The organism is Rhizobium sp. IBUN, assembly GCF_000510625.1.
GTDB lineage: Bacteria > Pseudomonadota > Alphaproteobacteria > Rhizobiales > Rhizobiaceae > Rhizobium > Rhizobium altiplani.
This window is the reverse complement of sequence record NZ_AZNV01000011.1, coordinates 1-110,983: the sequence shown is the minus strand read 5'-3', so window position 1 is coordinate 110,983 and position 110,983 is coordinate 1. Positions and strand designations below refer to the sequence as shown.

Annotated in this window: 113 protein-coding genes, 1 tRNA gene and 1 pseudogene; 49 read left to right on the top strand and 66 right to left on the bottom strand. The window is 60.0% G+C overall.

Annotation, left to right across the window (positions count from 1 at the left end; translation table 11 throughout):
• Positions 1-164: 164 nt before the first annotated feature.
• Entirely contained in the window at positions 165-431 is a 267-nt protein-coding gene (locus RHIBUN_RS0112870; RefSeq protein ID WP_018857454.1) for a sel1 repeat family protein, read from the top strand.
• Between the two features lie 133 nt (positions 432-564).
• Here the strand turns inward: RHIBUN_RS0112870 and RHIBUN_RS0112865 are convergent, their stop codons facing one another.
• Both RHIBUN_RS0112865 and RHIBUN_RS0112860 read right to left on the bottom strand, forming a co-directional pair.
• Entirely contained in the window at positions 565-1,677 is a 1,113-nt protein-coding gene (locus RHIBUN_RS0112865; protein ID WP_025659881.1) for a pyridoxal phosphate-dependent aminotransferase, read from the bottom strand.
• A gap of 94 nt (positions 1,678-1,771) precedes the next feature.
• Positions 1,772-2,167, bottom strand: coding sequence for a hypothetical protein (locus tag RHIBUN_RS0112860; protein ID WP_018116335.1), 396 nt, complete (start codon positions 2,165-2,167; stop codon positions 1,772-1,774).
• Between the two features lie 276 nt (positions 2,168-2,443).
• On the opposite strand from RHIBUN_RS0112860, the gene RHIBUN_RS0112855 reads away from it, so the two are divergent.
• A complete protein-coding gene (locus tag RHIBUN_RS0112855; protein WP_025659880.1) occupies positions 2,444-2,890 on the top strand; it encodes a host attachment family protein in 447 nt (148 codons plus the stop codon).
• An 81-nt stretch (positions 2,891-2,971) separates the two neighbouring features.
• Here RHIBUN_RS0112855 and RHIBUN_RS0112850 read toward each other — a convergent pair whose 3' ends face one another.
• Entirely contained in the window at positions 2,972-3,298 is a 327-nt protein-coding gene (locus tag RHIBUN_RS0112850; protein ID WP_025659879.1) for a hypothetical protein, read from the bottom strand.
• A 145-nt stretch (positions 3,299-3,443) separates the two neighbouring features.
• Here RHIBUN_RS0112850 and RHIBUN_RS33400 point away from each other — a divergent pair, with 145 nt between their 5' ends.
• Entirely contained in the window at positions 3,444-3,632 is a 189-nt protein-coding gene (locus tag RHIBUN_RS33400; RefSeq protein ID WP_018857450.1) for a hypothetical protein, read from the top strand.
• A 4-nt stretch (positions 3,633-3,636) separates the two neighbouring features.
• Positions 3,637-4,077: a glyoxalase superfamily protein gene (locus RHIBUN_RS0112840; protein WP_025659877.1), complete on the top strand. Its 441-nt coding sequence runs from the start codon at positions 3,637-3,639 to the stop codon at positions 4,075-4,077.
• Positions 4,078-4,176: 99 nt separating this feature from the next.
• Here the strand turns inward: RHIBUN_RS0112840 and iolB are convergent, their stop codons facing one another.
• The 5 genes from iolB to RHIBUN_RS0112815 form a co-directional block, all read right to left on the bottom strand.
• Entirely contained in the window at positions 4,177-4,974 is a 798-nt protein-coding gene (gene iolB / locus RHIBUN_RS0112835; RefSeq protein ID WP_025659876.1) for a 5-deoxy-glucuronate isomerase, read from the bottom strand.
• Between the two features lie 45 nt (positions 4,975-5,019).
• A complete protein-coding gene (gene iolE, locus RHIBUN_RS0112830; RefSeq protein WP_025659875.1) occupies positions 5,020-5,937 on the bottom strand; it encodes a myo-inosose-2 dehydratase in 918 nt (305 codons plus the stop codon).
• A gap of 65 nt (positions 5,938-6,002) precedes the next feature.
• Complete coding sequence (gene iolD, locus RHIBUN_RS0112825) at positions 6,003-7,853, bottom strand: 3D-(3,5/4)-trihydroxycyclohexane-1,2-dione acylhydrolase (decyclizing) (protein WP_025659874.1); 1,851 nt, start codon at positions 7,851-7,853, stop codon at positions 6,003-6,005.
• Between the two features lie 23 nt (positions 7,854-7,876).
• Complete coding sequence (iolC, locus tag RHIBUN_RS0112820) at positions 7,877-9,811, bottom strand: 5-dehydro-2-deoxygluconokinase (RefSeq protein ID WP_025659873.1); 1,935 nt, start codon at positions 9,809-9,811, stop codon at positions 7,877-7,879.
• 103 nt (positions 9,812-9,914) lie between these two features.
• Complete coding sequence (locus RHIBUN_RS0112815; protein ID WP_018857444.1) at positions 9,915-10,778, bottom strand: MurR/RpiR family transcriptional regulator; 864 nt, start codon at positions 10,776-10,778, stop codon at positions 9,915-9,917.
• 205 nt (positions 10,779-10,983) lie between these two features.
• Between RHIBUN_RS0112815 and RHIBUN_RS0112810 the strand changes: the two genes are divergently transcribed.
• From RHIBUN_RS0112810 to RHIBUN_RS0112795, 4 genes are all read left to right on the top strand, one after another.
• Positions 10,984-12,099, top strand: coding sequence for a Gfo/Idh/MocA family oxidoreductase (locus RHIBUN_RS0112810; RefSeq protein WP_025659872.1), 1,116 nt, complete (start codon positions 10,984-10,986; stop codon positions 12,097-12,099).
• An 84-nt stretch (positions 12,100-12,183) separates the two neighbouring features.
• Positions 12,184-13,401, top strand: a complete 1,218-nt coding sequence (locus RHIBUN_RS0112805) for an FAD-dependent oxidoreductase (protein WP_025659871.1) — start codon at positions 12,184-12,186, stop codon at positions 13,399-13,401.
• 80 nt (positions 13,402-13,481) lie between these two features.
• Positions 13,482-13,572 (top strand) — tRNA-Ser (locus RHIBUN_RS0112800).
• Positions 13,573-14,139: 567 nt separating this feature from the next.
• Complete coding sequence (locus RHIBUN_RS0112795) at positions 14,140-15,195, top strand: porin (protein ID WP_025659870.1); 1,056 nt, start codon at positions 14,140-14,142, stop codon at positions 15,193-15,195.
• A gap of 93 nt (positions 15,196-15,288) precedes the next feature.
• On the opposite strand, the gene RHIBUN_RS0112790 is transcribed toward RHIBUN_RS0112795, so the two are convergent.
• Both RHIBUN_RS0112790 and RHIBUN_RS0112785 read right to left on the bottom strand, forming a co-directional pair.
• The gene (locus RHIBUN_RS0112790; protein WP_025659869.1) at positions 15,289-16,176 is read right to left on the bottom strand and encodes an alpha/beta hydrolase; all 888 of its coding nucleotides are present in this window, start codon (positions 16,174-16,176) and stop codon (positions 15,289-15,291) included.
• 63 nt (positions 16,177-16,239) lie between these two features.
• Positions 16,240-18,312: a lytic transglycosylase domain-containing protein gene (locus RHIBUN_RS0112785; protein WP_025659868.1), complete on the bottom strand. Its 2,073-nt coding sequence runs from the start codon at positions 18,310-18,312 to the stop codon at positions 16,240-16,242.
• 213 nt (positions 18,313-18,525) lie between these two features.
• Between RHIBUN_RS0112785 and dapA the strand changes: the two genes are divergently transcribed.
• Both dapA and smpB read left to right on the top strand, forming a co-directional pair.
• The gene (dapA, locus tag RHIBUN_RS0112780; RefSeq protein WP_025659867.1) at positions 18,526-19,410 is read left to right on the top strand and encodes a 4-hydroxy-tetrahydrodipicolinate synthase; all 885 of its coding nucleotides are present in this window, start codon (positions 18,526-18,528) and stop codon (positions 19,408-19,410) included.
• A gap of 103 nt (positions 19,411-19,513) precedes the next feature.
• Complete coding sequence (gene smpB / locus RHIBUN_RS0112775) at positions 19,514-19,993, top strand: SsrA-binding protein SmpB (RefSeq protein ID WP_025659866.1); 480 nt, start codon at positions 19,514-19,516, stop codon at positions 19,991-19,993.
• Positions 19,994-20,025: 32 nt separating this feature from the next.
• Here the strand turns inward: smpB and RHIBUN_RS0112770 are convergent, their stop codons facing one another.
• Positions 20,026-20,607 carry an NYN domain-containing protein gene (locus RHIBUN_RS0112770; protein ID WP_018857436.1) on the bottom strand — a complete coding sequence of 194 codons (582 nt, stop codon included), beginning with the start codon at positions 20,605-20,607 and terminating at the stop codon, positions 20,026-20,028.
• A 285-nt stretch (positions 20,608-20,892) separates the two neighbouring features.
• On the opposite strand from RHIBUN_RS0112770, the gene rpoZ reads away from it, so the two are divergent.
• From rpoZ to RHIBUN_RS0112710, 12 genes are all read left to right on the top strand, one after another.
• Positions 20,893-21,297, top strand: coding sequence for a DNA-directed RNA polymerase subunit omega (gene rpoZ / locus RHIBUN_RS0112765; protein ID WP_018857435.1), 405 nt, complete (start codon positions 20,893-20,895; stop codon positions 21,295-21,297).
• Between the two features lie 100 nt (positions 21,298-21,397).
• Positions 21,398-23,638 (top strand): bifunctional (p)ppGpp synthetase/guanosine-3',5'-bis(diphosphate) 3'-pyrophosphohydrolase, encoded by a 2,241-nt coding sequence (locus tag RHIBUN_RS0112760; protein WP_018857434.1) that lies wholly within the window; start codon positions 21,398-21,400, stop codon positions 23,636-23,638.
• Between the two features lie 182 nt (positions 23,639-23,820).
• Positions 23,821-23,970: a DUF3563 domain-containing protein gene (locus RHIBUN_RS35330; RefSeq protein WP_082728477.1), complete on the top strand. Its 150-nt coding sequence runs from the start codon at positions 23,821-23,823 to the stop codon at positions 23,968-23,970.
• A gap of 141 nt (positions 23,971-24,111) precedes the next feature.
• Positions 24,112-24,696 (top strand): DUF2062 domain-containing protein, encoded by a 585-nt coding sequence (locus RHIBUN_RS0112750; protein ID WP_025659865.1) that lies wholly within the window; start codon positions 24,112-24,114, stop codon positions 24,694-24,696.
• Positions 24,693-25,097, top strand: coding sequence for a holo-ACP synthase (acpS, locus tag RHIBUN_RS0112745; protein WP_025659864.1), 405 nt, complete (start codon positions 24,693-24,695; stop codon positions 25,095-25,097). Before RHIBUN_RS0112750 ends, acpS begins: the two co-directional genes overlap by 4 nt.
• Positions 25,098-25,211: 114 nt before the next feature.
• Entirely contained in the window at positions 25,212-25,955 is a 744-nt protein-coding gene (lepB, locus tag RHIBUN_RS0112740; RefSeq protein ID WP_025659863.1) for a signal peptidase I, read from the top strand.
• Positions 25,952-26,671: a ribonuclease III gene (gene rnc, locus RHIBUN_RS0112735; RefSeq protein ID WP_025659862.1), complete on the top strand. Its 720-nt coding sequence runs from the start codon at positions 25,952-25,954 to the stop codon at positions 26,669-26,671. Before lepB ends, rnc begins: the two co-directional genes overlap by 4 nt.
• Positions 26,672-26,679: 8 nt before the next feature.
• Complete coding sequence (gene era, locus RHIBUN_RS0112730) at positions 26,680-27,618, top strand: GTPase Era (protein ID WP_018857428.1); 939 nt, start codon at positions 26,680-26,682, stop codon at positions 27,616-27,618.
• Positions 27,619-27,751: 133 nt separating this feature from the next.
• A complete protein-coding gene (locus RHIBUN_RS0112725) occupies positions 27,752-28,504 on the top strand; it encodes a Crp/Fnr family transcriptional regulator (protein WP_018857427.1) in 753 nt (250 codons plus the stop codon).
• A 231-nt stretch (positions 28,505-28,735) separates the two neighbouring features.
• Positions 28,736-29,098, top strand: coding sequence for a response regulator (locus tag RHIBUN_RS0112720; RefSeq protein ID WP_018857426.1), 363 nt, complete (start codon positions 28,736-28,738; stop codon positions 29,096-29,098).
• Between the two features lie 67 nt (positions 29,099-29,165).
• Positions 29,166-29,924 (top strand): DNA repair protein RecO, encoded by a 759-nt coding sequence (gene recO / locus RHIBUN_RS0112715; RefSeq protein ID WP_018857425.1) that lies wholly within the window; start codon positions 29,166-29,168, stop codon positions 29,922-29,924.
• A 106-nt stretch (positions 29,925-30,030) separates the two neighbouring features.
• A complete protein-coding gene (locus RHIBUN_RS0112710) occupies positions 30,031-31,032 on the top strand; it encodes an aldo/keto reductase (RefSeq protein WP_025659861.1) in 1,002 nt (333 codons plus the stop codon).
• Here the strand turns inward: RHIBUN_RS0112710 and RHIBUN_RS0112705 are convergent.
• The 3 genes from RHIBUN_RS0112705 to RHIBUN_RS0112695 form a co-directional block, all read right to left on the bottom strand.
• Positions 31,029-31,883 (bottom strand): MOSC domain-containing protein, encoded by an 855-nt coding sequence (locus tag RHIBUN_RS0112705; RefSeq protein WP_025659860.1) that lies wholly within the window; start codon positions 31,881-31,883, stop codon positions 31,029-31,031. The two genes, RHIBUN_RS0112710 and RHIBUN_RS0112705, sit on opposite strands and share 4 nt — an antisense overlap.
• A gap of 9 nt (positions 31,884-31,892) precedes the next feature.
• Complete coding sequence (locus tag RHIBUN_RS0112700) at positions 31,893-32,537, bottom strand: HD domain-containing protein (RefSeq protein ID WP_025659859.1); 645 nt, start codon at positions 32,535-32,537, stop codon at positions 31,893-31,895.
• 69 nt (positions 32,538-32,606) lie between these two features.
• Positions 32,607-34,478: an EAL domain-containing protein gene (locus tag RHIBUN_RS0112695; RefSeq protein WP_025659858.1), complete on the bottom strand. Its 1,872-nt coding sequence runs from the start codon at positions 34,476-34,478 to the stop codon at positions 32,607-32,609.
• Between the two features lie 454 nt (positions 34,479-34,932).
• On the opposite strand from RHIBUN_RS0112695, the gene RHIBUN_RS0112690 reads away from it, so the two are divergent.
• A complete protein-coding gene (locus tag RHIBUN_RS0112690) occupies positions 34,933-35,250 on the top strand; it encodes a hypothetical protein (RefSeq protein ID WP_025659857.1) in 318 nt (105 codons plus the stop codon).
• A gap of 118 nt (positions 35,251-35,368) precedes the next feature.
• Positions 35,369-35,884 carry a superoxide dismutase family protein gene (locus tag RHIBUN_RS0112685; protein WP_025659856.1) on the top strand — a complete coding sequence of 172 codons (516 nt, stop codon included), beginning with the start codon at positions 35,369-35,371 and terminating at the stop codon, positions 35,882-35,884.
• Between the two features lie 12 nt (positions 35,885-35,896).
• On the opposite strand, the gene RHIBUN_RS0112680 is transcribed toward RHIBUN_RS0112685, so the two are convergent.
• The 8 genes from RHIBUN_RS0112680 to RHIBUN_RS0112645 form a co-directional block, all read right to left on the bottom strand.
• Positions 35,897-36,472: a hypothetical protein gene (locus RHIBUN_RS0112680; RefSeq protein WP_025659855.1), complete on the bottom strand. Its 576-nt coding sequence runs from the start codon at positions 36,470-36,472 to the stop codon at positions 35,897-35,899.
• A gap of 34 nt (positions 36,473-36,506) precedes the next feature.
• A complete protein-coding gene (locus RHIBUN_RS0112675) occupies positions 36,507-37,043 on the bottom strand; it encodes a tyrosine phosphatase family protein (protein ID WP_018857417.1) in 537 nt (178 codons plus the stop codon).
• A complete protein-coding gene (locus RHIBUN_RS0112670; RefSeq protein WP_025659854.1) occupies positions 37,040-37,645 on the bottom strand; it encodes an HD family hydrolase in 606 nt (201 codons plus the stop codon). Before RHIBUN_RS0112670 ends, RHIBUN_RS0112675 begins: the two co-directional genes overlap by 4 nt.
• The gene (locus tag RHIBUN_RS0112665) at positions 37,642-38,475 is read right to left on the bottom strand and encodes a folate-binding protein YgfZ (RefSeq protein WP_025659853.1); all 834 of its coding nucleotides are present in this window, start codon (positions 38,473-38,475) and stop codon (positions 37,642-37,644) included. The genes RHIBUN_RS0112670 and RHIBUN_RS0112665 overlap by 4 nt, the downstream gene beginning before the upstream one ends.
• A 61-nt stretch (positions 38,476-38,536) precedes the next feature.
• Entirely contained in the window at positions 38,537-39,283 is a 747-nt protein-coding gene (locus RHIBUN_RS0112660) for a hypothetical protein (RefSeq protein WP_018857414.1), read from the bottom strand.
• Between the two features lie 17 nt (positions 39,284-39,300).
• Positions 39,301-39,558 (bottom strand): hypothetical protein, encoded by a 258-nt coding sequence (locus tag RHIBUN_RS0112655; protein ID WP_018857413.1) that lies wholly within the window; start codon positions 39,556-39,558, stop codon positions 39,301-39,303.
• A gap of 100 nt (positions 39,559-39,658) precedes the next feature.
• A complete protein-coding gene (locus RHIBUN_RS0112650) occupies positions 39,659-40,090 on the bottom strand; it encodes a TIGR02301 family protein (protein WP_025659852.1) in 432 nt (143 codons plus the stop codon).
• Between the two features lie 60 nt (positions 40,091-40,150).
• Positions 40,151-40,570 carry an NUDIX domain-containing protein gene (locus tag RHIBUN_RS0112645; protein ID WP_025659851.1) on the bottom strand — a complete coding sequence of 140 codons (420 nt, stop codon included), beginning with the start codon at positions 40,568-40,570 and terminating at the stop codon, positions 40,151-40,153.
• Positions 40,571-40,658: 88 nt separating this feature from the next.
• Here RHIBUN_RS0112645 and RHIBUN_RS0112640 point away from each other — a divergent pair, with 88 nt between their 5' ends.
• The 3 genes and pseudogenes from RHIBUN_RS0112640 (at position 40,659) to RHIBUN_RS0112630 (ending at position 42,451) form a co-directional block, all read left to right on the top strand.
• Positions 40,659-40,979 carry a YnfA family protein gene (locus tag RHIBUN_RS0112640; RefSeq protein ID WP_025659850.1) on the top strand — a complete coding sequence of 107 codons (321 nt, stop codon included), beginning with the start codon at positions 40,659-40,661 and terminating at the stop codon, positions 40,977-40,979.
• Positions 40,980-41,025: 46 nt separating this feature from the next.
• Positions 41,026-41,789, top strand: a pseudogene (locus RHIBUN_RS33395) (SOS response-associated peptidase).
• Positions 41,790-41,827: 38 nt separating this feature from the next.
• Positions 41,828-42,451, top strand: coding sequence for a LysE/ArgO family amino acid transporter (locus RHIBUN_RS0112630; protein WP_025659849.1), 624 nt, complete (start codon positions 41,828-41,830; stop codon positions 42,449-42,451).
• Here RHIBUN_RS0112630 and RHIBUN_RS0112625 read toward each other — a convergent pair.
• The 6 genes from RHIBUN_RS0112625 to RHIBUN_RS0112600 all read right to left on the bottom strand — a co-directional run bounded on the left by RHIBUN_RS0112625 (position 42,448) and on the right by RHIBUN_RS0112600 (position 50,517).
• Entirely contained in the window at positions 42,448-44,220 is a 1,773-nt protein-coding gene (locus RHIBUN_RS0112625; RefSeq protein ID WP_025659848.1) for an adenylate/guanylate cyclase domain-containing protein, read from the bottom strand. The genes RHIBUN_RS0112630 and RHIBUN_RS0112625 overlap by 4 nt on opposite strands.
• A gap of 157 nt (positions 44,221-44,377) precedes the next feature.
• The gene (locus tag RHIBUN_RS36810) at positions 44,378-44,518 is read right to left on the bottom strand and encodes a hypothetical protein (protein WP_007531226.1); all 141 of its coding nucleotides are present in this window, start codon (positions 44,516-44,518) and stop codon (positions 44,378-44,380) included.
• A 162-nt stretch (positions 44,519-44,680) separates the two neighbouring features.
• Complete coding sequence (pssA, locus tag RHIBUN_RS0112615; protein ID WP_018857405.1) at positions 44,681-45,529, bottom strand: CDP-diacylglycerol--serine O-phosphatidyltransferase; 849 nt, start codon at positions 45,527-45,529, stop codon at positions 44,681-44,683.
• A 13-nt stretch (positions 45,530-45,542) separates the two neighbouring features.
• Complete coding sequence (locus RHIBUN_RS0112610; RefSeq protein ID WP_025659847.1) at positions 45,543-46,241, bottom strand: phosphatidylserine decarboxylase; 699 nt, start codon at positions 46,239-46,241, stop codon at positions 45,543-45,545.
• Positions 46,242-46,483: 242 nt separating this feature from the next.
• A complete protein-coding gene (locus RHIBUN_RS0112605; RefSeq protein ID WP_025659846.1) occupies positions 46,484-48,361 on the bottom strand; it encodes an ABC transporter ATP-binding protein/permease in 1,878 nt (625 codons plus the stop codon).
• A 203-nt stretch (positions 48,362-48,564) separates the two neighbouring features.
• Positions 48,565-50,517 (bottom strand): LysM peptidoglycan-binding domain-containing protein, encoded by a 1,953-nt coding sequence (locus tag RHIBUN_RS0112600; protein ID WP_025659845.1) that lies wholly within the window; start codon positions 50,515-50,517, stop codon positions 48,565-48,567.
• Between the two features lie 155 nt (positions 50,518-50,672).
• Here RHIBUN_RS0112600 and RHIBUN_RS0112595 point away from each other — a divergent pair, with 155 nt between their 5' ends.
• Positions 50,673-51,299, top strand: coding sequence for a TIGR00730 family Rossman fold protein (locus RHIBUN_RS0112595; RefSeq protein WP_025659844.1), 627 nt, complete (start codon positions 50,673-50,675; stop codon positions 51,297-51,299).
• Positions 51,300-51,308: 9 nt separating this feature from the next.
• Here RHIBUN_RS0112595 and rarD read toward each other — a convergent pair whose 3' ends face one another.
• Positions 51,309-52,223, bottom strand: coding sequence for an EamA family transporter RarD (gene rarD / locus RHIBUN_RS0112590; protein ID WP_025659843.1), 915 nt, complete (start codon positions 52,221-52,223; stop codon positions 51,309-51,311).
• Positions 52,224-52,327: 104 nt separating this feature from the next.
• Here rarD and RHIBUN_RS0112585 point away from each other — a divergent pair, with 104 nt between their 5' ends.
• Positions 52,328-53,194: an rRNA adenine N-6-methyltransferase family protein gene (locus tag RHIBUN_RS0112585; RefSeq protein WP_025659842.1), complete on the top strand. Its 867-nt coding sequence runs from the start codon at positions 52,328-52,330 to the stop codon at positions 53,192-53,194.
• A 3-nt stretch (positions 53,195-53,197) separates the two neighbouring features.
• Here RHIBUN_RS0112585 and cimA read toward each other — a convergent pair whose 3' ends face one another.
• From cimA to cysS, 6 genes are read right to left on the bottom strand one after another with little or no spacing between them, the layout of a single operon-like run.
• Positions 53,198-54,814 carry a citramalate synthase gene (cimA, locus tag RHIBUN_RS0112580; protein WP_025659841.1) on the bottom strand — a complete coding sequence of 539 codons (1,617 nt, stop codon included), beginning with the start codon at positions 54,812-54,814 and terminating at the stop codon, positions 53,198-53,200.
• Between the two features lie 29 nt (positions 54,815-54,843).
• Positions 54,844-55,803: a prolyl aminopeptidase gene (gene pip, locus RHIBUN_RS0112575; RefSeq protein ID WP_025659840.1), complete on the bottom strand. Its 960-nt coding sequence runs from the start codon at positions 55,801-55,803 to the stop codon at positions 54,844-54,846.
• Positions 55,796-56,275, bottom strand: a complete 480-nt coding sequence (locus tag RHIBUN_RS0112570) for a GFA family protein (RefSeq protein ID WP_025659839.1) — start codon at positions 56,273-56,275, stop codon at positions 55,796-55,798. The genes pip and RHIBUN_RS0112570 overlap by 8 nt, the downstream gene beginning before the upstream one ends.
• On the bottom strand, positions 56,272-56,760 hold the full coding sequence (locus tag RHIBUN_RS0112565) for a GFA family protein (RefSeq protein ID WP_018857395.1): 489 nt from the start codon (positions 56,758-56,760) through the stop codon (positions 56,272-56,274). The genes RHIBUN_RS0112570 and RHIBUN_RS0112565 overlap by 4 nt, the downstream gene beginning before the upstream one ends.
• Complete coding sequence (locus tag RHIBUN_RS0112560) at positions 56,757-57,233, bottom strand: GFA family protein (RefSeq protein ID WP_018857394.1); 477 nt, start codon at positions 57,231-57,233, stop codon at positions 56,757-56,759. Before RHIBUN_RS0112560 ends, RHIBUN_RS0112565 begins: the two co-directional genes overlap by 4 nt.
• Positions 57,230-58,621, bottom strand: coding sequence for a cysteine--tRNA ligase (gene cysS / locus RHIBUN_RS0112555; RefSeq protein WP_025659838.1), 1,392 nt, complete (start codon positions 58,619-58,621; stop codon positions 57,230-57,232). Before cysS ends, RHIBUN_RS0112560 begins: the two co-directional genes overlap by 4 nt.
• 359 nt (positions 58,622-58,980) lie before the next feature.
• Here cysS and RHIBUN_RS0112550 point away from each other — a divergent pair, with 359 nt between their 5' ends.
• Positions 58,981-59,727 carry a GH25 family lysozyme gene (locus RHIBUN_RS0112550; protein WP_025659837.1) on the top strand — a complete coding sequence of 249 codons (747 nt, stop codon included), beginning with the start codon at positions 58,981-58,983 and terminating at the stop codon, positions 59,725-59,727.
• 7 nt (positions 59,728-59,734) lie between these two features.
• On the opposite strand, the gene RHIBUN_RS0112545 is transcribed toward RHIBUN_RS0112550, so the two are convergent.
• The 4 genes from RHIBUN_RS0112545 to radA all read right to left on the bottom strand — a co-directional run bounded on the left by RHIBUN_RS0112545 (position 59,735) and on the right by radA (position 64,345).
• Positions 59,735-60,478 (bottom strand): SDR family NAD(P)-dependent oxidoreductase, encoded by a 744-nt coding sequence (locus tag RHIBUN_RS0112545; RefSeq protein WP_025659836.1) that lies wholly within the window; start codon positions 60,476-60,478, stop codon positions 59,735-59,737.
• 78 nt (positions 60,479-60,556) lie between these two features.
• Positions 60,557-62,047, bottom strand: a complete 1,491-nt coding sequence (gene purF / locus RHIBUN_RS0112540) for an amidophosphoribosyltransferase (protein WP_018857390.1) — start codon at positions 62,045-62,047, stop codon at positions 60,557-60,559.
• Between the two features lie 171 nt (positions 62,048-62,218).
• Entirely contained in the window at positions 62,219-62,848 is a 630-nt protein-coding gene (locus RHIBUN_RS0112535; RefSeq protein ID WP_025659835.1) for a CvpA family protein, read from the bottom strand.
• A 93-nt stretch (positions 62,849-62,941) separates the two neighbouring features.
• Complete coding sequence (gene radA / locus RHIBUN_RS0112530) at positions 62,942-64,345, bottom strand: DNA repair protein RadA (RefSeq protein WP_018857388.1); 1,404 nt, start codon at positions 64,343-64,345, stop codon at positions 62,942-62,944.
• Positions 64,346-64,495: 150 nt separating this feature from the next.
• Between radA and RHIBUN_RS0112525 the strand changes: the two genes are divergently transcribed.
• Entirely contained in the window at positions 64,496-65,131 is a 636-nt protein-coding gene (locus tag RHIBUN_RS0112525) for a LysE family translocator (RefSeq protein WP_025659834.1), read from the top strand.
• Between the two features lie 4 nt (positions 65,132-65,135).
• Here the strand turns inward: RHIBUN_RS0112525 and alr are convergent, their stop codons facing one another.
• Positions 65,136-66,302 carry an alanine racemase gene (alr, locus tag RHIBUN_RS0112520; RefSeq protein ID WP_025659833.1) on the bottom strand — a complete coding sequence of 389 codons (1,167 nt, stop codon included), beginning with the start codon at positions 66,300-66,302 and terminating at the stop codon, positions 65,136-65,138.
• Between the two features lie 179 nt (positions 66,303-66,481).
• Here alr and RHIBUN_RS0112515 point away from each other — a divergent pair, with 179 nt between their 5' ends.
• The 3 genes from RHIBUN_RS0112515 to RHIBUN_RS0112505 all read left to right on the top strand — a co-directional run bounded on the left by RHIBUN_RS0112515 (position 66,482) and on the right by RHIBUN_RS0112505 (position 68,379).
• Entirely contained in the window at positions 66,482-67,303 is an 822-nt protein-coding gene (locus tag RHIBUN_RS0112515; protein WP_025659832.1) for an AraC family transcriptional regulator, read from the top strand.
• 72 nt (positions 67,304-67,375) lie between these two features.
• Complete coding sequence (locus tag RHIBUN_RS0112510; RefSeq protein ID WP_018857384.1) at positions 67,376-68,080, top strand: AzlC family ABC transporter permease; 705 nt, start codon at positions 67,376-67,378, stop codon at positions 68,078-68,080.
• Positions 68,077-68,379: an AzlD domain-containing protein gene (locus RHIBUN_RS0112505; RefSeq protein ID WP_025659831.1), complete on the top strand. Its 303-nt coding sequence runs from the start codon at positions 68,077-68,079 to the stop codon at positions 68,377-68,379. The genes RHIBUN_RS0112510 and RHIBUN_RS0112505 overlap by 4 nt, the downstream gene beginning before the upstream one ends.
• 31 nt (positions 68,380-68,410) lie before the next feature.
• Here RHIBUN_RS0112505 and RHIBUN_RS0112500 read toward each other — a convergent pair whose 3' ends face one another.
• Positions 68,411-69,907, bottom strand: a complete 1,497-nt coding sequence (locus RHIBUN_RS0112500; protein ID WP_018857382.1) for a replicative DNA helicase — start codon at positions 69,905-69,907, stop codon at positions 68,411-68,413.
• A 339-nt stretch (positions 69,908-70,246) separates the two neighbouring features.
• Between RHIBUN_RS0112500 and RHIBUN_RS0112495 the strand changes: the two genes are divergently transcribed.
• The 3 genes from RHIBUN_RS0112495 to RHIBUN_RS0112485 are packed head-to-tail and all read left to right on the top strand — an operon-like array spanning position 70,247 to position 73,463.
• Positions 70,247-70,690: a MarR family winged helix-turn-helix transcriptional regulator gene (locus tag RHIBUN_RS0112495; RefSeq protein WP_018116191.1), complete on the top strand. Its 444-nt coding sequence runs from the start codon at positions 70,247-70,249 to the stop codon at positions 70,688-70,690.
• Between the two features lie 10 nt (positions 70,691-70,700).
• Complete coding sequence (locus RHIBUN_RS0112490) at positions 70,701-72,383, top strand: MFS transporter (RefSeq protein ID WP_025659830.1); 1,683 nt, start codon at positions 70,701-70,703, stop codon at positions 72,381-72,383.
• A gap of 15 nt (positions 72,384-72,398) precedes the next feature.
• Positions 72,399-73,463, top strand: a complete 1,065-nt coding sequence (locus RHIBUN_RS0112485; protein WP_018857380.1) for an HlyD family secretion protein — start codon at positions 72,399-72,401, stop codon at positions 73,461-73,463.
• Between the two features lie 57 nt (positions 73,464-73,520).
• Here RHIBUN_RS0112485 and rplI read toward each other — a convergent pair whose 3' ends face one another.
• The 6 genes from rplI to RHIBUN_RS0112455 all read right to left on the bottom strand — a co-directional run bounded on the left by rplI (position 73,521) and on the right by RHIBUN_RS0112455 (position 79,251).
• Positions 73,521-74,096, bottom strand: a complete 576-nt coding sequence (gene rplI / locus RHIBUN_RS0112480) for a 50S ribosomal protein L9 (RefSeq protein WP_025659829.1) — start codon at positions 74,094-74,096, stop codon at positions 73,521-73,523.
• Positions 74,097-74,117: 21 nt separating this feature from the next.
• Entirely contained in the window at positions 74,118-75,101 is a 984-nt protein-coding gene (locus RHIBUN_RS0112475) for a DUF2232 domain-containing protein (RefSeq protein ID WP_025659828.1), read from the bottom strand.
• Positions 75,102-75,255: 154 nt separating this feature from the next.
• The gene (gene rpsR / locus RHIBUN_RS0112470; protein ID WP_004680498.1) at positions 75,256-75,504 is read right to left on the bottom strand and encodes a 30S ribosomal protein S18; all 249 of its coding nucleotides are present in this window, start codon (positions 75,502-75,504) and stop codon (positions 75,256-75,258) included.
• A gap of 12 nt (positions 75,505-75,516) precedes the next feature.
• Complete coding sequence (rpsF, locus tag RHIBUN_RS0112465; RefSeq protein WP_018857377.1) at positions 75,517-75,975, bottom strand: 30S ribosomal protein S6; 459 nt, start codon at positions 75,973-75,975, stop codon at positions 75,517-75,519.
• A gap of 253 nt (positions 75,976-76,228) precedes the next feature.
• A complete protein-coding gene (locus RHIBUN_RS0112460; protein WP_025659827.1) occupies positions 76,229-78,004 on the bottom strand; it encodes an adenylate/guanylate cyclase domain-containing protein in 1,776 nt (591 codons plus the stop codon).
• A 203-nt stretch (positions 78,005-78,207) separates the two neighbouring features.
• Positions 78,208-79,251: an aldo/keto reductase gene (locus RHIBUN_RS0112455; RefSeq protein WP_025659826.1), complete on the bottom strand. Its 1,044-nt coding sequence runs from the start codon at positions 79,249-79,251 to the stop codon at positions 78,208-78,210.
• Between the two features lie 207 nt (positions 79,252-79,458).
• On the opposite strand from RHIBUN_RS0112455, the gene fabD reads away from it, so the two are divergent.
• The 7 genes from fabD (at position 79,459) to gmk (ending at position 85,979) form a co-directional block, all read left to right on the top strand.
• Positions 79,459-80,403, top strand: coding sequence for an ACP S-malonyltransferase (fabD, locus tag RHIBUN_RS0112450; protein WP_025659825.1), 945 nt, complete (start codon positions 79,459-79,461; stop codon positions 80,401-80,403).
• A gap of 30 nt (positions 80,404-80,433) precedes the next feature.
• On the top strand, positions 80,434-81,171 hold the full coding sequence (fabG, locus tag RHIBUN_RS0112445; RefSeq protein WP_018116182.1) for a 3-oxoacyl-[acyl-carrier-protein] reductase: 738 nt from the start codon (positions 80,434-80,436) through the stop codon (positions 81,169-81,171).
• Between the two features lie 289 nt (positions 81,172-81,460).
• Positions 81,461-81,697, top strand: a complete 237-nt coding sequence (locus RHIBUN_RS0112440; RefSeq protein WP_003547058.1) for an acyl carrier protein — start codon at positions 81,461-81,463, stop codon at positions 81,695-81,697.
• A 94-nt stretch (positions 81,698-81,791) separates the two neighbouring features.
• On the top strand, positions 81,792-83,054 hold the full coding sequence (gene fabF, locus RHIBUN_RS0112435) for a beta-ketoacyl-ACP synthase II (RefSeq protein ID WP_025659824.1): 1,263 nt from the start codon (positions 81,792-81,794) through the stop codon (positions 83,052-83,054).
• Between the two features lie 117 nt (positions 83,055-83,171).
• Positions 83,172-84,407 (top strand): endolytic transglycosylase MltG, encoded by a 1,236-nt coding sequence (mltG, locus tag RHIBUN_RS0112430; RefSeq protein WP_025659823.1) that lies wholly within the window; start codon positions 83,172-83,174, stop codon positions 84,405-84,407.
• A gap of 15 nt (positions 84,408-84,422) precedes the next feature.
• Complete coding sequence (locus RHIBUN_RS0112425) at positions 84,423-85,310, top strand: YicC/YloC family endoribonuclease (protein WP_025659822.1); 888 nt, start codon at positions 84,423-84,425, stop codon at positions 85,308-85,310.
• A 3-nt stretch (positions 85,311-85,313) separates the two neighbouring features.
• The gene (gene gmk / locus RHIBUN_RS0112420; RefSeq protein WP_018116250.1) at positions 85,314-85,979 is read left to right on the top strand and encodes a guanylate kinase; all 666 of its coding nucleotides are present in this window, start codon (positions 85,314-85,316) and stop codon (positions 85,977-85,979) included.
• A 111-nt stretch (positions 85,980-86,090) separates the two neighbouring features.
• Here gmk and rsmA read toward each other — a convergent pair whose 3' ends face one another.
• The 7 genes from rsmA to RHIBUN_RS0112385 all read right to left on the bottom strand — a co-directional run bounded on the left by rsmA (position 86,091) and on the right by RHIBUN_RS0112385 (position 94,576).
• Positions 86,091-86,918 (bottom strand): 16S rRNA (adenine(1518)-N(6)/adenine(1519)-N(6))-dimethyltransferase RsmA, encoded by an 828-nt coding sequence (rsmA, locus tag RHIBUN_RS0112415; protein WP_018116249.1) that lies wholly within the window; start codon positions 86,916-86,918, stop codon positions 86,091-86,093.
• On the bottom strand, positions 86,918-87,943 hold the full coding sequence (pdxA, locus tag RHIBUN_RS0112410) for a 4-hydroxythreonine-4-phosphate dehydrogenase PdxA (RefSeq protein ID WP_025659821.1): 1,026 nt from the start codon (positions 87,941-87,943) through the stop codon (positions 86,918-86,920). Before pdxA ends, rsmA begins: the two co-directional genes overlap by 1 nt.
• Before the next feature lie 5 nt (positions 87,944-87,948).
• Positions 87,949-88,899: a peptidylprolyl isomerase gene (locus tag RHIBUN_RS0112405; RefSeq protein ID WP_025659820.1), complete on the bottom strand. Its 951-nt coding sequence runs from the start codon at positions 88,897-88,899 to the stop codon at positions 87,949-87,951.
• 187 nt (positions 88,900-89,086) lie between these two features.
• On the bottom strand, positions 89,087-91,444 hold the full coding sequence (locus RHIBUN_RS0112400) for an LPS-assembly protein LptD (protein ID WP_025659819.1): 2,358 nt from the start codon (positions 91,442-91,444) through the stop codon (positions 89,087-89,089).
• Complete coding sequence (gene lptG, locus RHIBUN_RS0112395; protein ID WP_025659818.1) at positions 91,444-92,532, bottom strand: LPS export ABC transporter permease LptG; 1,089 nt, start codon at positions 92,530-92,532, stop codon at positions 91,444-91,446. The genes RHIBUN_RS0112400 and lptG overlap by 1 nt, the downstream gene beginning before the upstream one ends.
• On the bottom strand, positions 92,529-93,707 hold the full coding sequence (gene lptF / locus RHIBUN_RS0112390; RefSeq protein WP_025659817.1) for an LPS export ABC transporter permease LptF: 1,179 nt from the start codon (positions 93,705-93,707) through the stop codon (positions 92,529-92,531). Before lptF ends, lptG begins: the two co-directional genes overlap by 4 nt.
• Before the next feature lie 101 nt (positions 93,708-93,808).
• Entirely contained in the window at positions 93,809-94,576 is a 768-nt protein-coding gene (locus RHIBUN_RS0112385; RefSeq protein WP_025659816.1) for a phosphatase PAP2 family protein, read from the bottom strand.
• A gap of 190 nt (positions 94,577-94,766) precedes the next feature.
• On the opposite strand from RHIBUN_RS0112385, the gene RHIBUN_RS0112380 reads away from it, so the two are divergent.
• Both RHIBUN_RS0112380 and RHIBUN_RS0112375 read left to right on the top strand, forming a co-directional pair.
• Positions 94,767-96,260, top strand: a complete 1,494-nt coding sequence (locus RHIBUN_RS0112380) for a leucyl aminopeptidase (RefSeq protein WP_025659815.1) — start codon at positions 94,767-94,769, stop codon at positions 96,258-96,260.
• Positions 96,257-96,706 (top strand): DNA polymerase III subunit chi, encoded by a 450-nt coding sequence (locus tag RHIBUN_RS0112375; RefSeq protein ID WP_018116853.1) that lies wholly within the window; start codon positions 96,257-96,259, stop codon positions 96,704-96,706. The genes RHIBUN_RS0112380 and RHIBUN_RS0112375 overlap by 4 nt, the downstream gene beginning before the upstream one ends.
• 35 nt (positions 96,707-96,741) lie before the next feature.
• On the opposite strand, the gene RHIBUN_RS0112370 is transcribed toward RHIBUN_RS0112375, so the two are convergent.
• The 4 genes from RHIBUN_RS0112370 to RHIBUN_RS0112355 all read right to left on the bottom strand — a co-directional run bounded on the left by RHIBUN_RS0112370 (position 96,742) and on the right by RHIBUN_RS0112355 (position 101,706).
• Positions 96,742-97,668 carry a Gfo/Idh/MocA family oxidoreductase gene (locus RHIBUN_RS0112370; protein WP_025659814.1) on the bottom strand — a complete coding sequence of 309 codons (927 nt, stop codon included), beginning with the start codon at positions 97,666-97,668 and terminating at the stop codon, positions 96,742-96,744.
• Between the two features lie 95 nt (positions 97,669-97,763).
• A complete protein-coding gene (locus tag RHIBUN_RS0112365; RefSeq protein ID WP_025659813.1) occupies positions 97,764-98,594 on the bottom strand; it encodes a polysaccharide deacetylase family protein in 831 nt (276 codons plus the stop codon).
• A gap of 128 nt (positions 98,595-98,722) precedes the next feature.
• Entirely contained in the window at positions 98,723-100,606 is a 1,884-nt protein-coding gene (abc-f, locus tag RHIBUN_RS0112360; protein WP_025659812.1) for a ribosomal protection-like ABC-F family protein, read from the bottom strand.
• A 47-nt stretch (positions 100,607-100,653) separates the two neighbouring features.
• The gene (locus RHIBUN_RS0112355) at positions 100,654-101,706 is read right to left on the bottom strand and encodes a GGDEF domain-containing protein (protein ID WP_198021146.1); all 1,053 of its coding nucleotides are present in this window, start codon (positions 101,704-101,706) and stop codon (positions 100,654-100,656) included.
• A gap of 347 nt (positions 101,707-102,053) precedes the next feature.
• Between RHIBUN_RS0112355 and ndk the strand changes: the two genes are divergently transcribed.
• Entirely contained in the window at positions 102,054-102,476 is a 423-nt protein-coding gene (ndk, locus tag RHIBUN_RS0112350) for a nucleoside-diphosphate kinase (RefSeq protein ID WP_025659810.1), read from the top strand.
• 68 nt (positions 102,477-102,544) lie between these two features.
• Here ndk and RHIBUN_RS0112345 read toward each other — a convergent pair whose 3' ends face one another.
• On the bottom strand, positions 102,545-103,048 hold the full coding sequence (locus tag RHIBUN_RS0112345) for a hypothetical protein (RefSeq protein WP_018859163.1): 504 nt from the start codon (positions 103,046-103,048) through the stop codon (positions 102,545-102,547).
• Complete coding sequence (locus RHIBUN_RS0112340; protein WP_025659809.1) at positions 103,045-103,596, bottom strand: CGNR zinc finger domain-containing protein; 552 nt, start codon at positions 103,594-103,596, stop codon at positions 103,045-103,047. The genes RHIBUN_RS0112345 and RHIBUN_RS0112340 overlap by 4 nt, the downstream gene beginning before the upstream one ends.
• A gap of 63 nt (positions 103,597-103,659) precedes the next feature.
• Between RHIBUN_RS0112340 and RHIBUN_RS0112335 the strand changes: the two genes are divergently transcribed.
• The gene (locus RHIBUN_RS0112335) at positions 103,660-104,556 is read left to right on the top strand and encodes a branched-chain amino acid ABC transporter permease (protein WP_025659808.1); all 897 of its coding nucleotides are present in this window, start codon (positions 103,660-103,662) and stop codon (positions 104,554-104,556) included.
• Here RHIBUN_RS0112335 and RHIBUN_RS0112330 read toward each other — a convergent pair whose 3' ends face one another.
• From RHIBUN_RS0112330 to RHIBUN_RS0112310, 5 genes are all read right to left on the bottom strand, one after another.
• The gene (locus RHIBUN_RS0112330; RefSeq protein ID WP_025659807.1) at positions 104,557-105,024 is read right to left on the bottom strand and encodes a molybdenum cofactor biosynthesis protein MoaE; all 468 of its coding nucleotides are present in this window, start codon (positions 105,022-105,024) and stop codon (positions 104,557-104,559) included.
• 1 nt (position 105,025) lies between these two features.
• Positions 105,026-105,280, bottom strand: coding sequence for a molybdopterin converting factor subunit 1 (moaD, locus tag RHIBUN_RS0112325; RefSeq protein WP_018116862.1), 255 nt, complete (start codon positions 105,278-105,280; stop codon positions 105,026-105,028).
• A complete protein-coding gene (gene pgsA / locus RHIBUN_RS0112320; RefSeq protein WP_018116863.1) occupies positions 105,277-105,867 on the bottom strand; it encodes a CDP-diacylglycerol--glycerol-3-phosphate 3-phosphatidyltransferase in 591 nt (196 codons plus the stop codon). The genes moaD and pgsA overlap by 4 nt, the downstream gene beginning before the upstream one ends.
• A 110-nt stretch (positions 105,868-105,977) precedes the next feature.
• On the bottom strand, positions 105,978-108,017 hold the full coding sequence (gene uvrC, locus RHIBUN_RS0112315; protein WP_025659806.1) for an excinuclease ABC subunit UvrC: 2,040 nt from the start codon (positions 108,015-108,017) through the stop codon (positions 105,978-105,980).
• Positions 108,014-108,781 carry an SDR family oxidoreductase gene (locus tag RHIBUN_RS0112310; protein ID WP_025659805.1) on the bottom strand — a complete coding sequence of 256 codons (768 nt, stop codon included), beginning with the start codon at positions 108,779-108,781 and terminating at the stop codon, positions 108,014-108,016. The genes uvrC and RHIBUN_RS0112310 overlap by 4 nt, the downstream gene beginning before the upstream one ends.
• Positions 108,782-109,143: 362 nt before the next feature.
• Here RHIBUN_RS0112310 and RHIBUN_RS0112305 point away from each other — a divergent pair, with 362 nt between their 5' ends.
• Complete coding sequence (locus RHIBUN_RS0112305) at positions 109,144-109,776, top strand: outer membrane protein (protein ID WP_018116866.1); 633 nt, start codon at positions 109,144-109,146, stop codon at positions 109,774-109,776.
• Between the two features lie 72 nt (positions 109,777-109,848).
• On the opposite strand, the gene RHIBUN_RS0112300 is transcribed toward RHIBUN_RS0112305, so the two are convergent.
• On the bottom strand, positions 109,849-110,682 hold the full coding sequence (locus tag RHIBUN_RS0112300; protein ID WP_018116867.1) for an oxidoreductase: 834 nt from the start codon (positions 110,680-110,682) through the stop codon (positions 109,849-109,851).
• Positions 110,683-110,983 lie beyond the last annotated feature (301 nt).

The following is a 110,983-nucleotide window of genomic DNA, read 5'->3' as shown; positions in this document are numbered from 1 at the left end:
AATCATGCGTTTTAGGCGTTTTTTGAAAGCGCATCGGCATAGTGGATCCATCAAACGAGCGGGGCAAACCCGCCGAACCGAAGGGTACTTAAAACCGCGATAGACGGCAGGTCTCCGGAGGTAAAACAGGGCAAGTCGATAACAGGCAAAACAGGGATAAACCGATGGCACGCTTTGAAATGCACAATGCTGAAATGGCCACCATGGGTGGCGAGAACAACGCCGACATCTTCTGCGAAATGGGTCTGATGTATGCGACCGGCCGCGGCTGCGCTGTCGATCTGGTCGCCGCTCACAAGTGGCTGAACATCGCAGCGATCAAAGGCAACGACCGCGCCGCCGAGCTTCGGGCTGACGTTGCCGCAGGCATGGACAAGATGCAGATCGTGGAAGCGCTGCGCGCTGCCCGCGAATGGATGACGATCCACTGAGAACCGTTTGCCCGCAAAGGCGCGGGCAAGATCGATAACAACCTCAAAAGGGGGCTGGCGCGGTGCTTGGACGCGCCAATGCCAGGACATCAACCGCGACCGGCAGGAACAAGGCTGGCGCGGTTCCTTGCGTTTAACCCAATGTCTTAAGTACCTGCGGCAGGGCTTCCTCGAGAAGCGCCATGTCAGCTTCCGGTCCAACGCTGACGCGGATGCAGCGGTTGAGCGGGGCAACGCCGGGCATGCGAATGAAGACGCCGTGCTGCATCAGGCCATCGACAATGGCACGGGCATAGGTGCCGTCACGTCCGGCGTCGATCGCAACGAAATTTGTGGCGGAGGCGAGCGGAACGAGGTTGTTGGCCGTGGCGATGGCGGCGATCCGGTCGCGCGCGTCGTGGATGCTGGCCACGACCTCGGCGAGATAGGCTTGGTCCTTGAGTGCCGCCAGTGCAGCGATCGTGGCCAGTCGATTCATGCCGAAATGATTGCGGATCTTGTCGAATGCGCGCGCCGTACCTGATGTCGAGATGACATAGCCGACCCTGGCGCCCGCCAGGCCATAGGCTTTCGAGAAGGTGCGCGTGCGCACAACATTCGGCAAGTCGATCAGCGCGCTGATGGGGGGCAGCGATCCCGCCGGGCCGGTTTCGCTGTAGGCCTCGTCGAGAATGAGCAACGTGGTTTCCGGTAGCGCACGGGCAAAGGCGACGACACTGTCGGCATCCCACCAGCTTCCCATCGGATTGTCCGGATTGGCGAAATAGACCAGCGGCGCGTTCTCGCGTTTGACGGCTGCGAGGAGGCCGTCGAGATCTTCGCGATCGCTGGCATAGGGCACGGTCACGAGCCGCCCGCCGAAGCCGGCAACGTGGAAATTGAACGTTGGATAGCCGCCGAGCGATGTCACGACGGGTGCGCCCGGCTCAATGACGAGCCGTACGATCTGGCCGAGCAGTTCGTCGATGCCGCCCCCTATCGCGATGGAGTCGATTCCGACGCCCAGATGGTTGGCAAGTGCTTCCCTGAGCTCGTAGTTTTCAGGATCGTTGTACTTCCATATCTCGCCAGCCTGGACGCGCATGGCTGCGAGTACGGATGGGGCAGGGCCAAAGCCATTCTCGTTGGCGCCGATACGCGCCTTGACCTGAAAGCCGCGCTGACGCTCGATTGCTTCTGGGCCGACGAACGGAACGGTGGAGGGAAGGGCGTTAGCAAGCGGCGTGAAGCGCGAGAAGGCGGACATGCTGGGGCAATTTCCTGGATGCTGTGAAAATTCGGACCGAGAATAGGCCCCGCTGCCGCCAAGGCAAGAAACATTATTCCCCGGTATTCACGATTTACATCCGCACAATTCCGCGGGCTTCGATCGCTTCCATGTTGCCAATCATGAAGTCGGCGCGCAAAACGCGGCGCAGCACGTCGGGCTCGATCGTATTGATGAAGCGGACGCCGATACGTTCGTTGTTGCGATAGGTTTCCGCACAACCGATCCGATAGGCAAGGCCGAGAATGTTAAGGTAGTAGTGCTTTGGCAGGCCCGCGGTGGATGACACGACAAACGTAGCGCCACCCTGCGAGATATCGACGATCTCCGCACTCCGGACGGAGATGCCGGTAAGACAGGGCCGAACCGCAACGATCCGGGCGGGGCGCCTTACGTTGAATTTTTCCCAGCGCGTCTCGTAAACCGCGGATTTCACGGTTGCAAGGTGTGTGGCACGAAGCATCGACATTCCGCGTTTCCCTGAACCAAGGTAATCCCGGTCCTCTTCAATTGAAGCCTCACACGAATGCCTTGCACAATTGTGAACGAGGAAAATACAATTTTAGCGATGCGGCCATTTCCGCCCGTTCGGCCAGCTGGGCGAACATCTTCTCGCGTCGAGTAGCGAATGGATTCGCCGGACCGTAGTTGTCGCGAAATGTCATCGAACTCTTTGTCGATTTGCACGTTTGCCTAATTGTCGACGGCGCACAGCGCTTCAAAATTGCAGAGCGAGGAAATCACAATGGTTGATGTCAGAGTTCCGTCGAAGTCGTGGGTCGTCGTTTGCGATGGTGCCAAGGCATTGATCCTGCGGAACGCAGGCGATGCGGAATTGATGAATCTCAAGGTTGAAGAAACCCTCAGTCAGCCCAACGAACCGGACCGCGAAATAGGCGCAGGCAAACCGGGTCGAACGCATGCGGCCGATGGGCAGAGTGCCAGTGCCGTTGAGCAGACGGACTGGCACGAGCAGGCCGAGGCAAAGTTCCTGAAGCTGGTTGCCGCAAAGCTGGAGGTGCTGGTGCGTGAAAAAAACGCGCGTCGCATCATTTTGGTTGCGCCGCCAAAGGCGCTCGGTACGCTGCGAGCCAACCTATCGGCCGATGTTCAGGCTGCAGTTTCGGCTGAGGTGCCGAAGGATTACATTAATCTGCCGGTCGACCAAATAGAGCGGCACCTAGCTTCTTGACGCAACCTCCTACGGCCGCGGCGCACCGCCACCAGGGAAGCGGCGGTTTCGCAGACAAGATGCAAGAGCAATACATCGAGGCTAAGATTCGAAATTCAGCCTTAAGACGTGATGCAGGAATTCCGGGTTGATCAGCATGTTGAAGCTGATCGTCACGAGGTCGCCCTCGCGCTTGACCACCGTCGAGCCGATCTCGTCGTGGATGCCGAGGATTTCGAGGAAGAAGTGGTTCGGGACCTCGAGGCTCGGATTGACCTCCAGCACCGCGCCGGCAAGCGTGATCGTGCGGATCAGGCAGCGGACCTGCGTTCCCGTGCTGAGGTGATGCCCAACGAAGATGATCTTTCCGGGGCGGTTGAGCGAAAACTCCCGGTAAGCCTGCTCGGGCTGCTCTGTGTCGAGGTGCATCTGAAAGGCCATGGTAGCGTCCGCTTGTTGTACGCTTCGAGATTAGCGCAAGATTGCTGACAACTTCTGAATGACGCCCTACAATCCGAAGCTTATGCCTGTCTGGAGATCAAAATGGCTCGTTATTAGACAGGGATGGGCCTCCTTGGCATCGCTTGACAGTTCGCCGCCGTTCAAGCATATCGAACTTGGCTCGAGGCGCCTGCCGCTCGCGGACGACAAGTCCATGGTGAAGTACTCGATAGGATCAGTCGCAGCCAATTGGTGCATGCTGACTGCAGGCAATGCGAGCACCCTTGTACAGGTCGAAATGGCATGCCTTCCGAAAGGCTGAATCCGTGACCACCGCATATCCGACAATCGAAGAATTGAAATCGCAAGCCAAGCGCCTCCGCCAGGCCATGGAAGCGCGCGGCACCGCGATCTCTCATAGTGCCGCGCTGGAACTCATTGCCCAGCAGCATGGCGTGCGTGATTGGAACACGCTCTCCGCACTCGCCACCCGGCCGAACGAGGAACCGATCGCCGCCATCTCCGTAGGCTCCCTGGTGCGCGGCCGCTATTTGAACCAGCCGTTCACCGGCAAGGTCCTGGCGCTTGCCGCTCAACCGGGCGGCGGGCTCCACAAGATCACCATCCACTTCGACGAACCGGTGGATGTCGTGACCTTCGAGAGCTTCTCCGCCTTCCGGCAGCGCATCAACGCGCAGGTCGACAGCAATGGCGTATCTCCGCGCAAGACCTCGAACGGCGTCCCACATCTCGTGCTCGAGATTTAAGTGGCCACTTAGTGTGCGCAGCGTTGGCGGCACTTGATGGAGGATTGGACCATCAACACGCTGCCGCGCTGTCAGGCTATTTGCCGATCGTGATTTCGCCTACGCCTTCAGCAGCCATTCGTGCTCTGGCTGGTTGTGGAACTTCCATACCCGCTTCGGGCCGGCCATGACGTTGAGATAGTAGAGATCATAGCCGTGGACGGTGGCGCACGGGTGGTAACCCTTCGGCACCAGCGTCACGTCGCCATTCTCCACCGCCATCGCCTCATCGAGCGACCGATCATCGGTATAGACGCGTTGGAAGGCGAAGCCCTGCGGCGGGTTCATGCGGTGGTAATAAGTCTCCTCCAGCAGGCTCTCGTTCGGCAGATTGTCCTGATCATGCTTGTGAGAAGGGTAGGAGGATGTATTGCCGTTCGGCGTGATGACCTCGACAACCAGCAGCGAATGAGCGGAGTTGTCGTCCTCGGGCATGATGTTGGTCACGAGGCGAACATTCGAGCCCTTACCGCGCTGGAATTGCGGGTGCACGCCGGGCGGGATGAGCTTCGCCTTGTAATCGCCGCCGCCAGGCGCCGAGCAGACGGCAAGTTCGAGATCGGTTTCCGCCGTCACCGACCAGCTTGTGCCAGCCGGAGCATAGAGCGAGTGCGGCGCACCCTCGAATGGGCTCATGCGCCCGCCGACCGAACCGAAATCCTCTCCAGCGGCGGTCGCCTTGCCTTTGCCGGCCACCCAGACGAGGCAGACTTCACGGTCGCTTGCGGCGCCGGAGACGGTCTCACCCGGCTTCAGCCGATGCATGTCGAAGCCGACATAAGTCCAGCCGGCGGTGTCGGGCGTGACGTGGGTGACGCGACCGCTGTCACCCTTGGGCTTTACGAGAAGGTTCGGCATGAACGTATGTCCTTCATTCCACATCAATGCGCTTCAACGGGCGTGTTATCCCTTCGGGAAGCCTTCGGTTTCCACCGTGTAGCCAGCGGCCGTCATCACCCGCATCAGTTCGGCGTGACCGATCTCCGCCATCTTCTGCGGCGGCGCCTTGCGCGGATCCTGTTCTGCCTCGACGACGAACCATCCCTCATACCCGTAACCGGCGAACCGCTTGACAATGGCGCCGAAATCAAGCGAGCCATCGCCGGGTACCGTGAAGGCGCCTAGCGCTACCGCATCGAGGAATGACTGCTTGCTGCGGTCGAGCCCGTCGACAACGGCTTTGCGGATGTCCTTGACGTGGACGTGGTTAATGCGGGCTTGGTGGTTATCGATGGCGCGCAAGACGTCGCCGCCGGCGAAAGCCAGATGCCCGGCGTCGAGCAGAAGGGGAATGCCTTCGCCCGAATTGCGCATGAAGGCATCGAGCTCCGGCTCGGTCTCGACGACGGCCGCCATGTGGTGGTGATAGGAAAGCGGCATGCCCTGCTCGGCGCACCATTCGCCAAACTGCGTGACCTTGCGGGCATAAGCCTTCATCTCGTCGTCGGAGAGGCGCGGCTTGGTGGCAAGCGGCTTGGAGCGGTCCCCCTGAATTGAACGGCCAACCTCGCCATAGACGATGCAAGGCGCGTTGACGGCTTTGAACAGCTCGATCATTGGCGCAATGCGCTCCTTGTTGGCGGAAAGGTCCTCGTCGACAAGCGTGCCGGAGAACCAGCCGCCGCAGAGCGTCACGTCGGCGGCGCGCAGGATCGGCAGCATCTCGGCCGGATTGTTCGGAAAGCGGCGGCCCTGTTCCATGCCGGTGAAGCCGGCGCTGCGCGACTGGCGCAGGCATTCTTCCAGGGATACGTCGTCGCTGAGCTCAGGAAGATCGTCGTTCCACCAGGCGATCGGCGACATGCCAAGTTTGGCCTTCATCAATAGTCTCCTCAAAGGCATTGCTGGAAGAGCGGGACCGCTCTTCCGAAAATTAAAACAGCCGGTTAGGCGATACGCTGGCCGGCGCGCGCCTTGACGTAAGCCGCATGCGCCTTGTTGACCTGTTCACGCGGGCTGACTTCAGGGACAGCCACATCCCACCAATAGCCCCCAGCTTCCGTCGTGATCAGCGGATCGGTGTCGATGACGAAAACCGATGTACGGTCATTCTTTTTCGCGTCGGCGATGGCCTTTTCAAGCTCGGCGATCGACTCAACCTTGACCGCAATCGCGCCCATGCTCTCGGCGTGCGCCCGGAAGTCGATCTCGGGCATGACTTCGTAGTGTGCGTCCTTCAGCAGGTTGTTGAAGTTCGCGCCGCCGGTCGCCATCTGCAGCCGGTTGATGCAGCCGTAGCCGCGGTTGTCGAGCAGGACGATGTTGAGCTTCAGGCCGAGCATGACCGACGTCGCGAGCTCGGAATTCAGCATCATGTAGGAGCCGTCGCCGACGAGGACGAAGACTTCCTTTTCGGGATGCGCCATCTTGGCGCCGAGCCCGCCGGCAATCTCGTAGCCCATGCAGGAAAAGCCGTATTCCATGTGATAGCTGCCAGGTGCTGTCGCCGGCCATAGCTTGTGCATCTCACCCGGCAGACCGCCGGCGGCGCAAAGGCCGATTGCCCTTTCGAGGTCGATCGTGCGCGTAACGGCGCCGATCACCTGGGCGTCGGAGGGCAGGGCGGCATTGGTGCTCGCCATCGCCTTGGCGGCCGCCTCCACCCAGACCTTCTTTTCCCGTTCGGCCTTCTCCGCCAGCGCGGTCGGTGCTTTCCAGCCTGCGAGCCCACTTGAGATTGCCTTCAGCCCTTCACGGGCGTCAGCCACCAATGTCTGGCCGTCGTGCTTTGCGGCATCGTAGGCGGCAATGTTCAGGCCGAGAATTTTCAGCTTCTCGTTCTGAAACAGTGCCCAGGAGCCGGTCGTGAAATCCTGGCAGCGAGTGCCGACAGCGATGATCAGATCTGTTTCCGTTGCAATCGCATTGGCCGCCGATGTCCCTGTGACACCGACCGAGCCAAGCGCCAGCGGGTGCCTCTCGTCGATCGCCGACTTTCCGGCCTGCGTGACCACGACGGGGATCCGGTGTTCCTCCGCAAATGCCGTCAGTTCCTTGGTTGCTTGGGAGTAAAGCACGCCACCGCCCGCGATGATGACCGGCTTTTCGGATTTCTTGATGTGCGCGATGGCGTTTGCCAGTTCATCGGCATCCGGGCGCGGACGGCGCATGGTCCAGACGCGCTCCTGGAAGAAGCTTTCGGGATAATCGAAAGCTTCCGCCTGCACGTCCTGGCACAATGACAGCGTGACGGGGCCGCAATCATAGGGATCGGTCAGCACCTGCATGGCGCGCTTGAGCGCCGAGATGATCTGCTCGGGGCGCGTGATGCGATCGAAATAGCGGGAGACCGGACGAAAAGCGTCGTTGGCTGAAACGGTGCCGTCGCCAAAATCCTCGATCTGCTGCAGCACCGGATCCGGTGCACGGTTGGCAAAGACGTCGCCCGGCAGGAAGAGAACCGGAATGCGGTTAACGTGGGCGACACCGGCGGCCGTCACCATGTTGAGTGCACCGGGGCCGATCGAGGTCGTGCAGGCCATGAAGCGTTGGCGGAAATTCGCCTTGGCATAGGCAATCGCCGCATGGGCCATGCCCTGTTCGTTATGGGCGCGATAGGTCGGCAATTCGCCACGCACTTGGTATAGGGCCTCGCCGATGCCGGCGACGTTGCCGTGCCCGAAGATCGCCCAGACGCCGCCGAAGATCGGCACCTTCTTCCCGTCGACCTCAGTCATCTGCTTCTTGAGAAAATGCGCAACGGCCTGCGCCATCGTCAATCGTACAGTCTTGCCCATGGGGCACCTCCCAAATGCTCTAATTAATGTAGGCCGCGGGTTTTCAACCAGGCCTCGGTCAATTGGCGGAAGCGTCCGGCCATGTCTGCGATCGCTTCTTCATCATTCAACTTGCCGGAAAGCCAGCCGCGGGCTGCCTCGGCAAAAATCGTGCGGCCGACGGCGAATCCCTTCACGGAAGGAGCTGCAAGCGTCGCCTCGAAGCCTTTCACCAGCTCGTTGGCCGGCGCTTCAAGGCCGAGCAACACGATGCCGCGGCACCAGGGGTCGTTCTTGGCGATCACGGCATCGATTTTCTTCCAGGCGGCCGTCGAAGCTTGAGGCTCGAGCTTCCACCAATCCGGTTTGATGCCGAGCGCATAGAGCTCTTCCAGCACCATCGAGATCGTATCATCGGTCAGCGGTCCGTTCTTGCTTGCGATGATTTCGACGAGCAATTCGCGGCCAACCTTGCGGGCGGCTTCAAAGAGCGTCCGCAGCTTTTCCTGCTGCTCGGTCTTCAGGGCTGCCGGATCGTCCGGATGGTAGAAGCACAGGCACTTGATGCAATGATCGAGAGGCCATTCCACAAGCTGCGAGCCGATGTCCTGGCTGAACTCGAAGCGAAGCGGTTTGGAACCCGGCAATTCCACCGGGCGACCGATCCATGCGAAGTTCTTGGTTGCCGCATCGAAGAAGGCGTCGCGTCCGAAGCGCTCGTCGATCAGCATGCCGTAACCGTTGCGGCCATCCGCGACACGGGCGGCGGCTTCTACCGCAAGGCGCTTGAAGGCGACGATCTTCTTGTAATCTACGCCGAGTTCGTCGCAGACGCTGGTGAGCTGCGACCGGTGGTCGATGGCAAGCGCCATGAGAAGCGGAATGTCGCCCTTGCGCGTCGAGGCCCAGTGAATGTGATTGATCGCTTCGTCCTTGCGCAGCGCGCGATGCTTGCTGCCGTGCTTCAGAAAGAAGTCGAGCTCCGCCCAGGTCGGATACTCAGGCGAGCAGAGCAGGCGGGAGACGGCGAAGGCGCCGCAGGCGTTGGCCCAGGTGGCGCAGGTCTTCAGCGGCTCGTTCTTCAGCCAGCCGCGCAGCAGGCCTGACATGAAGGCGTCGCCGGCGCCGAGCACGTTGAACACCTCGATGGGGAAGCCTTCGCCGACGATGCCGTCTTCCAGATTGTCGCTGATCGGACCGTCATAGACGATGCAACCCATCGCACCGCGCTTGAGAACGATCGTTGCCGGCGACAGGCGGCGAATTTCCTTGAGTGCGCCAAGGACGTCGTCGGCGCCTGACGCAATCAGGATTTCCTCTTCCGTTCCGACAATCAGGTCGCAGTCTGGAAGCGTTTCCTTCATCTTGGAGGAGACACGGTCCGACTTCACATAGCGCTCAAAGCCCTCGGCATGGCCTGCGAGGCCCCAGAGGTTCGGCCGATAGTCGATGTCGAAGATTACCTTTCGGCCATTGGCCTTGGCGATGCGGATGGCCTTGCGCTGTGCGGCTTCCGTGTTCGGCCGGGAAAAATGCGTGCCCGACACCAGCACGGCGCACGACGACTTGATGAAGCTTTCGTCGATATCACCTTCATCGAGCGCCATGTCGGCGCAGTCCGCGCGATAGAAGATCATCGGCGATACGCCTTCGGCTTCGACGGCGAGGAGCACCAGCGCCGTCAGGCGCTCCTTGTCGGTCTTGATGCCTTTCGTCTCGACCCCTTCGCGCGCAGATTGCTCAATGATGAACCGGCCCATCTGCTCGTCGCCGACGCGGGTAATCAGGCCCGACTTGAGCCCGAGACGGGCTGTCCCGATGGCAATGTTCGCAGGGCAACCGCCGACAGATTTGGCAAAAGAGCCGATATCCTCAAGGCGCGAGCCGATCTGTTGCCCATAGAGGTCGACCGAGGAACGCCCGATCGTGATCACGTCAAGCGACGGTTCTGGCTGCGAGCCCGGGTTCGGTTGTGCCATGATGTCCTCCCGCTAGATTTTGGCTACGGCATGACGCCTGCTGATTGCGAACAATGAAACATCGGTTCCGTATTGTTGTCAATTCGGAATGTTTGTTCCATTTTCATTTAGTCGATTTTGCGTGGGCTCGCTTGCGCCGCCGCTCGGCGATCGCCACCGGAATTGCCATTGTCAGGGCCATCGAAGCGGAAAGCGAGCGGAAGCCGGCAAAGTCTGCCTCCGCCACCTCGAACCAGCAGGTGGCGCGGGCGGCGAGGGGCGAAAAGGCCGAATCGGTGATGGCAACGACAGGTACGCCACGATCCGCCAACGCTTCCGCCTGGCTGAGGCTGTCGGCGGCATAGGGAGAGAAGCTCGCCGCGATTGCTGCATCCTTCCCCGTCGCGAACTGCACCATTTCCGGGTCGACGCCATTTGGCGATGCGACGATCTGGTGCCGAATGTTCAGCTTCGAGAAGGCGTAGGTCATATGCGCCGTCAGCGGATAAGAGCGTCGCTTGGCGATCAGGTAAATCGTCTCGGCAGCCGCGAGGATATCGACTGCCTTGGTAAAGGTATCCGTCTGGACGGTAGCCGCCAGCCTGTTGACCGATTGGCTCGCAGCCGAAATGAAACCCGAAAGCAGGTTGGCGTCCTCGTCCTCGCCGCTTGCCTGCTCCAGCGTCACCAGTCGCTCTTCATATGTCAGCGTTCGGTCACGCAGGCGTTCGCGAAAGATGCTCTGCAGGTCCGAAAAGCCCTCGTAGCCAAGATGATGGGCCAGACGCACCAGGGTCGACGGTTGCACGTCGGATGCCGCAGCGATGCTTGCCGTCGTGCCGAAGGCGATTTCGTCCGGGTTGCCGAGTGCGAAAGCTGCGACCTGCGCAAGCCGCTTCGGCATGTTTGCTTTCCGTTCGATGATGATGCTGCGTAGGCTCTCGAAGTCGCGAGGAACCCTGGCGGGCGTTTTGCTGTCACTGTCCATCCACGCTGTCCATTGAACGAAATAAACATTCCATATTTATGAGCATAGATGATTTTCATTCGGGAGCCCAATTGTTTTTATTCTATTGAAATCCAAGTGTTTTGAACAGTTTTTTGGAGCCGGGCGGCAAAAGTGCGCGAGAAAGGCCGCTTGTCAAAATGATCTAAATATTCCAAAAATCCGCCCGACATCTGGAGGAGATACAATGAAAGCACTGGGAATCGGCCTGATCGGCACTGGCTATATGGGCAAGTGCCACGCACTCGCATGGAATGCGGTCAAGACCGTATTCGGCGACGTCGAACGCCCGCGCCTGGTCCATCTGGCCGAAGCCAATGCCGAGCTTGCCGAGAAGCGCGCCTCCGAGTTCGGCTTCGAAAAGGCAACCGCCGATTGGCGCAGGCTGATCGCCGATCCCGAAGTTGATGTCGTTTCCGTCACCACGCCGAACCAGTTCCACGCCGAGATGGCGATTGCCGCGCTCGAAGCGGGGAAGCACGTCTGGTGCGAAAAGCCGATGGCACCGGCTTATGCCGATGCCGAACGCATGCTGGAGACGGCAAGGGCCTCGGGCAAGATCGCCGTTCTCGGCTACAATTATATCCAGAACCCCATCATCCGGCATATCAAGGCACTGATCGAGGAGGGGGCGATCGGTGCGGTCAATCACATCCGCGTCGAGATGGACGAGGACTTCATGGCCGATCCCGATGTCTTCTTCTATTGGAAGAGCGAGCTTTCCGCCGGCTACGGCGCGCTTGATGATTTCGCCGTGCACCCGCTGTCGCTGCTCTGGTATCTGTTCGGTCACGTCGAGGCTGTCATCACCGACATGGTAAAGCCCTACGCCAGCCGGCCGTTGAAGGAAGGCGGTAGCCGCGATGTCGAGAATCACGATGCGGCCAATGTCCTGATGCGACTTGGCGGTGGGATCTCTGCGGTGCTGATGGCAAACCGCACCGCTTGGGGGCGGAAAGGGCGAATCGCGCTGCAGATCTTCGGCTCGAATGGCGCCATCACTTACGATCAAGAGCGCATGAACGAATTCGAACTCTATCAGGCCGAAGGGCGCGGCTCGGAGCAGGGCTTCCGCAAGATACTCGCCGGCCCGACACATCTGCCCTACGATCGCTTCATCCCGGCGCCTGGCCACGGGCTCGGCTTCAACGACCTGAAAATCATCGAATGCCGCGAACTGATCCGCGCAATTTCCGGTGAGCCGTCGTCGATCGTGACATTCGAAGACGGTCTTAGGATAGAGAAGTCCGTTCACGCCATGGCACAGTCATTCCACGAGCGCCGCTGGATCGAGATCGATTGAGGTCTGTCCGCTTCCGGTTGACGGCGCTGGAGGCAGGGGATACCCATTTTCTGGAACGAGCGGCTGCATGCTGGGAGTGAAAACGTGACGGACAGACTGGTGATCATCGGCGCGGGGCAGGCGGGCTTTGCATTGGCCGCGAAACTGCGTGCGCTCAAGGATATGCGCCCAATCACCATCATCGGTGCGGAAGACGCGCTGCCCTACCAGCGGCCGCCACTCACGAAGAAGTACCTGCTTGGCGAGATGAGTTTCGATCGACTACTGTTCCGGCCGGAACACTGGTACCCCGACAACAATGTCGAGATCAGGCTTTCCACCTGGGCGGAGCAGATCGTTCGCGACAAGAAACAGGTCCTGCTGCAGGACGGTTCCTCGCTCGAGTACGGCACCCTGGCGCTGACCACTGGCTCGACGCCGCGCGCGCTGCCGGCGTCAATCGGCGGAGATCTTGAAGGTGTCTATGTGGCGCGCGACAAACGCGACGCCGACCTGCTTGCCGATGAAATGCGGCCCGGTCGCCGAGTCCTCATTATTGGTGGTGGCTATATCGGACTTGAGGCAGCTGCTGTCGCCCGTCACCGCGGTCTCGAGGTTACCGTGATCGAGATGGCTGACCGAATCCTGCAGCGCGTCGCTGCCAGGGAGACGGCCGACATCATGCGGGTGATTCATGAGACACATGACGTTGTCATCCGGGAGAAGACCGGGCTCAAGCATCTTGTCGGCCATGAAGGCAGGGTTGTCGCTGCCGAACTCTCCGACGGATCCACGATCGAGGTCGATTTCGTCATTGTCGGCATCGGCGTCGTCCCGAACGATCAACTCGCCAAGGAGGCGGGTCTCGAGGTCGCCAACGGAATCATCGTGGATGAATTCGCCCGCACGTCCGATCCGTCGATTTTTGCCGCGGGTGACTGTGCGGCCCTGCCGTGGCAAGGCGGACGCATCCGTCTCGAATCGGTGCAGAACGCCGTCGACCAGGCAGAAGCCGTCGCCGCCATCATCGCCGGCGGCAACGAAGCATACGATCCCAAGCCTTGGTTCTGGTCGGATCAGTATGACGTGAAGCTGCAGATCGCCGGCTTCAACATGGGCTATGACGATACAGTCCTGCGTCCAGGCTCGCGCGACGGCGCCCACTCGATCTGGTATTTCAAGAATGGGGCGTTCATCGCCGTGGATGCCATCAATGACGCCAGGGCCTACGTCAGCGGCAAGAAGATGTTGGAATCCGGGATCAATCCTGACAGGGCGATCATTGCGGACGCATCTACCGATCTCAAGCAACTGCTGAGCTGAGGCCGGCGGCCTCGGCATCAGGTGAAAAAGCCGAAAAAGCGCTTGCGTCACCTGTCGAATGACTCTATCAGGCTCCCACCGGAGAGGTGGCCGAGTGGTCGAAGGCGCTCCCCTGCTAAGGGAGTATACGTCAAAAGCGTATCGAGGGTTCGAATCCCTTCCTCTCCGCCACCATGATCATCGCACAAACTGTTTCGACGAATGACCGCTCTTCGAGTGCGTCGTCTTTCGGTGCGCTGTCCACGACCTCCGCGTTTGGCGTCCCGAATCTCGCGTCAGCAGAATCGAACCGAGAATCATCTTTCGTCAACAAAGGCGATTCTGCTGCGATAGCACTGAGGCCGAGGGCAGGCGCCAACACGCTGTCTCCCTCATCTCCTGTAAAAGACGCGAATCCAGCAGGAAACTGGTTCCAATGTGGCACAATCCACAGCCGCACACCCCAACTCAGCGGCGGCAAACTCCCGCAAAATCAGGGGTTTCTTAATAAAGTATAAAGAAACGAGAGGGGCGGATGCCGCATTTGTGACCTTTCAGCAACAGCGTATGCGGAAGGCTGTCGCAAACACCCCAAACGGGCAAGTTGGTGATTGCGTGACAGTCCCGGTCTTGTATTTTCAACCTCGGAAGCAAGGGCGGTTGATCGTCCGACTTCTTGAAACATGGGGATGGGGCAGGGAACGCTGCTCTAACGGCGAAAAACCCAGACCCGATCGAAACTTTGAATTGGAGGTCAATATGAACATCAAGAGCCTTCTTCTCGGCTCCGCTGCTGCTCTCGCAGTAGTTTCCGGTGCTCAGGCTGCTGACGCTATCGTTGCTGCTGAGCCGGAACCGGTTGAATACGTCCGCGTCTGCGACGCTTACGGCACCGGCTACTTCTACATCCCGGGCACGGAAACCTGCCTGAAGATCGAAGGTTACATCCGTTTCCAGGTGGATGTTGCCAAGGATAAGTCTGATCATGGCTTCCCTGGCCCTGGTGGCTTTCCGGAAGGCACGTCTGACTGGGATGCCTTCACCCGCGGTCAGGTTCAGTTCACGGCCAAGAGCGACACCGAGTACGGCCCGCTCACCGGCGTGATCGTCCTGCAGCACAATGCTGATGCTGCCAACTCTGCTTTCCAGAACTCGATCCTCGACTCGGCTTACATCGACATCGCTGGCATCCGCGCCGGTCTGTTCTACAGCTGGTGGGATGACGGCCTCTCGGGCGAAACCGACGTTCTCGCAAGCCACGAAACGCTGCACAACTCCCTCCGTTACCAGTACGAGTCTGGCGACTTCTACGCCGGTATCTCGGTTGACGAGCTGGAAGACGGCGCCTACAAGACTGACGAGAACCCGAACAACGTTGGCGTTGCTCTCGGCCTCGGCGGCAAGGCTGGCGCCTTCACCTACCAGGTTATCGGTGGCTATGACACCGACAACGAAGAAGGTGCGATCCGTGCGATGGGTACGGTTGCCGTTGGTCCGGGCACGCTCGGCCTCGCAGCTGTCTGGGCTTCTGGCACGAACTCCTACTACGACGAATCCGAATGGACGATCGCAGCTGAGTACGCCATCCAGGCCACCGACAAGCTGAAGATCACCCCCGGCGCTCAGTACTTCTTCAACTACATGGAAGACGAAGCCTCCAACGACTTCTCAAACGACGACGCTTGGAAGGTTGGTCTGACGGTTGACTACCAGATCGTAGAAAACTTCTACGCCAAGGCTTCGGTCCAGTACCTCGATGGCGACAACATCGACGACCAGACGACTGGCTACTTCCGCCTGCAGCGTGCATTCTAATCTGATCTGACCTCGGTCAATCAGGAGAGCCCGGCTTTCGAGCCGGGCTTTTTGTTGTGGGGTCACTGCTAGGGCGAGTGGCTTGGAGAGCGCTTACGCCTCCGCAATGAACCGCCTGATACCCGGGATCACTGGCTGCACATGCAGCAGCGGTGCGTGTCCCTGGCCGGGTGCCTCCAGAATCACGATTGTCGGGCACCGCGCGCGCATCTCCACAAGCGTCTTGTCGGAGATCAGATCGGAGTTCTCGCCCTTGATGACCATGAGGGGCATCGTCGCGAGCCTGTCGTAATAGTGCCAGAGATCAGGCAGCGGCTGATTGAAGTCGATCATCTGTAATTGAGCGGCAATGGCCGGATCGAAGTCCGCGATCGGCTTCCCGTCGAATTCCCGATAGATCGTACCAGCCATCTCCTGCCAGTCGCGCTCCTCAAGGGCGGTGAAGGAGGGGCCATGGCAGGCCTCGAGAAATGCGACTGCTTCCGGCCAGTTGCGCGGCGGTGCAGCAGAATTGAGATAGTCGCGGATACGCTTGAGACCGCTGGGTTCAATCTTCGGTCCGATGTCGTTGAGAATGACCGCGGCGATCAGATCCGGTCTCATCTCAGCCAGTAGATGAAGGATCAGCCCGCCCCGCGAGGTGCCGATAAAGATGGCGCGCTCAACGGCAAGGTGCTGGCAGGCCGAAACGACATCCCGTGTCTCGACGCCGAGATTGTAGTTCGCCTTGTTGGCATCCCAATCGGACAGGCCTCTCCCGCGATAGTCGAGCGTGATAACGCGTCGAGGCGTCGCTTCGTCGGCCGACAAGAGCAGCGCCAGCTGATGAAAGTCACGCGAGTTCCGCGTCAATCCCGGCAAACAGATGATCGGCAGCCGGTCGGCGATATCTGGGCCACCGTAGTCTCGCGCATGGAGCCTGAGCCCGTCGTCGCTCTGATAGGTTGTCGCGCGAAAACCATCGTCTCTTGCTTCATCCACGCTCCGTCGTCCCCTGTTGCATGGGAACAGATTAGCGAGACCGGCAATAGACGCAAATGGCGATCAGGAGGAGCGGCCGCCCGCCAGGTCGCGAACGATGTCGCTCGGCTGACCCAGCCGTGCCTTGTAGACTTCGTAGTTTTCCATCACCCGCTGAACATAGTTGCGCGTCTCGGGGAAGGGGATGCGCTCAATCCAGTCGACGATGGCCTCGATCGATTGGCCGCGCGGGTCGCCATAGCGGCCGATCCATTCGGGCACCCGCTTGGGACCGGCATTATAGGCAATGAAGGTCATGATGTAGGAGCCGCCAAAGGCGTCGATCTGTTCGCCGAGATAATGCGCCCCAAGGGTCGCGTTATAGCCGGCGTCGGCGGTCAGTCGCTCCTTCGAATAGGCGATGTTGTGACGCTTGGCGACGGCCTTTGCCGTGCCCGGCAATATCTGCAGCAATCCGCGAGCATCGGCTGCCGAAACGGCCGCGGGATTGAAGGCGCTCTCTTGCCGGGCAATCGCGTAGGCGAGGGCCTTCCCGGAGCCGGAGATGTTGGCGTTCGTCGGAATGACGCCGAGTGGGAAGGCCAGCGCCGCGACATCCACGCCGTGGGAGTAAGCAATCTTCCCGATCTGCAGCGACAAATGGTGGTCGCCGGACCGTTCGGCCTGCGCGCTCAGAACCGCAAGTTCTCCAGGGCTTTGCAGTTGCTCGGCGAGCGCGAGGTAGAGGCTATTGGCCCGCCAGCCATGCCCGGCCGCGTCGAGACGAGCGATGGCCTGCACGGCCTCACGCGCCAGATAGCGCTGGCGATCCGCAGCAGTCGGAGACGGGTACGCCACGTTCAGTGTCTTGCGGCCGAGCTTGTCGCTGGCGAGCTGCCCATAGAAGGTGGTCGGATAGCTTGCGGCCTTGGCGTAAAATTCCGAGGCCTTGCCAGGCCCACCCGCCTCGGCAGATCGACCCATCCAGTACCAGGCGCGCGATACGGATATCGGCCCATTGGAGAAATCGAGAATCTTCCGGAAATGGGCCTGTGCCGCCGCAGGATCCTGCAGCCCGCGCAGCGCGTACCAGCCTGCGTGGAATTCGGCCTCGACGATGTCGGTCGGCGTCGTCGCAGCATAATTGGCAACGATTCCGTAGGCCGCCTTGAATTCCCCTTGATCGACGAGGCCGCGGCTCACGATCCGCTGCTCGTTCCACCACTCGCCGGCATTGACCAGTTCATCCCGATTGCGTGGGGCCTGCCGCAACAATTTGGCGGCTTCCGTATACTTGTCCTGTTTTCGCAGATGTTCGATGCGCGCAAAGAGGTAACCGGCATCGCCTTTCCACTGGCCATCGACCGCGGCAAGAAGCGCCCCGGCGTTGGGTGCCTTGCTCATCACAGCGGCCCATGCCTTGTAGAGGGATTGGGCCTGACCCATGTCGCCAAAGCGCTTGGCCTGCTCAGTGCGATTGCGGTACATCAGGTAGTCCATTCGCGCCTTGTGATCGGCCGAGGTCAGCAAGCCGGAGAACTCAGCCAAAATCTTGTCTTCGGTCGGTTTGTCCAGCATCTCGCCGCGCCAGACCTTGCGAATGGTCTTCGCCGCCTGGCTCTGTTTACCCATCGCGACAAGCGCACGCGAAAGGATCATCGCGCCCGGCGTGGTCTCTGGCGCGGAATGGCCGAAGGCCGCCAAGACAGCGGTCGGGTTAGGGTTTTCATCGTAAAGTGCCCGCTCCGAATAAGCCCGCAGCTTTGCGAGCCCGGGCCATCCCTGCAACTCCTGCGCCGCAGCCGCGATCTCTGTCGAGGGAATGCCCTTCTGCCCCGAGACCGCAATCGCCCAGGTCAGGATATGCCGGTCAAGCGTCCCACGTCCCATGCCGTCGCGAATGGATAGCGCTTGCAGGGGATTGTTGTCCGAAAGCGCGTCCAGGCCGGATTTCAAATCACTGTTAACGGGTGCAATTGCCTGGCCGCGCGGAATTGAGCCGGTAACGATCGATTCCGGTATTGTCGTCTGGGGGACGAAACCAATGGGCTTCACGTCCGGAACGGGCGCGCCCTCATTCGGAAGCGACGACGCGGCGCTGCTCCACGCGGCGGCGGTAAAGCCGAGGGCGGACACGATCAGGACTGCTCTCTTCATGGGACACTCACAACGAAAACACGCCCGACCATTTGGCGGGAGCCATCTTAACGAAAGCTTACTAACGTCAGTAAAATTCGTTCACATTTGCTATCGGAATTTGCCCTAAACCGATCCATGCGCGCTTGTCGCGGCGATTTCACCGCACTATGGTGCCCCACCAATATTCAAGGAATGCGGCCGAAGCGTGGATTTGGCCATGAGGAGTTCTGCATGTTCCAGGGATCCATTCCCGCTCTCGTCACTCCCTTCACCGATGCCGGCCAAGTGGATGAAGCTTCGTTCGCGAACCACGTCGACTGGCAGATCAAGGAAGGCAGCAGCGGTCTCGTTCCGGTTGGGACGACCGGCGAATCTCCGACGCTGTCGCATGCCGAGCATAAGCGGGTCGTGGAACTCTGCATTGAATCCGCAGCCAAGCGCGTGCCTATCATGGCCGGCGCCGGCTCGAACAACACGCGTGAAGCAATCGAACTTGCTCAGCACGCCGAGAGGGCCGGGGCAGATGCGGTCCTCGTGGTCACGCCCTATTACAACAAGCCCACCCAGAAGGGGCTGGTCGCGCATTTCTCCGCGATCGCCGAGGCAGTGAAGCTGCCGATCTACATCTACAACATCCCGGGTCGCTCCGTTATCGACATGACGCCGGAGACGATGGGCGCGCTTGCCAAGGCGCACTCGAATATCGTCGGCGTCAAGGATGCGACGGGCAAGATCGAGCGCGTGTCCGAGCAGCGTCTTACCTGCGGCAAGGAATTCAAGCAGTTGTCGGGTGAAGATGCCACGGCACTCGGGTTTAATGCCCACGGTGGCGTCGGGTGCATCTCGGTGACCGCTAACGTGGCGCCGCGCCTTTGCGCCGAGTTCCAGGCTGCGACGCTTGCAGGTGACTATGCGAAGGCGCTGGAATATCAGGACCGCTTGATGCCGCTACACAAGGCCATCTTCATAGAGCCCGGCCTCTGCGGAGCGAAGTATGGCTTGTCGAAGCTTGGGCGAATGAGCCGCAACGTGCGTTCGCCGCTGATTTCGACACTGGAACCTGCGACGGAAGCTGCGATTGACGCAGCCATGCGCCATGCCGGCCTGCTGAACTGAGGCAAGCCATTCGGCCCGCCTTCACAGGCGATCGATGTTCCCCTACATAGGGGAGAAGAGAGAAGGGCGCGGTCGTCGCGCCCCTAAGCATTTGGAATGTGTCATGGCCCCCAAAGGCAGCGAGCGCGTGGTCAAGAAGATCGTGGCGGAAAACCGCAAGGCGCGCTTCAACTACGAGATCATCGATACCTACGAAGCTGGACTCGTGCTCAAGGGCACCGAGGTCAAGTCGTTGCGCGAGGGCAAGGCCAATATCGCAGAATCCTATGCCTCGGATGAGGATGGTGAGATCTGGCTGATCAATTCCTATCTGCCGGAATATCTGCAGGCGAACCGTTTCAATCATGAGCCGCGCCGCCGCCGCAAGCTCCTGCTTTCCGGCCGCGAGATCAACCGTCTGCGAGCGGGGATCAATCGCGAAGGCATGACCCTGATACCGCTGAAGATCTATTTCAACGATCGCGGCCGCGCCAAAATGGAACTGGCGCTCGCCAAGGGCAAGAAGCTGCACGACAAGCGCGAATCCGAGAAGGAACGCGATTGGAACCGGCAGAAGAGCCGTCTTCTCAAGGATAACGGCTAGTCAAAGGCATAGCCGGCGGTGAATTGCTGGCTTCAAGCTTCCAGATCGGTTGGCGTTGCCGTTTCGGTTGGCCGCGGTGGTCGCTCTGAAGGATCACGCCCGATTTCGCTCTTCAGCGATAGAAGGTCGATGAAGTGATCTGCCTGGCGACGCAGATCGTCGGCAATCATTGGAGGTTGTGTTGCCATCGTTGAGATGACCGAGACCTTTCGGCCCCGCCGCTGCAGCGCCTCGACGAGCGTCGTGAAATCTCCGTCGCCGGAGAAGATGACGAGATGATCGACGGTTTCCGACTGCTCCATGGCATCGATCGCAAGCTCGATATCCATGTTGCCCTTGATCTTGCGGCGACCCATCGAATCCGTGAATTCCTTTGCCGGCTTCGTCACGACCTTGTAGCCGTTGTAGTCCAGCCAGTCGATCAGCGGGCGAATGGAGGAGTATTCCTGGTCCTCGATGAGGGCCGTATAGTAGTAGGCGCGCAGGAGATAGCCGCGTTTCTGGAACGCCTTCAACAGCTTGCGGTAGTCGATATCGAAACCCAAACTTTTGGACGCAGCGTAGAGATTGGCGCCATCGATAAAAAGAGCAATTTTTTCGCGTGGATCAAACATCCCGTACCAATCCAATGTGAGCAATCGTCGTGCTTCCGTCAAAAACCCAACAAAACAATGAGTTATGAGGCCGCCTGGAACAAATCGTACTTTATGAACTTTTCATATAAGAAAGATTTAGGGCACGATTCGTGATATTCCAAGCAACTTCTGGTCGAAATCCGCTTTCGTTCCAAAATTCGTCTCATTCGCCCGCAGAGGCGTCGTGCAATGAAAACTTGAATTTGCCCGGTTTTAATTGTATCGGGCGTGTTAATCCCGAGATCACGACGTAAAGGACAGGCAATGGCCCGTGTCACCGTAGAAGACTGCATTGATAAAGTTGAGAACCGCTTCGAGCTGGTTCTGCTTGCCAGCCACCGTGCCCGGCTGATTTCCCAGGGTGCCTCGATCACGATCGATCGCGACAACGACAAGAACCCGGTCGTGGCGTTGCGCGAGATCGCGGACGAGATGCTGTCGCCGGACGATCTCAAGGAAGACCTGATCCACTCGCTGCAGAAGCATGTCGAAATCGACGAGCCCGAGCCCGATCCGGCGAGCCTCATCGCAGCCGGCGGCGTCGCTGCGGCCGACAGCGAAGAGCAGGAAGACCTGCCGGAAACGATCACCTTCGACCAGATGTCGGAAGAGGAGCTTTTGGCTGGCATCGAAGGCCTGGTGCCACCGGAAAAGAGCGACGATTACTAATCGTCAACCTTGCACGATTATAGCTTCGGCATATTATCGCATATCATGTGCGCCAATCCGTGATTGGCGCGCTTTTCGTTTGTAATGGAGTGGTTTCGGGATGATGCGGCAGTACGAGCTCGTGGAGCGGGTTCAGAAATATAAGCCCGACGCCAACGAAGCCCTGCTGAACAAAGCCTATGTCTATGCAATGCAAAAGCATGGGCAACAGAAGCGTGCCAGCGGCGATCCCTACATCTCGCATCCGCTGGAAGTCGCCGCCATTCTGACGGACATGCATCTCGATGAGTCGACGATCGCAGTCGCGCTGCTTCACGACACCATTGAGGATACGACAGCCACCCGCGCCGAAATCGATGAGCTCTTTGGCGAGGATATTGGTCGGCTGGTCGAAGGGCTGACGAAGATCAAGAAGCTCGACCTCGTCACCAAGAAGGCGAAACAGGCAGAAAACCTGCGCAAGCTGCTGCTTGCCATCTCCGACGACGTACGCGTGCTGCTCGTCAAGCTGGCAGATCGCCTGCACAACATGCGCACCCTCGACCACATGTCGCCGGAAAAGCGCGCGCGCATTTCCGAGGAGACGATGGACATCTATGCGCCGCTGGCCGGGCGCATGGGTATGCAGGACATGCGCGAGGAGCTGGAAGACCTTTCCTTCCGCCACATCAATCCCGAAGCCTATGAGACCGTCACCAGGCGGCTCGAGGAGCTTTCCAAGCGCAACGAGGGTCTGGTCAAGAAGATCGAGACCGAATTGGGCGATCTGCTGGTTACGAACGGGCTGACGGGCGCCATCGTCAAGGGACGACAGAAAAAGCCTTACTCCGTGTTCCGCAAGATGCAGTCGAAGTCGCTGTCCTTCGAGCAGCTGTCCGACGTCTACGGCTTTCGTATCATCGTTGAAGATATTTCCGCATGCTACCGCGCGCTCGGCATCGTCCACACCCGCTGGCGCGTCGTCCCCGGGCGCTTCAAGGACTATATCTCGACGCCGAAGCAGAACGACTACCGTTCGCTGCACACGACGATCGTCGGCCCATCCAGGCAGCGTATCGAGCTGCAGATCCGTACCAAGCGCATGCACGAGATCGCGGAATTCGGTATTGCCGCCCATACGCTCTACAAGGACGGGGCTTCGACTTCCGACAACGATATCCTCTCGCGCGAGTCCAACGCGTACTCATGGCTACGGCACACGATCGAGGCGCTGGCGGAAGGCGACAGTCCTGAAGAATTCCTGGAGCACACGAAGCTTGAGTTGTTCCAGGACCAGGTCTTCTGCTTCACGCCGAAGGGCAAGCTGATCGCGCTGCCGCGGGGTGCGACGCCGATCGACTTTGCCTATGCCGTTCACACCAATATCGGCGACACGACCGTCGGCGCCAAGATCAACGGGCGCATCATGCCTCTCGTGACACGACTGGCGAATGGCGACGAGGTCGAGATCATTCGCTCCGGCGTGCAGGTGCCGCCTGCTGCCTGGGAAGAGATCGTGGTAACGGGCAAGGCGCGTGCGGCGATCCGCCGGGCCACCCGACTTGCAATCCGCAAACAATATGCCGGTCTCGGCCATCGCATCCTGGAGCGCACCTTCGAGCGAGCAGGCAAGATCTTCTCCCGTGAAGCGATGAAGCCCGCGCTCCATCGCCTTGGCCAGAAGGATGTGGAAGACGCCATCGCTGCGGTCGGTCGCGGTGAAATGTCGTCGCTCGACGTATTGCGCGCCGTCTATCCGGATCATCTCGAAGAACGCGTGACGGCCAAGCCGAGCGGTGACGACGGTTGGTTCAACGTTCGCAGCGCCTCCGGCATGATCTTCAAGATCCCCGGCAAGCCGAAGTCCGGCATCGATGGTGCAGATCTCAGTGCTCTGGAAATGGACACGGTGCCGATCCGCGGCATTTCGAGCAATGTTGATGTGCAGTTTGCGCCGACGGGCGCCGTACCCGGTGACCGCATCGTCGGGATCATGAATACGACGGAAAAAGGCAACGGCATTACGATCTATCCGATCCAGTCACCGACGCTGCAACGTTTCGACGATCAGCCGGACCGCTGGATTGATGTTCGCTGGGATCTCGACGAGGCCAACAAGTCGCGTTTCATGGCGCGCATCATGGTCAATGCGTTGAATGAGCCCGGTACGTTGGCAAAGCTTGCCCAGACCGTTGCCGGCGTCGACGTCAATATTCGGGTGTTCAATACGGTGCGCGTCGCAACCGACTTCACCGAAATGACGCTCGACGTCGAAGTGTGGGACCTTCGGCAGTTGAACCAGTTGCTTGCCCAGCTGAAGGACCTCGAGTGCGTCGCGACGGTTCGCCGGCTTTACGAGTAAGTCGGCAACCGCCACGCTTGGCATTTGCACATTTTGTGATCGTTTCATGACGGAAAACGCACTGATATAAGGCTAGGTATGCGTCAATCGCATGGCTGTGCCCTTGTTAGAGCGTTGGTAATTGCTGCTGCGAGCGCCTATCTTCCAGTCATCAGGAAACGAACAGAAGATGAGGCAAAGAAATGTTTAAACCCATCAAGAAGATCGCCCGCGCATTGCGCGCTCCGACCACTGAAGAACGCGAAATGGACTATCTGAACGGCTCGTTTGACCGTATCGATCTTGAATATCGTCAGCGTCAGGTTGACCGCGGTATGTTTCGCACCCGTTAATATCGGTTCTATACTTGAGGAATGAAAGGGGCGTATTGCATATCGCGCCCCTGGTGAGTGCTCAGTCTGCAGTGATCAAATAATGACTGAGATAGTTTGACGCTCTTGTAACGCTGGTGCGAGTTGCACTACATACGCGCCATGCTGTTCAGACGTCGAAAACCTGCCGGATTTCGTGAAAAGATGCGCGAGTTGTTGTGGCCTCGCAAGGGATTCTTGCGGCCGCTCCGCTATCTCACGATGCGTGTTCTCCGCTTGACGGCGTCGCCGCACGCCGTCGCCATGGGCGTAGCTGCAGGGATCTTCGTGTCCTGGACGCCCTTTATCGGCGTTCATTTTATCATGGCCTTCGTACTCAGCTATCTATTCGCGGGCAATATGGTCGCCGCTGCTCTTGGCTGTGCGGCCTTCGGCAATCCGCTGACCTATCCGTTCATCTGGGGCGCGACCTGGGAGATCGGTCATCTGCTACTTGCGCGTCAGGACACGATGCAAGGGCATTCGATCGACCTTGGGGCGCTGTTTCATGAGCTGCATTTCAGCGAACTCTGGCAACCGGTGCTCGAACCGATGCTTGTCGGCTCCATCCCGCCGGCGCTCTTGACCTCCGTCATCGTTTATTTCGGAACCTTTTATGCCGTGAAGGGCTTTCAGACGCGCCGCCGCGAACGCCTTATGACGCGTGCCCGCGTGCGGCTGTCCAATCCAGTGCAGGAAACCGTATGATCATCGGTATCGGCAGCGATCTCATTGATATCAGGCGCGTCGAGAAATCCCTCGAGCGCTTCGGCGAGCGCTTCACCAATCGCTGCTTCACCGAGATTGAGCGGGCAAAGTCCGATCGGCGCGCCAATCGCGCCGCCTCCTATGCCAAGCGGTTCGCCGCCAAGGAAGCCTGCTCCAAGGCTCTCGGGACGGGCATGGCGCAAGGTGTGTTCTGGAAGGATCTCGGCGTTGTGAACCTTCCGAGCGGCAAGCCGACGATGCGGCTGACAGGCGGCGCGGCCGATGTGCTGAAGTCGCTGCTGCCGGCTGGCCACAAGGCTGCCATTCATTTGACGATAACGGATGATTATCCCATGGCGCAGGCGTTCGTCATCATTGAGGCCCTGCCGGAAGATGTTTGAGCAGCGACGTAGAGTCGCTTTTAATGTTGGCGCCATTGCCGCAATCGGTCGAAGCCGCTAGAGAGAAGCAAACAAGAGTTGCGCCCTGGCGGTGCATTGAAGGAACAAGACTGCGTGTCCGAAAAAGTCGAAACCAAGCCGAACGCCCTATGGGAAAACATCAAGGTCATCGCCCAGGCGCTGATTTTGGCGATGGTTATCCGAACGGTGCTTTTTCAGCCGTTCACCATTCCGTCCGGCTCCATGATGCCGACACTGCTTGTCGGTGACTACATCTTCGTCAACAAGTTTGCCTACGGCTATTCGAGGTTCTCGCTGCCGTTCTCGCCGAACCTCTTCAGCGGTCGCATTTTCGCGAGCGAGCCGAAGCGCGGCGACATCGTTGTCTTCCGGTTCCCGCCGAACCCCGACGTTGATTACATCAAGCGGCTGGTTGGTCTTCCCGGGGATCGCATTCAGGTCAAGGAAGGCGTCCTCTACGTGAACGGCACGGCGGTTCCGAGGGTGCCGAATGGCACGTTCAATTCCGACTACGCGCAGGATCCGGGCCAGGATGTGCCGGTATATCGCGAGACGCTGGATAACGGCGTCAGCTTTGACACGCTGGATCAGTCCCCGGTTTCGCGTGGCGACAACACCCGCGAGTTTATCGTTCCGGAAGGCCATTACTTCATGATGGGCGATAATCGCGATAATTCGCTCGACAGCCGCTTCGACGTTGGCTTTGTGCCTGCGGAAAATCTGGTCGGTCGCGCCAGCGTCATCTTCTTCTCGCTCGGCAACGACACCTCGTTCCGCGAGATCTGGAAGTGGCCGACGAACATGCGGTGGGATCGTCTGTTCAAGGGCGTTGAATGAGCAAGTCACAGACGCTTTCGGCGGCGGATCGAACACGGCTTGAAGCCCTGATCGGTCACGAGTTCGCCGAAAAGGAGCGGCTGGATCGGGCACTGACGCATGCAAGTGCCCGCACGCAGAAGGGCGGCAACTACGAGAGGCTGGAGTTCCTCGGTGACCGAGTCCTCGGCCTCTGCGTTGCCGAACTGCTCTTCCGGACGTTCGGTACGGCGACCGAGGGCGAACTTTCGGTGCGCCTCAATCAGCTCGTCAGTGCCGACACCTGTGCTGAGGTCGCTGATGAACTCGGCCTGCATCTCTTCATCCGCACTGGCGCCGACGTCAAGAAGCTGACCGGCAAGCGCATGATGAACGTGCGAGCCGACGTCGTCGAAAGCCTTATTGCGGCGATCTACCTCGATGGCGGCCTGGAGGTCGCCCGGCGTTTCATCCTGAAGTTCTGGGAAAAGCGGGCAGCGCGCGCCGACGGCGCGCGGCGCGACGCGAAGACCGAATTGCAGGAGTGGTCGCACGCCAAATTCGGCATCACGCCGATCTACCGGGTTGAAGAACGCACCGGACCGGATCATGATCCGCGTTTCACGGTGACGGTAGAGGTCACAGGTGTTAAGCCCGAAACGGGCATCGAACGCTCAAAGCGGGCCGCGGAACAGGTCGCAGCCACGCGAATGCTGGAACGCGAAGGCATTTGGCAGAGGTCCTCTGCCGGAAACTGACGGGACAAATGACGGAAGAACACGATATGGCGGACGACGCCCCTGAAACTGCGGGTGCCACACGGTCAGGCTTTGTCGCGCTGATTGGAGCGACCAACGCCGGCAAGTCCACGCTGGTCAATCGCCTCGTCGGCGCCAAGGTTTCGATTGTCAGCCATAAGGTGCAGACGACGCGTGCCATCGTGCGCGGCATCGCGATCCACAACAATGCGCAGGTCGTGTTCATGGATACGCCCGGCATTTTCAAGCCGCGTCGGCGGCTCGACCGCGCGATGGTGACATCAGCCTGGGGCGGCGCAAAGGATGCTGACCTGATCATGCTGCTGATCGACAGCGAACGTGGTCTGCGCGGCGATGCGGAAGCCATTCTTGAGGGCCTCAAGGAGGTACATCAGCCAAAGATTCTCGTCTTGAACAAGATCGATCGGGTCAAACGCGAAGATCTGCTGGCGCTTGCGGCGGCGGCCAACCAGAAGATCGACTTCACGCATACCTTCATGATCTCGGCCGAGAACGGCTCCGGCTGTGACGACGTCATGGATTATCTGGCAAAGACGCTGCCAGAAGGCCCCTGGTACTATCCCGAAGACCAGATCTCCGACCTTCCGATGCGCCAGCTGGCTGCGGAGATCACCCGCGAGAAGCTGTTCCTGCGTCTGCATCAGGAGCTTCCATATTCGTCGCATGTCGAGACGGAAAAGTGGGAAGAACGCAAGGACGGCTCGGTTCGAATCGAGCAGGTAATCTACGTCGAACGGGATAGCCAGAAGAAGATCGCGCTCGGCAAGGGTGGCGAAACGATCAAGGCGATTTCGTCGGCGTCCCGACGAGAGCTCTCCGAAATCCTCGAGCAGCCGGTTCATCTCTTCCTGTTCGTGAAGGTTCGTGAAAATTGGGGCGATGACCCCGAGCGCTTCCGCGAAATGGGTCTGGATTTTCCGACGTAAGTTGACGGCTTCTACCGCGTTGTTTCTGCGTTAAAAATTCCCGCGCGGGTGGAACAACCCTTGCCATTTGCGTGTTCTCGTAGGAAGCGCTGCCAATTCCGGCAGCGTCCTTCATTCGAGCACAAGGGCCTGTATGCCGACCGCGCGTCCCACCCACTCGTTCAAAACGCCCTGCGAGCACTGTCCGCTGCGTGCCAACCGGGTCTTCCGGGAGTTCACCGCCGATGAACTCGACTTCGTTTCGAAATTCAAGAGAGGCGAGCTGGCCGCGGATGCTGGTGCCACGATCATAGTCGAGGGTGCGCACAGCGCTCACCTGTTCACCGTCCTTTCCGGCTGGGGTTTTCGTTACAAGACGCTGGAGGACGGACGCCGGCAAATCCTGAACTACGTGATGCCGGGTGATCTGATCGGTCTTCAGGGAACGATCATGGGGGAGATGCAGCACTCCGTCGAGGCATTGTCGCCTGTATCGCTTTGCGTTTTCGAGCGCGACAAGCTGATGACCCTCTACAACAAGCATTCGTCCCTGGCCTTCGACATCACCTGGATTGCTGCCCAGGAAGAACGTATCCTTGACGAACACCTATTGAGCATTGGTCGCCGGACAGCGCTCGAGCGCGCCGCCTATCTCATCGCTTTCCTGTTCGAGCGCGGCAGGCAGCTGAAGCTCTTCAACGGCCACGCATCGATTCCAATCACGCAGCAACACGTTGCGGATACATTGGGACTTTCGATCGTGCATACAAACAAGACATTGAAAAAGCTCGCCAATCGCAACCTCATCCGCTGGCAGGAGCGTGCCTGCGAGGTGCTTGATGGGGAGGGGCTCAAGGCTGCTGCCGGTTGGGAGGGGCTTGGAGAGAGGGGCCGTCCGTTCATATAATAGCTGTAAGCGACATGTCTTATTTAAATGCCTTCTGAGCGGCACGCCCGTAAGGTCACCCTGCCATCTTTCTTCCTGCCCTGCTTTTTATCGACCCGAAACGAAAAAGCGGCTATGCAAGCTAAGCGGTATATAGTCGTCGCCAATGAGCCATGGGGCGTCAGAGGTTGAAATCCGGGAAATGCAGGTGCCGAGCATCTTAGTTGATACTCAGCGAGGGGCGTATTGGGTATGAAGGCAAACCGTGTTCTTGTCCTCGAGGACAGTTTGATCATCGCGATGGAGGCGGAGGATATTCTCCGCCAGGTGGGCGTGGAAACGATTGGAATCGTCAGCAGCCTTGAACAGGCGATGGAGGCGACCAAGACCGCGACCTTCGATTTCGCGCTGCTGGACGTCAATCTTGGCGAAGTCATGAGCTTCGACTTTGCCCGTCATCTGGCGAACAGCAACATCCCCTTTGGGTTTGTGAGCGGTTATTCCGATACAAAGGACTTCCCCGAAGACCTTCGGAACGTGCCGCTGCTCGTCAAGCCGTTTGGAGAATCGGCGATGCGCGACTTCCTCCAGAAACTGTTCCCAGCCAGCGCCTGAATGCCTTTTTATGACAGGGCAACGGTCTTGCGTTAGGATCGAATCGTAAGTTTAGGGTTCGCTTCCGATGCAGTGGCATGACCGGGCAATCATCTTGGGCGTCAAGCGCCATGGCGAGACCAGCGTCATCGCCGAGGTGATGACGCGCGAGCGCGGACGCCATCTTGGCATGGTCCGCTCTGGTCGGTCTCGTGCCATGCAACCGGTTCTTCAACCCGGCAACGAGGTCGAGGTTACGTGGCGTGCGCGCCTAGACGAGCACCTTGGCGAATTCCGTATAGAGCCATTGACGTTACGGGCCGCGCGGCTGATGGAAACGGCGACTGCCGTCTATGGCGTGCAGGCGATGGGCGCACTGCTGCGCTTGCTGCCGGAGCGCGATCCGCATCCGCATCTCTTCGAAGCGCTCGAAGTCATCCTCGACAATCTCCACAATCCGGCGGATGCCGGTGAGCTCTTCGTCCGTTTCGAGCTTGCCGTTCTGAACGACCTCGGCTTTGGTCTCGATTTGACCGAGTGCGCCGCGACGGGCAGTCGTTCCGACCTTGCTTATGTGTCGCCGAAGTCGGGCAGGGCGGTCAGCCGGACTGCGGGTGCTCCCTGGGCAGACAAGATGTTGCTCCTGCCACCATTCCTGAACAGTGAGGAAAACCGCGCGGCTGATATCGACGGCCTCAGCGCCGCGTTCCGCCTGACGGCATTCTTTCTCCATCGCCATGTCTATGAGCCGCGCGGCGTGGAAGCGGCAGCTGCGCGCGAGGGCTTCGTACAGGCAGCTCTGAAAGCACTCAAGGCGGCCGCACCGCAGGACGAATTGTCCGCCTGACCGACCGTTTTTCATTGGCGAAAAACATCATTCGGATCAGGCGCTTTACGTGTCTCACGCATCTTCCTATTTCGATCGCATGCAGCCCAGCGATTGGAGGAATGCGATGCTGACCAAACCGGATGCGATGACGACGATAGATCTCTGGAACGATTATGAAATACCCCGGTTGGGTATGGGCTGCTGGGCAATCGGCGGCCCCTTCTATGCCGGCGACACGCCGCTCGGCTGGGGCGAGGTCGATGACGACGAGTCCGTCGCCGCCATTCATCGCGCGATCGAACTCGGCATCCGTTTCTTCGATACGGCTTCGAACTATGGGGCCGGGCATTCAGAGGAAGTTCTCGGGCGTGCGATCGGTAGTCGCAGCGACATTGTCATCGCGACCAAGTTCGGCTTTGCCACCGATCCGGAGACGAAGCAGGCAACCGGCGCCTTCGCCGATGCTGTCTTCATTCGCCGCTCGGCCGAGACGTCGCTGCGCAGGTTGAAACGGGATCGCCTCGATCTGCTTCAATTTCATCTGAACGACTTTCCGCTCGAGCAGTCGGACGAGGTTTTCGAAACCCTTGAGACGCTGCGTGACGAGGGGAAGATCGACGCCTTCGGGTGGAGCACGGATTATCCCGATCGTGCCGCGCGACACGCGGAACGCCCGGGTTTTGTTTCCGTCCAACACACGATGAACGTCTTCGAGCCGATGCCTGACATGATCTCGGTGATCGAACGGCAGGGGCTGATTTCGATCAACCGCGGGCCGCTCGCGATGGGCTTGCTCAGCGGAAAATTTGGCGCCGACACGAAAATCGGTGAGAAGGATGTTCGCGGCGCGAGCCTTGACTGGATGGTCTACTTCAAGGACGGCCGGATCGCGCCGGAATTTGCGGCGCGATTGGAAGCGGTTCGCGAGTTGCTGAAGTCCGATGGTCGAACTCTCACACAAGGCGCCCTGGCGTGGCTGTGGGCGCGCTCGCCCCGAACCCTGCCGATCCCGGGCTTTCGCACCGTTGCCCAGGTTGAAGAAAACGCCGGCGCGCTGGCCAAAGGCCCGTTATCGCCGGCTATCACGGATGAAATCGATGAGGCACTCGCGCAGCTTCGCGCCTAGCCTCGGTCGCGGACCTTGAAGGCGCAGCCTTCGGGCCTCTCCTCGATGACTTTGGCTGTATCGCCGACCGCAATCCGACCGGTCCCGCGAGGCGTGACATTCCAGCCGAAGAGCGGACCGGGTACACGCCGGTCCGCAGACATCCGAATGCGCCCCATGGCGGGCATCGGACTAGGAACGTCGCGCGATCCGGTCGATTGGTCCTGGGTGGTCATGATGCAACGTGCGCAAGGTTTGACGAGATCGAAACGAATGCCGCCGATCTCAATCGCAGCCCACCGGTCTTCCTGCCAACCTTCCTCGGTATCAAGGATGATATTGGGCCGGAACCGCTCCATGCCCACTTGCCCTTCGCCGTGCGCCTCGAGATCGGCATTCAGTGCCCGCAGGGAGCCTGTCGTGGTGACAAGGATCTGGTAGCCATCGGCGAATGTGACCGGTGTGCCTTCGCCGGCCCATTCCGCACTGGCGGAACGCTTGGCATCCTGATCGAAGAACACCAGTCTCACCTCTCGCCCGAGCCAGGCCGAAAGTTCAGCATTCGCAGCATCATCGGCAACCGCCGCATTGACGATGGACTTCCAGATCGAGACGCCCATCCGTTTTGAGGCCGTTCGAATCTGCGCGTCAATCTTCTTGTCGCCCATGGTGAGATGGAGGCCCGACGGTGCCGCCTGCACGGCGATGCGAGCGAGATCGGGCAACTCCCGCTGGGTGATGAAGTGTCCGTCGGGATCGGTGATCATGGCGCGCCGGTCGCCCGGCAACCCGAATGCATCGATCTCCGAGGACTGCAGCGCGATACCCCGAGCACTTTTGATCGGATAGATGAAAAGGCCTGTAATACGCATCAAGTGCTCCTAGATTTCGTCCATGAAAGCCGCAAGGAAGTCGCGCAGGCGCTGGTCGCGTGTGGCGGCGAGCGCCCGCCCGGCCTTCGTCTGAAAGCCGTCCGCGAGTTTGAACAATTTTGTCTGGAAGTGGTCAATGACATAGCGCTTGTCGTCAAGCTCGCGGTCGCTGCCTGCCGGATCGAACGGATCGTAGAGCGCGGAGGACATTCGGCCGCCAATGTAGAAGCAGCGTCCCGCGCCGACCATGCCGATCGCATCCAGGCGATCGGCATCCTGCAAGATCCTTGCCTCCAGGGTCCCGGGCGTAACATTGGCGGAAAAGCTATGCGCGACAATCGCATGCGCAACGGCGGTGATGTCGTCACTGGCCCAGCCAAGGTCGGCGAGAACGGCCGAGGCTTTCTCTGCTGCCAAAGCGGACGCCTTCGACCGCATGGGGGAGTTTTTCTCCACGGCGACGCAATCGTGCAGGAGGACGGCAGCCGCAAGGATCCTGGCATCGCCACCCTCGAGAGCCTGAATGCGCATGGCGTTCTTGAAAACGCGCAGGACATGCGCCACGTCATGCGAGCCGTCATCGCCTTCCGACGAATGCGGTACGAGCGCGGCGGCAAGCTTTTCAAATGGAGCGAAGGCCTTCGCCTGGAACATGGGATCACCGCGTGGGAAGAGGGTGTCCTTCCATAAACGCAGGAACCACGAGTCGCAACGAAGAGCGTACTAGCTGGCGCGAGCGCTCGGGTGCGCCTTCCGCCAAGCCAACAGGTAAGGTACGTCCACGGCCGGCCGTGGCGGGCTGATATGGTAGCCCTGGATTTCATCGCAGGCTTCGCGCTGGAGCATGGCCAACTGCTCGGCCGTTTCGACGCCTTCCACGGTCACGCGCATGCCGAGCGCATCGCCGAGAAGGATGATGGCACGCATAATCGCAAAGGCTTCTTTGTCTTCGACGATACCGTTGACGAACGACTTGTCGATCTTGATCTTGTCGAAGGGGAACCGTCGGAGATAGCTCAGCGACGAATAGCCGGTGCCGAAGTCGTCCATGCCGATCCGGATGCCGCTCTGCTTGAGCGCGTGCAGTACAGGCAGGGCCTCATCGAGGTTTTCCATCAGCACGCTTTCGGTGATCTCGATTTCTAAACGGTTAGCTGGCAGCCCCGCTTCGGCCAGCGACGCGGCGACATCGCTCGGCAAATCACTGTTCGTAAACTGGATCGCCGATACGTTGACCGCAACCTTGATATCTTCTGGCCAATGCATGGCATCGCGGCAGGCTCGGCGTAGGACCCAGCGTCCGATATCGACCACGAGGCCAACCTCCTCGGCAAGGGGAATGAACTCCATGGGCGGCACCCGTCCGCGCGTTGGGTGGTTCCATCGCAGAAGCGCCTCGAAACCGCAGATCTTCTGTTGGCCAAGGTCATAGAGCGGTTGATAGTGAACCTCGAACTCCTCGCGTTCGATCGCCTTGCGCAAATCCGCTTCCAGTGTATGCCGTGCTTCGATCTGCGCTTCCATTTTGGCCGTGAAGAAGCGCTCGCCCTTTCCACCGCTGCTCTTGGCATGCGACAGTGCGACGCCGGCGTGTTTCAGCAGGGTGTCCGTTTCAGTTCCGTCCTGCGGACTGATTGCGATCCCCATCGACACGCTGAGTTCAACGGCCTTGTCTCCACGAAAGAACGGCTCCGAGAGTTCGCGGCGAATCTGGTCGGCCAGAGCCATGACGTTCCATGGCTGCTGCCGTCCGGATTGAAGAATCGCGAATTCGTCCGAGCCGAGGCGCGCCAGCACATTACCGCCTGCCGACATGCGGATGCGCTCAGCCACCTGCCGCAGGATCTTGTCACCGGCCGAAACGCCGAGGGTGTTATTGATCGATTTGAAGCGGTCAAGATTAAGGTGCACAAGGGCAATCTGCTCGTCCTGCTTACAGGCGGCCAGCGCGGCGTCGATGCGCTCCCTGAGGCTTATGCGGTTCGGCAGTCCGGTCAGCGGGTCGTGATGAGCGAGATAAGCTATGCGCTCGGCCGCCTTTCGGTCTTCGGTAACGTCCGCATGAATGGAAATGTTGCTGCCATCGGGGAGGACGGTGATGACGCTCTGGATGGTGCGCCCGTCTTCCATGATCCATTCGCGGTGGCGGATGTGTCCACCTTCGGTGGCGGCGCGCAGCCGGGAGACCTTTTTCTCGATCCGCTCGGTGCCGCGGATCATCGAGATGAGTGTTTTCAGCGAGGCGCCGGCAGAGGCAGCTTCGACGCTGAAGCCGAAAACTTGTCGGAAGCGCGTGTTGCAGACGATCAATCGCTGCTCAGCGTCGAAGACACTCAGACCTTGCGGCAGGTTGTCCAGAACGATCCCGAACAGGCGTTTCTGTTCCGCGAGATCTTCTTTCGTGGCAACGAGGCTGCTTTTAAGCGTGGTGTTTTCTTCGCTCAGCAGGTGCGAATGGTCTTCCGCGGCGCGCTTCTTTCCTGCCTGCAGTCGATATGTCTCGACGACAAGATTCATCAGGCGCTCAGCGTTGGCAGAGCCATCCTCATTGAGGGCGGTCGTGCACTGTTGCCGGAAAAGGGCTTCAGCGTCCATTTTCGGCAATCTTTGTTTCGGGAGCGAGGGGAGGGTGAGCGGAGCCCTGTGAGCGTGCTGCCAGCCTGCAGTTTCGACGCGGCGCGCCAGACATGAAAAGACCTTCTGAAACAATCCAAAATTATCGTCTAGGCAATCTCAAATTCGACCGGCCCCTATGCTGACGTGGCGAAGATAATCCATCGGTCGCATTAAAATTCTATTGCAACGCAAACGAATATATTGCTGGCATTATATTTGACTGCTGGTCACGAACTGCCTGGAAATGTGGGCATTTGAGCCCAGACCGCGCGCGGCTGATGCGCTGAAATCACACTTTGTCAATCATGGTTAATGGCGTGTTAACAGCTTATTGACGCAGTGCGCAAATCAGTTTAACGACCGTTTAGTCTTAGATTTTTCCATTTCGTATTGCGTACAAACATCACCGAAACAGCGGTGAATGGAGGTTTGTATGAGCCAAGTTTCATCGGTTAGTGATACATCATATGCGTATCTCGCGACCCTGTCGCGGTTGGACACAAATGGCGACGGCGTGCTGAGCCGTGGCGAGCGGGCGGCTGATGACAAGCCCGGCATTCTGAAGCAGTTGGGCTCAGAAGGGAGCAATGCTCAGGACTTTGCACCAAAGCTCTCGGATGGCGTGCTTGCCTTCATGATGGCTGCAAGTGAGACGGGTAGCCGTAATTTCTATCCGCCGTCTCAGCAGAACGCCTCTTACGATCTGTATAAGAGCACATACGGTCAGTATGATCTCGACACTGTCGCCTGATCACGTGGTGCGCTGAATTTGCGAAGCCGGCCTCAGAGCCGGCTTTTTCGTTGCCGCCGTTTTGGGAACTGCTTCGTGCCTCGCACGTTTGGGAAACGACGATGCAAAGGAAGCTCCAATGAAAACAATCCTCTCGTTCTCGGCTCTGACGCTCTTGGCCGTTTCCTCCGCTGCGATGGCTCAGGACAAGCAAACGGCCACGGCGGACTTTATCGGGCGTGACGGAAAGGCAAGCGGTCGGGCCACGCTAACGGCGGCGGCAACTGGCGGCGTATTGATCGAAGTCGAAGTGGCTGGGCTGCCTGCCAACAAATGGGTCGCATTCCATGTCCACGAGACCGGCAGTTGCGATGCAGCCGGCCATCACGAGTCAGCCGGAAAGCACTTCAATCCGACCAATGCCGAGCACGGCCTGCTGTCCGCAATGGGACCCCATGCCGGCGACATGCCCAACCAGTATGTTGATCAGGATGGCGTTCTGCGAGCGCAGGTGTTTGACGGCATGGTCACACTCGACGGCAAGACTGATGGCGTCCGCGGCCGAGCACTGATCGTTCATGCCAATTCTGATGACTATCGCAGCCAACCTGCAGGCGATGCGGGTGAGCGCCTTGCCTGCGGCGTCATCAAGTAGGCAGTCTTCCGGTCAGTGATAGTAGTATCGCTCCGCATACCACTCGCTTGATGCAACCGGCCTATCCGTCGCGACCCATTGCCTGACGCGACTTGTTTCGAGCAGGTCGGCCGTCGCGTGATCTTCCAGCCCGACGAATATGATATTCGTGTTTTCACGCAGTCTAGGATCGGTGCCGAAACCCGTGCGACTGTCATCGGCCGAGTAGAGCAGCCGCATCCTGACATAGAAGAACTCGGCCTGGTAATCTGCAGCGCCTTTTTCGCTGAAGGCATGCGCAACGTCGATAACAGACTTCTGAGGCCCACGATAAGCAGTGATTGCTTCATTCAGGCCGAATGTTGCCCCGTACAGCGCAATCGAACGTATCGGAACCGAGCTGGTGGCGCCGGTGGTCAAATCTATCTGTTGGCCGAGGAAGCTGACTTTGACACCATCCAGATCGCCGCGAAAGAAGTAGGAAAATCGATCACGTGTGAGATAGATCGCTTGCCACCGGAACCACGCATATTCGTCGCGCGCGCTTGTCAGGGTCCTGAGTGTAGCCAAGCATCGCACAAACGTATCGCGATAGTTCTGCAGCGACATCGATCAACCTCCTCGAGGGATAACCGGTATCGACTCAAAACGTTCCAGCGGTCGGCTCGTCCAAAGCCAGTGTGAAAGGTGCGTTTCCATCCGCGTCCGCGCCACGGCCGATGGTTCGAACCGCATCGACCAGCCGCCCTCCGCGGCCGAGCAGGTCATCGCCGATCTGGATCAGCCGCGCATTCGGCGTGGCAAAAGGCGATGCAGTGCGCAGCCGGCGAACGAGCGCCGCATCCTCCTGCTCCGGCGACACGGAAAGGGCGGTAATCAAGGCCGCCGCCGGCGACCGGGAGACGCCCATCCAACAGTGGATCAAGAGTGGCGCAGCGCGATCCCACTCGCGGGCAAAACCGATGATCTCCCGCGCATGCGTTTCATCCGGCGCGACAAGGTTACCGGTTCCCTTGAACGCGATGTCGTTCATATGGAGGAGAAGATGCCGGTGCGCCTGAATCACGGCAGGCCGGTGGAAAGCCTGTTCCTTCGCCATCAGGCTGATCATCTCACGGGCGCCATGCCGGACTGCCATTTCGGCGATCCGGGCAAGCGGAGCGACAATGATGACAGTCATGCTTTGCTGCTCCGCATGGCCTCAATTGTCTCGAAGCGCTCGCAAAAGAGGCGCTGCGCCTCGACTGCCGGCAGTGGCGTCATCAGCAACATGTCTTTTGTGATTCCGCGCGGCTGGCCGAAGAATTTCTGCGCCTCAGTGGACGTAAACCCGGCAAGCTGAGTTGCCTCGAAATACGCAGCGATGGTGTCAGCCTTCTTGATCTTCTCCTTGAGTTCGCGCGTAGGGTGGGGCGGCAGGCCAAACCGAAGGTGGACGGCCGCTTCCAACCGCTTTTCGACGGCCTTGTATCCGCCGCCGACGACCGACTTGAACGGCGAGATCATGTCGCCGATGACATACTCCGGCGCATCATGCAGCAGCGCCATCAGGCGCTGATCGGCTGTCACCTCGTTGAGGTGGCGGAAAATATCCTCCACGACAAGGCAATGCTGGGCGACGGAGAAGGCGTGATCTCCCGAGGTTTGTCCGTTCCAGCGGGCAACGCGCGCAAGCCCATGCGCAATATCGCTCACCTCGACGTCGAGAGGAGAGGGGTCGAGCAGATCAAGCCGGCGGCCCGAGAGCATGCGCTGCCACGCGCGCGGCGCCTTTGTCGTCACGCGCTGGCCTCGTCCGCCGTCGACGGGAACGTCAGCCCTGTCCAGGCGGGTAGTTCGAGAATGACAGCCGTCTCGCCTGCCAATAGAGGCGTCGCTGTCGCAATGGCCTCACCGGCTCGATCGATGCGAACGATCGCGAGGCCGCCTTTTCCGACGACCGATCCGAGCGTGCCGACCGGCTTGCCCCCGGCGGTGATCTCCGTCCCGGAGGGCGGCAGGGCCGTCTCGGCCTTCACGGTGACGACACGGCGGCGCGCCGTGCCGCGATGCTGCATCCGCGACACCACCTCCTGGCCGACATAGCAGCCCTTCTTGAAGGAGAGGCCGCCGTTGAAGTCCATCAGGACATCGTGCGGGAAGGCATCCTGCAGCGCATAGTCCTGCCCGGATATGGCAACGCCGCTCGCGATGCGCAATGCGTCATAGATTTCGTGGTCATCGGTACCGTGCTGCCCCGCTTGGCGGACGAGCGCCACGCCAGCTTTGGCAAAACGGCGGTCGGCCGCTCCCGTATTGGTGCTTTCCCAAGAAACCGTGACGCCCTCGCCGGCAGGCGAGAGGTCGACGGCGGCTCTGAGCTTGTACATCCTCAGTCGCTTAAGCAGCGCATCCCGCTGATCATCGTCCGTCTCGATGATGAACCCGTCGCCATCCTGCCAGATCATGAAGTCGAACAGGATTTTGCCCTGCGGCGTCAACAGGGCGCCCGGCCGTGCTTCATCCGCCGCGAGCGCGGCAAGATCGGTCGTGATCAGGTTCTGCAGAAAGGGTTGGGCCTCCGGACCGCTCACCCGTATAAGCGAGCGGTTCTTCAGAAATACGGCTGGCATGGCGCACCTGTCGCGTTCGTTATCGCTCAGAAGTATGTCTTCGGTGAGGGGATCGCAAGCCTCAGTCGCCGGCGGTGAAGTACTTCCATTTGCCGTCGGGGGTGATGCCCAATCGATAGAAATTATAACCGCCGAACTCCTGCATGTCGGACAGGTCGCCGGCCGTAACGATGCGCAGCAATTCCACTCGCTCGGGGGGAGTCAGAGCCTTCAGGTCCTTCTCGGCGAAATAGGGCCAGACAAACATTTCGTCCGGTGTGCCCTGGCCGACATGAACGAAGCCGGTGGAAATGACATCAAGCAGGATCGCCAGGATCTCATCGCCCTCCGGATCGCCCGAAAGATCCTTGAGCGCGCTGATGGGGTCGTCCGTCGGCTCTCCGACCGTCACCTGTGTCTGAGTGGCGCCGGTGCCGAGCAGGGGGCGCAGCCGCTCGAGATCGCCCGAAGCGGCTGCCTCGACGATCTGCTCCCGCATCTTTCGAACGGGCTCGGGGACCTTGCTGATATCGTAGATGACTTCGACTGGCTTCGAGCTGTCCTCGGCGCCGGGCGTCTTGTCGTTGCTTTGGCCGGCCTGCGAATTGACCAGCGGGTCGGGCATCGGAACGCCGGGTGAGGTTGGGGAGGGGGCTGGCTTGTCGCCGCCTTGGCCAGGAGCGCTTTGCTCAACCTGTCCTGGGGTCTTCTGCAGCTCTGAGAGTGCCAGGGCCGAAGTCCCGGTCAGAAAGCTACTGGCGCTAAGGCCGATTGCAAGCAAAAGCGGCGCGATCGCGGGCCGCGAAGCATTGTCCCTAGCGGAATGCATCAAACTCTCTGTGATCGTTATTGCAGGGTGCGGTTCGGAGAAAACTCGCCGGCAAGCATGCGCTCGCGCAAGGAATCCAGAAGCGCTTCGGCACTATTCTCGCCATGGAGCCGAATGGTTTCCCGTAGCGCGTGGATGATTGCTGTATCGGCGATGATCTCGGGTTCGATTCCGTCTGCCATGCCATCAGCCCAGGCTTCGTTATGGTACTCCAAAGCCGCCTGAGTCTTCTCATGAACGATCATGTCGTCGATGTCATTGAGGCTTGGTTCCATTGTCATTTCCTCAAACTGCATGCCTTACTGCCTAGTTAACGACCTTATCAGCCTTTTCCCAAAACGACACGGCCGCCAGTGAAAAGAGGTTAATTAACCGTTAATTTCCGAACCTTGATGTTATTTCTGTGGCGAGTGTTGCACCTTCGGCACGGTATCGCTCTTCTGCCACGATGGCTGCCTGCGTGCAATCCGTGTAAACAGACGCGAAAGCGCGGTATCCGCGATTGAAAGCCGCGGTCAGCTGTTGCTTGCGCTGCGGCTCGTCCTTGGCTTCTGAATCAAGCAGTTGCTGCATGCGCCCTCGCCACTCGCTACTGTTTTCCGCCTTGCACAAAGTCCTCAGGTAGTGAACCGAGCCCAACACCTCGGCAAGCCGCGATAGCTTTTCGTCGTATGGCACGGTGACCGCTTTTGGCGCACTCTGCTCAGGTAACACTGGCGGCGTTGTACCCTGTGCCCATACAGGGGCGGGTAGGGCGGCGCTTGCGCACAATGCAAGAAACAGGAACGCGCGTCGAACGGGAATCATGTTGATAGTTGATACCCTGACAGTGACGGGAACAAGGCGCTTGCTTGAGTTTCCACCTGCTTATTCGCTGCCGGACGCCAGGCGCTCGGCACATTCAAGCACGCTTTGAGGCACGGGTAACCGGCGGATCTCCTCAACGGTGAACCAGCCGATATCGGCGGCGTCGTCGGCCGCAAGGCCGATAGCCGTCTCGTCGGCCTCGACCCGAAATACGGAAAGAAAGAAGTGGTTGACGACCGCGCCGTCAGGGGCGTGCGTCTTCAAATCGTATGTAGCGAAGAGGTGAGGGTTGCGAGCCTTTATGCCGGTCTCCTCCTCCAACTCGCGCAACGCCGTTTCCTCCGGCATTTCGCCCGGTTCGGCCCGTCCTCCCGGAAACGCATACATCTCGGCCGCCGGCGGATTGCGCCGAAGCACGAGGAGGAACCGGTTGCCGCGCTGGAGGATGGCGGAGGAGGCCGCCGTCGGAATGGAACTCATGGGGTTGCCGCGTTGGTCTCTGTTGGGATGTGCTTGGCGCCGCCATTGTTCCGCCGGATATTGAACGCGGCGATTCGATGGAGCCCTCGTGACTTATATCATTTATGCTGCAGCAGCTGTTTTCGAGATTGCCGGCTGCTTCACCTTCTGGGCCTGGCTGAGAATGGCAAAGCCCGTCTGGTGGCTGGCGCCCGGTATGGTGTCCCTCGCGCTATTTGCATGGCTCCTCACTTTCGTGCCGAGTGAGGCCGCCGGCCGCACCTTCGCTGCCTATGGCGGCATCTATATCGTGGCTTCTCTGATGTGGCTGTGGATCGTCGAGAACCGTGTGCCCGACCGCTGGGACATTGGTGGCGCGCTCGTCTGCCTTTGCGGCTCGGCAATCATCCTACTCGCACCGCGCGGCTGAGGCGGCTACCCTTGACCGTCGCCGGACGGACTGCAAAGACATCCGAATGTGTGGACGTTATGCCCTGACAATATCCCCGGAGGAATTGAAGGAAGTTCTGGGGATCATGGATCTCGAGGACTTTCCCGCGCGTTACAACATTGCGCCGACCCAGCCCATCCTCGTCGTCGTTTCGGATGAAACGCGGGAGAAAGGCAGCAACCTCCCGGAGCGGCGCGCGGTGCTCGTACGATGGGGCTTTATGCCGGGATGGGTGAAGGATCCCAAGCAATTTCCGCTGTTGATCAATGCCCGCGCCGAAACGGCGATCGGCAAGGCGTCGTTCGTGCGGCGATGCGCCATCGGCGCGTGCTCGTGCCAGGCTCCGGCTTCTATGAATGGCATCGCCCTGGCGAGGAGAGGGGCGAGAAGTCCCAGACCTATTGGATCAGGCCGCGCCGCGGCGGCATTGTGGCGTTCGCCGGCCTGATGGAAACATGGTCGTCCGCAGACGGTTCGGAAGTCGACACCGGTGCGATCCTGACGACCGCGGCAAATGCCGCCATCGCTCCGATCCATGACCGCATGCCCGTCGTCATCAAGCCGGAAGACTTTTCGCGCTGGCTGGATTGCAAGACACAGGAGCCACGGGACGTCGCCGACTTGATGAAGCCGGTCGAAGAAGATTTTTTCGAGGCGATCCCCGTCTCCGACAAGGTCAACAAAGTGACCAATGTGGGGTCCGACCTCCAGGACAGGGTGGCCGTTGATAAGCTGCCGTCGCCGCCTGAAAGGAAAAAGCCGGATGACGGCCAGCTCAGCTTCTTCTAATCTGATAATCCCACCGCATAATTCTTCCGGAAAATCACATGATCTCCATTTCTGCCGCGCTTTCCGGCTTCTTCCTTGGTGCGTCGCTCATTATCGCCATTGGTGCACAGAATGCGTTCATTCTGCGCCAGGGCCTGCTGCGCTCACACGTCTTCATCCTGTGCCTGATCTGCGCCGTATCGGATGCAGTGCTGATCGCAGCCGGCGTTGCCGGGCTGGGAACGCTTGTTGCCCAGTCGCCGACGCTCCTCTCGGCTGTGACGCTAGGTGGGGCAATTTTTCTCGGTTCGTATGCCGTTCTGGCATTCCGTCGCGCTCTTCATCCCGGCGCGATGCAGGCGGGTTCTCCGCAGACACTGGGTCTGAAGGCTGCAGTCGCGTCTTGCCTAGCCTTTACCTTTCTGAACCCGCACGTCTACCTGGACATGGTCGTTCTGATTGGCAGCCTGTCCGCGCCCTATAGCGGTGCAGACCGCATCGCCTACGGTGTCGGTGCCGCGACGGCGTCGTTCATCTGGTTTTTCGGCCTAGGCTACGGCGCTCGCCTGTTGCAGCCGGTTTTTGCAAAACCCGCAGCCTGGCGGGTTCTCGATGTCATCATAGGCATTGTCATGGGGCTGCTGGCGATCAGTCTGCTGGTCCGCTTCTTCCACCCGGCCTAGGCTTCCGGCATGCCGGCCTGCGCCAACCCTGCGAGGATCGGTTCGATCCGGTCAGGGTTCTTGGCGGCTTGGCCGGCGCGGATGCGGGCGACGGTGACGCCGGGCGAGAATGCAAGCAGACCCGCAAGGTGCCGCCGCGCTTCGTCCATGCGTCCGAGTTTTGCATTGGCCGCAATCATCATCCAGAAGCACGGACCGTAATAGGCATTCGCCGCCATGGATTTGCGCCCCCAGGCCAGAGCCTCTTCATAGTTCCCGCGGACCATTTCGACATGAGCCAGCCCGGTAAGGTTCCAATGAGCACCAAGGCTGTTTGGACTCAGTCGTTCGGCGCGCAAGAAATATGTGACGGCCTCATCGAGACTGCCGCAATGGAGGTTCGCGACGCCCGCATAGTTGACGACGTCGAGGTTGTTGGGGTTGAAGGCAACGGCCTGGCAGACCAACTCGAAACCTCGATCGCACTGCTTCAGGTACTGCATCAGAGTATTGCCGCAGATCCCCACGACGGACGCGTCGCCATGGCCATGCACAAGCGCCCGCTCGATGTAGTTCTCGCAGAGTGCTCGCTGATCCTCGACCCCCGGCAGCTTCCAGCCCAGAGTGCCGCGTTGCATGAGCAACCCGACTGCCGTCGCAAGATAGGTCGCGTTGTTAGGCTCGAGGGCGATTGCCTTGTTGATCAGGGCGAGGGAGGCGTCGTTCCGCTCTGGCATGTCGGAGTAGAAGCTTCCCATGGTCTGAAGGTAGAAATCATAGGCTTCAATGCTCTCTGGCCGCTCCCTTCGTGAAAGCGCGATCTCGGCAGACTTGATCTGGGGCTCAACAATCGAGACGACGCTCTCAGTGATGCGATCCTGGAAATCAAAAATTTCTTCCGCAGAGCCATCGTAGTGCTCTGCCCACAGGTGCGCACCGGTCGCGCCTTCGACGAGCTGTGCGGTAATGCGCAAGCGGTTACCGGCGCGCCGCACGCTGCCTTCCAGCACGTAGCGTACGCCAAGCTCGCGAGCGACCTGGCGCACATCGATCGCGCGGCCCTTGTAGATAAAGGAGGAGTTGCGGGCGATCACCGCGAAGGAGCGGAAACGACTGAGCGCCGTGATCATGTCTTCGACAACGCCATCGGCGAAATACTCCTGCTGGACATCGCCGCTCATATTCTGGAAGGGAAGCACGGCCAGCGACGGCCGGAGGTTGTCTTTTGCCTTTTGCAAGAGAGCACTGGTAGGGCTTGGGTGAGCGTCCGGCTGCCATTTCCAGATCCGGACTGGCCGATCGATGTTCCTGAGTTGGACGTCGCCACCGTCCTCGAATTCCGCGTCGACGCGGCCTACGATGTTCTCCCTGACGCTCGATGCGATGCAGACACCGCCGGATTCCGCCAGCGGTTCCAGACGCGCGGCAATGTTTACGCCGTCACCATAAATATCGTCACCATCGATAACGACATCGCTGAGATTGATCCCGATGCGCAGCGTGATTCCTGGATGGGAGGCGTCGTTGCCCGAAGCGGCGGCGGTGCGTTGCACCGAAAGCGCGAACTTGACCGCATCAACGGCGCTGCCAAACTCGACGAGAGCGCCGTCGCCAACAAGCTTGATGACGCGGCCGTTGTGGTTCTCGACCTCAGGATTGAAGACAGACAGCCGGTGATGCTTCAACGCGGCAAGCGTGCCTGCCTCATCCTTTGCCATCATCCGCGAATAGCCAACGACATCAGCGACAAGGATCGCACTGAGCTTGCGATTTGTCTGGACGTCGGTCATATCGCCTCCGAACTGGCTTATGGACGTGTATCCTAGCAGTTCGGTTCAACCACGTCGCGCCGGATGAGGACGCGCGTTGGATTTTCAATGAAGCATGGAGGCAAGGGTCTGATCTTGGCGCTGTCGGTCCCATCGACAGCGCGGCATTTGCCTCGCCCTAGGCAATCTTCTTGACGAGCGGTGGCTTGCTCTTGAGCATCAGGGCGGCCGCAAGAACGGCCTTCAGGCCGAGCGGGCGGTAGTTGGCGCTGAGGTCGGACTTCGCCGGCTGTTCGACGCTTGTCTTCTTCGGGGTCACAATACTCTCCTCACGTGTGCTGTCCCTAGACTCTTATATTTATTGCTCTTTTGCGTGTAATAGCGACAAAATCGAGGCGCCGCTTATCAGGAATTGTGTATCCGATGCATATTTCGCGAGGCTTGAGTCAGGCATTCTTCGGCAAAGGAGAGTTGAAAAATGTCAGATATGACGGCCGATATCGTCCTCGCCGACACCCGGTTCCTCGATGGTCAGCGTGCCGTATTTCCGCTTCCACTTGCGCGCGCCGAACGGCAGCGTCAGCAGGTAGATGACGGCGGTCACGACCATGACTTCCCATGTGAAGCTCGACAGTAGCGCCACGTAGAGAACGACCCCGAGCATGACCGGCAGCACCAGATCACGCCGCAGCCTGCTGCCCTCGGACTTGCCCGACCAGACAGGAAGGCGGCTAATGAGCAGGAACGCGATCAGAACCGTATAAACGGATGAAAAATAAGCGAAAGTGCGATCGGTCGTCAGCCCAAGGAAGCCGAGATAGACAGGGAGCAGCACCAGCATCGCGCCGGCTGGCGCGGGCACGCCGACGAAATACTCCGACTGCCAGGTTGCCTTGTTCTCGCGCTCGGCCATGACGTTGAAGCGAGCCAGACGAAGGCCCGCCGCAATGGAGTAGATCAGGGCGGCGATCCAGCCGATGGAGCGGGCCTGATCCAGTGCAAAGACATAGACGACAAGCGCGGGCGCGACGCCGAAATTCACGATATCAGCCAGCGAATCCATCTGCGCGCCGAACTTCGACGTCGCCTTCATCAGGCGGGCAACGCGGCCGTCGATCCCATCGAGGAATGCGGCGAGAAGCACCATGCCGACCGCAAGCTCGTATCGGTTCTCGAATGCAAGGCGGATGCCGGTGAGGCCGGCACAGATCGCCAGGATCGTGATGAGATTGGGAATGATAAGGCGAAGCGGGATCTCGCGAAGCCGTGGTCCGCGGCCCGAATCGTCAGGCGGACCGTTGGGCTCGAAAGGCGGGAAGGGCGTTTCCATGTCGCGCTCCAGTCTAGCTTCGACGGCTGACGACCGGGCCCTTGGTGGAGCCGAATTCGGCCAGCACGGTTTCTCCGGCAATTGCCGTCTGGCCGAGCGTCACCCGGGGCGCTGCGCCGGCCGGGAGAAATACATCAAGGCGCGAACCGAAGCGAATCAGGCCGAAGCGTTCGCCGGCATCCAGAGGCTCGCCCGTATTGGCCCAGCAAAGGATACGCCGAGCAACGAGGCCGGCGATCTGAACGACCCCGATCTGGCCGTGCGAGGTTTCGATGACAAGACCGTTGCGTTCGTTGTCTTCGCTTGCCTTGTCGAGTTCGGCATTCACGAAGCTGCCCGACCGGTAGTTGACGCTGACGATCCGCCCGCGCACCGGGGAGCGGTTCACATGGCAGTTGAAGACGTTCATGAACACCGAGATGCGCAGCATCGGCTCACTGCCGAGATTCAGTTCGGCGGGCGGTACGACCATCTGGACCGACGACACTTTGCCATCGGCCGGCGAGATGACGAGATCGTCATCCTGTGGCGTCATTCTCTCGGGATCACGGAAGAAATAGGCGCACCACAGCGTCAGGATCAGCCCGATCCAGAACAGCGGCTTGAAGATCCAGCCCAGAATGAGCGAGGCGACGAAGAAGGCGGCGATGAAGGGATAACCTTCCTTGTGCACCGGAACGATCGTGTTGCGTACCGTATTGAACAAGCTCATTTATGCCGCGCTCCTAAAGCATGTCTCCCGAAAGCGGCAACCGGTTTCGGGCCAAAGACATGCGTGAAAACAAAGAACTAAAGCACAACAAGCGAATCTGTAACATCGCGTTGTGCTTTGGCGTTCTTTTCTCATCGCTGGTTACAGGGAAACCGCAGCTGGGGCAATGCTGCGGCTCCTTGACCCCACATCTATGACGGGATTCTGAACAGCAAAGCAGCTCAAATGCCGTCCATTGGTGGCTAGCTCGCGGGAGCAAGCCTGTTCACAACCCCCATGTCGTCGCTCTCGCGGACCTGCTTCAGGTGCTCTTCGGCCTGCGTGGCCTCGCGCTGGCGGTTCCACATCGAGGCATATAGGCCATTCTTCTGGAGAAGCGTGGTGTGGGTACCGCGTTCAGCAATCTCGCCGCTTTTCAGAACGATGATTTCGTCCGCGCCGATAACCGTTGACAGCCGGTGGGCGATGACGAGCGTTGTGCGGTTCTTGGATACAACATCGAGTGCGGTCTGGATATCGCGCTCGGTGGTGGTGTCGAGGGCCGATGTTGCCTCGTCGAGGATTAGAATCGGTGGAGCTTTCAGGACCGTTCGAGCGATCGCAACACGCTGCTTCTCACCACCGGAGAGTTTCAGGCCACGCTCGCCAACCTTGGTATCAAAGCCCTCGGGCAACAGATCGATGAAGTGAGCGATCTGGGCGATCTCGGCTGCTGCCTTGACCTCTGCATCAGTAGCCGATGGACGCCCGTAGCGGATGTTGTAGGCAACCGTATCGTTGAAAAGGACGGTGTCTTGCGGGACCATCCCGATGACCGATCGCAGGCTCTTCTGGGTCACTGTCCGGATGTCCTGGCCATCGACCGAGACCGAACCGCTTTGAATGTCATAGAAACGATAGAGCAAGCGCGACAAGGTCGATTTACCGGCGCCCGACGGACCAACCACGGCGACCGTCTTGCCCGCAGGCACTTCGAAGGAGATACCTTTTAGGATCGGACGGGCAGGGTCATAGGAAAAGTGCACATCCTTGAAGGAGATGGCACCTTGTCTGATATCCAAAGGCGCCGCCTCGGGCGCATCCATCACTTCAGCCTTGACTTCGAGGAGATCGAACATCTGCTCGATATCCGTCAACCCCTGGCGAATTTCACGATAGACAAAGCCGATGAAGTTCAAGGGAACGGAAAGCTGCAGCAGCATGGCGTTGACGAAGACGAAGTCGCCGACGGTCTGCTCGCCACGTTGGACGGCAAGGGCCGACAGGATGAGCATCACCGTCGTGCCCAGGCCAAAAATCACGCCCTGGCCGAAGTTGAGCCAGCCGAGCGAGGTCCAGACATCCGTGGCCGCCTTCTCGTAGCGTTCCATCGACCTGTCGAAGCGCCGCGCCTCCATCTCCTCGTTGCCGAAATACTTGACCGTCTCGAAGTTGAGGAGGGAGTCGATAGCCTTGGTATTGGCGTCGGTATCGCTGTCGTTCATCGTGCGGCGGATCGCGATGCGCCAGTCGCTGGCGCGGATCGTGAACCAGATATAGGCCCAGACAGTGAACGCGGTGACGGCGAGATAGGAAAAGCCGTAGCCCCACCAGAAGATGATGGCCGTCAGCAAAAATTCGATCAGCGTCGGCACGGAGTTGAGAATCGTAAATCGCACGATGGTCTCGATCCCCTTGGTGCCACGCTCGATGACACGCGAAAGTCCACCCGTCTTGCGTTCGAGATGAAAGCGCAACGACAGTTCATGCATGTGCACGAAGGTCTTGTAGGCCAATTGCCGGACAGCATGCTGCCCGACGCTGGCAAAGAGCGCGTCGCGCAACTGGTTCAGACCGAGCTGGATGAGGCGGGTGAGGTTGTAGGCAATGACCAACGCCGTCGCGCCGACAAGCAGGTCCGGCAGCTTGCCGGCGAGGTCCATCTTCCCGTTCAGCGCATCGGTCGACCACTTGAAGAAATAGGGGACGAGCAGCAGTACGAACTTCGAAACGAGGAGGTAAACCGAAGCCCAGACGACCCGCATCTTGAGATCCGGGCGACCTGTTGGCCACATGTAGGGCCACAGATTGAACAGCGTCCGCAGGAGGTTGGAATCAGAGACTGTCTTGTCGTTTGCCATGCGAATCTCCCGCCGAAAGGCGCTGATGGCGCTGCGTTGCCGACAAATTTGGGAGCCGCGGAAATGCCGAAAGGGGCTCGCCGGACATGATCGTCGTCACCGCCACACAGGGGTTGGCGGGACCAATACAACAAATGGGTGCCGCAGGAAAAGAGCGGCCGGACGTGATATCCGTCCGGCCGCTCTATCAAGATGGGATCGCCTTAGAGGTGTTCGCCCGACAGCCGCTTGCGGTGAAGCTCTTCCGCGTTCGGCAGGGCATCCTTGGGAAGGCCGAAGATCTGTCCCGGCAAGATGCGGTCCGGGTTTGTGATCTTGTCCTCGTTGGCGACATAGATCGTCGTGTAGCGAACGCCCGCACCATAGACGCGCCGCGATATCTGCCAGAGCGTATCGCCGCGGCGGATAATGACCGTCTCGTTGCTCGGTGCGAGCGGCGCCTGCTCGATCGTCGTCGGACCGCCCTGGTCTCCAGCGATCTCGTTGGTCGCAGGTGCATTCGGCGCGGCCGGTGCAGTGGAAGGAGCGGTCAGCTGGGCGATGTCGGCGTCGAGCTTGCCCAGCGCATCGCCGACGGATTTCGCATCCTTTGGCAGAGCCTGCAGCATGCTCAGGGCATCGGCTGCGGCCTGGGCAGCGATCGAAGCCTGCTGCTTGACGTCGGCTGTGGCATCGGCTGCGGTGCGGAATTCCACGATGGCACGCAGGGCGAATTCGGTCGCGGAGCGGGCCGCCGCGAGCTCTTCCGCTCCCGGTATCTTGCCGTCGGCGAAGAGCCCGTTGAGCAGGGAGAAGGCCTTGGTGGCATCATTCTTCAGCTTTCCGAGCGTACCTTCATCCAGTGGTACGGTCCCCGCCGCGCTTCCGCCGTTAGGCTTCACGCTCTGCGCGGCAACCGTGACTTGATTTCCTTCCGGGCGGTTGAAATTCACCGACGCGCGAACGGCGACCTTACCGGCGTCATCGAGAACATCGACGCGAATCTTGTGATCGCCGACCGAAAGCGGCATCACGCCATCGACAACGAAATGACCGTCGGGACCGGCCTTCGCCTTGCCGATCAGCTGGTCGTCGGCATAGGCGACGACGTTCGCCGAGGCCTTCGCCATGCCTGCGACAAAGATCTTGTCGCCTTCGATCTCGACGGCGCTGACCATGACGTCGTTAGCCGTCGTCGAACCTGTACCAGCCGGCGCGCTCGCGGCATCCGACGAACTCGGAGCAGAACCGCCATTGGAGGCGACCTGAGTATCCGGCTTGGGCGCGGTTATGACGCGGCTGGCGGTGCCCGGCTTGGAGACCATCGCCAGCAGTTCGGAGTTCTTGCCATCCGTGGGAACGGATACGGTCGCAATTTCTTCCGATGTCGAAGCTTTGCCATCCTTGCCGGTGGCTCGCAGGACGAGCTGGTGGTCGCCGGCGGAGAGCGGATTATCGAGCACCGCAACGAAATCGCCAGTCGGGCCGACGTCCGTCGTCGTCACGACCTTGTCCCCATCCAGGATTTCAAGCTTGCTGTTCGGTACTGCCGAACCGGCGATGACCGTAGAGCCATCCGGTTCTACGCGCAGCACGTCGAAAGTGGGGAGCTTGTTGGCGTTTTCCGCAGGCGAGGCCGCGACCGACGGTTCGCTGGCCGGCTCCGGGGAGCCTGTCAGCGCCGCTTCGGCTTTTGCGATCGCCGTTGCCGCATCGGCAAAATTCTCCGGTAGCGCCTTGACGATCGTCAGCGCCTTGGCTGCACCGTCTTTTGTCTTGGTGGCGGTGGCAGCCGTGACCGGGTTCGTGCCATCAGGAATCGCAAAGTCCGCAAGTGCCTGCAGTGAGGTCGTCGCCTTCGACTTGGCTGTCTCGAAAACTTCCTGTGTCGGACCCTTGCCGTCTGCAAAGAGCGCCTTAAGTTCGGAGATGGATTGGCCCGCCTCCGAAGCAAGCCGACCGACTTTCTGCGTGGTCTCTGCATCGTCGGGAACTGAAGGGCGCGATGTCTTGGCGGTTTCGGTGACTGTTTTCTTTACTTCGGAGCCGGCCTGGTTAATTGCATCACCAACTTTGGCGGCGTCTCCGCCGATGCGGGGCATGACAAAAAAGACCATCAATAGAATTGCGATTACAAGCACTGCAAGGGCCAGCAAGCCGGCACGGTTTCTCATCATCACGTCTCCCCAGGCGGCAATCTTGCCGGACTTACTAAAATTGCTAGCGATTCCCGCTGCTTTGCACAAGCAGTCAAAGCGGTAAGGCAATAGTAAGACGCAGCTTTTCCGTCATTTTTCTTGACTGGAGGCAGAGAGAATAGTTGTTTGCCCCTATGACAGATCAATCTCATTCCATTCGCTCCATTTGTGTTTACTGCGGCTCGCGACCGGGCAGCGATCCTCGCCATATGGCGGCCGGCCGTGCGCTGGGTAAGGAAATCGCGGACTACGGCCTGCGCCTCGTCTATGGCGGAGGCACCAAGGGCATCATGGGGGCTGTGGCGAGCGGCGTGCTTTCGAACGGGGGCCAGGTGACCGGGATCATTCCCGAGTTCCTGATCGACATGGAGGCTACTCGCCATTCCCTCGGCCAGCTCAATGAACTGATTGTAACGCCTAACATGCATACCCGCAAACATGCGATGTTCGAGCGCTCTGATGCGTTCGTCGCGCTGCCGGGCGGCATCGGCACGCTCGAAGAAATCGTCGAGATCATGACCTGGGCGCAGCTCGGCCGTCACGAGAAGCCGATGGTCTTTGCCAACGTCAACGGCTTCTGGGACCCGATGATGGAGCTCATGCGCCACATGACGGACGAAGGCTTCGTCCACACCGCCCATCGCGTTCAGCCGCTCGTCATCGACGACATAGCCGAGATCATCCCTGGCATCATGGCACAGGCGGCTGAAATTGCGTCGGTCGACAGTGACGGCGAGGACGCCGTTATTTCGAAGATGTAGGGCCGGGAGTTAGCGCTCTCGGTTCCCTTTGATCATCGCCCAGCTGTAGAGGAAGAGTCCCGCCCAGATCAGTGGGAAGGCGATCATGCGTGCGGTGCCGAGAGGTTCGTGGAACACGAAGATCGCAATCAGGAAGATCATCGTTGGCGCGATGTATTGCATGATGCCGATGGTCGAAAGCCGCAGCAGCTTGGCGCCGTTGGCGTAGATCATCAGCGGTACGGCGGTAACGACGCCGCAACCGAGCAGCAGGGCGGTATCGGCCCCGCCGGTGCGAAAGAAGTGTCCTTCCCCGCTGCCGAGTTCGAGATAGAGAATGTAGAAAAAAGCCGGGATGCTGAGGATCAGCACTTCGAGAAAGAAACCCTGGTTCGGGCCGAGCGGCAACGTCTTGCGAAACAGAGCGTAAAGCCCCCAGGAAATCGTCAACGTCAGCGACACCCATGGAACACCGCCGCTATCGAGCGCCAGCACGACGACTGCAAGTCCAGCCAACGCAATCGCTCCGATCTGAATGGGGTGCAGCCGCTCCTTCAATAGCACGGAGCCGAGTAGGATGCTGAATAGCGGGTTGATGAAATAGCCGAGCGCCGCATCGAGCGAATGGCCGGCGCCGATCGCCCAGACATAGGTACCCCAGTTGACGGTGATCAGCGCTGCCGTGAGCGCTGCCATGGCCAGCATCCGCGGTGACCGCAGGGCTATCCGGATATCCTGGGTGCGGCCGAGCACGATGAGCACCAGACCTGCCAGGGGCAAGGACCAGAGAATTCGATGAGCAATGACCTCGGCCGGCGAGATATGGGCGACGGCCTTCATGTAGATCGGCAGGAAACCCCACAGAAGATAGGCTACCAGCGCAAAGGCGAAGCCACGGGGACTGTCTTCGTTTTTGGCAATCGCGGCGCTTGCATTAGCAGACATCGAGTGTTTCCATATTTGTTCTCGTTATGAGCCGCTTAACTTAACGGACGTGAATAGGCCAATTCATTTCGGTGAATATTGCGGCCATCGCGATGGTGAAGGATATGGACGACGAAGCTCTTGCGCAGTGCCGCAGAGCATATGCATCACGAGTGCTTACGAAGGAAGGCATTCAGGACGACGATGCGTTGTTGCAGGCCTACGCGACTGTCCCGCGCGAGCGCTTTCTGGGGCCGCCACCGTGGAGGATGGCAGGTTGGTGCGGCTACGTCGATGTTCCCTCGGGCGATGCCTCCGTCGTCTATCAGGATGCGTTGTTTGCGCTTCAGCACAAGCGGCACGTCAACAACGGCAGCCCGAGCCTACACGCCCGGGGAATACACAAGCTGGCGCTCCGGCGCGGCGACATGGTCTGTCATGTGGGCGCCGGCAGCGGCTATTATACAGCGATCATGTCCCTGCTCGTTGGCGCCGAGGGTTGCGTGATTGCCGTGGAGTTCGACGGGGAACTGGCGGCGCGCGCTGAGGCCAATCTTCGGGACTATCCTAACGTGAAGGTCGTCCATGGCAATGGGGTGGAGTGGCCACGCGAACCGACCAATGCCGTCTACGTCAATTTTGCGGTTCACCGTCCCGCCGATCTCTGGGTGGAGCACCTGTCGATCGGTGGTCGGCTAATCTTTCCGCTCGGCGTTCCCGACGTCGATGCCACGGGGCCGACGGGATTGGCTTCCTATGCCGGCTTTTTCCTTTTTCGCCGTGAAGACGACGCTTACGCGGTGGAGTTTCTGTGCCCGGTGGCTTTCGTTTGGGCGGAGGCCGTATCCGGCGGATTTGACAGCTACAGACGGCTTGAAGCCTCGTTCGGCCGCGGCGGGATGCAACATGTTTGCGCCCTGCGCTGGAAAGCCGAGCGACAGGGCGACGAATGGTATTCGGAGAAGGATTGGGGCCTTGTCTACAGCCGCTGACGGCTACTCCGCCGCGATCTTGCCCGCCAATTGCCGGTTCTTCATCAGCTTGTAGATGACCGAGTCAACAAGCGCCTGGAACGACGCATCGATGATGTTCTCGGACACGCCGACCGTCCACCAGCGCACGCCGTCGCTATCGGTGGATTCGATGAGAACGCGGGTGATGGCCTCGGTGCCGCCATTGAGAATACGCACCTTGAAGTCGGCCAGCACCAGATCGTCGATCTCATGCTGATACTTCCCGAAATCCTTGCGCAGCGCGAGGTCGAGCGCGTTGACCGGGCCGTCGCCTTCGGCAACCGACATGATCGTCTGCCCCTCGATAACGATCTTCACGACCGCTTCCGAGACGATCTTCACGCGGCCATGGGAATCGAAGCGGCGCTCAACCATGACGCGGAAGCCCTCGATCGAGAAGAATTCCGGGATGGTTCCGAGGGTGCGGCGCGCCAATAGTTCGAAGCTCGCGTCGGCGCCCTCGTAGGCGTAACCGGAAGCCTCCCGCTCCTTGACCAGCGCAATCAGGCGGTCGAGTTTCGGATCATCCTTGCCGACCTCGATGCCGCGGCGCTTCAAAGCGTTGATGAAATTCGCCTTGCCGCCCTGGTCGGAGACCATGACCTTGCGGAAATTGCCGACGCTATCAGGCGTCACGTGCTCGTAGGTGCGGGGATCCTTGAGCAGCGCCGAGGCATGGATGCCGGCCTTGGTCGCGAAGGCCGAAGCGCCGACATAGGGCATCTGGTGGTCCGGCGAGCGGTTCAGAAGTTCGTCAAATGCATGCGACAGGCGCGTCAGGTTGGTCAGCCGTTCACTGTCGATCGCCGTCTCGAAGCGACGGGAATAGGTTTCCTTCAGCGCCAGTGTCGGGATCAGCGTCACGAGATTGGCATTGCCGCAGCGCTCGCCGATCCCGTTCAAGGTGCCCTGGATCTGGCGAGCGCCTGCCTCCACGGCTGCGAGCGAATTGGCCACCGCCTGACCGGTATCGTTATGCGCATGGATCCCGAGACAGTGCCCGGGAACGCCTGCCACGATCAGCGCCTCGACGATCGCGCGGATTTCCGGCGGCTGTGTGCCGCCGTTGGTGTCGCAGAGCACGACCCAGCGCGCGCCGGAGTCATAGGCCGTCTTTGCACAGGCGATGGCATAGGCGGGGTTTGCCTTGTAGCCGTCGAAGAAATGTTCGCAGTCGACCATTGCCTCCTTACCGGCGGCAACGGCGGTCTTGACGCTCTCGGCGATGCTTTCGAGATTTTCCTCGTTGGTGCAGCCGAGCGCGACCTTCACATGGTAGTCCCAGCTCTTGGCAACGAAACAGATCGCGTCGCTCTCAGCCTGCAGGAGGGCTGCGAGGCCCGGATCATTTGAGGCCGAGATGCCGGCTCGCTTCGTCATTCCGAAGGCGACGAAGCGGGCCCGTGTCGTGCGCTTCTCGCTGAAGAAGGCGGAGTCAGTCGGATTGGCGCCGGGATATCCGCCTTCGACATAATCAAGGCCGAACTCATCAAGCATGCTCGCGATCGCAATCTTGTCCTCGACGGAGAAGTCGATGCCGGGCGTCTGCTGCCCGTCGCGGAGCGTCGTGTCGAAGAGGTAGATCTTTTCGCGTGTCATGATGGTCGTCCTGTCGGCCTTGTGCCTCGTTATTGCTTTCCGGCGAACTTGTCCGTAGCCCGGATCAACTGGTCGAGGATGCCGGGCTCCGAATAAGCGTGTCCGGCGCCTTCGATCAGATGGAACTCAGCCTGCGGCCACGCCCTGTGCAGCAGCCAGGCGTATTTTGCCGGGCAGGGCATGTCGTAGCGGCCATGCACGATGACGCCTGGAATATCCTTCAGCTTGTAGGCATCGCGCAGCAGTTGGCCTTCGTCCATCCAGCCGGCATTGACGAAGAAGTGGTTTTCGATCCGGGAAAAGGCGTAGGCGAAGTCGGCATCCTCGAACTTGCCGCTGGTCGATTTTTCCGGCAGCAGCGTGATTGTCTCGCCTTCCCAGATGCTCCAGGCTTGAGCGGCCTCAAGGGCAACGGACCGGTCCGCACCAGTGAGCCGGCGATTGTAGGCCAGCATCATCTCGTGGCGCTCTTCGGGAGGGATCGGCGCGATGAAGCGCTCCCACTTGTCGGGGAACATTTCCGACACGCCGAACTGATAGTACCAGTCGAGCTCGGCTTTGGTCAGCGTATAGATACCGCGCACGACCAGTTCGGAAACGCGTTCCGGGTGCGTCTCGGCATAAGCGAGCGCCAGCGTCGAGCCCCACGAACCGCCGAACATCTGCCACTTCTCGACGCCTGCCATTTCACGCAGTCGCTCGATATCGGCGACGAGATGCCAGGTGGTGTTGGCATTGAGATCGGCATACGGCGTGGACTTGCCGCATCCGCGCTGGTCGAACAGCAGCACATCGTAGAGTGCGGGATCGAACAGGCGGCGGTGGCTCGGAGAGAAGCCGCCGCCCGGTCCGCCGTGCAAGAAGACTGCCGGCTTTGCACCCGCTGTGCCCGAACGTTCCCAATAGATCTTGTGGCCATCGCCGACGTCGAGATGCCCTGAGGCATAAGGTTCGATTTCGGGATAGAGGGTACGGAGCGCTTCAGTCATGTTCTACGCCTTCGGTTGGCCAGATTGCAGTATCGTAATCGGGATGCTGGAAGGAGATGATCGCCTCCTGCCGTGCATAAAAATCGGGTTCCTTGTGAATGCGTTGGTCGAAGATAGTCTCGACCCAGGGAATGCGGGCGTCGTAGTTGACCTGGATCTGCGGGGCCAGGTCGCTGCGATCGTCGAACGTGCCGATCGCCAGTTCGAGGCCGCCCGGGTGGCGGTAGGTCATCGGCGTGCCGCCGTTCTTGCAAAAGCCGCGCTCGATATTGACCGACGACTGGAAATAGCTGGGTTCGCCGCGTGTCCACTCCATGCCCTCGTCAGGCGCGGTCACAAGGGCGGAAAAGAGGCCGCCGAACTGCTTCTGACACATGCGGCAATGGCAGATCGAGGGGCGGCCAAGCTTGCCGCTGGTGCGGAATCTGACAGCGCCACATTGGCAGCCGCCGGTACGAATGGGTTCGCTCATGCTGACGCTCCGGTTGGCCAATGTGCTGTGTCGTGGTCGGGGTGCTGGTGATTGCTGGCGGCAATCGCGTTTTCGCGCTCGGGCGTTTCCGCTTCGGGCTCGATGGGCAGTACGTCGAGCTCATGAAACCAGCTCATCTTGCGTCCGGTGTTCGATTGCATCACCGGCTTGACGCTATCGGGATCGTCCAAGGAGCCGAGCACGATGTTGATGAAATCCGCATCCGGAACATCATAGAAAAGCGGCGTCCCGCAGTCGGCACAAAAGCCGCGGCGGACGATATCGGACGAGTGAAACCACTTCGGTTCGCCACGCGTCAGCGCAAAAACCCTTCGCTTGGCGGCGGCGAGCGGCATGAAGTAGTTTCCAGCCGCCTTCTGGCACATGCGGCAGTGGCAAAGGTGCGGATAGCCGAGTTCACCCACGACCTGGTAGCGAACCGCGCCGCATTGGCAACCTCCGCTCAGAGCCGCAGCTGTTGTCACGGGTTCCTCTCCTCGGGCCAGGTGGTCGTGTCGTGATCCGGATGCTGGTAGGAAACGATGTCGAGCACGAAGGGCGCAGCCTCAACGTCCTCTTCGGTCTCGCGCGCGGGCAACTCATGCAGGTGATCGACGAAGCCGATCTTGCGCTCCGTGCCGAACTGAATGACCGGCGGAAGCGCCGAGGGATCGTCGAAGGCGCCAGCCGCGATCGCCATGCCATCCGGCGCCTCGTATGTCAGCGGTGTACCGCAATCGGCGCAGAAGCCGCGCTCGACCAGGTTCGACGAGCGGAAGCGCTTACGCTCGCCGCGCGTCCACTCGAACTCTGCGCCACGGACGGAAACCAGGGGTGCGTAGTAGGCGCCAAACGCCTTCTGGCACATGCGACAATGGCAGATGGATGAATCCTTCAAGGTTCCGCGAACCCGGAAGCGGATGGCTCCGCACTGGCATCCGCCGGTATAGGTGTTCATCTCTTCACCTCCCATGTCGTTACCCGCTCGCCAGTAGCCGGATCCTTGCCGTCCTTGAGCTGGATGCCTTCGGCAAGCAGCGTCTCGCGGATCTTGTCGGCCTCGGCGAAGTTCTTCGCCTTCAGCAATTCGAGCCGTACCTTCACGCGCCGGTCGATTTCGATCGCAACCGCCTCGTCGATCTCGGCCATCTCAGGAAGGACGCCGAGCAGCGCGGCACTCGCGGCGAACGTTGCGTGATCGCCGGACTGGGCAAGCGTATGCAACGCCTGGATCGCCGCCACCGTGTTGAGGTCGTCGGCCAAGGCCCTGACCACCGTGGCATCGGGCTCTGCGCCCGCGGCATCGGCTGCTGGCCATTTGGCGAGAAGGCGCTCGGCTTCTTCCAGCCGCTTGACGGAAAAATCGATCGGTTCGCGATAATGAGTCATCAGCATTGCAAGGCGCAGCACGTCGCCTGGCCACTGCCGACCGCCGAACTTCTGAGTATGCAGCAGTTCATAGATGGTGACGAAGTTGCCTTCGGACTTCGACATCTTGCGGCCTTCGACTTGCAGGAAGCCGTTGTGCATCCAGACATTCGCCATGACCTTGGTGCCATGGGCGCAACGCGACTGTGCGATCTCGTTCTCATGGTGCGGGAAAATCAGGTCAAGACCGCCGCCGTGGATGTCGAAGACCTCGCCGAGATAGCGCTCGCTCATGGCCGAGCATTCGATATGCCAGCCGGGGCGGCCACGGCCCCAGGGGCTCTCCCAGCCTGGCTCGCTCTCGCTCGAGAGTTTCCAGAGCACGAAGTCGCCGGGGTTCTTTTTGTGCGCATCGACGGCGATGCGGGCTCCGGCCTGCTGTTCATCGAGATTGCGCTTCGAAAGCTGGCCGTAGTCGACCATCGATTTCGTGTCGAACAGCACTTCGCCGGCCGCTTGATAGGCATGGCCCTTGGCGATCAGCTTCTCGATGATCTCGATCATCTGGGCGATGTTTTCTGTCGCCCGGGGCTGGATCGTCGGGTCGAGGCAGCCGAGCGCCTTTGCATCTTCGAGATATTGCGTCTCGGTCTTTTCGGTGACCAGGCGGATCGCCTCGTTCAGCGGCAAACCGGGATGGTCCCGCAGAGCCCTTGCATTGATCTTGTCATCGACATCAGTGATATTGCGCGCATAGGTGACGTGCTCGGCGCCATAGACGTGCCGGAGCAGGCGGAACAGAATGTCGAAGACAATGGCCGGGCGCGCATTGCCGATATGGGCGTAGTCATAGACGGTAGGGCCGCAGACATACATGCGCACGTTCTGCGGATCGATCGGCGCAAAGGCCGTCTTTTCGCGCGTCAGCGTGTTGTAAAGCTTCAGTTCCGGCTTCTTTGTGTCTGGCGCGCCGGCCATGTCTACTCTCCCAAATGCAATGATCCGAAAAAAATGCTGCCACCCGGCGGGCCGGGGCGTTTCTCATCTTGGACTTTTCAGGAGACGAAAACGGCCAGGCCAGCGAGCGCGCTAGCGAATAATCTTCCGGCAGATAATGCAGATAACCGTTTTCATGGCGGGTTTTATGGCGCGCTAACCGGGTTTGGTCAAGGGGGGGTGAGAAGCGGTCCGGCCCCTAACCGGAGCAATCGATCCAGTGAATCGATTGCAGCGCCGAACGCCCGAAGCGCAAGCGCAGGGCCGGGCTAATGCCATCCGCCGCGACCTCACGAAATTCTGCTACAACGCGTCAAGGAAAACGAAAGACCATTGGAGTGATGAAAACCCTCTATCGAACAGTCCTCGCGGTGGTGATTCTAGCTGTCGCGGTCGCATCGTATCTGGCATACGATCGCGCCATGGCACCGTTCACACCTCCGACGCTTGCGGACTATCCAATACAGGGCGTCGACATCAGCCACCATCAGGGTGCCATAGATTGGCAAGCGCTGGCACGCCAGCCGAACGTCCGTTTCGCGATCATGAAGGCGACCGAGGGGGGCGACCACCGCGACAAGCGTTTTGCCGAAAACTGGAAGGCGGCGAGGGACGCCGGCATCGTGCGTGGCGCCTATCACTTCTTCACCTTCTGCCGCCCCGGCAGCGAACAGGCGCGCAATGTCATGGGAACCGTCCCGGTCGAAATGGATGCGATGCCGATCGCGATCGACCTCGAATTTACCGGAAACTGCGGCAAGGTGCCGACGCTCGAGGAGTTGAGCGCCGAGATCAGCGCGTTCTTTGATGAGCTGAACGGTGCCTATCCCGGCAAACCGATCTTCTACCTGAACCAGCAATTCTTCGATCAGTACCTGAAGGGCAACGAGGCACGTTTTCCTGATCACTATCTCTGGCTACGCAGCATCGGCCAGGCGCCGAAACGGGAGGACTGCGGCGGTTGGTCGATCTGGCAATTCGCTGACAACGGCGGGCTGGATGGCATTAAGGGTTCGGTCGACCTTAACGCGCTCTGCCCATCGGAAACAGGTTTCGCGCACCTGTTCCCGGCTCTGGCCGCCAAGTGAAGCGTGCTTATACCGGTAGGCGGTAGTCGACGAGCTTGTTCTCGCGGACGATGAAGAGCTTACCGGTTTCGGTCACATCAGGGCCGACCAGCGGCAGCATCGCCTTGGCGACCTCGGAGGGATGCGGCAACGTCTCGGGATCTTCTCCCGGGACAGCCTGGGCACGCATAGCAGTGCGGGTCGCACCCGGATCGACACTGGTGATCCGAAGCGGCGTGCGCTGCGTTTCGCCAGCCCACGTGCGCGCCAGTGATTCGACGGCTGCCTTGGAAGCGGAGTAGGGGCCCCAGAACGGACGACACTTGTGCGCCGCACCCGATGAGAGAATGACGGCGCGGCCGGCGTCGGAGCGCGAAAGCAGCGGATCGACCGAGCGGATCAGCCGCCATGTCGCGGTCACGTTGATGTTCATCACCTTCTCGAAGGTCTTTGCCTCGACATGTCCGATTGGCGAAATCACGCCGAGCACACCTGCGTTGGCGACGAGAATGTCGAGCTTGCCCCAGCGCTCGAAGATCGAGGCACCGAGCGCATCGATGGCGTTCATGTCGGCGAGGTCGAACGGGACGAGGGTAGCGGCGGAGCCACCAGCGGCCTTGATCGCATCATCGAGATCCTCGAGGCCGCCGACCGTGCGGGCGCAGGCAATCACATGCGCTCCGGCCTTTGCCAGCTCCAGCGCCGTGAAATAGCCGATACCTCGGGATGCGCCGGTAACGAGCGCGATCTTGCCTTCAAGGTTGATAGTCATTGTGCCCCGGTCCTGCGTCGCTGAAGAATTAAGGGGCGCAATAAGCGCCCCTTAATCAAATGTCAAAGCCAATGGCTGTCAGCCGTTGGTCGCGAGCAGGGAAACCTTGCGGCCCATCGTTTCGCCTTCCTTGTCGAGGAGGCGGGTCGGATAGTCACCGGTGAAGTAGTGGTCGGTAAACTGCGGACGGGCGTCATTGCGATCCTCGCCGCCGACGGCGCGATAAAGGCCGTTGATCGACAGGAATTCCAGCGAGTCCGCGCCGATATATTTGCACATGGCCTCGAGGCTGTCGTACTGGTTGGCGAGAAGCTTCTCGCGATCAGGCGTGTCGATGCCGTAGAAATCAGGATAATAGATCATCGGACTTGCGACGCGCAGGTGCACTTCCTTGGCACCGGCATCGCGGATCATCTGCACGATCTTCAGCGACGTCGTGCCGCGCACGACCGAATCGTCGACGAGCACGACGCGCTTGCCTTCGATCATCGCCCGGTTGGCGGAATGCTTCAGCTTGACGCCAAAGGCGCGGATCTGCTGCGTCGGTTCGATGAAGGTGCGGCCGACATAGTGGTTGCGGATGATACCGTATTCGAAGGGGATGCCGCTTTCCTGAGCATAGCCGAGTGCAGCCGGCGTGCCGCCATCCGGAACCGGAACGACGACGTCGGCGTCAACTGGGGCTTCTTTTGCAAGATTGATGCCCATGTTCTTGCGCGCGACATAGACGCTGCGACCGCCGACCACCGAGTCAGGGCGGGCGAAATAGACATATTCGAACAGGCAGAGGCGTTCCGGCTGGCCGTTACCGGCCTTGCGCGCGTCGATCGAGATTGAACCATCAGGCTGGATCTCGCAGATGATGACTTCGCCGTTCTCGACGTCGCGGATGAATTTCGCGCCGATGATATCGAGTGCACAGGTCTCGGAAGCGAAGATCGGCTTGCCGTCGAGTTCGCCCATAACCAGCGGGCGGATACCCGTGGGGTCGCGTGCCGCGATGAGCTTCGTGCGTGTCATGGCGAGCATCGAATAGCCGCCTTCCATCTGGCGAATAGCATCAATGAAGCGGTCGGCCGTGGAGGTGTAGCGCGAGCGGGCGATGAGGTGGAGAACCACTTCCGTATCGGAGGTCGACTGACAGATGGCGCCACCAGCGATCAACTGGCGACGAAGGGTCAGGCCATTTGTGAAGTTGCCGTTGTGGGCGATAGCGATGCCGCCGACTTCAAGTTCGGCGAAGAGCGGCTGCACGTTGCGGAGGGCGACTTCCCCGGTCGTTGAATAGCGGTTGTGGCCGATGGAGATGTTTCCGGGCAGGCGAGCAAGCGTGGTCGGATTGGTATAATGGTCGCCGACGAGACCCATGTGACGTTCGGAATAAAAGCGCAGTCCATCGAACGAGACAATGCCGGCTGCTTCCTGCCCGCGATGCTGAAGTGCATGCAGGCCGAGCGCGGTCAGGGTAGACGCATCGTCATGGCCAAGAATGCCGAAGACGCCGCATTCTTCGTGGAGGGTGTCTCCATCGAATTCGTCATTAAGCGTCAAGGAATGGGACTGGTTCATCGATGCGGGCCTTTGCTCTCACAAGAATGGATCGGCTTTCCATAGCATGACGCCGTGATCATGCGTTTTAAACGGCTGAGGCCCGGCAGAGCGGATGCCCGGCCGGACCTTTATTCACGTTCCGCTCAGATGGCAATTGCCAGGCGGCGGGTCAAGCTGTTGAACACTGCGTCAATTAGACGGCTGCTGTGCGCCGGTTGCAGGGGCGGGAGCTGCATCTTCGGCTGGCGCCGCCTGGTCGGATGCCGGCGCGTTGCCGCTGTCAGTATTGCCGCCCTGCGGCTGAATTTTGTCCATCACGCTCGCCCGCACCATCTGCGCGAATTCCGCCGGTAGTACGGACTGCAACTTGACGACCATCGAGTCCAGGAACGGCTTCGACTTGGCGTTGTTCACCCAGGCCGGGCGGTGATCCGCGTCCACGAGCCAGTTCCAGAAGGCGACGGCGACGACGAGAAGAAGTATGCCCCTAGCCGCGCCGAAGAGAAAGCCCAAAGTGCGGTCCAGCGCCCCGATCCGGCTGTCGATGATGAAGTCCGCGATCTTCATGGTGATGAAGGAGATCACGATCAGCGCGATCAGGAACACGACAGCTGCCGAACCGACGAGCGCGATGCGGTCGTCGTCGGTGTACTTCTTCGCGTAGGGGACGAGGTAGGGATAGAAATAGTATGCGGCGGCTGCAGAGCCGCCCCAGCTTGCGATAGAAAGAACTTCGCGGGAGAAGCCGCGGACCATTGCAAGTACGGCGGAGAAAAGAACGACGCCGATGACAATACCGTCGAAAATCGTAATGGGCATATAAATTCAACTCCAGGACCGCCGTTTATATACGGCTTGGTCGCGCCTCATTGCGTGCTTCCTATAACATCACCGGTGTAGGCGATGAAAGGATCAAACCTCTTCTTCCACACGTCGCAGTGCGCCTTTCGAACCGGCAATCCGTGCAACCAGGTCCGGAAGGCTCTCGATCTCGCTCCAGCGACCGCCGGAACCCTTTGGCAGGTCGGCTGACGCCGAGGGAAGCAGCGCGGCAGAAAAGCCCAGCTTCTCGGCTTCTTTGAGGCGCTGGGACGTCTGTGAAACCGGCCGGACGGCGCCCGACAGGCTGACTTCGCCGAAATAGACACAATTGGCCGGCAGGGCAATACCGGCGAGCGATGAAACCAAGGCCGAGGCCACGGCGAGATCGGCCGCCGGTTCCGAGATGCGGTAACCGCCTGCAATGTTCAGATAGACGTCATGCTGACCGAGCCGAACGCCGCAATGCGCCTCGAGTACGGCAAGGATCATCGACAGGCGCGCCGAGTCCCAGCCGACCACTGCGCGGCGCGGGGTGCCGAGCGATGTCGGGGCAACGAGCGCCTGCACTTCGACCAGGATCGGGCGCGTGCCCTCCATGCCGGCAAAGACGGCCGCTCCCGGTGATTTCTCGTTGCGCTCGCCAAGGAATAGCTCGGATGGATTGGCAACCTCGCGCAATCCCTTGTCCGACATCTCGAAGACACCGATCTCGTCCGTCGGACCAAAGCGGTTCTTGACCGTTCGCAGGATGCGATAGTGGTGACCGCGATCGCCTTCGAAGTAGAGCACGGCATCGACCATATGCTCAACGACACGCGGCCCCGCGATCTGTCCGTCCTTGGTGACGTGACCGACAAGAACCATGGCTGCACCGGTCTGTTTCGCGAAGCGGATCATCGACTGAACGCCGGTGCGTACCTGCGTTACGGTTCCGGGCGCGGACTCGGCCAGTTCGCTCCAAAGCGTCTGGATCGAGTCGATGATCACGAGATCGGGCCGCTTGCCTTCGGCGACCGTCGCCAGAATGTCCTCCACATTGGTTTCCGCGGCGAGCAGCACATCGGTGTCGGCAGCCTGCAGGCGCTGCGCCCGCAGCCGTACCTGGGCGACCGCCTCTTCACCCGATACGTAGATGACGCGGTGGCCGTGGCGCGATAGAGCTGCCGCCCCCTGCATCAGCAGCGTCGATTTGCCGATGCCGGGATCGCCGCCGATCAGCACGGCCGAGCCGCGCACGAAGCCGCCGCCGAGAGCCCGATCGAGTTCGGAAATGCCTGTGTGGATGCGTGGAGCTTCCTCGATTTCGCCTGACAGCGTCGTCAGGGTGACCGGCCGGCCCTTCTTCGGCGTCTTCGCCGGGCCGCCGCCGATGCCGCCCATCGGGTCTTCTTCGACGATGGTATTCCACTCGCCGCAGTTATCGCATTTGCCCGCCCAGCGGTTGTGGACCGCGCCGCAGCTCTGGCAGATGAAATGTGTCCTGGCCTTCGCCATCAATCATGCTTTCGGTTGGATGGCCGCAACGCGTCGCATCGAATCACTTTGATGGCTCAAATAATCATTCCCGGAACCGATCAAAACTAATGATTTCCCTATCAGGGGCTGCGGTGGCATTTGTTCTCCACTGTCTTGAAGGCCACGACGATGCTGGATTACTCGCTTGCGCATTGGATCGCGTTCTTGACCGCGGCGGTCCTGCTCAATCTGTCGCCCGGTCCGGACATGGCTTTCATTCTCGGCCACACCGTCAAAAGCGGCACGAGGACCGGCTTCGCCGCGCTGTTCGGCATCTGGACGGGCGCCAGCCTGCATGTGGCGATGGCGGCATTTGGTCTTTCGGCGATCCTCGCCGCCTCCGCGCTGGCCTTCTCGGTGGTGAAGTGGGTCGGCGCGATCTACCTCGTCTGGCTCGGCATTCAGGCATTGCGCTCGAAGGGCGGAGGAGGCCTGGTCAATGCGGTGAAGGATGTCCTGCCCTGGAGCCGCGTCTACAAGCAGGGCATCCTCGTTTCGCTGCTGAACCCGAAAGTCGCGGTCTTCTTCCTCGCCTTCCTCCCGCAGTTCGTGGTGGAGGGTGCCGGACCGACGTGGCTGCAGCTGGCGGTCCATGGCGTCTTCATCATTGTCGTTGCAGCCTTCATCGAGCCGCCGCTCATCCTGGCGGGAGGGCGCCTCGCCGATCTCATCAAACGCAGAAAGAGTATCGGCCTCTGGCTCGATCGCGGCCTTGGCGCGCTGCTGGTGGCACTGGGCGTGCGATTGGCGCTAGCGACGCGCTAGGTCCTTAGTCTTCCTCGTACAGGTAACGCCGCTCGTGCCGAAGGCCGATGCTGGTCAGGATTTCGTAGCCGATCGTACCCGCCGACCGAGCGACGTCGTCGACCAGCACGTTCTTTCCGAACAATTCCACGTAATCGCCTGCGCGCACTGCGTTTTCCGGAAGGTCAGTGACGTCGAAAATCGTCAGGTCCATGGTGATTCGGCCGGCAATGGGAATCTTCCGGCCAGCCAGGAAGCCATAACCTCCCTCGGGCACGACCTGTCGCAGTGGCACGCCACCGCTCGACTGGCTACGCAGGTAGCCATCGGCATAGCCCGCCGACACGACGGCGAGCCTGCTGTCGCGGGTCAGTTGCAAGGCACGGCCGTAGCCGACGGACTCGCCTGCCTTGGCCGTGCGCACCTGAATGATCCGCGCCTCGGCGGTCACCACCGGTCGCATCGGGTTCGCCAGGCCGTTGACCGCTTCGCCGCCATAGAGTGCTATGCCGGGGCGCGTGAGATCGAAGTGATAGTCGCTGCCGAGGAAGATGCCGCCCGACGCCGCAAGACTTGAGTCGATGCCTTCATACGCCGCGCTAACCTGCCGAAATGATTCAAGCTGTTGCTTGTTCATCTCCGAGGAATGGTCGTCACTGCATGCGAGATGGCTCATGACGAGCACCGGCGCAAAACTTGCCGGGCGTGAAACGTCGTCAGCGAGCGCCATTGCCTCTTCCATGGAAAGGCCCAGCCTGTTGAAGCCCGTATCGACATTGAGCGCGCAGGGGTAGTCGCCGTAGTCGGCAAGAACCGCCATCCAAAAGGCGAGTTGCTCCTCCGATGAGATGACCGGGACGAGGTCGTTTTCGAAGAGTCGCCGCTCTGTACCAGGCCAGACGCCGGACAGGACAAAAATGCGGGCGTCGGGCGCATAAGGCCGAAGCGTCACGCCCTCATCGACGGTCGCCACGAAGAAATCGCGCGCGCCGGCCATGAAAAGCGCCTCGCCTGCGTCTTCGATCCCGGTGCCGTAGGCATCCGCCTTCACGACCGCGGAGGCTCGCGCCTTGCCGGAGCGCCGCGCCATGTCCTTCCAGTTTTCCGTCAGCGCCGTCAGATCGACGGTCAGGCGCAGGCCAGCGGAGTCGAATGGGTCTTCATCTTCGAAACTATCAACAAAATCAGTCATCGTGCTTCACAAAAATAGGGAGAGTGCTAGTCGGGTCGCAGTCTAGAGATCAATAAGGCAAAGTGGAAGCAAGCCAAGGAGATATCCATCTTGCGATCACTTTTGTTCAAGACGCAGGGGCGCGCCTGCAGTAGTTTGGTTCGATGGAGAACGTATCGCAGAAAGAGGCGGCCGACGCGATGCCGCTGGCAGGCATGGAGCGGGCACGGTTCTGGCGCGACCGGCGTTTCCGTAACATGGAGTGCCTGAGCGCGAGCTTCGTGACGCATGAATATGCGCCGCATGCCCATGACACCTTCTCGATCGGCGCGATCGAAAGCGGCACGCAGATCGCGACGATGAAGGGCGTCCGGGAGGAAACCGGCGCAGGCGATCTCTATCTCATCGACCCGGGCGTCGTGCATGACGGTGTGCCGGGTGGCGATGGCTATCGCTACCGAATGATCTATCCGGACACCAAACTCTTCGTCGATATCCTCGAAGACGTGACCGGCAAGGCCTTCAACGCCACCCCATCCTTCCCCAAGGAGCTTCTCAGCGATCCCGAGATGGCCGCCACCTTCCATGCCGCCCATCGCGTCTTGGAGAGCGGCGCCGGAGCGTTGGAATCCGAGGAGGCGATGTTTCGCGTGCTTGCCGCGATCTTCCAGCGTTACGGCAGCACGATCGTCGTGCCGGTGGATACCAAGGAGCGCACAGCAGTCGGCCGCGCGCGAGACTATCTGACCGACAATTTCGACAGCGACGTCGGGCTGGACGAATTGGCTAACGTCGCGGGTCTGAGTCGCGCGCATCTCATCCGGGCATTCCGGCGCGAGTATCACATCACTCCGCATGCCTTCCTGACCGACAAGCGGGTGCGCGAGGCGCGCAAGCTGTTGCGGGCAGGGCAAGCGCCCGCCGATGTGGCGATCCAGTGCGGTTTCGCCGACCAGGCGCACTTCACCCGCCATTTCAAGGCACGCACGGGCGTCACGCCGGGGCAGTATCGCGTGGGTTGATCACTTTCGTTCAAGACCATCGCCGTGCAACGGCTTAACACCCTCCGAACTTTCGCGGTTCTGGAGGTTTCAATGTTCACTCAAAGGCGACGGACAGACGATTTTCTTGCCGGGGCAAAGGCAATCCTGCCGCTCGTCGTCGCCGTCATTCCGATCGGTCTTGTCTTTGGCGCGGTTTCGGCCACGAAAGGGCTGTCTGCTCTCGAAGCCACCCTGATGAGCGCACTCGTCTTTGCCGGTGGCTCGCAGTTTGTCGCTATGGATATCTGGACGCACCCCGCCAGTTGGGCGGGCGTCGGATTTGCCGCCCTGCTTGTCAATATCCGCCATGTCCTGATGAGCGCATCGATCGGCACGAAGATGCAGGCCTTCTCGGGCTTGCGGAAGTATGCCGCCATGCTGTTCCTCGCCGATGAGATATGGGCGATCGCAGAGTTCCGTGTGGGCGTAGCGCGACTGACGCCATCATGGTTTGCGGGCGTCGCGGCGCCGTTCTATGCAGCCTGGGTCGGGTCGACCCTGGTTGGCGCATCGCTCGGGGCCTTCCTTGGCAACCCTGCCGCGATCGGGCTCGACTTCGCCTTTCCGGCAGTCTTCGTCGTGCTGACAATGGGTTTCTGGAAGGGACGCGCGACGGGCTCGGTGCTCGCCGCCAGTGCGCTGGCCGCTGTTCTGGTGCACCAATTCGTGCCCGGCGTTTGGTACATCGCAGCTGGGGCCCTCGCTGGACTTGCCGCGGCGCTTTGGACAGGCAAGACAAAGGCAGTCACGGCATGACCCTGGACTTACATACGCTTCTTGCGATCCTCGCCATGGCGGCTGCAACGGTGCTGACCCGCATGAGCGGCCTGTTTCTCCTTCGCCATCTCGAGATGACGGAACAGACTCGCACGGCCATCGAGGCGATACCGCCAGCGGTTCTGATGGCTGTCATCGCGCCCACCGCCTTTGCGACAGGCTGGGCCGAAACGGCAGCCTCCCTGGTGACGGCGCTCGCAGCGCGGCGGCTGCCGATGCTCGCAAGTGTTGCCGTCGGTGTGGCGACCGTTGCCATCCTGCGAACTGCCGGCTTGTAGATCGAGCAGTGTGCTGACGGAAAGGGTCCCGTCAGTGCTCTTCGTACTGAATGAAGGAGGGATCGGCGAGGTCGGCGAAGCGGGTGAATTCCGATTGGAAGGCGAGCTTCACCGTACCGGTCGGCCCGTGGCGCTGCTTGGCAATGATGACGTCGGCCGTACCCTTCACCTTGTCGAACAGCGCTTCCCATTCGGCATATTTCGGATCGTTCGGATCGCGCGGCTCGAGGTTCTTGACGTAGTATTCCTCACGGAACACGAAGAGCACGACGTCGGCGTCCTGCTCGATCGAGCCGGATTCACGAAGGTCGGAAAGCTGCGGGCGCTTGTCGTCGCGGCTTTCGACCTGACGCGACAGCTGGGAGAGTGCAATGATCGGAACGTTGAGTTCCTTACCGAGCGCCTTCAGGCCCGTCGTGATCTGGGTGATTTCCTGCACGCGGTTTTCGCCTGATTTGCCCGAGCCGGTCATCAGCTGGATGTAGTCGACCACCAGGCAATCGAGGCCGCGCTGGCGCTTCAGGCGGCGGGCGCGGGCGGAAAGCTGCGCGATCGAGATACCACCGGTCTGGTCGATATAGAGCGGCACCTTCTGCATCATCATCGAGCAGGCAACGAGCTTTTCGAAGTCGGCATCGTTGATGTCGCCGCGGCGGATCTTCGAGGAGGAGACTTCCGTCTGTTCCGAGATGATACGGGTGGCCAGCTGTTCGGAGGACATTTCGAGCGAGTAGAAGCCGACGACGCCGCCGTTCTTGGCCTTGTAGCTGCCATCGGGCTGCACTTCGCCTTCATAGGCAGCCGCGATATTGTAGGCGATGTTGGTCGCTAGCGAAGTCTTGCCCATACCCGGACGACCGGCAAGCACGATCAAGTCCGAACGCTGCAAACCGCCCATTTTGCCGTCAAGCGAATGGATGCCGGTGGAGATGCCGGACAGACCCCCGTCGCGCTCCTTGGCGACGGCTGCCATGTCGATCGCAAGCGCCACGGCATCGTTGAAGGACTGGAAGCCGCCATCGTAGCGGCCGTTCTCGGCGAGTTCGAACAGGCGACGTTCCGTATCTTCGATCTGTGTCTGCGGCGGCATGTCGAGCGGGGCGTCATAGGCGATGTTGACGACGTCTTCGCCGATGGTGATCAGCGCGCGACGCAGCGCCAGATCGTAGATCGCGCGACCATAGTCCTCGGCATTGATGATGGTGACGGCTTCGCGGGCAAGACGCGCCAGATATTCGGAAACCGTCATGTCACCGACCTTTTCCTCAGCCTTGAGGAAGGTCTTGATCGTCACCGGATTGGCGATCTTGCCCATGCGGATGATGTCGCCCGCGACTTCGAAAATCTTGCGATGCAGCGGTTCGTAGAGATGGATCGGCTTCAGGAAGTCCGACACCCGATAATAGGCGTCGTTGTTCATCAGGATCGCGCCGAGAAGCGCCTGTTCGGCCTCGATATTGTTCGGGGCTTCCCGGTAGTGCTGCTCCGCGGGAGCAACGGCGGCAATCTTTCGAGCGACGTCGTTCATTTTGATCCGTTCTGTCTTATTCAGCTTCGGGTGTGGCGCGCGCGCGCGACAAAATCAAGTGCGGAAGAGAGAAGACGCCAATGCCGCCGTCGATACAGGGGAGCTTTGCCCATTGTTCGACTTCTCCACAGTCTCACTTGCGGTTAATGCAAAAATACCGAAAGTGTCACCTGCGGAACACGGCCAAAACGACTCACTTCCATTGTGCCTTATTTGGTAGTCTAGGCCTGTCGGAGGAGACTTGCATCCGAGCAGGCGCGTCGGCACTTGAAAAACAACGGAAAATAATATAGGTAGTAAGGATATAATTAGTGCACTAACAAAATAGGGCTGAAATATATGGCAAAACCCACCCTTGGGCGTGAGCTAATCGAAGACCTTGCTGCCTTCAATCGCAAGCTTAGGGCCGTCTTCGACAAGATAGTGCGGGAGCGCAGCATGACGTTGCCGCGCGCCCGGGTCTTCTTCACGCTCAACAAGAAAGATGGGATCAATCAGCGCGAACTTGCCGAACGGCTGGAGCTGGAGACGCCAACGCTCGTCAGGATCCTCGATGCGATGGAAGCGCAGGGCTTCGTGCAGCGGCGCGTGGCCGGCTCCGATCGCCGTGCCAAGGAAATCTACATCACCGAGACCGGAAAGGTCGTGGCGGGTGAGATTGAAGACATCGCAGTAAAAGTGCGGGCGCAGGTCATTGCCGGTATTCCCGAAAGCGATCTGAAGACTACTTTGGACGTGATACGGGCCATGCAAGCCAACCTGCAGGGCATTCGGGGAATTTGAGGTCCTGCCGATGAGCCTCGCCCAGACCGCCAACGACAATGTGGCGCCAAGGCCAGCCGGGGAGGCGAAGCCGGACACGCAACCGATGTCGTCGCCGCCTCCAGCGGCGGGCGTACCGATGCCGGCCTGGAAAATGCCGCTCTACATGACGGCGTCGGTCCTGCTTTTTCTGACGCAGGGCCTCGGCATGAACCTGCTCACCGCCAATATCTATCAGCTGCAGGGTTCGTTTTCGGCGACCACGACTGAACTCTCCTGGCTGTCGGCGGCTTACATGGCGCCTTACGCCAGCATGTCGATTGCACTCTTCAAGATCCGTAGCCAATACGGCCTTCGCCGTTTCGCTGAACTCGGCATTATCTGCTTCGTCGCTGCGGCGGTGCTCAATCTTCTTATCACCGACCTGCATTCCGCAATCGTCGTGCGCACGCTGAGCGGCATGGCTGCAGCACCGCTGTCGACGCTCGGCTTCCTCTACATGCTGGAGCCTTTCCCCCAGGAAAAGAAGCTCTCGCTGGGGATCAGCCTTGCGCTGATGTGTACGTTGTTTGCTTCGCCGGTGGCGCGCATCGTCTCGCCCTCGCTGCTTCATTTCGGCGGCTACCAGGCGCTCTATATGTTCGAGATGGGGCTCGCGCTGGTCGCCTTTCCCATCATCTATCTGCTGCCGCTCACAGCACCGCCGCGGGCCAATGTCATCCAGCGGCAGGATATAGTGAGCTACCTCCTGCTGGCGGTCGGCTTCGGATGTCTCGCCGTCGTATTGACGCTTGGCCGGCTCTATTGGTGGTTCGAGGCGCCGTGGATCGGCGTGCTGCTGGCGGTGTCGGTCGGCTCGCTTGCGCTCATGCTCGCCATGGAGTTGCCACGCGCCAGTCCCCTGATCGATTTCCGCTGGCTGTTCACCGGCGCGAACATGCGGATGGCAGGCGTCCTGCTGCTCTTCCGCTTCGTCTCCTCCGAGCAGTCGTCAACCGCTGCCAATTTCTATCAGCAGCTCGGGCTTCTGAACGATCAGACAGTGACGCTCTACGCGATCATTCTCCTCGCCTCGTTGGTTGGTGGTCTTTTCTGCGCATTTCTGATGACGACGCGTTACGTCGAGACCGCCCACGTGCTGGCGCTCGCCCTTATTGCAGCCGGCGCCTTCATGGACAGCCAGTCGACGAGCCTGACGCGTCCGCCTCAGATGTATCTGACCCAGGCGATGGTCGCCGCCGGTGCGGCGATGTTCCTGCCGCCTGTCATGGCGAATGGCTTCAAGGCGGCGATCTCCCGCGGCGTGCAGTACATCGTGAATTTCCTGGTGATCTTCGTCTTCACGCAGAGCATTGGCTCGCTCTTTGCCTCGGCGATGCTCGGGACTTTCGTGACGATCCGGGAGAAGTTCCACTCGAACGTGCTCGTCGAGCATATTCTGCTGCAAGATCCGATCGTGGCGCAGCGCATCTCCCAGATGAGCGCGGCCTACGGCAAAGTGCTTGGCGACAAGACGCTGCTCAACGCGGAGGCCCTGATGTTGCTCGCGCAGCAGGTCAGCCGCGAGGCCTATATTCTCGCCTACAACGATACGTTCCTTGTCATCGGCTACTCCTCCGTCTTCGGCCTGATCGTCATTCTTCTGCATCAAGCGTGGCGCCGGCTGCCGTGGCCAGGGACAGGCCAGTCCGATGCAATCCCCGCTCAATCGTGATCTCAGGGCGTCAGCATGTTGAAATTTCTTCGGTCCCCCTCGACCATCATCGCAGTGCTCGCCGGCATCGCCGGCGTCCTGCTCGTTCTCTATGCATGGCGCCTTCCGCCGTTCGTCACGTCAGTGGAGACGACCGACAATGCCTATGTTCGAGGCTACGTCACGATCTTGAGTCCACAGGTGAGCGGCTATGTCGTCGATGTGCCCGTGAAGGACTATCAACAGGTCAAGCAGGGCGACACGCTCGCCCAGATCGATGACCGCATTTACGTCCAGAAGCTTGCCCAGGCGCGGGCTGCGCTCGACGGGCAGAAGGCGTCGCTCGAGAATTCCCGCCAGTCCGAGCTTGCGGCAAAGGCGAGTATCGCCTCCAGCGAGGCGCAGATCGATAGCGCGAACGCAGCGTTGACGCGCGCGCAGCAGGCCTGGGATCGCGTAAACAACCTCAGCAACCGCGGGATCGCATCGCAGAGCGAGACAGAGGCCGCACAGGCGACGCTTGACCAGGCAAAGGCCGCCCTGAACCAGGCGAAGGCCGCACTCGAGGTTTCCAAGCAAAACCTTGCGACGATCATCGTCAACCGTTCGCTGCTGGAAGCCAACGTCTCAAGCGCTGAAGCCGTGGTGCATCTGGCGGAAATCGACCTCCAGAACACCAGGATCCTGGCGCCACGCGACGGTCACCTCGGCGAAGTCGGGGTTCGAATCGGGCAGTACGTGACGGCCGGCACGCAGCTCATGGCGGTCGTGCCGGAGGACGTCTGGGTCGTCGCGAATTTCAAGGAAACGCAGCTTTACGGCATGCAGGTCGGCCAGCCGGTAACCATCACCGTCGATGCGCTCGGCAGGCGGCAGCTGAGGGGGTACATCGAGCGCTTCTCGCCGGCCGCCGGATCGGAGTTCGCGGTCATCAAGGCTGACAATGCGACCGGCAATTTCGTGAAGATTGCGCAGCGTGTCGGCGTGCGCATCCGCTTCGATCCCGACCAGCCGGCGGTCAAGGACTTGGGCCCGGGTCTCTCGGTCGTCGTCGATGTCGACAAAAGTGCCGCGCCGCAACAGAACACAGCATCCAAATAAGCAGAAAGCCCGGCGTGAGCCGGGCTTTCGTACATTCCAGAGAGGTTTCTCTGAAGATTAAGCTTCGTCGCCTTCGAGGTCGGCTTCCGGATCGAAGAAGTCTTCCGGACGCAGGGCGTCTTCGTCAACGCCGTAGATGGCATCGACGGAGGTGAGGGTTTCGCCCTTCGCCTGCCGGCCAGCTTCTTCAGCCGAACGCGCAACGTTGAGCTCGACGTGAATTTCGACTTCAGCGTGGAGCTGCAGTTCAACCTTGTGCAGGCCGATCGACTTGATCGGGGTGTTCAGGTGAACCTGGTTGCGGCCGATGTTGAAGCCTTCGGCAGCGAGGATTTCAACGACGTCGCGAGCAGCAACCGAGCCGTACAGCTGGCCGGTTTCGCCAGCCGAGCGAACGACGATGAAGGACTTGCCGTCGAGAACGTCAGCAACCTTCTGTGCTTCCGACTTGCGCTCGAGGTTACGAGCTTCGAGCGTTGCACGCTCGGATTCGAAACGCTTCTTGTTGGCTTCGTTGGCGCGAAGAGCCTTGCCGAGCGGCAGGAGGTAGTTACGAGCGAAGCCGTCGCGAACCTTTACGGTTTCGCCCATCTGGCCGAGCTTGGAGATGCGTTCAAGAAGAATGACTTCCATGTTGGTGTTCCTTTCGTGTCTTTAGATTTTCGTGTCTGTCTGTTTGGGGGCATCGACATCCTTGTTCGGGGTCAGTGCGATCGCCTTGCGGGTATCGCTCAGTCCCACCACGAGGATGAAAAAGGCTGGCACCATTAGGACGAGCGATGCCAGGTAGCAGAGGATGAGTGCCGGCAGGCGCCAATCCTTGCCGCGCGTGCGGAAGTGCAGCGCGGCGAAGCCGGAAAGCAGGAAGCCGGCGCCGAAGGTGCCGACGACGGTTGCTCCGATCATCGCCGGTATGCCGCCGAAGAACGTGGCGGCAAGCCCAACGAGAAAAACGAAGATTGAATTGCGGTTCATGCGCAGTGCCGAAGGAATGTCCTCACGCGGACGCAGACCACGGCCGGATGCACTGACGATCCGGGTTGCGATGTGGTAGGCGGAAAACAGCATGACCACCCACATGCCGCCCTGGATGGCAGGCAGCATGAGCAGGACCAGCGATTTGGTTTGTGCCGTCACTGCCGGATCGGGCGAAAACTCTGGCTGCTGCTGCGCAAGCGAGCCGAACAGGACATCGACCAGCCGGTCGATGAGCTCAGGACCGTAACCGATCATCACGCCAACGACGATCACCGCGATGGTGACGAGGCCGCAGAGGTGCAGCAGGATATCCGAAAGCGGATACCAGGCCATCAGATGCTCAGGCCCGCCAAGCTCCGAGGCGGGACGGGCAAGATTCGCAAGGTGGCTGAGCCACCCGGCCGGAAGCAGCGTGACCAGCGTCATCATCAGCGCGAAGGACGGCGAGATGGCGATCGCGCCGACTACAGCGGCTGCGACGACGGCAGAGATTGCCGCCATGTTGCCCCAGCCGAGGCCGACGAGAAGAATGGGAAGTGCCGAAGCAGCGTAGAGGACCGCGCTGAACGACGGCTGCAGGCTCGCGCCGAGCACCAGAAGTGCTGCGGTCACTCCAGCGAGTGCGCCAATGCTTAGCATTTTTGTGTTCAGACGGTTCACGGTCGCTGTCCTGCTTCATCGAGCAGTTAGAGGGTTCTTCTGAACAGCTTCAGAAAAGCCTCAACATGGGTTTTAAGAGTTCCGATCCGCGCCCATCGCGAAAGGGAGAAGGGAAGGCACTGCTGCCTTCCCTCGATTTGGTCTCGTCGGCTGATTAAGCGACGACGTACGGCAGCAGGCCGAGGAAACGAGCGCGCTTGATCGCCTGGGCGAGTTCGCGCTGCTTCTTCTGGGAAACAGCCGTGATACGGGAAGGAACGATCTTGCCGCGCTCGGAAATGTAGCGCTGCAGGAGACGAACGTCCTTGTAGTCGATGCGCGGAGCGTTTGCGCCGGAGAACGGGCAAGTCTTGCGACGACGGTGGAAGGGGCGACGAACCGGAGCGGAGGAAGCTTCAGACATTCTTAGATCTCCTTATGCACGGTCTTCGCGGGGAGCACGGTCCGGACGCGGACCACGCTGGAAGTCGCCATCACGGCGCGGCGGACGGTCGCCGAACTCGCGGCGCGGGCCACGGTCGCCGCCTTCACGCGGGCCGCGGTCGTCGCGGTCGCGCTTCTGCATCATGGCAGACGGGCCTTCTTCGTGCTTTTCAACAGCGATCGTCATGTAGCGCAGGACGTCTTCGCTGATGCGCATCTGACGTTCCATTTCCTGCACGGCAGCAGCCGGGGCGTCGATGTCGACGAGAACGTAGTGAGCCTTGCGGTTCTTCTTGATACGGTAGGTGAGGGACTTGAGGCCCCAGTTTTCTACGCGCCCGACCTTGCCGCCGTTAGCTTCGATAACACCCTTGTACTGTTCTACGAGGGCATCAACCTGCTGAGCGGAAATATCCTGTCGGGCAAGGAATACATGTTCATAAAGAGCCATGACAGCTTTGCCTTTCTTGCGTTTATTCAACCCGATATTCGGCGGCTAAGCCTCAACGACTGCTCCTGAATGGGCGGACCCAGGCAAGAAAAGCGTTTCCGAGACGGTCGAGAGCGGAGACACGGGAGGCTGGAACGCTTCCGTTCCGAACGATTTCCCGTAGGAAACCGGCCCTCCGTTCAGCCACCAGCCAGAAGACCGGGTTTGCGAACAGGGCGCTTATACGGGTTTTTGGCGGAAACGCAAGGGACAGTCAGCAATGTTCTCGTTGCGAGTTCAACGACGGTAGCCCGGCCTTGCGCAGCCCGTCGACGAAATGGTCGTAGTGACCGGGGTCGACGTAGGGCGTCAGGATCTTCCAGTAATGCTCCAGGTCGGCGGGGACATTCGCGAGAATTTCCGGGATCAGGCGCTGTGCCTCCTCGCGCCGCTGCAATTGCCCCAGGCTTGCAAGAAGAACGACGCGATTGAAATAGGCGCGTCGCAGGGAAAGGCCGCGCTCGGAATAGTGGATCGCTTCCTCGTAGTTGCCGAGATGGTAGTTCGACAGCGCCAGCCGGTCGAGGATGAGGTAGGCCAGGGGATCATGCGGGCTGAGCCGCAGGGCCATATGGAGTGGATCGCAAGCTGCCGCAAAGTGGCCAGTGAATATTCTGGCCCACCCAAGTCCCATATGCGCCAGCGCGAAATTGGGATTGAGATCGATCGCCTGCTGTGCCTCTTCTACTGCGGCCGGGGCGTTGTGAGCGACGAAATGGCCAAGACACATGGCGTAGTGGGAATAGGGATCGCGCGGATCGAGCGCCACTGCGCGCTCTGCCTCCGCCCGAAGTTCCGTGCTGTCCCTGTCGACATCGTTGCTGAAGCCGTGGAAACAGCGCGCGTAGAGCGAGCGAGCCAGCATCATGTGAGCGCGTGCAAACTCGGGGTCGAGCTCGATGGCTCGGCGATGCCAGGCTATGGATTCGATGAAGTGTTCGGCGGTATCCTGGGCATTGTGGAGCCATGTGCCGCGCATATGGCTTTCATAGGCATCAAGATTGTCCGTCGTTCTAAGCAGTGCCCGGCGGCTTTCGCCTATAAGGATTTCCGGCTCGATGGCGCCGACGACATTTTGGGTGAGCTCGTCCTGGATGGCGAAGATGTCGGCGATTTCGCGGTCGTAGCGCTGTGCCCAGAGGTGAACGCCGCTCTCCGCTTCGATCAGCTGCCCCGTGACGCGGACCCGCGTCCCGGACCTGCGCACACTACCCTCCACGAGATAGCGGACACCGAGATCGCGTCCAATCTGCTTCACGTCGACGGCCCGCCCCTTATAGGCGAAGGAAGAATTCTGGGCGATGACGAAAAACCAGCGGTAGAGCGAAAGCGCGGTGATGATGTCTTCGGTCAAGCCATCGGCGAAGAACTCCTGCTCTGGGTCATCGGACATGTTGACGAAGGGCAATACCGCAATCGAGGGTTTGTCAGGCAGTCGGAGCGGCCCCCCGAGCGCGCCGCCCTCCACGGGGTCCTCGCCGGTCCAGTCGACCTTATGCACAGGCACCGGGCGCGGAATGTTCTTCAGCGTACGATCGCCCATCGGCACGAGAGGGAAGTCCAGCTTCCCTTCGATCTGCTCGCGCAAGGCGCCAGAGATGCAGATACCCGAAGGTAGCGCCACCTCCTGAAGGCGGGCGGCGACATTCACCCCGTCGCCGAGCAGGTTATCGCCGGAAACCACGACGTCCCCGAGATTGAGCCCGAGGCGAAACTCCATTCGGCGATCCACAGGCAAGTCGGCGTTTCGGCGATTGAGCGCGCGCTGGATGGCGACCGCTGCGCGAACGCCTTGCACTGCGCTGTGGAATTCCGCCACCACGCTGTCTCCGGAGCTGCCGAAAATCCGCCCGCCATGCTCGCAAACGAGGTCACCAATCGTGGTGCTGTAGACGCTCAGGGTCGCAAGCGCATCCTCCTCGTTGGCTGCAACAAGGCGGCTGTAACCGGCCACGTCGCCGGCAAGGATGACTGCGAGCTTCCGTTCCACGGAATGAGCTCCCCGCGGCCCTACACAGAGCCCTATAAACGTAGCTGAATTGCGCAGGACGGAGAAGCGGAAATTGCCGCGCGGGCAAAGTTCCCGAAACTTGTCGTTGTGGCGACTTTGCGTGGGGCGGGGCCCCCATGCAATGGTTTCAGGGCAGTGATCTGGCCGTCGACGGCCAGATCGTGATGCATCGTCCGGTTGCCTTAGATCGGCATCGGGTACTGGCGATGAACCGCCTCGATTTCCACGAGAACGTCGTGCGACAGCTTGAGATTGACGGAGCTCAGGTCTGTATCGAGCTGTTTCATCGTCGTCGCGCCGATAATCACCGAAGCCATGAATCGGCGATGCAGGCAGAAGGCGAGCGCCATCGCAGCAGGATCGAGCCCATGCCGTGCAGCAATGTCGAGATAAGCCTTCGTCGGTGCTTCCTGCAAAGGCTGCAGCCGACCGCCGAGATCGCCATTGATCGCCCCGCGCGAGCCTTCCGGCTTGGCGCCGTCGATATACTTGCCGCTCAGGATGCCGCCGGCGAGGGGGGAATAGGCGAGCAGGCCGACATCCTCGTGATGCGACAGCTCCGCCAGATCGAGGTCGTGGTGGCGGTAGAGCAGATTATACTCGTTCTGGATCGTGGCAACGCGCGGCAGGCCAAGCTGTTCGGCGAGCGTCAGATACTTCTGGGTGCCCCAGGTGGTTTCGTTGGAAAGGCCGAAGGCGCGAACCTTGCCTTCCCTCACAAGAGCACCCATCGTTTCCAATATCTCCGTGATATTGGCGACGGCCTTGGCGTGGTCCTGCTTGAAGGGATCGTAGTGCCAAGCCTGACGGAAATGGAAATGTCCGCGGCTCGGCCAATGAATCTGGTAGAGGTCGACATAGTCGGTCCGCAGGCGCTTCAGGCTTGCCTCGATCGCCAGGCGAATATTCTTCGCGTCGGCACCGTCGCCGTTGCGGATGTAGGAACGGCCGGGGCCCGCGACCTTCGTCGCGAGCACGATATCCTTGCGCTTGCCCGTCTTCTGGAACCAGCTGCCGATGTAGTCTTCGGTCAGCCCCTGCGTTTCCGCCGAAACGGGCGTAGTCGGATAGAGCTCGGCCGTGTCGAAGAAGTTGACGCCCTTCTCGACGGAATGGTCCATCTGCTCGTGCGCTTCGATCTCGGTGTTTTGCGTGCCCCACGTCATGGTGCCGAGGCAGATTTCGGACACGGAAATATCCGTGCGGCCAAGTTTCCTGTATTTCATCTGAAAGCCTTGAAAGTGATCTGAAAAAGAAATGGTCTGGAGGGGCGGCGCAAATCTAGACTCGAATTGAGTAAGCGCAAGGGGCCAAAACGCTGCGTTCTCGCAGCTGCAAAAGCCTTGGAGCGCGGGGCTCCGGCACTTGACTCTGCAGGAAAGAATGTCAATTGGAGGCGAAATAACCAGAGGTCCATTTATAAAGGACATAGGATGACCATCGCTTTCACATTTCCGGGGCAGGGCAGCCAGGCTGTCGGCATGGGCAAGGATCTCGCTGAAAACTTCGCCGAGGCACGCGCCGTCTTCCAAGAAGTCGACGAAGCGCTGGGCGAGAAGCTGTCCGAGACGATGTTCAATGGGCCGGAAGATACGCTGACCCTGACGGCCAATGCGCAGCCGGCCTTGATGGCGGTTTCGATGGCGGTTATCCGGGTCCTCGAAACCAACGGCGTCGACCTAAAGGCAAAGGTCTCCTATGTCGCCGGTCATTCGCTCGGCGAATACTCAGCGCTCTGCGCCGCAGGAACCTTCTCGCTGGCCGACGCTGCACGGTTGCTCCGCATCCGCGGCAACTCCATGCAGGCCGCCGTACCGGTCGGCGTCGGCGCGATGGCGGCCATTATTGGCCTTGAACATGCCGATGTCGCCGCCGTCTGCGAGGAAGCCTCGGCCGCCGGCGCCTGCCAGATCGCCAACGACAACGGCGGCGGTCAGATCGTCATATCAGGCGAGAAGGCGGCCGTCGAAAAGGGCGCTGCGATTGCGACCGAGAAGGGCGCCAAGCGCGCGATCCTGCTTCCGGTCTCCGCTCCCTTCCATTCTTCGCTGATGGCCCCAGCTGCAGAAGCGATGCGCGAAGCGCTGGCCGGCGTGAAGAAGTCCAACCCGGTCGTGCCTCTTATCGCCAACGTGCGCGCTGCGCCGGTGACCGACGCCGACGAGATTGCAAAGCTGCTGGTGGAGCAGGTGACGGGCCAGGTCCGCTGGCGCGAGACTGTCGAGTGGTTCGCGGCCAATGGCGCGACGACGCTTTACGAGGTCGGCTCCGGCAAGGTCCTGACCGGCCTTGCACGCCGCATCGACAAGACGGTGAACGGCATCGCCGTCAACACGCCTGCTGATATCGACGCGGCCGTTGCCGCCCTGATGGCCTGATAGATTTAACGATTACAAGGAACACTACCCATGCTCGATCTTTCCGGCCGCAAGGCTCTGGTTACCGGCGCATCCGGCGGCATCGGCGAAGAAATCGCCCGTATCTTGCATAAGCAGGGCGCAATCGTCGGCCTTCATGGCACCCGAGTCGAGAAGCTTGAGGCGCTGGCCAACGATCTCGGCGATCGCGTCAAGATCTTCCCGGCCAACCTCGCAGACCGCGACGAAGTCAAGGCGCTCGGCGTCAAGGCGGAAGCCGATCTCGAAGGTGTGGACATCCTCGTCAACAACGCCGGCATCACCAAGGACGGCCTGTTTGTGCGCATGAGCGACGAGGACTGGGATAGCGTCATCGAAGTGAACCTGACGGCGATGTTCCGCCTGACGCGCGAGCTGACGCATCCGATGATGCGCCGCCGCTATGGCCGTATCATCAACATCACGTCGGTCGTGGGCGTGACCGGCAATCCGGGCCAGGCCAATTACTGCGCCTCCAAGGCGGGCATGATCGGCTTCACGAAGTCACTGGCTCAGGAGATCGCAACCCGCAACGTCACGGTCAACTGCGTGGCGCCTGGCTTCATCGAGTCCGCCATGACCGGCAAGCTGAACGACAAGCAGAAGGAAGCGATCATGGGAGCGATCCCGATGAAACGCATGGGCACCGGCGCGGAAGTCGCCTCTGCGGTTGCCTATCTCGCCTCGTCGGAAGCTGCTTATATGACAGGCCAGACGCTGCACGTAAACGGCGGCATGGCCATGATCTGAAACGGGAAACTGCGTTTCGAGGCAGTTTTCGCCGCAATAGCGTGTTGAGCAACCCGATGGGGTTGATTTTCTGGCTTTGCGGCAGACTTAAACCGTGTTAAGCGGGCCATGACTGTGAACAGTCTCCCGAGAAAGCAGACGGACCGGCGGGCTTTTGTGCAAGCCTGGGACATTTCTGGTAGCCGGGTTCAAAGAGTTTGCCGAGGGTGGCTTAACGGCGCCGCAGGCTGAAACAGGGTAGGGATGTCACAAGGCATTCTGATCAGGATATAAGGTCGAGGAAACCGACATGAGCGATATCGCAGAACGCGTAAAGAAAATTGTTATTGATCATCTTGGCGTCGACGCCGACAAGGTTGTTGAAAGCGCCAGCTTTATCGACGATCTGGGCGCTGACTCGCTCGACACCGTCGAACTGGTCATGGCGTTCGAAGAAGAATTCGGCGTTGAGATTCCGGACGACGCTGCAGACTCGATCCTGACGGTCGGCGATGCCGTGAAGTTTATCGAAAAGGCTCAGGCTTAATCCTGAGCGATTGAGAAAAGGGCGGACCCGGAGTCCGCCCTTTTTATTTCTGGCATGGTTCTCCAAGAACATAAAAGGCGGGGGAATGCAGTCGATGAGACGGGTCGTCATAACTGGTACCGGCATGGTATCACCCTTGGGATGCGGAACGGAAGTGACGTGGTCCCGCTTGCTTGCGGGTCAGAACGGCGCCCGCCTTGTCACTGAATTCGAAGTCGACGATCTGCCCGCAAAGATTGCCTGCCGCATCCCGGTTGGTGACGGCAGCAACGGCACCTTCAACGCCGACGACTGGATGGAGCCTAAGGAACAGCGAAAGGTTGATCCGTTTATCATCTACGGCATGGCCGCCGCTGATATGGCGCTTAAAGATGCGAACTGGCACCCCGAGAGCGATGAGGACCAGGTTGCGACCGGCGTCTTGATCGGCTCCGGCATTGGCGGCATCGAGGGCATTGTCGAAGCAGGCTATACGCTGCGCGACAAAGGCCCGCGCCGCATTTCGCCCTTCTTCATTCCTGGCCGTCTGATCAACCTCGTATCCGGACAGGTGTCGATCCGCCACAAGCTGCGCGGGCCGAACCACTCGGTGGTCACGGCATGCTCGACTGGCGCTCACGCGATCGGTGATGCTGCCCGTCTCATCGCGTTCGGCGATGCGGACGTCATGGTTGCTGGCGGCACCGAGTCCCCGGTCAGCCGCATCTCGCTCGCCGGCTTTGCCGCCTGCAAGGCGCTGTCCACCCAGCACAACGACGATCCGACCAAAGCGTCGCGCCCCTATGACAAGGACCGTGATGGGTTCGTCATGGGTGAGGGGGCCGGTATCGTCGTTCTCGAAGAGCTGGAACATGCCCAGGCGCGCGGCGCCAAGATCTATGCCGAAGTGGTCGGCTATGGCCTCTCGGGCGATGCCTATCACATCACGGCTCCGTCCGAGGACGGTGAAGGCGCGCAGCGCTGCATGACGATGGCGTTGAGGCGAGCCGGCTTGACCGCTGCCGATATCGACTACATCAACGCGCATGGCACGTCGACGATGGCCGACACGATCGAGCTCGGCGCGGTGGAGCGTCTGGTTGGTAATGCTGCCTCCAAGATCTCGATGTCGTCGACGAAGTCCGCGACCGGTCATCTGCTCGGTGCTGCCGGCGCGATCGAGGCCATCTTCGCAACGCTTGCGATCCGGGACAATGTCGCGCCTCCGACGCTCAACCTCGACAATCCTGAGCGCGAGACCGCGATCGACCTCGTCCCGCACAAGGCCAGGCAGCGGGAAATCAACGTCGCCCTGTCGAATTCCTTCGGATTCGGCGGCACGAATGCCTCGCTGGTGCTGCGCCGCTACGTCGCCTGAGTTCAGGCGTTGACGTTCTGGCGGTGGGGCTGCACCTTGCGCGGCGTGGCCCCACCTGCATTTTGCCGCATTGCTTAGCAAGAAGCGGGACTTGAGGCCAAGTTTAGAGGATTGCCGGTGAACGATACGAACCAAAACAACGGGACGATCGGCGAGGAGAGCCAGCAGACGCAGAGTGGGCCGATCATTCCCAAGTCGCCAAGCGAGGCGCTGCGGCCGGAACGCGTGCCCGAGCCGCCGAAGCGCTCGAAGAAAGCGCGCAGCCAGGTTATCATTTTCCTGAACTTCCTGATGACGCTGGTCGTCCTCGGCTGCGCAGCCGCTGTCTTCCTCTTCTACTACGCGATCTCGGCCTACCAAGATCCTGGTCCGCTGGAAACGAACACGAACTTCATCGTGCGAAATGGTGCCGGCGTTGCTGAAATTGCCGCGAGCCTTGAACGAAACAACATCGTCTCGGATGCCCGTATCTTCCGCTACCTCACGGCAACCCACCTTGATGATGGCGAGAGCCTCAAGGCGGGTGAGTACGAAATCAAGGCACATGCTTCCATGAACGACATCATGGAACTGCTGAAATCTGGGAAGTCGATCCTGTATTCCGTCGCCTTCCCCGAGGGCCTCACCGTCCGCCAGATGTTCAATCGCCTGAACGAGGATGCCGTGCTGGAAGGCGACCTCCCGGCTGTCGTCCCCGCAGAGGGAAGCCTCCGCCCGGATACCTACAAGTTCTCGCGCGGCACGAAGCGGGTCGAAATCATCGGGCAGATGGCTGCGGCCCAGCAGAAGCTGGTCGAGCAGGTTTGGGACAAGCGCGACCCGTCGCTGCAACTCAAGTCAAAGGACGAACTGGTCGTCCTCGCCTCGATCGTCGAGAAGGAGACTGGCGTTCCCGATGAGCGTGCCCACGTGGCTTCCGTCTTCCTTAACCGGCTGGGCAAGGGGATGCGCCTTCAATCAGATCCGACAATCATCTACGGGTTGTTCGGCGGCGACGGAAAGCCGACGGATCGCCCGATCTATCAGTCGGACCTGAAGAAGGAAACGCCCTACAACACCTACGTGATCAAGGGGCTTCCCCCGACGCCGATCGCCAATCCGGGCCGTGATGCGCTGGAGGCTGTCGCCAATCCGTGGAAGACGCAGGATCTGTATTTCGTCGCCGATGGTTCCGGCGGGCACGTTTTTGCAGCCACTCTTGAGGAGCATAACGCGAACGTCAAGCGCTGGCGCCAACTGGAAGCCGCCAAGGGAGCCGATCCCAATATTGCGGTCGACGGACAGCCCGAGAGCCAGACGCAGCCGGACACACCTGCCGCGCCTGCTGCCCAAAAGAAAAAGAAGACGAACTGATTTTTGGAGGCTCGCATGGCTTTGCAGTCCATGACCGGTTTTGCGCGGCGAGAAGGCACGAGCGGCCGTTGGCGTTGGGCTTGGGAGTTGCGTTCGGTCAACGGCAAGGGCCTTGATCTGCGCTTGCGCTTCCCGCCGGGGCTGGAGCGTATGGAGAGCGACCTGCGTCGCCTTGCCGGCGAGCGCTTCAGCCGAGGCAATATGCAGGCGTCGCTTTCCGTCTCTGCCGGTGAGAGCCGCATTGAAACCGTCCTCAATCAGGAAGCGCTTTCCGCTGTGCTCGCCTTGCGCGATCAGCTTGGCGGCATCATCGATCCCGCGCCGTTGCAGCTGGATACATTGCTCGCCATCCGGGGTATCATCGAATTCCGCGAGAGCGAGGACGGTGATGAAGCGATCGCCGCCCGCGATTCCGATATTGTGGAAGGCCTGATCGCAGCTCTCGCCGACCTACGGCACATGCGCGAGACGGAAGGTGCCGCTCTGTCGCGCGTACTTCTCGACCATGTGGCCACCATCGAGGGATTGACAGAGGTGATCGAGCGTGACCCCTCCCGCTCTCCGAAGGAGATCTCGACGAGATTGGCCGCGCAGGTCGCATTGCTGATGGATGGATCGGGAAAGCTGGATCGCGACCGGCTGCATGCGGAAGCTGCTCTGCTCGCCACCAAGGCGGATCTCCGTGAAGAGATCGATCGCCTGAAAGCGCATGTGGTTGCCGCTCGCGACCTGCTCGGCAAGGGCGGCCCGGTCGGGCGTAAGCTGGATTTCCTTGCACAGGAATTTAACCGAGAATCGAATACTATCTGCTCGAAGTCGAATGCCGCGGCAATCACCGCCGCCGGCATCGAACTGAAAGTCGTCATCGACCAGTTCCGCGAGCAGGTCCAGAATCTGGAGTGATACATGAGCCCGGCCCAGTCGAGCACACCCACCAAAATCGCCCGGCGCGGGCTGATGCTTGTCCTGTCCTCGCCCTCGGGCGCAGGCAAGTCGACAATTGCTGGCAACCTTCTCCGAGACGACCACAGCCTCGAAATCTCTGTCAGCGTTACGACCAGGGCCAAGCGGCCGAGCGAGATTGCCGGCAAGCATTATCACTTTATCACTGTACCGCAATTCGAGAGGATGCGCGATTCAGGCGATCTGCTCGAATGGGCGGAGGTTCACGGCAACTTTTATGGCACGCCGCGCGAGCCCGTGGAATCGGCCATGGCCGAAGGTCGCGACATGCTGTTCGATATCGACTGGCAGGGTGCCTTGCAGCTTCAGGACAAGATGAAGGCCGATATCGTTTCGATCTTCGTGCTGCCGCCCACCATGACCGAACTGCAGTCTCGCTTGCATCGCCGGGCCGAGGATTCGGAAGAGGTCATTCGCACGCGGCTTTTGAATTCGCGCGCGGAGATCGAACGCTGGCGCGAATACGACTATGTCATCGTCAACGACGATCTCGATGAGGCTTTTCGCAATGTGAGCTGCATCGTCAATGCCGAACGCGTCCGCCGCGACCGGCGTTACGGCCTGTTCGATTTCGTCAACGGGCTGCTGACTGAAGAGCCGAACCTTTAGGACCTGCACGGTCGATGCAATGGTGCTTGCGGCTAGATCAACTGACCGGGCCGATATGCTGTCACGCGATTCACTATCCTGGAAAGTCGGCGTGCCCTAAGCGAACGCTGGCTAGAGGCAATTCGCCAGTCGAACAAACTCTTCGACTGAAAGCGTTTCGGCCCGTCGTTGCGGGTCGATATCCGCCTTCTTCAACAAGACTTCGCCCCCCAGCGGCTTTAGGCTCTGCCGCAGCATCTTGCGTCGCTGGCCGAAGGCGGCATGCGTGACCTTCTCCAGATCGGCGACCGAGCAGGGGATCGGGCTTTCCTTTGGGGTCAGATGAACGACAGTCGACGTTACTTTCGGCGGCGGCGTGAAAGCTTGCGGCGGAATGTCAAACGCCATCCGTGCGTTCGTACGCCATCCGCAAAGCACGCCAAGACGTCCATAGTGGTCGTCGTCTTCGGCCGCAACGACGCGCTCTCCCACTTCCTTCTGAAACATCAGCGTCAGCGAGTCCCAGAAAGGAGGCCACTGCTTCGGCAGGATCCAATTGACCAGCAGCTGCGTGCCGACATTGTAGGGCAGGTTGGCAATGATCTTCACCGGTCCCTCGGGCGTCAGAGCTTCGAAGTCCGTCTTCAGCGCATCGCCTTCGATGACCTCGAGCCTCCCCGGATAGTGATCCGCGATTTCCGAAAGCGCGGGTAAACAGCGAGAATCACGCTCGACGGCGATCACCTTCTTTGCACCCAATGCCAGAATGGCGCGCGTCAGGCCGCCGGGACCCGGACCGACCTCAAAAACCGTGGCTCCTTCCAAGGAGCCGGCTGTGCGAGCAACCTTCTGTGTCAGGTTGAGATCGAGCAAGAAGTTCTGGCCGAGCGCCTTGCGCGCATCGAGGCCATGGCGCTGAATGACATCGCGAAGGGGCGGCAGCCCATCCAAGGCAGCCATCAACGATGCCCTTCTGTGGTGCGTCCGAGGTGACCGGCGAGCTTCAGCGCCGCGACGAGACTGTTTTCACGCGCAAGGCCCTTGCCGGCGATCCCGAATGCGGTGCCGTGATCGGGCGAGGTGCGCACAAAGGGCAATCCCAGCGTGACGTTGACAGCGTCGTCGAAGCCAAGTGCCTTGGCCGGTATCAGGGCCTGGTCGTGATACATGCAGATCGCAACGTCGTAACGCGCTCTGGCGTCGTCGTGGAACATCGTATCGGCAGGCAGCGGACCGATTGCGTTTATCCCCTCGGATCTCAGGAATTGGATGGCCGGTTTGATGACCGTTTCATCCTCTTTGCCGATCGTACCGTCTTCTCCGGCGTGTGGATTGAGACCGGCTATCGCGAGCCGGGGTTGCTCGATCCCGAAGCGACGCCTGAGATCGGCATCAGCAATCCGGCAAGTCTCGATGATGAGATCGGCCGTCAGTGCCTGAGGCACATCCTTGAGCGGAATATGAATTGTAACAGGAATGGTGCGGAGCTTCGGACCCGCGAGCATCATCACCGGCATCCTCGCTTGTCCAGTCGCACGTGCGGCGAGATCGGCCAAAAACTCAGTGTGTCCGGGGAAGGGAAAGCCGGATTCGTAGAGAACGGACTTGGCGATCGGGTTGGTGACGACGCCGAGGGCTTCGCCACTCATTGTCAGCGAGACAGCTCTTTCGATCGCGGCGATCGTGCTCTTTGCCGTCGCCACATGCGGCTCACCCGCTACAACGTCGATACCTGCGGCAATGGGGAGCACGGGGAGGGCATCTGCAAAGACATCATTGGCGTTGGTGCAATCGGTCTCGCGAATGGCGATCGTCAAGCCCAGGAGCTTGGCACGCGATGCCAGTACATCAGGGTCGCCAATGAACACGAACGGAGCCAGACCCAGCTCCCTGCGCCGCATCCAGGCCAGAAGTGTGACATCGGGGCCGACGCCGGCCGGATCGCCCTGGCTGAGAGCAAGCGGGCGCGAGAACGAGAGTGTCATCTTGCTCAGGGACGCATGATCTGCGCCTTCTTGCGCAGCTCTTCCATATATTTCTGGGCGTTCGGATTTTCCGGAGGGGCGTTCTTCCCTGCCTTCGCCTTATCAAGGTCTTCCTGGCGGAACACCATTTCGGCGGCTTGGTCATCAGAAACCTGGCGCTGGCTGCAGATGGCGATGTATTCGACACCTCTGTCGGTCACGCGCGTGGCGGTCGTGTTGCCCTTTGCCTGCTCGACAAGCGGCTTCCATTCGGCCGGAAGTTCCGGTGCAAGAACGCGACCAAGGTCACGGACTGACACGTCAAGCATCGTTGCTGCGAAGACCTTTGCCTGGTCACAACCCGGATACTTCGCGCGAGACGCCTCGGCTTCGCTCTTGCGTTTGCCGACGATGCCCTTCTTGTTGGCGGGAACGACGAAGATCATCTGCTGCAGAATATATTCGGTGGTTTCCGGCTTCTGCTTGTTCTCCATCATGCGGGCAACAAGGTCGGAATTCGACATGCGATTGCTCGAACCGTAGCGGGCATTGACAAGGCGCGGCCAGCTCATCTGCACGGCAATGAAAGCCTTGAAATGATCAACACCGACGCCGGCGCGTTCGAGAATTTGCGTCATCTGGTCCGTCGTCAACTTGTTGCCGCTCGCGAATCGCGCGAACGATGCGTTGACGTCGTCCTTGGAAACCGACATGCGGACGCGGGAAATTTCCTGCTGCTTCAGCGTCTGTTCGATCAGCTGTTCTTCCGCTGCTTTCGCATCAGCCTTTTGATGCTGCAGGCGCAGGAACGCCTGGCGCTTGGCGATGTCACCGCTGGTGATTGCTGTTCCGTTGACGACAACTCTGACTTCGCTTGCAGCAAAAGCTGAGCCGGTCTGCGGCGAGGCAAAAGCCGCCAGCATCGCGAAAGTCGCGCCGGCGATCATCGTCCTTACGGTTCTTCTTGCGCCAATCATCTATCGACCCTTCCCATTGGCGCCGCGCACTCACGTCGCCGCGCGCATACCTTCCCGAGACACACGGGCATTACCGCTGCAAATTGAAAATTCAGCATATGCCTTAGATCTCAACTGGCGACAATGTCCTGCATAGTCTTACGGCGAAAGAAAGGCCCTTTCTTTCGCCGTATTACAGAACTGACAGTTAATTCTGGTAGATGGTTGGGCTGGCATCTATGGGCGTGCCGAGATTGATGTCGCCCAGCGTCCGGAAGGTCAACCTCGCCCCGATACTCCAGTCGCTCGCGGTTTCCGCGGTGGTATCGCGCTTGTCGATATATGCGATCGTGAAGATGGTGCATTCGTCTTCATAGGTAAGGCCGATTGTCTTCCTGACAACAGTGTTGTCCTGAAGGTCCCAAGCGACGCCGCCAAATACCGTCCAATAATCCTTGAACTTAACAGCAGCCTTGGCCTGGATCTCATCATTGTCCTCGGCGAAGCCGTATTCCGGCTGCGCTGAGACATGCGTGTAAATCATCTGACCTTGGAAATTGTCGGTCTGGTAACCGGCCGTCAAATCGCCACGACGGAAATCCAGGTCCTTGTCGTCAAGCCGATAGGAAGCTGCAAGGGCAACGCCCTGTGGCGTTTCAATCCCGCCGAGTCCGACAAAGTCGGAGACGTCCGTTTCGAGGCCGGAGTCGGCGCCGACGTTTACCAGATCAGCCGTGTCAAAGGAGTTTTGGCCGCCGAGCTGGTAGGATTGGCCGAAGATACCGTGCAGCTTGTAGCCGTTGTCAAACGTACCGGTGTACTGGAAGCCGACATTAGCGCGCGTGCCACCTTCGATACGGTCGTAGCCAGAGAACTTATCACGCTCGAAAAGATTGGTCGCATCGAACACGAAGCTCTGCGCATCTTCGTTCGGAAGAGAGCCGGCAAGCCGTTCGTCAGGTCGTGCATAGACCTGGACGATCGGTTCGAACAGGTGTGTACTGTTCGCGGTCGTACCGAGGATCGGGTAGCGCATTTCCAATCCTGCGGTAAACATCGAACGCGTCGCTGCATTACCGTCGTCGTAATTGCCGTCATAGACAAAGGTGCCGGAGGTCGGCGGCGGCGTCATGTTCAATGCCAAGGCATCGCCCCGGGCTGCAAGCAGCGGAGTGATCAAGAAGCCCTGAGGCGTGACAAAGGTCCGCTTCCATTCCAGTTCGCCCGTCAGGCGAGATGTCTGGCCCTCAAGGCCGCGGAACCGATCAAAGCCTGCGACGCTATAAAAGTCGTCGTGCGTGCGCGACAGGTTCGTGAAGTTGACATCGGCAGATAGTTCACCTCCGGCGAGCGGCTGCGGCGCCACGAAGTGATAGTCCATCACCGGGTAAACGATTGCCTGCTGCTTCTCGGCGACATCATTCGGATCGGCGTTCTGAACGTCGAAATAGAACGAGCGCAGATCGAAATAATTCCGCTTGCCGAGACCCGTCAGGTAAACTTGGTTGGTATGTGTACTTTCGTCCAGACCCTTCAGGTTATAGGTGCGAGCGAAGTTGTTGTCACTCTGAACCATCACGTCCCAACCAAACGCCCATCGCGGGTTGATTTGGAAGGCCCCCTTCGACGCTACGACACCGCGGAAGTCATTTTCGGCATCGCTAGTGCCGGGCGTAAAGGTCCCCGGGCTGAGCTGGTCGATACCGGCCACGCGCAAGGTGTGCGTGCCGTTCTCGAATCTCTGGCGGAATTCCGCGTCCGCCAGGAAACCCTGGGTGGTGTAACCCGTGCCGGTCACCGTGACGTCGCTGCTCGGCGAAATGACGTAATAGTACGGGACAGAAAGGCCGAAGCCGAGATTCTGCGATGCGCTAAAGGTCGGGAAAAGGAAGCCGGACTTCCGCTTCACGGTATTGTCGGGGACCTCGATCCACGGAACGTAGGCGAGGGGGTGGCCAAGGAGCTCGAAGCGCGCCTTTTCAAGGCGAATCGTATGCTTGACGCCGTCCTGAATGACGCGTTCAGCCTTTACCTGCCAGAAGGGAGGTCGTTCCGGTCTTTCAGCGCAAGGCAAACAGGCGGTATAGACGCCCCTGTTCAGGATCATTTGCGTGCCCCCAACACGCTGGCCGGTTTCGGCAACCAGGCGCGTATTGTCGGGGGTCTCAATTCGGAGCGCGTTTACGAACCCGTTGGCAAAATCGTCGGTGATGTCAATCTTGTCACCGTACATGCGGTTGCCGTCGGGGGCGATCAACTCCACGTTGCCGAGCGCCATCAGGCGGCGGGTCTGCTGATTGTACTCGACGCGTTGCGCCACCAATCTGTAGCCAGCGTAGTTAATCTGTACTCCGCCGATGGCCGAAACGATCTGCGCGTCCTTGTTGTAGACGAGTTCGTTTGCCGACAGAATCAGCTTCTGGTCGGCGGACACGTTCGGCCTCAAGCCTTGCAGGGCATCCTGGGCGAAAGCAGCAGGAAAGCCATTCGAATAGGTAGACAGGGCCGCGCCTAGGATCAGGGCAACCAACTGTTTACTAAGAGTCTTGCGGTCGCCTGCCGCCACTAGCCATCCTCCTGATGAAGCAGAATTGTTGCACCCAAAGCCAAGGCAACGATGACCGGAATCCACGTTGCCACGAAAGGCGGGACAACCCCACTGCTTCCGAATGCTTTTACAAGCACGGTGACCACATAAAGCACGAAGCCCGACAGGATTCCACCCAGAATCACCGACCTCGACTGGTTGAACCGGCTAAATTTTAGGGACACTGTTGCAGCAATGAGAGTCATTGCGACAAGCAACAGTGGTTGGGACAACAACGAATGAAATTGGGTCTCAAGCGCCTTGGTCGGAATCCCGAAGGATCTCGCCGCGTCAATTCGGCTCGAGAGATCAAAAAAGCCAATAGTTTCAGGGGCTGTCAGCCTCTGCTGGATGAAATCCTGTTTCAAATTGGTGCTTACGCGCACCTCATCGAGCCGTGTGGCGACTTCGCCCGGACGACGCTCGACAACGTTCTTAAGAAGCCAGTAACCATCTTCCAATTTTGCCGACGCGGCGTCCTGTCTCAGGATGATGTGATCGGACGAATCGAAATGCACGAACACGGCGTTCATAAGCAGCGTGCCGTTTTCGAGAATCGTATTCGCTCCGATGATCACGTCGTCCCCGCCGCTGATCTGGCGAATCCACGGAACTTGCGGCGCGGCGTTGGACCCTGAGACTTCTCCACGCCAGTTGCTCTCGATGACGGCAGCCTGACGTTGCCCCCAGGCTGCCAGCGGATTGAGGACGGTCATGACCAGGACGCCGAGCAAAAAGGCGCCGGCGAGGAAGGGAGACATGAACTGCCAAACCGAGATGCCGGCAGCACGCGTCACGACCAGTTCGTATTTTCGGTTGAGCCCGATTAGAACGGTCATGCCCACAAAGAGGGCAATGAAGGGCACGGTCTGCTGCAAGATGAGCGGCAGACGCACCGCCGTCATCGCGAGCCCGCCGGTCACGGTGTAGCCGGGAAGACCGGAGAGTCGGCCAGCGGTCTCGCTGAAATCAACGAGGTAGACGATGCCAATCACGCCGAGAAAAAACCACATTGTGGTCAGCATGTATCGACGGAAGAAGTAACGGCCGAGTGTCCCGAGAATCATGCGCTGCCTCCGGCGGAGGGATCTGCCGACCGGCCAAAGCGTCGCGACAGTCGCTGCCAAGAGGCGGAGATTCGGTCGCTCATCGCGGACACGACCGACAGGCGCTTGTGGTGCGACAGAGATGCGATTGCCAAAAGGCTGGCGACCACGGGAATCGCATAGAGCACGCCGATATACTCTGGATCCGTGTCGATCTGGTTGGCGGCGTAGAACGACGCCCAACGAATACCGAACGCGAAGATGAGCGCCGCGACCATGGGGTGCAACCGCGCTTCGCGGTGGGAGCGAGCATCACCGGCGATCGCGAGCGAAATCAGCGCAAACACCATCGGAAGAACCCAATCCGTCATGCGGCGGTGCAATTCGGCACGATAACTACCGGGTCTGGCGATGTAATCCTTATCGTTCGGATCCGGATTGAAGAGGAACGCAAGCTCGCGGTCGGATGCGCGAAGAGTTGCCTGACCGCGGTTTTGGGTCAGATCGGACAGGTCGAAGGAGTAGGAATCGAAACGAATGACGGAGACTTCACCGGTTTGCGTTTTGCGGTGAACCTCGCCATCATGCATGATGAGTGACGTGCCCTTCTCGTCAACGGCGCCTTCACGTGCGTAGTAGATAAGCTCGAATGCGGGGTCGCGCTCATCGACGACGAACAAGCCCTTGAGCACGCGTCCGGCCAATCTCTCGGATATCTGTACGTAGAGGCCGGTGTCGATGCGGCGGAAGTTCTTCTCTTCAATCACGGTCGAGAGCAGATCCGCATAGGCAGCGGCCACCATCTGGCGAACCCCCGTCTTGGCCTTCGGCTCGACGACGTTATCCACCAGAAACGAAAAGATGCTAATGACGGCGGCGAGGATGAGGATCGGGCGCAGGATAATGCTGCGCTTGGCGCCAGCCGCGTCGATGACGGTCAGCTCCGAATCGTTATTCATCGTCGTCAGGGTCTGCGTCACACCGATGACAAGTGCGAACGGCAGCACGATCGGAATGATCGACGGAAGAATCAGCGTTGCCAGCTTGGCGAACGATCCCATCGACTGGCCGCTGTCGGTTACGAGATTGACGCGCTGCAGGACCTGAGTCGTCCAAATGATCGCGAGCACCGGCAACAGGGCAACGAGAAACATCTGGCCAACGCGCCGGAGTATGTATGTTTCAAGCAGTTTCATTAATGCCCTTGAACGCCATTTGCGAACCAATGCCGCTACGCAGCGAAATCCATCTACGCTGTTTGGGTCTCTTTTGCGACAAGCTGGAGTCGAAAATTCATTCAAATTTCAGATTTTTTTTTGCCCTGTGGCGAATCGGTAAGCGCAAGAAGACCTGCAAAGACAACAACGGACGAAAGCCAACCCAGGATGACGTCTGAAAGGTAGTGCGCGCCAAATGCAAGACGCATGGCCGGTGTCAGAAAGGCGATCGCTGTGAGGGGGAGGGCAAGCGCGAAGCGCGCCGGCTGTGGTATCAGGAAAATCAGACAGAAAACCCAGCCGGCGCCTGCCGCTTCGCCGGAAATGAAAGAGCAGTTCGATACGCATTTTCCGATCATGGAGCCCGCCTGCACGAAGTCGAGGTGGCCACCAAAATCCAGCGTTTGGGACGGTCGCGGTCTACCCCAGTATGTCTTGAAAATGAGGTTGGTGAGGATCACAGGGCCGATCATCAGCGACGTGAGCGCAATCTTGAAGGAGCGGGCGCGCGCGAGGTTGAAAGTGGCCCCGCAGTGCCCGTAGCACTCCAAGAGTTTCCACAAGAGGACGATGGCGATGAGGTAGGGAAGCCGGAAGAACAGCGTTCTCAGGAACCCGAGATAAGCCTCGTGTCGGTAGGGAAAGTAGCCGCAGTTTTTTCCGAATGTGGCTGGAGTGCTGCATGCCTCGCGCACAAAGAAATGCGCTGATGCGTAGACATCGATCTGCGGAAAGCCATTGAACAGCAGAAGCAGCAGCCACCACAGACAGAAAAGACCTATAAACACATGTGCGGGATCGCTGTCGGGCATTTGTATGCGCCAACACGTCCTCGTCCCTGCAGACATCAAAAGGGAAAGCAATTCGGAATTCCTGTGGACTCAATTCTGCGGGAGGAATATGCGCCGAAGATGACATCCCTTTAACGGGTTGGCGGTTAGTCAGGCCGCCACGGCCTCATCCCGAAGACTTGTTTTCGGGGGTGAAACCCGAAATGATCGGATAGAGCGGATTTAGGACAATCCCACTGGAGAAGACATGTCAGCCAAGTTCGATATCTCATTTGCAAGCTCCACCGAGATCGCCGGTGGCTACGCGATCCTCCTGCAGGCAAGCGGAACGGACCTTGCCGCCGGGGCCAAGCTTGCGGATCCCGCTGGCGTCATCCCGAGAGCAGCAAAGATCGCCGGCTTCTCCGCCAAGGCGACGACTGTGCTGGATCTCGTTGCGCCCGAGAGGTCCGCAGCTGAGCGGCTTATCGTGGTAGGACTCGGCAAACCTGAAGAGCTGACCGCTCACGATTGGCTGAAGGCTGGCGGCGTCGCCGCATCCAAGATCAAGAAGGCCGAAAAGGTCGCAATCTTCGTCGATGCGCCGGGTGCCGGCGTCGGAGCGAAGGAAGCGGCGGATTTTGCGCTTGGAATGCTTTTGCGCGCCTATAGCTTCGATACCTACAAGACCAAGAAGAAGGACGAGGACGGCAATGGCCGGAATGGGCAGGTGCCGATCAAGATCATTACCGCCAAAGCGACAGAGGCGGCAGAAGCCTTCAAGCTCTCGGAAGCCGTTGCGGCGGGCGTTAACCTGGCCCGCGATCTTGTGAACGAGCCGCCGAATGTTCTGGGTCCGGTGGAGTTTGCCGCCAAGGCAAGCGAATTGCAGAAACTTGGGGTCGAGGTAGAAATCCTCACCGAGAAGGAAATGCAAAAGCTTGGCATGGGCGCCCTGCTGGGCGTGGCACAAGGCTCGGTCAGGCCCCCGCGTCTGGCGGTCATGCAGTGGAAGGGCGGCAAGAGCGGCGAGAGTCCGGTCGCCTTCATCGGCAAGGGCGTGGTCTTTGATACCGGCGGCATTTCGATCAAGCCCGCTGCCGGCATGGAGGAAATGAAGGGTGACATGGGCGGTGCTGCCGCTGTCACCGGCCTGATGCATGTCCTCGCTGCCCGCAAGGCAGCCGTGAACGCGGTCGGCATCATCGGTCTGGTCGAAAATATGCCCGACGGAAACGCGCAGCGTCCCGGCGACATCGTTACCTCGATGTCGGGCCAGACGATCGAGATCATCAATACCGATGCTGAAGGCCGGCTCGTTCTGTGTGACGCGTTGTGGTATTGCAACGATCGCTTCAAGCCGAAATTCATGATCAATCTGGCAACATTGACCGGCGCTATCCTTGTTGCGCTCGGCAATGTCCACGCCGGTCTGTTCTCGAATGACGATGAGCTCTCCGCGCAGCTGACCGATGCCGGCTTGACAAGCAGCGAAAAGCTGTGGCGCATGCCGCTCGGCAAGGAGTATGACAAGCTGATCGACAGCAAGTTCGCCGACATGAAGAACTCCGGCGGCCGTCATGCGGGATCGATCACCGCCGCTCATTTCCTGAAGCGATTCGTGCAGGAAACGCCTTGGGCACACCTAGACATCGCAGGAACGGCAATGGGCTCGCCGCAGGATGAGATCAATCAGTCCTGGGGTTCCGGTTACGGCGTACGCCTACTCGATGAGCTGGTGCGTGCCAACTACGAGTCATGACGGAAGTTCTGTTTTACCATCTGACGGAATCCAAGCTGGAGGATGCCCTCCCGCCGTTGCTCGAGAAAAGCGTCGAGCGCGGCTGGCGGGTCGCGGTGCAGTTGAAAGACGCTGCGCGACGCGACCTGCTCGATCAGCATCTCTGGACATTTCGCGAGGATAGCTTCCTGCCGCATGGCACGGATGAGGGGGACCTGGCGGCAAATCAGCCGGTTCTCCTTACGGTTTCCGAAGGGAATTCCAACGCGGCGACGGTACGATTTATTGTCGATGGAGCTGAGCCGCCGCCGGTCGAGCCTTATAGCCGGATCGTCTTTATGTTCGATGGTTACGACCAGGCGCAGCTCGAAGGGGCTCGCGCGCAATGGAAGAACCTGAAAGGCGAAGGACATAACCTCACCTATTGGCAACAGACCCCGGAAGGGCGTTGGGAAAAAAAAGCATGAAAAAGCCCGCTTCAAGCGGGCTTTTTCATTTGAAATCAATCGTGGAAGGCGTCGACGAACTTGCGCCTGCCGAGCATGAAGGCATCGGCAACGTGGCGAAGCGGCGCCAGATCGACGTCGGATTTGCCGGCTTTGACGATTTCCGCAAAGCGCCGGTAAAGCGCGGGGTACTCTTCCTCGGGCGCCGAAAACTTCAGCTCGCCATTGATCGACAGCTTGGAGCCGCCTTCCGCAAGCTCCACATGGCCGGCTTCGGTTTCTGCGAGGATGTCCCAGCTCTGCTTGCCGGTCTGACGCCAGTCGAATTCGGCATGAACCGGCACGCCGTCAGCGTTCTGGAAGTGCAGATCCGCGGCGATCGGCGCATCGCGATTTTCCGGGAATTCGAGCGTTGCGCCTGTCAGGAAGATCGCCTTTGGGAGGATGTGGGTAACGATCGAAAGGGCGTTGATGCCCGGGTCGAAGACGCCAAGGCCGCCGGCTTGCCAGATCCAGTCCTGGTTCGGATGCCAGTGGCGAACGTCTTCCTTCCAGATGACATGAACGCTCTTGATCTTCGTCGACGCGAGGAAGGACTTCGTGGCTTCGACAGCTGCTGCGTAGCGGGAATGCCAGCTCGCAAACAGCGAAACGCCCTTGCTGGCCGCCAGCTTTTCGAGATCGGCCACTTCGCTTAGAGTCGCGCCCGGAGGCTTTTCGAGGAACACATGCTTGGCGGCGGAAAGCGCCTTGTGCGCTGCCTCGTAGCGATACTGCGGCGGCATGCAGAGCGAAACGGCATCGATCGCCGGAACTGCGTCGAGCATTGCATCGATCGTCGTGAAGCTCTGGATGCCTTCGACGGTGCCGTGGCGACTCGCCGTTGCAACGAGCTTGAAGTCCGGATTCTTTGCAATCGAGGGGAGGTGCTGGTCGCGGACGATCTTGCCGACGCCAACGATGGCGAGGTTGATAGGTGACATGCTGGTGCTCGCGTTCGGTGTTTCGCTCAAAAGTATGATTTATTTTGCGCCTGTTTTAGCAGAAAGAAACCGGGGGGCAAGCGTCGATAGGCCCGTCAGATGGACGCCATTTCGGCCGGTGCCGTCGGCTTCTTGAACTGCAGCGTTACGACCTTATACCCCTCGGCCTCAAGGGTTGAAAGGAGCGTCGGCAGCATTGTCGCCGTGCGATTGTGGATGTCGTGCATGAGGATGATGCCGCGGCCCCGCTTGTGCAGCAGGTCCATCGTCCGCTTGGTGACGGAGGCTGGCGATGTATTGAAGTAGTCCTTGCTGTCGACGTCCACATCCATCACCACCATATCGCGCATTGCCACGGCGCCACGAAGCTTCTGGCTATCGGCAAGGTATGGAAAGCGAAAGAAGTTGACGTCGCCGCCGGTCGCCTTGGTCACGGCGGCCTCGCCGCGTGTGATTTCCTTCATGGCCATGTCCAAGGTCAGCGTCGCCAGGTTCTCGTGCTGGTAGGTGTGGCTGCCGATCGCGTTGCCTTCAGACGCGATCTTGCGGGCAAGCTCCGGATGTCGTTCCGCCATTTCGCCGACCATCATGAAGGCGCCCTTGACGCCGAAGTGGTCCAGTGTCGCGAGGACACGGTCCGTGCGGCCGGGGATCGGACCGTCATCGAAGCTGAGGATGACCTCCTTGTCCTGGAGGTGCAGGTCATGAATGGACGCGACGATGAGTGCTCGACCGGCGAGGTGATGCAGGCGGCTGTCGCTCGACATTTGGGGCAGGGCAGCATCGGTCCCCGTTGCCGGGCTGCCTTCAGGCGCGACGATGGAGGAGGTGGTCATTGTGGTGTCAGGCGCAGGATGCCTGGTGGATTGGCAGCCGGCCAGGGCCATGCTCAAGATGGCACCGGAAATGAGGGCAAAGCGATGCATAAAAGGGCTCAACAAATCAGTAATGAAAGTTGAGGCAACCTTGATGATTATGGTTAACGATCGGTTTCGATCGCCCCGGAACGCGTCGAATCGTGCTCAACCCGACAAGCTTCCAGCCATACTTGTGGCTATCCTGCCATCGCATCTTCGTATTCGGAGGAAAGCTCCAGCCACTGCTCCTCGGCGGCGGTGAGCTTTGCTGCAGCCTCGCCACGTTGCTTGGCCTTTTCCGCAGCCTTCGCAGGCGCCTTTTCGTAAAGCAGCGGATCCGCAAGTTCTGCATCAAGCGCCTGAATCAATTTCTCCAGCTTGCCGGTCAAGGATTCGATTTCGTTGATCTTTTTCTTGAGCGGCGCCAGCGAAGCGCGCTTCTCGGCATTGAGCTTGCGCTGGTCGGCCCTCGAGGCGGGTTCTTCAGCAAGCTGTGGTTTCTCGTCCTTCTTCTTGCCCGATGCGACAACGAGATCGCGGTACTCGTCCATATCGCCTTCGAAGGTCGTGACGGTGCCCTTGTTGACGAGCCACAGCCGATCGACGGTTGCCTCGATAAGGTGGCGGTCGTGCGAAATGAGAATGACCGCGCCCTCGTAATCGTTCAGCGCCTCGATGAGCGCCCGACGGCTGTCGATGTCGAGGTGGTTGGTCGGTTCGTCGAGGATCAGGAGGTTGGGCGCGTGGAAAGCCGCGAGCCCCATCAGCAGGCGCGCCTTCTCCCCCCCGGAAAGATCCTTGGCCGCGGTGGACATCTTTTCGGTCGCAAGCCCCATCTGAGCGACTCGCGCCCGCACCTTCGCTTCCGGCGCGTCGAGCATCAAACGGCGCACGTGATCAACCGGCGACTGGTCCGGAATCAGATCGTCGAGCTGGTGCTGCGCGAAAAAGCCGATCTTCAGGTTCGGCGCGAGCTTGACCTCGCCCGCCTCCGCCGACATGCGACCGGAAATGAATTTCGCGAAGGTGGATTTGCCGTTGCCATTGGAGCCGAGCAGCGCGATGCGATCGTCATTGTCGATCCGCAGATTGAGGCCCTTCAGGATAGGTTTGCCGGGCTCGTAGCCAACAGCGCCGCCGCTGATAGCCACGATCGGGGAGGCAGGTTGCTTTTCCGGCTCGGGGAAGGTGATCGGCTGTACGTGGTCTTCGATGACGGCAGCCACCGTTCCCATGCGCTCCAACGCCTTGACGCGGCTCTGCGCCTGGCGTGCCTTGGAGGCCTTTGCCTTGAAGCGGTCGATGAAGCTCTGCAGGTGTTTGCGCGCCGCCTCGTTCTTGGCTCGCGCCTTCGTCTGCAACTCGTCCGCTTCGGCCTTCTGCCGTTCAAACTGGTCGTATCCGCCGCGATAGAAGGTCAGCTTCTTCTGATCGAGATGGACGATCGAGTTGACGGCGTTGTTCAGCAGGTCGCGGTCGTGGCTGATGACGATGACGGTGTGCGGATATCGGCGCACGTAATCCTCGAGCCACAGTGTGCCTTCGAGGTCGAGGTAGTTGGTCGGCTCGTCGAGGAGCAGCAGGTCGGGCTCGGAAAACAGCACCGCGGCGAGGGCGACACGCATCCGCCAGCCGCCCGAGAAGGACGACGCCGGACGCGATTGCGCCTCCTGGTCGAAACCGAGGCCAGCGAGGATGCTGGCAGCACGCGCTTCCGCGGAATGGGCGTCGATATCCACCAGCCGCATCTGGATTTCAGCGATGCGATGCGGATCGGTGGCGCTTTCCGCCTCCGCCAGCAAGGCTGAGCGCTCCTTGTCGGCTGCCAGTACGATTTCGATCAGCGCGTCTTCCGTTCCCGGTGCTTCCTGAGCGACCTGTCCGATGCGTGCATTCTTCGGGATCGACACGGAACCGCTTTCCGCGGCTACATCGCCGGTGATCACTCGAAACAGTGTGGATTTGCCGGCGCCATTCCGACCGACAAGACCGGCCTTCGTGCCGGCTGGCAGCGAAACGCTGGCGTGATCGAGAAGCAGGCGGCCGGCAATACGTGCGGAGATATCGGAAATCGTGATCATGGCCGGCGTTTTGGCCGAAAGCCGCGATCAGCGCAAGAGCCTCCGGCTCAGCGACCGAAGGCTTGCACGGGCTGCCGTCGATTTGACTGAGCGGCGTGAAGGGCAACGCGTGCATTTGCCTGCAGCTGCGATGCCGTCGTTGCGTCGGCGCTTAGAGCAATGCCGAGCGAAATCGTAAGGCCCGAGGGGGCAGCGTTGTCGGATGCCGCGAATGTCATGTGATCTTCTACCGACGCTCGGAGGCGATCGGCAATCGCCAGAGCTTCCTGCATCCCGACATTGGCGAACAGGAAGGCGAACTCGTCACCATCGGTGCGCGCAACAAGATCGTTCTTCTTGATCGACTTGCGGAAGAGATCCGCGAGCTTCTTCAGGAGGCGCGTGCCGATCTGTGTGCCGTAGCGGCTGTTGAATGCCTTGAAGTCGTCGACGTCGACCATGATGAGGGCGCTGCCGGCAGCACCTTCCTCCCGGTCGTAGAGATCGGCGATCGCCTTATTGAGGGCGATGCGGTTGGGGATCCCTGTGAGCTTGTCGGTGACCGACGCGGAATGAGCAGCAGCGATACCAAGCTCGATTGCTTCCAGGCGTTCGACGTCGCTCTTCAGCCGGGCCTCGATCTCCTTTTCCGAAGCGAGCACGTTTGAGAGGGAGGTCGACAGATACTCCATCTCGCTCATGAAGGAGCCGAGGCTTTGGTCAGGTTTTCCTGCAATGGATTGCAATGCTGTTTCTGCAGCGCGCAGGAATGCCTGCTTCTGGCGCAAGCTGTCCGAAAGTCGGTCCACCGCGTCGCGCAGCATCCTGCTTGTCTCTGCATGCGAGATTTCGCTTGAGAGACCGCAATGGCTGACGAGCCGATACTTCAGGCCGATTTCATCGAGCGAGGCTTGCCGCGGGCTTGGCCCGAGCGCCGCGATGTCCTGTGCTAGGGCAGCGTTCTGGCCGATGATCGCCTCGTACAGGAGTTCGTAGTTGCGCGGCAGGCCCGCAATCGCGAGCCGTGTCATATGCTGGGCGATCCGCTGAATATCGGTGGGGGCGGCGGCCGGGCGCGGTGCGGCTTCTCGTTGTACCTGTGAGTTTGGCGCAGTTCGCATGACGTTCCCCTCGTGCCGACTGTGGCGCCGGCGGTTGGCTTCTCTATGCAACTACCGCGCTAAAAATAGCTTAAATTCGGTCGTTTGTAGTTGAATTGTGGTGCTGAACAGTGAAACGCGGTTAATGGAGCGTATCCATCTGACATTTACTGTCCTGGCGGACGTTGGATGTTGGTTGTAGCGGAACCGGTATCGTGTGGCGAAGCGCGTGTTGGAGACGTCGCTATCAGTCGACGAGGGCAATCGTTGCATGACAGCCGCGTGAAATTGCCCATGCCCACTTGTTTTCAGGCTATCGGGCGGGTAAACACCGCCCACTTTTCCCACGAAATAAAGGAATTTGACCCATGGCGATTGAACGCACTTTCTCGATGATCAAGCCGGACGCAACGAAGCGCAACCTGACGGGCGCTATTACCAAGATGCTCGAAGATGCCGGCCTGCGTGTCGTCGCCTCCAAGCGCGTCTGGATGAGCAAGCGGGAAGCTGAAGGCTTCTACGCCGTTCACAAGGAACGCCCGTTCTTCGGCGAACTCGTTGAAACCATGACCTCCGGCCCGACCGTCGTTCAGGTTCTGGAAGGCGAAGGTGCCATCCTCAAGAACCGCGAAGTCATGGGTGCGACCAACCCGGCAAACGCTGACGAAGGCACGATCCGTAAGGTTCACGCCCTTTCGATCGGCGAAAACTCGGTTCACGGTTCGGACGCTCCGGAAACCGCTGCCCAGGAAATCAAGTACTGGTTCGCCGACACCGAAATCGTCGGCTGATTCAGGCTTTCAGCGAAACCGCTGAAGCTTTTGAATTGACTGAAAGCCGGGGCTTTGCTCCGGCTTTTCTACGTTGAAGGACAGGTTGCGGCAGTATCGTAGTCCACGGTGCCGTCAGGTTTGAAAACCTCGGGGTTCTTCGTATAGAGCGGCCCAACGACGAGGGGCTTGCCGGGCATGACCGACTGATCGAGGCTGGAGATCACCTCAGTCTTCAGGCTCTGCAAGGTTTCGCCCCTGGCATCGACGAGGCGAACGTTCACCGCGTAAGGCTTATCCTTCTTGACGCAATGAAGTGCGGGGCTCTGCAGCGTGATCTTGTCCCAGAACGGATAGATCTTTTCGTTTGTGACCAGCACGTCACCGCCCGCCGGGTTCTCGAACTCCGCGATGGCGACGGTGCCTTCCGGTATCGGCGCCTTCTTGTTGAGCGTCACGACATAGGTCGCGACCGCGATCCTGTAGTTGAAAACGAAGACGCGACCGCTGATCTCGACCAGCTTGTCGGTCTCTCGCTGGCATCCCGTCAGCATTGCGGCTGCAACGGAAACGGCCATCAACAGCGCTTTCATGGCGCTTCCTCCTTTTTCCTGCGGCGATAGTGGCGGCTCGCCTTGGCGCGATTGCCGCACACCGCCATGTCGCACCAGGCGCGACTTCTGTTCTTGCTCCGGTCGATGAAGAGCCAGCCGCAGTTGCGGCAGATCTTCATGCGCTCGGGATCCGGCATCGCGATCAGCCGCAACACCGAATGCGCTGTTGCCGCATCAAGGCCGTTTGCTCCATTGGCGCCACGCAACGTGCGCGCCAGCGCTTCCAGAAGATCGGCGAGCAGCCGGTCATCGGTTTCGCCTGAAACACGAGTCCGGAAATACCTGTCCGTCGCCTCGCGCAACTCCAGAAAGTTTCTTTTGTTCTGTGGGGCCGGAGCGGCCATGTCGCCGAAGAGCGCCCGCTCAGCGCAGAATTCCGCCGCAGCCTGCGGAAAGGCTTCCAGTTGAGCGGGTGCTTCGAAACGGTCGATCCGTCGCGCCTCGTCATGGCGAAGCACGACGCTGTTGGCGACATCCAGCGCCAATGCGCCTCCGGAAAAGCGGTGTGGGGTCCAGGCAAAGCTCATGATGAAAATATAACTGGTAAAATAAGTTTTGCTAGTTATGATTTAAGCAATCAGGAGCTTTTGATGGCCTATCTGCTGCAGCAATTGGCGAACGCGGTACCGCTGGCGGCGCTCTATGCTGCGCTTGCCTTTGGCTACGCCGTCGCCTTCGGGGTCACTAAGCGTGCGGACATCACCTACGGCGCGATCTTCGCGTTCTCGGGCCAGATTCTCCTGCTTTTCACGGATCTTGGCTACAACAGGCTCTGGTTGATCCTGCCGGCTGCGCTGGCGCTGGGGGCTCTGTTCTCGCTCATCTATTCGATGCTGGCCGCGGTCTGGATTGGCCGTTCCATCATGCTGCCGCTGGTTCGCCAGTCGTCGAACACCGTGATCGTCGCGGCGCTCGGCATCACCATCGTGCTGATGGAGACGGCGAGGCTCGCATCCGACACCAAGAGCCTATGGCTTTCGCCGTTCCTGAACAGCGTCGTCGTCTTCTGGAATGACGGGGCGTTTAAGGTGACGCTCACTGAGATCCAGCTGATCAATACCGCATTGATGTGCGCCATGATCGCGCTCGGCGTTGCCGTCATGAGGCTGACCTCCTGGGGCCGCGTCTGGCGGGCCGTGACCGACGATCCCCTGGCCGCAGAATTATGTGGCACCAGCGCCGATCGCGTCTTTCTCGTCGCCTACGCGGCGGCTGCCCTGATCGCCACGGTATGCGGCATTCTTGCGACCTGCTATTACGGCACGATGGATTTCGGTGCTGGCCTGATGTTCGGCCTCAAGGTGCTGATGGTGGCAGCCGTCGGCGGATATTCAGATCCGTTGAAGTCGGCCGGCGGTGCCGCCGGTCTCGGTGTCGCGGAGACGATGTGGAGCGCTTACGGCCCTTTTCTCTGGCGTGACCTTGTGGTGTTCTCGCTGCTCGTGCTTCTTCTCGTCCTCAGCCGGAGGGAGCGGGCGATACCCTGACTATTTCCATTTGTCGCGGGCAGCGTCATCTGCATCCTTGGCCGCGACCCATCCGCCCGTCGAACCATCCTTGCCGTGCTCTTTCTTCCAGAAGGGAGCGGCTGTCTTCAGATAGTCCATCACGAAGTTCGCGCCATCGAACGCGGCCTGCCGATGCGGCGCCGCGGCGATGACAAGCACGATATTCTCCCGTGCGGCGATCTTGCCGTAACGGTGGATGGCGGTCAGCCCGAGGAGCCCGAAGCGCTCGATCGCAAGGCTGGCGATCCGGCTCATCTCGGCCTCGGCCATGCCCGGATAGTGTTCGAGTTCGAGTGCTGCAAGCTTGCCGCCTTCGTCACGGCACAGGCCCGAGAATGTGACGATCGCGCCGATGCCGCTGGTTTGCGTACTGAGCCGATCGACTTCCGCCTGAAGGTCGAAGTCCTCGCGTTGGACGCGAATATAAGGCTCGACCTTGCTGCTCACTTCAGCCTCCGGTCATCGGCGGGAAGATGCCGATCTCCCTGGCGTTGCCGATCGGTTCGTCATGCTCGACGTGCTCCTGGTCGACCGCGACGCGGATGACGTCTGGAAACTGAAGCGCGGTCTCATATTCTTCGCCCATCGTCTTCAAATGATTCAGAAGGTCGGCAACGGAAACGACGGAAGAGGGCAAGGTCATTTCTTCTTCGGCCTTGCCGATCCGTTCGCGCACCCAGGCGAAATAGACGAGCTTTGTCATTCTTCATCATCCACGATGTGCTTGAGGCCCGCCCGGAAATAGTCATAGCCGGTATAGATCGTCAGCAGTGCTGCGATCCAGAGAAGGCCGATGCCGGTCTTCGTTGTGTAAGGGAAGATTTCGTCTCCAGCGGGGCCAGCGAGCAGGAACGCGATCGCAACCAGCTGCACCGTGGTCTTCCACTTGGCAATCCGGGTTACGGGCACGCTGACCTTCAGGGCTGCCAGATATTCGCGCAGACCGGAGACCAGGATCTCGCGGCAGAGAATGGTGATTGCAGCCCAGATCGACCAACCGGCAATCGTCTGGTCGGCCGCTACCAGGAGAAGAATGGAGGCGACCAGCAGCTTGTCGGCGATCGGATCGAGCATTCGGCCGATGTTCGACGTCTGGTTCCATATGCGGGCGAGATAGCCGTCGAGAAAGTCGGTGATCGACGCGATGATGAAGATCCACAGCGCCACCCATCGTGCCGTATTGCTGATCGCCAGCTTTCCTTCGAGGAAAAAGCACAGCACGATCAACGGTACTGCCAGAATGCGGCCATAGGTCAGCAGGTTCGGTATATTATATGCGCGCGATGCCATGAAACATGTCTCTGAAGTTATGTGCTCGTAGATGACGGCTTTGAGCGTAAAGCGTCAACATTCTTTATATTTTTTCGCTGCCTTTGCGTGGAATTTGCGACTGACGCCACCTATTTCGCGGCGTCATCGTGAAAATGATTATAAACCTGCTTGGCGACGGTCTCCGAAATGCCTTCGACGGTCATCAGATCGGACAAAGCGGCGCGGGAGACCGCTTTCGCGGTTCCGAAGTGCTGCAACAGGGCGCGCTTGCGCGACGGTCCGATCCCGCCGATCTCATCAAGCGGGTTCTTGACCATCTCCTTCTTGCGCCGGGCGCGATGCGAGCCGATGGCGAAGCGGTGCGCTTCGTCGCGCATGCGCTGGATAAAATAGAGTACGGGATCGCGCGGCGGCAGCGTGAAGCTCTCGCGTCCCGGTGGGAAGAAGCGCTCGCGCCCGGCGTCGCGGTCGACGCCCTTGGCAACGCCGATGGCGATCACACTGTCGGTGATCCCCAATTCCTCAAGGATCGCACGCACGGCCGTCATCTGTCCCTGGCCGCCGTCGATCAGGATGACGTCCGGCCAAGCGGGGAAGGGCATGTCGGCGGCATCCGCCGGCGATGCCGGTTGGCTGCGATCGGGAATGCCTTCTTCTTTCAGCAGACGCGAGAAGCGTCGTGTCATCACCTCGCGCATCATGCCGAAGTCGTCGCCCGGCGTGATGTCGGTCGATTTGATGTTGAACTTCCGGTATTGGCTCTTCACGAAGCCTTCCTGTCCCGCGACGACCATGCCGCCGACCGCATTGGTGCCCATGATGTGCGAGTTGTCGTAGATCTCGACGCGCTGTGGCACATAGGGAAGCTTGAAGGTCTCCTTGAACCCCTCGAGCAACCGCGATTGCGACGCGGTTTCAGCGAGTTTGCGGCCATGCGCCTCGCGGGCATTGGCAATCACGTGTTCCACGAGGTCACGTTTCTCTCCGCGCTGCGGAATGAGGATCGATACTTTGTGTCCGGCCTTTTCGCCGAGCGCGGCAGCGAGCAGTTCGAGTTCCTCTACGGTCTCCGACAGCAGGATCTGCTTCGGTACCGGCTTGTCGTCGTAGAACTGCGCGAGGAAGGCGTTCAACACCTCGGCAGCCGAGAGCTGCGGGTCAGCCTTCGGGAAATAGGCGCGGTTGCCCCAGTTCTGCCCAGTGCGGAAGAAGAACACCTGGATACAGGAGATCCCGCCCTCATGATGGATCGCAAAGACATCCGCCTCTTCCACGCCCGCGGGGTTGATGCCCTGGTGACTGGAAACATGCGACAGCGAAGCCAGGCGGTCGCGGTAGACGGCGGCGCGTTCGAAGTCGAGATCCTCGGAAGCGACATTCATCGCCTCGGCCATATGCTCCTTGACCTTCTGGCTCTTGCCGGAGAGGAAATCCTTGGCCTCCTGCACGAGCTCGGCGTAGCCCTCGTCACTGATCTCATGCGTGCATGGCGCCGAACAGCGCTTGATCTGGTAGAGAAGGCAGGGGCGGGTGCGCGTCTCGAAGACGCTGTCGGTACAAGTCCTGATGAGGAAAGCGCGCTGCAGCGAGTTGATCGTCCGACCGACGGCGCCGGCTGACGCGAAGGGACCGAAATAGTCGCCCTTGCGAGCGCGGGCGCCGCGGTGCTTGAAGATGGCCGGGGCGCGGTGGTCCCCCGTGATCAGAATGTAGGGAAACGACTTATCGTCACGTAAGAGCACATTAAAACGAGGCCGCAAGCGCTTGATAAGATTCGCTTCCAGCAGCAGCGCTTCCGTCTCGGTGCGGGTCGTCACGAACTCCATGTTCGCCGTCAACCGTACCATCTGGGCGATCCGGTTGGAGTGCACGCGCCCGAGCGCGTAGTTGCTGACGCGCTTCTTCAGGCTGCGGGCCTTGCCGACGTAAAGCACGTCGCCGGCCTCGTTGAACATGCGGTAGACGCCAGGGCTGTTGGGCAGTCGCTTGACGAATTCGGCGATCAGGTCGGCGCCGACGAGGCCGGTTTCGTTCACCCCGCCTTCGTTCCAATCGATCGCAGTCGTGGTGGGCGCAGCGGAGACGTCGCTCTCCACTTCGATTTCGTCGTCTGCGTCGTCCGTTTCGTCGTAAAGAACGCCGCCATCCGGCAGCTTTCTTGAATTCATTCCGTAATCTCCGCCACATCTGGCGTCTGCCAGGCAAGATGCTGGCCGCCATCCAGGGCAATCATTTGACCGGTGATCGAGGGCGTTTCGTAGAGGAAGCGAATCGTTTTGCCGAATTCCCCGAGCTGCGGCCCTCGTTTGAGGATAAGCGCTGAAACCTGCGCTTGGAAGTCTTCTTGCGACTGTCGCTCGCTCGGCATCGAGGGGCCGGGACCGATCGCATTGACACGGATACGCGGCGCGAGCGCCTGCGCCATGGTCTGCGTCGCCGTCCACAGGGCGGACTTAGACAGTGTGTAGGAATAGAAGCTCGGCCGCAGCGCCCAAACGCGCTGGTCGATGATGTTGACGACGAGACCATCCGTCTCGTCGGGCAATTGCGCCGCAAAGCCAGCCGACAGAATCGAGGGGGCGCGAACATGGACCGCGAAGTGCTCGTCCCAGGCGTCGGCATCGATGTGGCGGACGGAGTCCTCGTGGAAAACAGAGGCGTTGTTGACGAGGAGATCGATCGGCCCGATCGCTTCCGATGCCCTTTTTATCAGGTCGCTCGTCTCGCCAACTTCCGTAAGGTCAGCCCTTACGGCAATCGCCCGGGAACCGTTTTGCCGCAATTCCGCCGCGAAATTCTCGGCCTCCTCAATCGAGCGGCTGGCATGGATTGCGACCGCAAAGCCATTCGCAGCCAAATCCACAGCGATTGCCCGGCCTATTCTTTTCGCCGCCCCCGTTACCAGCGCCGTTCGAAGTCTTTTCTTGTTCAAAATAATGCCTTTTCGCCGCGCAACTCTGTTCGCTGCTTATATAGGCGCGGGAGAAGATGAGATAAATAGCCGTTTTCATTGCGATGTTGCCGGAATTACTGTATGTATTATTTAAGAATATAATTCCGCAAAATAAGTATTCATGATTTAACCATTTATTATGGTTAACAAATAGTCTGTTGCGGCAAAGCAACATCGAATTTCAGCCGCCCCCGCGCCACAATCAAATCACAATTTGGCTCTTTCAAATCCTCAATTGGGCATCAATTTCCCTTCCGAACCGCAAGGGACATTTGTAATAACCCGCGAATGCTTCGCTGTAGGACAGTTGACGAAGGGCGCGGGTCTGAAAGGAGACGAGTATGCGTACGTTTATTGCTAGCCTGTTGGTTTCGACCGTTGCCCTTGGTGGGTTTTCCGCCGCTTATGCAGCCGATGCCGTTGATCAGATCCCGGAAGCTCCGGTTGCACAGAATGAGCCGGCTCCCGCTGCCAACTGGCAGGGCTTCTACCTCGGTGGTGCCGGCACCTACAACATGGGCGGCTTTGGCAACAAGTACAACGCGCGTGCGCTCGGCGGCCAAGTCTACACCGGCTACAACTGGCAGGCTGGCCAGATCGTTTACGGTGCCGAAGCCGACATCGGCTATTCCGGTGCTGACGGCGCTGCTGGCGGCGGCGAAGGCAAGAACGAAGTCAACGGCTCGATCCGCGGCCGTATCGGCTACGACCTGAATCCGTTCCTGCTGTACGGCACGGCCGGTCTCGCTGCGACCAAGAACAAGTTCAGCAACGCCGCTGGCTCCGACACCGACACGTCGCTCGGCTACACGGTTGGTGCAGGAGCGGAAACCTTCGTCACCAACAACATCACGGCCCGTGTCGAGTACCGCTACACCAACTACGCTGACAGCGACTTCCACGTAGGCGGCGCGAACATTTCGCGTGGCTACGACGAGCACAGCGTCAAAGTCGGTATCGGCGTCAAGTTCTAAGCCGAACATCGAATGCGGAAAAGCCGGGTTCCCAGCCCGGCTTTTTTGTTTCTGCGATGAACTGCTTGCGGCCTATTTGGGAAAGTCAGTCGAGACGGCAAGCTCACGCCATGCAGCGAGTTCTTTGGCGACATGGGCGTTCTTGGCTTCGATCACCGCCACGGTATCGCTCCCGAAGGGCATGCGCAGCGGAGGATTGTCGGAATGCGCCAGCGTGACCATCGCCTTGGCAAATCGAGCAGGGTCGCCGGGCTGCTGGTGGTTATGGCCGGCTGCGAATTCGCGCATCGCGCCGACCGGCGTCTCCTTGTAGTCGGCAATCGAGCTGGGACTAACGGCCAGTGAGCTCTCGTCGAGGAAGTCGGTGCGGAAGAAACCGGGCTCGACGACCGTCACCTTGATGCCGAGTGGGGCCACTTCAGCAGCGAGAGCCTCGGAGATACCTTCGACCGCGAACTTGGTCGAGCAATAGATACCCCAGCCGGCATGCGACTCGTAGCCGCCGATGGACGAGATATTCAGCACCTGCCCCGAGCGCTGGCGACGCATGTGCGGCAGGACCGCGCGGGTGACCTTTAGCAGGCCGAAGACGTTTGTTGCGTAGAGCTTTTCGATCTCCTCAGTGGTTGCTTCTTCCACGGCGCCGAGCAGGCCGAAACCGGCATTGTTGAGCAGGATGTCGATCTTGCCGAAGCGCTTGACGGCTGCTTCAGTTGCCTTGTGCGCCGAGGCTTCGTCCGTCACGTCAAGCGACACGGCGAGCAGATTGGGATGATTGCCGAATTTCTCTTCAAGACCCTTCGGGTTACGCGCCGTAGCGACAACGGCGTCGCCGGCATTGAGAGCTTCCTGGGCGATGAGGCCGCCGAAACCACGCGATGCCCCTGTAATGAACCAAACACGCATGACGATCTCCAATGAAAGAACACAAGGGGCAAAACGCCTTGAACTGGCGGCTTTTCCTTGGGTTCAGTTTCGTTTTGATCGGCATCGACGCCGATCGGCTCAATCTTTCCTTCCGCTGGACAGAGTGTTGCCGTCCTGCGGTTCTCGAACCAATCTCCAATGCGTGACCTGATGCGTTGGCTTCGGTCACAGAGTGATGTTCGGCTCCCGGTTTCCCATTCTCCCTAAGGAGCGCAGCCCAGTCCTACCGGGCTCGCTAGACGATCATCAGGACAACCGGGATATCGTCGACGCGCCTTCC

What these genes read in the sequence shown, in the direction of transcription:
- RHIBUN_RS0112405 (WP_025659820.1), bottom strand. Translation starts at nt 88,899, where the DNA reads ATGATTGGCGCAAGAAGAACCGTAAGGACGATGATCGCCGGCGCGACT.
- iolE (WP_025659875.1), bottom strand. Translation starts at nt 5,937, where the DNA reads ATGAAGGCCAAACTTGGCATGTCGCCGATCGCCTGGTGGAACGACGAT.
- RHIBUN_RS0112370 (WP_025659814.1), bottom strand. Translation starts at nt 97,668, where the DNA reads ATGTCACCTATCAACCTCGCCATCGTTGGCGTCGGCAAGATCGTCCGC.
- RHIBUN_RS0112680 (WP_025659855.1), bottom strand. Translation starts at nt 36,472, where the DNA reads ATGTCGCTGCAGAACTATCGCGATACGTTTGTGCGATGCTTGGCTACA.
- rarD (WP_025659843.1), bottom strand. Translation starts at nt 52,223, where the DNA reads ATGTCTGCTAATGCAAGCGCCGCGATTGCCAAAAACGAAGACAGTCCC.
- uvrC (WP_025659806.1), bottom strand. Translation starts at nt 108,017, where the DNA reads ATGAATTCAAGAAAGCTGCCGGATGGCGGCGTTCTTTACGACGAAACG.
- RHIBUN_RS0112850 (WP_025659879.1), bottom strand. Translation starts at nt 3,298, where the DNA reads ATGCACCTCGACACAGAGCAGCCCGAGCAGGCTTACCGGGAGTTTTCG.
- rsmA (WP_018116249.1), bottom strand. Translation starts at nt 86,918, where the DNA reads ATGGCTGCCTTGGATGGGCTGCCGCCCCTTCGCGATGTCATTCAGCGC.
- RHIBUN_RS0112505 (WP_025659831.1), top strand. Translation starts at nt 68,077, where the DNA reads ATGACCCTGGACTTACATACGCTTCTTGCGATCCTCGCCATGGCGGCT.
- RHIBUN_RS0112705 (WP_025659860.1), bottom strand. Translation starts at nt 31,883, where the DNA reads ATGCGTATTACAGGCCTTTTCATCTATCCGATCAAAAGTGCTCGGGGT.
- smpB (WP_025659866.1), top strand. Translation starts at nt 19,514, where the DNA reads ATGGCCCCCAAAGGCAGCGAGCGCGTGGTCAAGAAGATCGTGGCGGAA.
- RHIBUN_RS0112375 (WP_018116853.1), top strand. Translation starts at nt 96,257, where the DNA reads ATGACGGAAGTTCTGTTTTACCATCTGACGGAATCCAAGCTGGAGGAT.
- radA (WP_018857388.1), bottom strand. Translation starts at nt 64,345, where the DNA reads ATGGCGAAGGCCAGGACACATTTCATCTGCCAGAGCTGCGGCGCGGTC.
- pdxA (WP_025659821.1), bottom strand. Translation starts at nt 87,943, where the DNA reads ATGACACTCTCGTTCTCGCGCCCGCTTGCTCTCAGCCAGGGCGATCCG.
- RHIBUN_RS0112710 (WP_025659861.1), top strand. Translation starts at nt 30,031, where the DNA reads ATGCTGACCAAACCGGATGCGATGACGACGATAGATCTCTGGAACGAT.
- RHIBUN_RS0112750 (WP_025659865.1), top strand. Translation starts at nt 24,112, where the DNA reads ATGCTGTTCAGACGTCGAAAACCTGCCGGATTTCGTGAAAAGATGCGC.
- acpS (WP_025659864.1), top strand. Translation starts at nt 24,693, where the DNA reads ATGATCATCGGTATCGGCAGCGATCTCATTGATATCAGGCGCGTCGAG.
- RHIBUN_RS0112725 (WP_018857427.1), top strand. Translation starts at nt 27,752, where the DNA reads ATGCCGACCGCGCGTCCCACCCACTCGTTCAAAACGCCCTGCGAGCAC.
- RHIBUN_RS0112340 (WP_025659809.1), bottom strand. Translation starts at nt 103,596, where the DNA reads ATGAGCTTTGCCTGGACCCCACACCGCTTTTCCGGAGGCGCATTGGCG.
- RHIBUN_RS0112770 (WP_018857436.1), bottom strand. Translation starts at nt 20,607, where the DNA reads ATGTTTGATCCACGCGAAAAAATTGCTCTTTTTATCGATGGCGCCAAT.
- cimA (WP_025659841.1), bottom strand. Translation starts at nt 54,814, where the DNA reads ATGACACGCGAAAAGATCTACCTCTTCGACACGACGCTCCGCGACGGG.
- era (WP_018857428.1), top strand. Translation starts at nt 26,680, where the DNA reads ATGACGGAAGAACACGATATGGCGGACGACGCCCCTGAAACTGCGGGT.
- alr (WP_025659833.1), bottom strand. Translation starts at nt 66,302, where the DNA reads ATGACTGATTTTGTTGATAGTTTCGAAGATGAAGACCCATTCGACTCC.
- RHIBUN_RS0112585 (WP_025659842.1), top strand. Translation starts at nt 52,328, where the DNA reads ATGGACGACGAAGCTCTTGCGCAGTGCCGCAGAGCATATGCATCACGA.
- pip (WP_025659840.1), bottom strand. Translation starts at nt 55,803, where the DNA reads ATGACTGAAGCGCTCCGTACCCTCTATCCCGAAATCGAACCTTATGCC.
- RHIBUN_RS0112380 (WP_025659815.1), top strand. Translation starts at nt 94,767, where the DNA reads ATGTCAGCCAAGTTCGATATCTCATTTGCAAGCTCCACCGAGATCGCC.
- rpoZ (WP_018857435.1), top strand. Translation starts at nt 20,893, where the DNA reads ATGGCCCGTGTCACCGTAGAAGACTGCATTGATAAAGTTGAGAACCGC.
- RHIBUN_RS0112760 (WP_018857434.1), top strand. Translation starts at nt 21,398, where the DNA reads ATGATGCGGCAGTACGAGCTCGTGGAGCGGGTTCAGAAATATAAGCCC.
- RHIBUN_RS0112545 (WP_025659836.1), bottom strand. Translation starts at nt 60,478, where the DNA reads ATGACTATCAACCTTGAAGGCAAGATCGCGCTCGTTACCGGCGCATCC.
- RHIBUN_RS0112870 (WP_018857454.1), top strand. Translation starts at nt 165, where the DNA reads ATGGCACGCTTTGAAATGCACAATGCTGAAATGGCCACCATGGGTGGC.
- RHIBUN_RS0112700 (WP_025659859.1), bottom strand. Translation starts at nt 32,537, where the DNA reads ATGTTCCAGGCGAAGGCCTTCGCTCCATTTGAAAAGCTTGCCGCCGCG.
- pssA (WP_018857405.1), bottom strand. Translation starts at nt 45,529, where the DNA reads ATGGAAACGCCCTTCCCGCCTTTCGAGCCCAACGGTCCGCCTGACGAT.
- ndk (WP_025659810.1), top strand. Translation starts at nt 102,054, where the DNA reads ATGGCGATTGAACGCACTTTCTCGATGATCAAGCCGGACGCAACGAAG.
- RHIBUN_RS0112485 (WP_018857380.1), top strand. Translation starts at nt 72,399, where the DNA reads ATGTTGAAATTTCTTCGGTCCCCCTCGACCATCATCGCAGTGCTCGCC.
- iolD (WP_025659874.1), bottom strand. Translation starts at nt 7,853, where the DNA reads ATGGGCAAGACTGTACGATTGACGATGGCGCAGGCCGTTGCGCATTTT.
- RHIBUN_RS0112785 (WP_025659868.1), bottom strand. Translation starts at nt 18,312, where the DNA reads ATGAAGAGAGCAGTCCTGATCGTGTCCGCCCTCGGCTTTACCGCCGCC.
- RHIBUN_RS0112650 (WP_025659852.1), bottom strand. Translation starts at nt 40,090, where the DNA reads ATGATTCCCGTTCGACGCGCGTTCCTGTTTCTTGCATTGTGCGCAAGC.
- RHIBUN_RS0112425 (WP_025659822.1), top strand. Translation starts at nt 84,423, where the DNA reads ATGGCTTTGCAGTCCATGACCGGTTTTGCGCGGCGAGAAGGCACGAGC.
- RHIBUN_RS0112810 (WP_025659872.1), top strand. Translation starts at nt 10,984, where the DNA reads ATGAAAGCACTGGGAATCGGCCTGATCGGCACTGGCTATATGGGCAAG.
- rpsF (WP_018857377.1), bottom strand. Translation starts at nt 75,975, where the DNA reads ATGGCTCTTTATGAACATGTATTCCTTGCCCGACAGGATATTTCCGCT.
- RHIBUN_RS0112500 (WP_018857382.1), bottom strand. Translation starts at nt 69,907, where the DNA reads ATGAACGACGTCGCTCGAAAGATTGCCGCCGTTGCTCCCGCGGAGCAG.
- RHIBUN_RS0112495 (WP_018116191.1), top strand. Translation starts at nt 70,247, where the DNA reads ATGGCAAAACCCACCCTTGGGCGTGAGCTAATCGAAGACCTTGCTGCC.
- RHIBUN_RS0112860 (WP_018116335.1), bottom strand. Translation starts at nt 2,167, where the DNA reads ATGTCGATGCTTCGTGCCACACACCTTGCAACCGTGAAATCCGCGGTT.
- RHIBUN_RS0112655 (WP_018857413.1), bottom strand. Translation starts at nt 39,558, where the DNA reads ATGGAACCAAGCCTCAATGACATCGACGACATGATCGTTCATGAGAAG.
- RHIBUN_RS0112525 (WP_025659834.1), top strand. Translation starts at nt 64,496, where the DNA reads ATGCTGGATTACTCGCTTGCGCATTGGATCGCGTTCTTGACCGCGGCG.
- RHIBUN_RS0112365 (WP_025659813.1), bottom strand. Translation starts at nt 98,594, where the DNA reads ATGCATCGCTTTGCCCTCATTTCCGGTGCCATCTTGAGCATGGCCCTG.
- gmk (WP_018116250.1), top strand. Translation starts at nt 85,314, where the DNA reads ATGAGCCCGGCCCAGTCGAGCACACCCACCAAAATCGCCCGGCGCGGG.
- rplI (WP_025659829.1), bottom strand. Translation starts at nt 74,096, where the DNA reads ATGGAAGTCATTCTTCTTGAACGCATCTCCAAGCTCGGCCAGATGGGC.
- RHIBUN_RS0112865 (WP_025659881.1), bottom strand. Translation starts at nt 1,677, where the DNA reads ATGTCCGCCTTCTCGCGCTTCACGCCGCTTGCTAACGCCCTTCCCTCC.
- RHIBUN_RS0112600 (WP_025659845.1), bottom strand. Translation starts at nt 50,517, where the DNA reads ATGATGAGAAACCGTGCCGGCTTGCTGGCCCTTGCAGTGCTTGTAATC.
- fabD (WP_025659825.1), top strand. Translation starts at nt 79,459, where the DNA reads ATGACCATCGCTTTCACATTTCCGGGGCAGGGCAGCCAGGCTGTCGGC.
- RHIBUN_RS0112335 (WP_025659808.1), top strand. Translation starts at nt 103,660, where the DNA reads ATGGCCTATCTGCTGCAGCAATTGGCGAACGCGGTACCGCTGGCGGCG.
- rnc (WP_025659862.1), top strand. Translation starts at nt 25,952, where the DNA reads ATGAGCAAGTCACAGACGCTTTCGGCGGCGGATCGAACACGGCTTGAA.
- RHIBUN_RS0112795 (WP_025659870.1), top strand. Translation starts at nt 14,140, where the DNA reads ATGAACATCAAGAGCCTTCTTCTCGGCTCCGCTGCTGCTCTCGCAGTA.
- iolB (WP_025659876.1), bottom strand. Translation starts at nt 4,974, where the DNA reads ATGCCGAACCTTCTCGTAAAGCCCAAGGGTGACAGCGGTCGCGTCACC.
- RHIBUN_RS0112645 (WP_025659851.1), bottom strand. Translation starts at nt 40,570, where the DNA reads ATGAGTTCCATTCCGACGGCGGCCTCCTCCGCCATCCTCCAGCGCGGC.
- RHIBUN_RS0112610 (WP_025659847.1), bottom strand. Translation starts at nt 46,241, where the DNA reads ATGAGCTTGTTCAATACGGTACGCAACACGATCGTTCCGGTGCACAAG.
- RHIBUN_RS0112690 (WP_025659857.1), top strand. Translation starts at nt 34,933, where the DNA reads ATGAGCCAAGTTTCATCGGTTAGTGATACATCATATGCGTATCTCGCG.
- RHIBUN_RS0112720 (WP_018857426.1), top strand. Translation starts at nt 28,736, where the DNA reads ATGAAGGCAAACCGTGTTCTTGTCCTCGAGGACAGTTTGATCATCGCG.
- RHIBUN_RS0112695 (WP_025659858.1), bottom strand. Translation starts at nt 34,478, where the DNA reads ATGGACGCTGAAGCCCTTTTCCGGCAACAGTGCACGACCGCCCTCAAT.
- dapA (WP_025659867.1), top strand. Translation starts at nt 18,526, where the DNA reads ATGTTCCAGGGATCCATTCCCGCTCTCGTCACTCCCTTCACCGATGCC.
- pgsA (WP_018116863.1), bottom strand. Translation starts at nt 105,867, where the DNA reads ATGGCATCGCGCGCATATAATATACCGAACCTGCTGACCTATGGCCGC.
- rpsR (WP_004680498.1), bottom strand. Translation starts at nt 75,504, where the DNA reads ATGTCTGAAGCTTCCTCCGCTCCGGTTCGTCGCCCCTTCCACCGTCGT.
- RHIBUN_RS0112440 (WP_003547058.1), top strand. Translation starts at nt 81,461, where the DNA reads ATGAGCGATATCGCAGAACGCGTAAAGAAAATTGTTATTGATCATCTT.
- fabG (WP_018116182.1), top strand. Translation starts at nt 80,434, where the DNA reads ATGCTCGATCTTTCCGGCCGCAAGGCTCTGGTTACCGGCGCATCCGGC.
- recO (WP_018857425.1), top strand. Translation starts at nt 29,166, where the DNA reads ATGCAGTGGCATGACCGGGCAATCATCTTGGGCGTCAAGCGCCATGGC.
- RHIBUN_RS0112345 (WP_018859163.1), bottom strand. Translation starts at nt 103,048, where the DNA reads ATGAAAGCGCTGTTGATGGCCGTTTCCGTTGCAGCCGCAATGCTGACG.
- RHIBUN_RS0112455 (WP_025659826.1), bottom strand. Translation starts at nt 79,251, where the DNA reads ATGAAATACAGGAAACTTGGCCGCACGGATATTTCCGTGTCCGAAATC.
- lptG (WP_025659818.1), bottom strand. Translation starts at nt 92,532, where the DNA reads ATGATTCTCGGGACACTCGGCCGTTACTTCTTCCGTCGATACATGCTG.
- iolC (WP_025659873.1), bottom strand. Translation starts at nt 9,811, where the DNA reads ATGGCACAACCGAACCCGGGCTCGCAGCCAGAACCGTCGCTTGACGTG.
- RHIBUN_RS0112305 (WP_018116866.1), top strand. Translation starts at nt 109,144, where the DNA reads ATGCGTACGTTTATTGCTAGCCTGTTGGTTTCGACCGTTGCCCTTGGT.
- RHIBUN_RS35330 (WP_082728477.1), top strand. Translation starts at nt 23,821, where the DNA reads ATGTTTAAACCCATCAAGAAGATCGCCCGCGCATTGCGCGCTCCGACC.
- RHIBUN_RS0112630 (WP_025659849.1), top strand. Translation starts at nt 41,828, where the DNA reads ATGATCTCCATTTCTGCCGCGCTTTCCGGCTTCTTCCTTGGTGCGTCG.
- moaD (WP_018116862.1), bottom strand. Translation starts at nt 105,280, where the DNA reads ATGACAAAGCTCGTCTATTTCGCCTGGGTGCGCGAACGGATCGGCAAG.
- RHIBUN_RS0112510 (WP_018857384.1), top strand. Translation starts at nt 67,376, where the DNA reads ATGTTCACTCAAAGGCGACGGACAGACGATTTTCTTGCCGGGGCAAAG.
- RHIBUN_RS0112300 (WP_018116867.1), bottom strand. Translation starts at nt 110,682, where the DNA reads ATGCGTGTTTGGTTCATTACAGGGGCATCGCGTGGTTTCGGCGGCCTC.
- RHIBUN_RS0112815 (WP_018857444.1), bottom strand. Translation starts at nt 10,778, where the DNA reads ATGGACAGTGACAGCAAAACGCCCGCCAGGGTTCCTCGCGACTTCGAG.
- RHIBUN_RS0112595 (WP_025659844.1), top strand. Translation starts at nt 50,673, where the DNA reads ATGACAGATCAATCTCATTCCATTCGCTCCATTTGTGTTTACTGCGGC.
- RHIBUN_RS0112685 (WP_025659856.1), top strand. Translation starts at nt 35,369, where the DNA reads ATGAAAACAATCCTCTCGTTCTCGGCTCTGACGCTCTTGGCCGTTTCC.
- RHIBUN_RS0112550 (WP_025659837.1), top strand. Translation starts at nt 58,981, where the DNA reads ATGAAAACCCTCTATCGAACAGTCCTCGCGGTGGTGATTCTAGCTGTC.
- RHIBUN_RS0112535 (WP_025659835.1), bottom strand. Translation starts at nt 62,848, where the DNA reads ATGCCCATTACGATTTTCGACGGTATTGTCATCGGCGTCGTTCTTTTC.
- RHIBUN_RS0112660 (WP_018857414.1), bottom strand. Translation starts at nt 39,283, where the DNA reads ATGCATTCCGCTAGGGACAATGCTTCGCGGCCCGCGATCGCGCCGCTT.
- RHIBUN_RS0112855 (WP_025659880.1), top strand. Translation starts at nt 2,444, where the DNA reads ATGGTTGATGTCAGAGTTCCGTCGAAGTCGTGGGTCGTCGTTTGCGAT.
- purF (WP_018857390.1), bottom strand. Translation starts at nt 62,047, where the DNA reads ATGAACCAGTCCCATTCCTTGACGCTTAATGACGAATTCGATGGAGAC.
- RHIBUN_RS0112665 (WP_025659853.1), bottom strand. Translation starts at nt 38,475, where the DNA reads ATGCCAGCCGTATTTCTGAAGAACCGCTCGCTTATACGGGTGAGCGGT.
- fabF (WP_025659824.1), top strand. Translation starts at nt 81,792, where the DNA reads ATGAGACGGGTCGTCATAACTGGTACCGGCATGGTATCACCCTTGGGA.
- RHIBUN_RS0112385 (WP_025659816.1), bottom strand. Translation starts at nt 94,576, where the DNA reads ATGTCTGCAGGGACGAGGACGTGTTGGCGCATACAAATGCCCGACAGC.
- RHIBUN_RS0112355 (WP_198021146.1), bottom strand. Translation starts at nt 101,706, where the DNA reads ATGCGAACTGCGCCAAACTCACAGGTACAACGAGAAGCCGCACCGCGC.
- RHIBUN_RS0112605 (WP_025659846.1), bottom strand. Translation starts at nt 48,361, where the DNA reads ATGGCAAACGACAAGACAGTCTCTGATTCCAACCTCCTGCGGACGCTG.
- RHIBUN_RS0112625 (WP_025659848.1), bottom strand. Translation starts at nt 44,220, where the DNA reads ATGACCGACGTCCAGACAAATCGCAAGCTCAGTGCGATCCTTGTCGCT.
- RHIBUN_RS0112560 (WP_018857394.1), bottom strand. Translation starts at nt 57,233, where the DNA reads ATGAACACCTATACCGGCGGATGCCAGTGCGGAGCCATCCGCTTCCGG.
- RHIBUN_RS0112515 (WP_025659832.1), top strand. Translation starts at nt 66,482, where the DNA reads ATGCCGCTGGCAGGCATGGAGCGGGCACGGTTCTGGCGCGACCGGCGT.
- RHIBUN_RS0112490 (WP_025659830.1), top strand. Translation starts at nt 70,701, where the DNA reads ATGAGCCTCGCCCAGACCGCCAACGACAATGTGGCGCCAAGGCCAGCC.
- cysS (WP_025659838.1), bottom strand. Translation starts at nt 58,621, where the DNA reads ATGGCCGGCGCGCCAGACACAAAGAAGCCGGAACTGAAGCTTTACAAC.
- RHIBUN_RS0112570 (WP_025659839.1), bottom strand. Translation starts at nt 56,275, where the DNA reads ATGAGCGAACCCATTCGTACCGGCGGCTGCCAATGTGGCGCTGTCAGA.
- abc-f (WP_025659812.1), bottom strand. Translation starts at nt 100,606, where the DNA reads ATGATCACGATTTCCGATATCTCCGCACGTATTGCCGGCCGCCTGCTT.
- lptF (WP_025659817.1), bottom strand. Translation starts at nt 93,707, where the DNA reads ATGAAACTGCTTGAAACATACATACTCCGGCGCGTTGGCCAGATGTTT.
- RHIBUN_RS0112675 (WP_018857417.1), bottom strand. Translation starts at nt 37,043, where the DNA reads ATGACTGTCATCATTGTCGCTCCGCTTGCCCGGATCGCCGAAATGGCA.